This is a genomic window from Limnohabitans sp., assembly GCF_040400975.1.
Classification (GTDB): Bacteria; Pseudomonadota; Gammaproteobacteria; order Burkholderiales; family Burkholderiaceae_C; genus Limnohabitans_A.
Genome location: NZ_JBBAPF010000013.1, coordinates 1 through 97508, shown reverse-complemented (window position 1 = coordinate 97508; position 97508 = coordinate 1). Strand labels below are relative to the sequence as shown.

The 97508-nt window shown below is 58.6% G+C and carries 80 protein-coding genes and 1 tRNA gene; 32 read left to right on the top strand and 49 right to left on the bottom strand.

Annotation, left to right across the window (positions count from 1 at the left end; genetic code table 11):
* The 3 genes from ABWQ00_RS09575 to ABWQ00_RS09565 form a co-directional block, all read left to right on the top strand.
* On the top strand, positions 1–599 hold a 599-nt coding region (locus tag ABWQ00_RS09575), incomplete at its 5' end, for an SDR family oxidoreductase (RefSeq protein ID WP_353238439.1).
* 97 nt (positions 600–696) lie between these two features.
* Complete coding sequence (locus ABWQ00_RS09570; RefSeq protein ID WP_353238438.1) at positions 697–1290, top strand: chromate transporter; 594 nt, start codon at positions 697–699, stop codon at positions 1288–1290.
* Positions 1287–1889 carry a chromate transporter gene (locus tag ABWQ00_RS09565; protein WP_353238437.1) on the top strand — a complete coding sequence of 201 codons (603 nt, stop codon included), beginning with the start codon at positions 1287–1289 and terminating at the stop codon, positions 1887–1889. The genes ABWQ00_RS09570 and ABWQ00_RS09565 overlap by 4 nt, the downstream gene beginning before the upstream one ends.
* A gap of 16 nt (positions 1890–1905) precedes the next feature.
* Here the strand turns inward: ABWQ00_RS09565 and ABWQ00_RS09560 are convergent, their stop codons facing one another.
* From ABWQ00_RS09560 to ABWQ00_RS09550, 3 genes are read right to left on the bottom strand one after another with little or no spacing between them, the layout of a single operon-like run.
* Positions 1906–2253: a hypothetical protein gene (locus ABWQ00_RS09560; RefSeq protein ID WP_353238436.1), complete on the bottom strand. Its 348-nt coding sequence runs from the start codon at positions 2251–2253 to the stop codon at positions 1906–1908.
* A gap of 35 nt (positions 2254–2288) precedes the next feature.
* Positions 2289–3023: a 23S rRNA (guanosine(2251)-2'-O)-methyltransferase RlmB gene (gene rlmB, locus ABWQ00_RS09555; RefSeq protein WP_353238435.1), complete on the bottom strand. Its 735-nt coding sequence runs from the start codon at positions 3021–3023 to the stop codon at positions 2289–2291.
* 52 nt (positions 3024–3075) lie between these two features.
* A complete protein-coding gene (locus tag ABWQ00_RS09550; RefSeq protein WP_353238434.1) occupies positions 3076–3765 on the bottom strand; it encodes an ABC transporter ATP-binding protein in 690 nt (229 codons plus the stop codon).
* Here ABWQ00_RS09550 and ABWQ00_RS09545 point away from each other — a divergent pair.
* Entirely contained in the window at positions 3764–4414 is a 651-nt protein-coding gene (locus ABWQ00_RS09545) for an arylesterase (RefSeq protein WP_353238433.1), read from the top strand. The two genes, ABWQ00_RS09550 and ABWQ00_RS09545, sit on opposite strands and share 2 nt — an antisense overlap.
* The gene (mnmH, locus tag ABWQ00_RS09540) at positions 4411–5469 is read left to right on the top strand and encodes a tRNA 2-selenouridine(34) synthase MnmH (protein ID WP_353238432.1); all 1059 of its coding nucleotides are present in this window, start codon (positions 4411–4413) and stop codon (positions 5467–5469) included. Before ABWQ00_RS09545 ends, mnmH begins: the two co-directional genes overlap by 4 nt.
* 18 nt (positions 5470–5487) lie before the next feature.
* Here mnmH and ABWQ00_RS09535 read toward each other — a convergent pair whose 3' ends face one another.
* From ABWQ00_RS09535 to ABWQ00_RS09430, 22 genes are all read right to left on the bottom strand, one after another.
* Complete coding sequence (locus ABWQ00_RS09535; RefSeq protein WP_353238431.1) at positions 5488–5685, bottom strand: hypothetical protein; 198 nt, start codon at positions 5683–5685, stop codon at positions 5488–5490.
* Positions 5686–5695: 10 nt separating this feature from the next.
* Positions 5696–6556, bottom strand: coding sequence for a DUF2189 domain-containing protein (locus ABWQ00_RS09530; protein ID WP_502908116.1), 861 nt, complete (start codon positions 6554–6556; stop codon positions 5696–5698).
* A gap of 124 nt (positions 6557–6680) precedes the next feature.
* Positions 6681–7955, bottom strand: a complete 1275-nt coding sequence (locus ABWQ00_RS09525) for a PLP-dependent transferase (protein ID WP_353238430.1) — start codon at positions 7953–7955, stop codon at positions 6681–6683.
* Positions 7956–8027: 72 nt separating this feature from the next.
* Positions 8028–8552 (bottom strand): phosphoribosyltransferase, encoded by a 525-nt coding sequence (locus tag ABWQ00_RS09520; protein WP_353238429.1) that lies wholly within the window; start codon positions 8550–8552, stop codon positions 8028–8030.
* Between the two features lie 51 nt (positions 8553–8603).
* A complete protein-coding gene (locus ABWQ00_RS09515) occupies positions 8604–9932 on the bottom strand; it encodes an adenylosuccinate synthase (RefSeq protein ID WP_353238428.1) in 1329 nt (442 codons plus the stop codon).
* A gap of 17 nt (positions 9933–9949) precedes the next feature.
* Positions 9950–11110 (bottom strand): ATP phosphoribosyltransferase regulatory subunit, encoded by a 1161-nt coding sequence (locus ABWQ00_RS09510; protein ID WP_353238427.1) that lies wholly within the window; start codon positions 11108–11110, stop codon positions 9950–9952.
* Between the two features lie 134 nt (positions 11111–11244).
* Positions 11245–11427 carry a DUF2065 domain-containing protein gene (locus tag ABWQ00_RS09505; protein WP_353238426.1) on the bottom strand — a complete coding sequence of 61 codons (183 nt, stop codon included), beginning with the start codon at positions 11425–11427 and terminating at the stop codon, positions 11245–11247.
* 6 nt (positions 11428–11433) lie between these two features.
* A complete protein-coding gene (hflC, locus tag ABWQ00_RS09500) occupies positions 11434–12333 on the bottom strand; it encodes a protease modulator HflC (RefSeq protein ID WP_353238425.1) in 900 nt (299 codons plus the stop codon).
* A gap of 11 nt (positions 12334–12344) precedes the next feature.
* Positions 12345–13721 (bottom strand): FtsH protease activity modulator HflK, encoded by a 1377-nt coding sequence (hflK, locus tag ABWQ00_RS09495; RefSeq protein WP_353238424.1) that lies wholly within the window; start codon positions 13719–13721, stop codon positions 12345–12347.
* Positions 13722–13776: 55 nt separating this feature from the next.
* The gene (gene hflX / locus ABWQ00_RS09490; protein WP_353238423.1) at positions 13777–14964 is read right to left on the bottom strand and encodes a GTPase HflX; all 1188 of its coding nucleotides are present in this window, start codon (positions 14962–14964) and stop codon (positions 13777–13779) included.
* Between the two features lie 52 nt (positions 14965–15016).
* Entirely contained in the window at positions 15017–15262 is a 246-nt protein-coding gene (gene hfq, locus ABWQ00_RS09485; protein WP_019429044.1) for an RNA chaperone Hfq, read from the bottom strand.
* Between the two features lie 88 nt (positions 15263–15350).
* Positions 15351–16691: a ribosome biogenesis GTPase Der gene (gene der / locus ABWQ00_RS09480; RefSeq protein ID WP_353238422.1), complete on the bottom strand. Its 1341-nt coding sequence runs from the start codon at positions 16689–16691 to the stop codon at positions 15351–15353.
* Positions 16692–16710: 19 nt separating this feature from the next.
* Complete coding sequence (gene bamB, locus ABWQ00_RS09475; RefSeq protein ID WP_353238421.1) at positions 16711–17844, bottom strand: outer membrane protein assembly factor BamB; 1134 nt, start codon at positions 17842–17844, stop codon at positions 16711–16713.
* Positions 17841–18512 (bottom strand): YfgM family protein, encoded by a 672-nt coding sequence (locus tag ABWQ00_RS09470; RefSeq protein WP_353238420.1) that lies wholly within the window; start codon positions 18510–18512, stop codon positions 17841–17843. Before ABWQ00_RS09470 ends, bamB begins: the two co-directional genes overlap by 4 nt.
* Positions 18513–18536: 24 nt before the next feature.
* On the bottom strand, positions 18537–19865 hold the full coding sequence (gene hisS / locus ABWQ00_RS09465; protein WP_353238419.1) for a histidine--tRNA ligase: 1329 nt from the start codon (positions 19863–19865) through the stop codon (positions 18537–18539).
* The gene (ispG, locus tag ABWQ00_RS09460; protein WP_353238418.1) at positions 19862–21151 is read right to left on the bottom strand and encodes a flavodoxin-dependent (E)-4-hydroxy-3-methylbut-2-enyl-diphosphate synthase; all 1290 of its coding nucleotides are present in this window, start codon (positions 21149–21151) and stop codon (positions 19862–19864) included. The genes hisS and ispG overlap by 4 nt, the downstream gene beginning before the upstream one ends.
* A 2-nt stretch (positions 21152–21153) precedes the next feature.
* The gene (locus ABWQ00_RS09455) at positions 21154–22059 is read right to left on the bottom strand and encodes a helix-turn-helix domain-containing protein (protein WP_353238417.1); all 906 of its coding nucleotides are present in this window, start codon (positions 22057–22059) and stop codon (positions 21154–21156) included.
* A 4-nt stretch (positions 22060–22063) separates the two neighbouring features.
* Entirely contained in the window at positions 22064–23203 is a 1140-nt protein-coding gene (rlmN, locus tag ABWQ00_RS09450) for a dual-specificity RNA methyltransferase RlmN (protein ID WP_353238416.1), read from the bottom strand.
* A gap of 33 nt (positions 23204–23236) precedes the next feature.
* Positions 23237–23662: a nucleoside-diphosphate kinase gene (ndk, locus tag ABWQ00_RS09445; protein WP_353238415.1), complete on the bottom strand. Its 426-nt coding sequence runs from the start codon at positions 23660–23662 to the stop codon at positions 23237–23239.
* Positions 23663–23811: 149 nt separating this feature from the next.
* Positions 23812–25020 (bottom strand): pseudouridine synthase, encoded by a 1209-nt coding sequence (locus ABWQ00_RS09440; RefSeq protein ID WP_353238414.1) that lies wholly within the window; start codon positions 25018–25020, stop codon positions 23812–23814.
* Positions 25017–25697 (bottom strand): SMC-Scp complex subunit ScpB, encoded by a 681-nt coding sequence (scpB, locus tag ABWQ00_RS09435; RefSeq protein ID WP_353238413.1) that lies wholly within the window; start codon positions 25695–25697, stop codon positions 25017–25019. Before scpB ends, ABWQ00_RS09440 begins: the two co-directional genes overlap by 4 nt.
* Positions 25698–25814: 117 nt before the next feature.
* Entirely contained in the window at positions 25815–26819 is a 1005-nt protein-coding gene (locus ABWQ00_RS09430; protein WP_353238444.1) for an RluA family pseudouridine synthase, read from the bottom strand.
* A 52-nt stretch (positions 26820–26871) separates the two neighbouring features.
* On the opposite strand from ABWQ00_RS09430, the gene ABWQ00_RS09425 reads away from it, so the two are divergent.
* A complete protein-coding gene (locus tag ABWQ00_RS09425; RefSeq protein WP_353238412.1) occupies positions 26872–27675 on the top strand; it encodes an outer membrane protein assembly factor BamD in 804 nt (267 codons plus the stop codon).
* On the opposite strand, the gene yoaA is transcribed toward ABWQ00_RS09425, so the two are convergent.
* From yoaA to ABWQ00_RS09380, 9 genes are all read right to left on the bottom strand, one after another.
* Complete coding sequence (gene yoaA / locus ABWQ00_RS09420) at positions 27653–29761, bottom strand: DNA repair helicase YoaA (protein WP_502908111.1); 2109 nt, start codon at positions 29759–29761, stop codon at positions 27653–27655. The genes ABWQ00_RS09425 and yoaA overlap by 23 nt on opposite strands.
* A complete protein-coding gene (locus ABWQ00_RS09415; protein WP_353238411.1) occupies positions 29758–30000 on the bottom strand; it encodes a DUF465 domain-containing protein in 243 nt (80 codons plus the stop codon). Before ABWQ00_RS09415 ends, yoaA begins: the two co-directional genes overlap by 4 nt.
* A complete protein-coding gene (locus ABWQ00_RS09410; protein WP_353238410.1) occupies positions 29997–30404 on the bottom strand; it encodes a hypothetical protein in 408 nt (135 codons plus the stop codon). Before ABWQ00_RS09410 ends, ABWQ00_RS09415 begins: the two co-directional genes overlap by 4 nt.
* Positions 30401–31498, bottom strand: coding sequence for a cell division protein ZapE (gene zapE / locus ABWQ00_RS09405; RefSeq protein WP_353238409.1), 1098 nt, complete (start codon positions 31496–31498; stop codon positions 30401–30403). Before zapE ends, ABWQ00_RS09410 begins: the two co-directional genes overlap by 4 nt.
* Positions 31499–31611: 113 nt before the next feature.
* Positions 31612–33039 (bottom strand): dihydrolipoyl dehydrogenase, encoded by a 1428-nt coding sequence (gene lpdA / locus ABWQ00_RS09400; RefSeq protein ID WP_353238408.1) that lies wholly within the window; start codon positions 33037–33039, stop codon positions 31612–31614.
* 60 nt (positions 33040–33099) lie between these two features.
* Positions 33100–34356: a 2-oxoglutarate dehydrogenase complex dihydrolipoyllysine-residue succinyltransferase gene (gene odhB / locus ABWQ00_RS09395; RefSeq protein ID WP_353238407.1), complete on the bottom strand. Its 1257-nt coding sequence runs from the start codon at positions 34354–34356 to the stop codon at positions 33100–33102.
* A gap of 43 nt (positions 34357–34399) precedes the next feature.
* A complete protein-coding gene (locus tag ABWQ00_RS09390; protein WP_353238406.1) occupies positions 34400–37267 on the bottom strand; it encodes a 2-oxoglutarate dehydrogenase E1 component in 2868 nt (955 codons plus the stop codon).
* A 228-nt stretch (positions 37268–37495) separates the two neighbouring features.
* Entirely contained in the window at positions 37496–39394 is a 1899-nt protein-coding gene (locus tag ABWQ00_RS09385) for a propionate--CoA ligase (protein WP_353238405.1), read from the bottom strand.
* Between the two features lie 117 nt (positions 39395–39511).
* The gene (locus ABWQ00_RS09380) at positions 39512–40117 is read right to left on the bottom strand and encodes an isochorismatase family protein (RefSeq protein ID WP_353238404.1); all 606 of its coding nucleotides are present in this window, start codon (positions 40115–40117) and stop codon (positions 39512–39514) included.
* A gap of 123 nt (positions 40118–40240) precedes the next feature.
* On the opposite strand from ABWQ00_RS09380, the gene ABWQ00_RS09375 reads away from it, so the two are divergent.
* Complete coding sequence (locus ABWQ00_RS09375; RefSeq protein ID WP_353238403.1) at positions 40241–40792, top strand: C40 family peptidase; 552 nt, start codon at positions 40241–40243, stop codon at positions 40790–40792.
* Positions 40789–41496, top strand: a complete 708-nt coding sequence (locus ABWQ00_RS09370) for a VOC family protein (RefSeq protein WP_353238402.1) — start codon at positions 40789–40791, stop codon at positions 41494–41496. The genes ABWQ00_RS09375 and ABWQ00_RS09370 overlap by 4 nt, the downstream gene beginning before the upstream one ends.
* Here the strand turns inward: ABWQ00_RS09370 and ABWQ00_RS09365 are convergent.
* Complete coding sequence (locus tag ABWQ00_RS09365; protein WP_353238401.1) at positions 41493–42668, bottom strand: YbfB/YjiJ family MFS transporter; 1176 nt, start codon at positions 42666–42668, stop codon at positions 41493–41495. The two genes, ABWQ00_RS09370 and ABWQ00_RS09365, sit on opposite strands and share 4 nt — an antisense overlap.
* Positions 42669–42848: 180 nt before the next feature.
* Here ABWQ00_RS09365 and ABWQ00_RS09360 point away from each other — a divergent pair, with 180 nt between their 5' ends.
* Positions 42849–43877, top strand: coding sequence for a Bug family tripartite tricarboxylate transporter substrate binding protein (locus ABWQ00_RS09360; protein ID WP_353238400.1), 1029 nt, complete (start codon positions 42849–42851; stop codon positions 43875–43877).
* Positions 43878–43884: 7 nt separating this feature from the next.
* Here the strand turns inward: ABWQ00_RS09360 and ABWQ00_RS09355 are convergent, their stop codons facing one another.
* Positions 43885–45954, bottom strand: coding sequence for a RecQ family ATP-dependent DNA helicase (locus ABWQ00_RS09355; protein WP_353238399.1), 2070 nt, complete (start codon positions 45952–45954; stop codon positions 43885–43887).
* Between the two features lie 104 nt (positions 45955–46058).
* Between ABWQ00_RS09355 and ylqF the strand changes: the two genes are divergently transcribed.
* Entirely contained in the window at positions 46059–46985 is a 927-nt protein-coding gene (ylqF, locus tag ABWQ00_RS09350) for a ribosome biogenesis GTPase YlqF (RefSeq protein ID WP_353238398.1), read from the top strand.
* Positions 46986–46992: 7 nt separating this feature from the next.
* Positions 46993–47586: a 3'-5' exonuclease gene (locus ABWQ00_RS09345; protein WP_353238397.1), complete on the top strand. Its 594-nt coding sequence runs from the start codon at positions 46993–46995 to the stop codon at positions 47584–47586.
* Between the two features lie 59 nt (positions 47587–47645).
* Here the strand turns inward: ABWQ00_RS09345 and ABWQ00_RS09340 are convergent, their stop codons facing one another.
* Entirely contained in the window at positions 47646–48200 is a 555-nt protein-coding gene (locus tag ABWQ00_RS09340) for a metal-independent carbonic anhydrase family protein (RefSeq protein WP_353238396.1), read from the bottom strand.
* A 186-nt stretch (positions 48201–48386) separates the two neighbouring features.
* Here ABWQ00_RS09340 and ABWQ00_RS09335 point away from each other — a divergent pair, with 186 nt between their 5' ends.
* Positions 48387–50024, top strand: a complete 1638-nt coding sequence (locus ABWQ00_RS09335; protein ID WP_353238395.1) for a sensor histidine kinase — start codon at positions 48387–48389, stop codon at positions 50022–50024.
* Positions 50021–50740, top strand: a complete 720-nt coding sequence (locus ABWQ00_RS09330; RefSeq protein WP_353238394.1) for a response regulator transcription factor — start codon at positions 50021–50023, stop codon at positions 50738–50740. Before ABWQ00_RS09335 ends, ABWQ00_RS09330 begins: the two co-directional genes overlap by 4 nt.
* 154 nt (positions 50741–50894) lie before the next feature.
* Here ABWQ00_RS09330 and ABWQ00_RS09325 read toward each other — a convergent pair whose 3' ends face one another.
* Complete coding sequence (locus ABWQ00_RS09325) at positions 50895–52961, bottom strand: ATP-binding protein (RefSeq protein ID WP_353238393.1); 2067 nt, start codon at positions 52959–52961, stop codon at positions 50895–50897.
* Between the two features lie 233 nt (positions 52962–53194).
* Here ABWQ00_RS09325 and ABWQ00_RS09320 point away from each other — a divergent pair, with 233 nt between their 5' ends.
* Positions 53195–53977: a class II aldolase/adducin family protein gene (locus ABWQ00_RS09320; protein WP_353238392.1), complete on the top strand. Its 783-nt coding sequence runs from the start codon at positions 53195–53197 to the stop codon at positions 53975–53977.
* Positions 53978–54021: 44 nt separating this feature from the next.
* Here ABWQ00_RS09320 and ABWQ00_RS09315 read toward each other — a convergent pair whose 3' ends face one another.
* Positions 54022–54924 carry a DMT family transporter gene (locus ABWQ00_RS09315; protein WP_353238391.1) on the bottom strand — a complete coding sequence of 301 codons (903 nt, stop codon included), beginning with the start codon at positions 54922–54924 and terminating at the stop codon, positions 54022–54024.
* A 157-nt stretch (positions 54925–55081) separates the two neighbouring features.
* Here ABWQ00_RS09315 and ABWQ00_RS09310 point away from each other — a divergent pair, with 157 nt between their 5' ends.
* Positions 55082–56047, top strand: coding sequence for a hypothetical protein (locus tag ABWQ00_RS09310; protein WP_353238390.1), 966 nt, complete (start codon positions 55082–55084; stop codon positions 56045–56047).
* On the opposite strand, the gene ABWQ00_RS09305 is transcribed toward ABWQ00_RS09310, so the two are convergent.
* Together ABWQ00_RS09305 and ABWQ00_RS09300 are read right to left on the bottom strand one after the other, a co-directional pair.
* Positions 55977–57140, bottom strand: a complete 1164-nt coding sequence (locus ABWQ00_RS09305) for an MFS transporter (protein WP_353238389.1) — start codon at positions 57138–57140, stop codon at positions 55977–55979. The genes ABWQ00_RS09310 and ABWQ00_RS09305 overlap by 71 nt on opposite strands.
* 46 nt (positions 57141–57186) lie before the next feature.
* Positions 57187–58008 (bottom strand): helix-turn-helix domain-containing protein, encoded by an 822-nt coding sequence (locus tag ABWQ00_RS09300; protein ID WP_353238388.1) that lies wholly within the window; start codon positions 58006–58008, stop codon positions 57187–57189.
* Between the two features lie 110 nt (positions 58009–58118).
* Here ABWQ00_RS09300 and ABWQ00_RS09295 point away from each other — a divergent pair, with 110 nt between their 5' ends.
* The gene (locus tag ABWQ00_RS09295) at positions 58119–58526 is read left to right on the top strand and encodes a hypothetical protein (RefSeq protein WP_353238387.1); all 408 of its coding nucleotides are present in this window, start codon (positions 58119–58121) and stop codon (positions 58524–58526) included.
* Between the two features lie 72 nt (positions 58527–58598).
* Positions 58599–59135 (top strand): hypothetical protein, encoded by a 537-nt coding sequence (locus ABWQ00_RS09290; protein WP_353238386.1) that lies wholly within the window; start codon positions 58599–58601, stop codon positions 59133–59135.
* Positions 59136–59235: 100 nt separating this feature from the next.
* On the opposite strand, the gene lpdA (ABWQ00_RS09285) is transcribed toward ABWQ00_RS09290, so the two are convergent.
* From lpdA (ABWQ00_RS09285) to aceE, 3 genes are read right to left on the bottom strand one after another with little or no spacing between them, the layout of a single operon-like run.
* Positions 59236–61080: a dihydrolipoyl dehydrogenase gene (lpdA, locus tag ABWQ00_RS09285; RefSeq protein ID WP_353238385.1), complete on the bottom strand. Its 1845-nt coding sequence runs from the start codon at positions 61078–61080 to the stop codon at positions 59236–59238.
* Positions 61081–61089: 9 nt separating this feature from the next.
* A complete protein-coding gene (gene aceF, locus ABWQ00_RS09280; RefSeq protein ID WP_353238384.1) occupies positions 61090–62760 on the bottom strand; it encodes a dihydrolipoyllysine-residue acetyltransferase in 1671 nt (556 codons plus the stop codon).
* A gap of 15 nt (positions 62761–62775) precedes the next feature.
* A complete protein-coding gene (aceE, locus tag ABWQ00_RS09275; RefSeq protein WP_353238383.1) occupies positions 62776–65472 on the bottom strand; it encodes a pyruvate dehydrogenase (acetyl-transferring), homodimeric type in 2697 nt (898 codons plus the stop codon).
* A 160-nt stretch (positions 65473–65632) separates the two neighbouring features.
* Here aceE and ABWQ00_RS09270 point away from each other — a divergent pair, with 160 nt between their 5' ends.
* The 9 genes from ABWQ00_RS09270 (at position 65633) to ABWQ00_RS09230 (ending at position 84268) form a co-directional block, all read left to right on the top strand.
* The gene (locus ABWQ00_RS09270; RefSeq protein ID WP_353238382.1) at positions 65633–68155 is read left to right on the top strand and encodes a PAS domain-containing sensor histidine kinase; all 2523 of its coding nucleotides are present in this window, start codon (positions 65633–65635) and stop codon (positions 68153–68155) included.
* Between the two features lie 4 nt (positions 68156–68159).
* Positions 68160–68786: a response regulator transcription factor gene (locus ABWQ00_RS09265; RefSeq protein ID WP_353238381.1), complete on the top strand. Its 627-nt coding sequence runs from the start codon at positions 68160–68162 to the stop codon at positions 68784–68786.
* Between the two features lie 77 nt (positions 68787–68863).
* Positions 68864–69715 carry a bifunctional methylenetetrahydrofolate dehydrogenase/methenyltetrahydrofolate cyclohydrolase FolD gene (gene folD, locus ABWQ00_RS09260; RefSeq protein WP_353238380.1) on the top strand — a complete coding sequence of 284 codons (852 nt, stop codon included), beginning with the start codon at positions 68864–68866 and terminating at the stop codon, positions 69713–69715.
* A 51-nt stretch (positions 69716–69766) separates the two neighbouring features.
* The gene (locus tag ABWQ00_RS09255) at positions 69767–71806 is read left to right on the top strand and encodes a M3 family metallopeptidase (protein ID WP_353238379.1); all 2040 of its coding nucleotides are present in this window, start codon (positions 69767–69769) and stop codon (positions 71804–71806) included.
* Positions 71807–72311: 505 nt separating this feature from the next.
* Entirely contained in the window at positions 72312–73463 is a 1152-nt protein-coding gene (locus ABWQ00_RS09250; protein WP_502908109.1) for a two-partner secretion domain-containing protein, read from the top strand.
* Between the two features lie 102 nt (positions 73464–73565).
* Entirely contained in the window at positions 73566–74336 is a 771-nt protein-coding gene (locus ABWQ00_RS09245; RefSeq protein ID WP_353238378.1) for a hypothetical protein, read from the top strand.
* A gap of 69 nt (positions 74337–74405) precedes the next feature.
* Entirely contained in the window at positions 74406–76379 is a 1974-nt protein-coding gene (locus ABWQ00_RS09240; RefSeq protein WP_353238377.1) for a hypothetical protein, read from the top strand.
* Between the two features lie 6 nt (positions 76380–76385).
* Positions 76386–82661: a beta strand repeat-containing protein gene (locus tag ABWQ00_RS09235; protein ID WP_353238376.1), complete on the top strand. Its 6276-nt coding sequence runs from the start codon at positions 76386–76388 to the stop codon at positions 82659–82661.
* A 38-nt stretch (positions 82662–82699) separates the two neighbouring features.
* Entirely contained in the window at positions 82700–84268 is a 1569-nt protein-coding gene (locus ABWQ00_RS09230; protein WP_353238375.1) for a ShlB/FhaC/HecB family hemolysin secretion/activation protein, read from the top strand.
* A 280-nt stretch (positions 84269–84548) separates the two neighbouring features.
* On the opposite strand, the gene ABWQ00_RS09225 is transcribed toward ABWQ00_RS09230, so the two are convergent.
* The 3 genes from ABWQ00_RS09225 to ABWQ00_RS09215 form a co-directional block, all read right to left on the bottom strand.
* Positions 84549–84625: transfer RNA gene (locus tag ABWQ00_RS09225), tRNA-Val, on the bottom strand.
* Between the two features lie 64 nt (positions 84626–84689).
* Positions 84690–86924: a RelA/SpoT family protein gene (locus tag ABWQ00_RS09220; protein ID WP_502908108.1), complete on the bottom strand. Its 2235-nt coding sequence runs from the start codon at positions 86922–86924 to the stop codon at positions 84690–84692.
* A gap of 40 nt (positions 86925–86964) precedes the next feature.
* The gene (locus tag ABWQ00_RS09215; RefSeq protein ID WP_502908115.1) at positions 86965–87906 is read right to left on the bottom strand and encodes an alpha/beta fold hydrolase; all 942 of its coding nucleotides are present in this window, start codon (positions 87904–87906) and stop codon (positions 86965–86967) included.
* 110 nt (positions 87907–88016) lie between these two features.
* Here ABWQ00_RS09215 and ABWQ00_RS09210 point away from each other — a divergent pair, with 110 nt between their 5' ends.
* From ABWQ00_RS09210 to ABWQ00_RS09200, 3 genes are read left to right on the top strand one after another with little or no spacing between them, the layout of a single operon-like run.
* A complete protein-coding gene (locus ABWQ00_RS09210; protein WP_353238374.1) occupies positions 88017–88787 on the top strand; it encodes a 3-hydroxybutyrate dehydrogenase in 771 nt (256 codons plus the stop codon).
* 14 nt (positions 88788–88801) lie between these two features.
* Entirely contained in the window at positions 88802–89533 is a 732-nt protein-coding gene (gene ompR, locus ABWQ00_RS09205; protein WP_353238373.1) for an osmolarity response regulator transcription factor OmpR, read from the top strand.
* 32 nt (positions 89534–89565) lie between these two features.
* Positions 89566–90912, top strand: coding sequence for an ATP-binding protein (locus ABWQ00_RS09200; RefSeq protein ID WP_353238372.1), 1347 nt, complete (start codon positions 89566–89568; stop codon positions 90910–90912).
* Here ABWQ00_RS09200 and ispF read toward each other — a convergent pair.
* Both ispF and ispD read right to left on the bottom strand, forming a co-directional pair.
* Positions 90890–91384 carry a 2-C-methyl-D-erythritol 2,4-cyclodiphosphate synthase gene (gene ispF, locus ABWQ00_RS09195; protein WP_353238371.1) on the bottom strand — a complete coding sequence of 165 codons (495 nt, stop codon included), beginning with the start codon at positions 91382–91384 and terminating at the stop codon, positions 90890–90892. The genes ABWQ00_RS09200 and ispF overlap by 23 nt on opposite strands.
* On the bottom strand, positions 91381–92094 hold the full coding sequence (gene ispD / locus ABWQ00_RS09190; protein ID WP_353238370.1) for a 2-C-methyl-D-erythritol 4-phosphate cytidylyltransferase: 714 nt from the start codon (positions 92092–92094) through the stop codon (positions 91381–91383). Before ispD ends, ispF begins: the two co-directional genes overlap by 4 nt.
* 131 nt (positions 92095–92225) lie before the next feature.
* On the opposite strand from ispD, the gene mfd reads away from it, so the two are divergent.
* From mfd to serB, 3 genes are all read left to right on the top strand, one after another.
* Complete coding sequence (mfd, locus tag ABWQ00_RS09185) at positions 92226–95720, top strand: transcription-repair coupling factor (RefSeq protein WP_353238369.1); 3495 nt, start codon at positions 92226–92228, stop codon at positions 95718–95720.
* A gap of 91 nt (positions 95721–95811) precedes the next feature.
* The gene (locus ABWQ00_RS09180; protein WP_353238368.1) at positions 95812–96942 is read left to right on the top strand and encodes an ATP-binding protein; all 1131 of its coding nucleotides are present in this window, start codon (positions 95812–95814) and stop codon (positions 96940–96942) included.
* A gap of 80 nt (positions 96943–97022) precedes the next feature.
* On the top strand, positions 97023–97508 hold a 486-nt coding region (gene serB / locus ABWQ00_RS09175; RefSeq protein WP_353238367.1), incomplete at its 3' end, for a phosphoserine phosphatase SerB.

Below are 97508 nucleotides of genomic sequence, written 5' to 3'. Positions count from 1 at the left end.
AGATCGAGAGGCTCTTTACCGACTTGTCTGCCACTTGGCCGAAATTCGATGGTTTTGTCCACGCGATTGGCTACGCACCACGCGAGGCGATTGCCGGAGACTTTTTGGACGGCTTGTCACGCGAAGGCTTCAAGATCGCCCACGACATCAGTGCTTACAGTTTTCCGGCCATGGCCAAGACAGCCCTGCCCTACCTGAACGACAAGTCGGCTGTGCTGACCCTGACTTACTTGGGTGCCATCCGGACAGTGCCCAACTACAACACCATGGGCCTCGCCAAAGCCAGTTTGGAAGCTTCGGTCCGCTACTTGGCCGAATCATTGGGCAGCCAAAACCGGGGCCTGCGCGCCAACGGCATTTCAGCCGGTCCTATCAAGACGCTGGCGGCCAGTGGCATCAAGGGTTTCGGCAAGATTTTGTCGGTGGTGGCCGAGGCCTCGCCCATTCGCCGTAACGTGACCATTGAAGACGTTGGGAATGTGGCTGCCTTCATGCTGAGCGACTTGGCAGCGGGCGTGACGGCCGAGATCACCTATGTGGACGGCGGTTTCAGCCAGGTGGTGGGCGGCATTGCCGAGCCCTCGAACACCGCGCCCTGAAAACCAGGGTTTGGCACGCCACGATCTGTTCAAACCCAAACCCTCGGTTGGCCTTTGGGCGACAGCTTGAACCGCCGAGGGTCTGGATAATCCATCTATGTCTGAAACAGCTCCGCTCAACGCACCCCGTTCAAAAACAGATTTGTTCTTGTCCTTCACCGTGCTGGCGCTGCAAGGTTTCGGTGGGGTTTTGGTGGTTGTCCAGCGTGAATTGGTGGAAAAAAAGCGCTGGATGACGCAGGCCCAGTTTGTGGAGGACTGGGCGGTTGCTCAAATCATGCCGGGCCCCAATGTGGTCAATTTCTGCCTGATCATCGGCGGACGTCACTTTGGTTTGGGCGGTGCGCTGGCTTCTTTGGCGGGCTTGTTGTTGGCACCTTTGGCTGTGGTGTTGATCTTGGCATCGGTGTTCGGTGGCGTGTCCGATGCACCGTGGGCGCAAGGGGCCTTGCGCGGAATGGGAGCGGTTGCAGCCGGAATGATTGCGGCCACGGGCATCAAGCTGATCAGTGCTTTGAAGCTCAACCCGATGGGCATGTTGGCCTGTTTTTCGGTGATGCTGAGCACCTTTGTGTGCGTGGGTTTGTTGCGTTGGCCCTTGCTTTGGGTGTTGCTGGGCATTGGCTCCTTGGCCTGTGCATGGGCTTACATGCAATTGAGCAAATTGGCCGCCAGTGAGGCGTCATCATGAACCTCAGTTTGCAATTGAGCTTGAGTGATTGGGTGGCCTTTTTTAACCACTTTTTGTCGCTTTCGCTTTTGGCGATCGGCGGTGCCATCATCACGGCGCCCGACATGCACCGATTTTTGGTGGACCAAAACGAGTGGCTAACAGAGCAACAGTTCAGCTCTTCCATTGCATTGGCCCAAGCATCCCCCGGACCCAACGTCCTTTTTGTGGCGGTGATGGGCTGGAACGTGGGGCTGAACGCCGGAGCCGGTCTCGGGGGGGGCTCGATGAGCGTAGCTTTGTCGGGCTTGGGTGTTTTCCTGAGCCTTTTGGGCATCATGCTGCCCTCTTCTGTGTTGACCTACACCACTACCCGATGGGCCCACCGTCACCGTGACAAGCGCGGCATCAAAGCCTTCAAATTGGGCATGGCCCCGGTGGTGATTGCTTTGTTGGTGTCTACGGGGTGGCTCTTGACAGCCAGCCATAACAACCCCGCCAAAGACTGGCCTTTGTGGCTGTTGACCCTGGTCTCAATGTTGCTGGTTTGGCGTACCCGAATTCACCTGCTGTGGCTGATTGGGGCGGGTGCCGTGATCGGGGCTTTGGGGTGGATCTGATGGCGAGTCGCCGAGTTCAGCGTGGGCTTTCGAAAAAGACCGTGTTCGAGTAATCGCTGACCTCGAAATAGACCTTTTTCTCGCCAGGGTCGACCACCATGTTGAAGTTCTCATCCAGCACCCCATAGCCATAACGGTAAGCCCTTGGCTGTTTGTCATCGGTGCCCAAAGCGGTGCTGACTTTGTCCACCTGGATGAAGCGACGAACCAGTTTGTCACCTGCGTAAACCTCCATCACGCCATTGGTGCCCGTCCAGTTTTGAATGCCTCTGCTGAATTTGTTTTGCTGCTCTTGCGTGCATGCGGACAAAAGGACCGTCAAAACGGACAGCAGACTCAAGGAAAAGAAGCTTGGACGGGACATGGCAGGTTGAAAAAAAATTGAAAAGAGGAAAACGTTCAGCTGCGTTGCCGCAGTGCTTCATAGAGGCACACACCACTGGCCACCGACACGTTCAAACTTTCGACGGCACCGCGCATGGGGATGCTGACCAGTTCGTCGCAGTTTTTGCGGGTCAACTGCCGCATGCCACTCCCTTCAGCGCCCAAGACCAAAGCGGTGGGGACTTTCAGGTCGGCTTGGTAAATGTGGCGCGTGGCATCGTCACTGGTGCCAATGACCCAAATGTTGCGCTCTTTGAGCTCGCCCAGCGTTCGGGCCAAATTGGTGACCATGAAATAAGGCATGGTTTCGGCCGCGCCACTGGCCACTTTGGCCACCGTGGCATTGATGCCAGCGGCATGGTCTTTGGGAGCAATCACGGCATGCGCCCCAGCGCCATCGGCCACCCGCAAACAAGCACCCAGGTTGTGCGGGTCGGTCACGCCATCCAACACCAAGAGCAAAGGCGGGCCTTCAACAGAATCCAGCAAATCATCTAAGGAGTGGTTTTGCGGGATCGGGGCTACCAAAGCGACCACGCCCTGGTGACCATGACCACCGGCCAGTTTGGCCAAGCGCTCTGCGTCCGATTCGATCATTTTCATGCCCGAATCACGGGCCTTGTCGATGAACTGGCGCATGCGGGCGTCTCGGCGTGTGACCTCGAAATGGATTTCAACAACGGATTGGGGGGCGATCTTGAGGCGAACGCCCACGGCATGAAAGCCGAACAGCACTTTGTGGGATGACATGCCCAGATTATCCTTGTTCCTCAAAGCGACCCCACTTGGCCACCGGAATGGTTTATCCCAGCTTAGAGGATGACTCGCTCAAACGTCCCGCTTGTATAGACAAGATACGTTCGCACTTGGCCGCAAGCTGGCGGTCGTGCGTGACCAGAACCAAAGTCGTGCCCTGCTCGCGGTTGAGCGCGAACATCAAGTCCATGATGGCCTCACCTGTCGCATGGTCCAAGCTGCCTGTCGGTTCGTCGGCCAACAACACATCGGGTTGAACCACAAAAGCCCTGGCCAGGGCCACACGCTGCTGTTCCCCGCCCGATAAAACCTTGGGCAAGTGCTGGAGTCGTTCGCTCAAACCCACGCGCTGCAGCATGGCTGTTGCGGTTTTGCGGGCATCGGGCAGATCGGCCAACTCAAGCGGTAACATCACGTTTTCCAGCGCCGTCAGGTTGGGCATGAGCTGAAAGCTCTGGAACACGAAGCCGACGTGCTGGGCCCGCAAGGCGGCTCGCTCATCCTCTGACAAATCGAACAAGGATTGCCCTGCCAACACCACCTGCCCGCCGCTGGGCGTATCCAATCCCGCCAGGATGGCCAGCAGCGTGCTTTTGCCCGAACCAGAAGCACCGACAATAGCGGCTGTTTCCCCTGCGTTCAATGAGAAATCGATATCGCGCAAAATGTCCAGCCGACCGCTGGCATCCTGCACGCTTTTGGAGATGCCACGCACGGCAATGATGGATTCAGGCATGCACAAACCTTTGTTAAGACGACGCCACTTTAACTGCGCCTTGCTGGCCCTGATCGGCTGGGGCTTTGTGGCGGCTGCGCAAGGCACTTCGGGTCAGCGCGTCTTGGTGGTGGGCGACTCGCTGAGCGCCGAGTATGGCCTCGCCAGAGGCACCGGTTGGGTCGCCTTGCTGCAAAAGCAATTGGCGCAAGAAAAGCCTGGCGTGGAAGTTATCAACGCCAGCATCAGCGGCGACACCACCTCGGGCGGGCGCTCCCGCCTGCCCGCTTTGCTCCAACGACACCAACCCAGCCATGTGGTCATCGAGCTGGGTGGGAATGACGCCCTGCGCGGATTGCCGATGGCCATGACGCAAGACAATTTGCTGGTCATGACAAAGCAAGCCCAAGCGGCCGGGGCCAAGGTGCTGCTTTTGGGCATGCAAATGCCCCCCAATTACGGCCCCGAGATGGCGCGTCAGTTTGAAGCCGCCTTTGCCCATGTGGCCAAAAGCCAAAAAGCGGCACTCGTACCTTTCTTTTTGAAAGGCGTAGGCGACGACGCCGAGCCGCTCAAATGGTTTCAGGCGGACCGCATTCACCCCAACGAAGCCGCTCAACCACGCATGCTGGCCAACGTCTGGCCCACCCTGAAGAAACAACTGAAATGAGCCTTCACCTGATCTCGGCCGCTGATGCGATGGCCCATCTGAACCAGTTTGATGCCATTTTGGATGCGCGCTCCGAAGGCGAACACGCGGAGGATCACCTGCCTGGCGCCCTGAGCTGGCCGTCGCTCAACAACGAAGAGCGCATCCAAGTGGGCACGCTGTACAAACAGGTCAACCCTTTTGAGGCGCAAAAAGTAGGAGCCGCGCTGGTGGCCAAAAACATCGCCCGTCACATCGAAAACCAGGTGATGGACAAGCCCAAAAACTGGCATCCGCTGGTGTACTGCTGGCGCGGGGGCAAGCGCAGCAACTCGCTGGCGCTGATCCTGGGACAAATCGGCTTCAAGGTGCACCTGATCGAAGGCGGCTACAAGGCCTTTCGCAAAGAGGTGATGGAAGACACCCCGCGCCAAGCCCAACGCCTGCAGTTCATAGTCCTTTGCGGACCGACCGGCTCGGGCAAGACCCGTTTGCTGCAAGCCCTCGCGCAACAAGGGGCACAGGTGCTGGATCTTGAAGCCATTGCCTGTCATCGCAGCTCGGTGTTGGGCTTGATTCCGGGCACGCCGCAGCCGACGCAAAAAGCCTTTGACACGCAGGTCTGGGATGCATTGCGAACTTTCAGTGCGGACAAGACGGTGTTTGTGGAGGCCGAAAGCAAAAAGGTGGGAAATTTGGCGGTGCCCGACGCGCTGATGGCTGCCATGCGATCCAGCCCTTGCCTGCGGGTGGAACTGTCGCTGGAAAATCGGGTGAATTTGCTGCTGGAAGACTATGCGTTCTTCACAGAGGACCGCGACTTGTTTGTGGACCGGCTGGAACGCCTGACGGCCTTACGGGGCAAGGCCGTGGTGCAAGCATGGCAAGAACGCATTGAGCGGGGTGAAATGCGTGAGGTGGTGACCGAATTGCTCTCAGGCCACTATGACCCGGGCTATGAAACATCGACAGGCAACAACTTTGTGCATTACGCCCAAGCCCCGCTGGTCACGCCAAAGAGTCACAGCATGGCAGACATGTTGGTTTTGGCGCGTGAGCTGGTGCAAGCCCCTTAAGCGGTAAAAACAGCTGCCTCAGGCTGCTGATGCAGGTGGAACCACCGTGCCCGGCGCTGCATTGTCAACATCGCCCTCTCCGCCCACGATTTCAGAGCCGTCTTCCGCCAACAAGCCCGACTTGCGATCGGACTTGGCCTTGAGCTTTTCTTCTTTTTTGCGTTTCTTGGCCAATTCTTTCTGGCGTTTTTCGAATCCGTAGTTGGGTGTGGCCAAGATGGCTCCTTTAATTTGAGCTGCCCAATGTAACAGCTTCTTCAGGGCTTTCTTCCCAATCGACACTGCCCCGGTACGCATGCCAGCTGGCGTGACCCAGCCATGGCCCCACAACGATGATGCCCAATGCCCAAGGCCACAAGGCTGCGAGCACCAACACGCTCAGCAGCAGGCCCCAAAGCAGCATCACGGCCGGGTGCGAAAAAACCACCCTCATGCTGGTGATCACCGCCGAGATGGCATCGGTGTCACGGTCCAAGATCATGGGAATTGACACCACAGACAGGCCATAAACCATAGCCGCAAACACACCACCGACGGTCAGGTAAACCATCAGAAATTCGATGTTTTGCGGGTTGAAAACCGCCTCGATCACCCCCGTGGTGGAGGGCATGCCGGTGTTGAAGAACACTGCAAACACCACCAGCGACGCCCTGCCCCACAGCAACTCCAGCACCATCAGAACCAACACCAACATGGCCATGCTGCGGATGTGCTGGTCCCAGCACATCAATGAACTGGCCATGTCCGGCAATTCGCCCCGTTCGCGTTTTCGACTGACCTCGTACAAACCCATCGCTAAGAACGGCCCCACCAGCAAGCAACCAGAAACCAATGTCAAGGTGTACTCGGGCTTGTGCTTGAACACCAAGGCCAACACCTGAGCCATGCCCCAAAAACACAGGCCATAGAACAGCGCAATGCCCGGGTGCTGGCGCATGTCTTTCAGGCCCCGTGCCAGCCATGAAAAAGGGGCTGCATAACCCAAGGGGCGCATGTTTGCGAGCGGCCCCACGGGCAGCGGCGGCACATAAGGCGTGGCCATGGTGGGCAGGTTGGCATCATGCTCAATGGACTTGTCTGCGTTCATGACCATGTGGTGCTCCCAAAAATGAGGTGTTCAGGGTAAGGCCACTGGCAGAGTTTGAACAGTGATGAATGAGACCAACCAAGGGCTGAATGCCAATAAATCGCAAGTCGGCCAGCTCAAGCGGTCAGGCGATGGGCAAATGCGCCTGAACGGCTTGATGCAGGTCAAGAATCAGGTCGTGTGCAGACTCCAGACCCGTTGAAAAACGCACCAGGGTGCCAGGCCTCAAATGGCTGGGCCACGTGGAGCGCATCGAAGCGATGTCGTAGGGCACCACCAAACTCACGGGTCCGCCCCAGCTGTAACCAATTTTGAAAAGTTTCAGTCCATCACAAAACGCGTCAACTTGGGCTTGACTGAAACGCGCGTCAATCATGACGCTGAACAAGCCAGCCGCCAGTCCTTGGCCCGTATTGCGATCGCACAAGGCTTGCCAATGGGCATGACCTGGCGAGCCCTCAAAGGCTGGATGCATGAGTTGCGAGCATTGTGATTGGGTTTGCCACCATGCGGCCAACGCACGGGCCGTTTGGTCATGGGCCTTGTAACGGAGGTCCATGCTGGGCAAGGAGCGCAAAACAGTTTCAGCGTCATTGGCGGCCACGCCCAGCCCCAGACGCATGTGGCAAAGTTTGATTTTCAAATGCAATGCCGCATCCCGTGTGATGACGCTGCCCATGAGCACATCACCTCCGCCACTGGGGTATTTGGTCAAAGCATGCGCACTGATGTCCACTGACAAACTGCCTTGGCTGCCAGACTCAGATGGGGTCAATGCCGCATCTTCCAACAAATCAAAGGGCTTGAAGGCCAATCCGGCCCCCCACGTATTGTCGAGCGCACATAAAACGCCATGCGCTCGGCAACGGCGGACCAACTCGGGCAAATTGGGAAATTCCATGCTCACCGAACCCGGAGCTTCTAGCCAAACCAAGCGCGTTTGCGGCGTGATGTGGCGCGACAGGTCCTCAGGGTCCATGGGGTCATAAAAGCGGTGCGAAATGCCAAAGTGACGCAACTCGCCTTGAGCCAATGCCTTGTTGGGACCGTAGGCATTGTCGGGTATGAGCACCTCATCGCCAGTGGTTAATACAGACAAAGCCACCAAAGCCAGTGCCGCCAGACCACTGGGCACCAAAACGCATTGCAGCCCCCCCTCTAAAGCACACAAGCGCTCTTCCAGCAAATAAGTGGTGGGAGTGCCATGCAAGCCGTAGGTGTAGGAGGACTTGTCCTTCCACTCACGCTGTCTCATGGCTGCTACCGATGGAAAGTAAACGGTCGACGCCTTGAAAACACCGGGTTGAGGTGCCTCAAAACCGCTTGGTGCAAGGTAGGGATGGTGGATCAGACCCGTCGACAGGTGGGGTAACAATGGTTTTTGGGGTTTGTCATGCATTCGCCAATCCTAATGCAAACAGCCTCCGAAAGGAGGCTGCATGCAGAGCAATGCGGGTAAATCTGAAGAGAATCACACGCTCCATTTTTCGAGCAGTTTTTCGGGACGGATGGCGTCGTAGGGCTCAAAAGGCTGGTGAATCCAGGGGTTGGTGGGCAAGTCCTCGATCGAATAATCGGGCTTGAATGTAGAAACACCCTTGGTCCAGATGACGGCAGTGCGCAGCTCGGTCACGGGCTTGTAATTGTTCTTGAGTTGGTCAACCACCGCACGCAAGGTGTGACCGGTATCGGCCAAGTCGTCCACCAACAAAACCTTGCCGGCAATCTCGCCTTTGGGCGTGGTGATGTAACGGGCGATGTCCAGGTGGCCTTGTACCGTGCCGGCTTCAGCCCGGTACGAGCTGGTGGACATGATGGCCAAGGGCTTGTCAAAGATGCGCGAAAGGATGTCACCTGGGCGCATGCCGCCACGGGCCAGACACAGGATGTTGTCAAATTGCCAGCCAGACTGGTGGATTTTGATGGCGAGTTTTTCGATGAGGTTGTGGTACTCGTCGTAGCTCACGTACAGGTGTTTGCCGTCTTCGGTCAACATGGGAGGAACTCCGTCAAAAGGTGGGGAAAAACAAGTCTACTGTCCGCTGGTTCAAGCTGCAAAGGGGTTGTGCAGCAAGATCGTGTGGTCACGGTCAGGGCTGGTGGACACCACGTGCACGGGCACGCCGGTCACTTCGGCAATGCGGTCCAGGTAATAACGGGCCGTAGCAGGCAGCTTGTCCATTTCGGTCACGCCCACGGTGGTCTCGGTCCAGCCGGGAATCACTTCGTAAATCGGTTTGCAGCGGGCGATCTCGTCCGCGCCCATGGGCAGGATGTCGATGATCTCTCCGTCGAGCTCGTAGCCGGTGCACAAAAACAATTCTTTCAAGCCGTCGAGTACATCGAGTTTGGTGATGCACAAACCACTCAAACCGTTGACCTGAGCACTGCGCTTGAGCAAAGCCGCATCAAACCAGCCGCAGCGACGTGAACGGCCGGTGGTCACGCCTTTTTCTGCACCCACGGTAGACATGTGGTGGCCGGGCGTGCCGGGGGTTTCCCAATCCAGCTCGGTGGGGAAAGGTCCGCCACCCACGCGGGTGCAGTACGCCTTGGTGATGCCCAAGATGTAGTGCAGCATGCCCGGGCCCACACCCGCACCTGCTGCGGCATTGCCCGCCACGCAGTTGCTGGACGTCACAAACGGGTAGGTGCCGTGGTCCACATCCAGCAAAGTGCCTTGCGCGCCTTCGAACAGCAAATTGGCTCCGGCTTTATGAGCATCGTTCAACTCACGCGAAACATCGGCCACCATGGGCAGCAGCTCTTTGGCGTAAGCCATGGCTTCGTTGTAAGTGGCGGCAAAGTCGACGGGCGAAGCGCCCAGAATGTTGACGAGAATTTCGTTGTGCAAAGCGAGGTTCTCGCGCAGTTTGGTGGCGAAACGCTCGGGGTATTTGAGGTCTTGCACACGCAATGCGCGGCGCGCCACTTTGTCTTCGTAAGCAGGCCCAATGCCGCGGCCAGTGGTGCCAATTTTGGCGGTACCGGCTTTTTCCTTGGCTGCTTCGCGGCCCACGTCCAATGCAACGTGGTAGGGCAGGATCAGTGGGCAGCCCTCGCTCACGCGCAAGCGCGAACGTACCTCAACCCCTGCCTTTTCAAGTCCCGCAATTTCTTCGAGCAATTTGGGCACCGACAGCACCACACCGTTGCCGATGTAGCACTTGACGCCCGGGCGCATGATGCCACTGGGAATCAGGTGCAAAGCGGTTTTGACGCCGTTGATGACCAGAGTGTGGCCAGCGTTGTGCCCGCCCTGGAAACGCACTACGCCTTGGGCGCTTTCGGTCAACCAGTCCACCAGTTTGCCTTTGCCCTCATCGCCCCATTGGGTGCCGACAACGACCACGTTACGGCCTTGCTTCATGTTCATGCTTGAAATGTTCTTTCTCAAAGAGCCTTTACCACCCATTGCCCAGCCGCTTCAACCAGTTCGCGGTCACAATGGAATTCGTCGATTTCACTTTCATGGCCTGGCAACACACAGACCACCGTCTCGCCACGGCTGCGCAACGAAGTAATGGCCGCGCGCAAAGAAGTGGATGAACCCCAAGGTGCACGGATGGCAGCGCGCAAAGGCAGTGGCTTGACTGCAGCCACCAACTCTTTCAAGTCCATACTGAAACCCACTGCCGGACGGTCGCGGTCGATTCGGTGACCGAAAACAGCACCTACACCGTCATAACGCCCACCCCGAGCCAAAGCATCAGATGCGTCTTGGGCATAAATGGCAAAGCGCATGCCGCTGTAATAAGCGTAACCGCGCGAATCGCCCAAATCAAAGCTCACGGCAACATCAGGAATTTGTGACGCTAACCAACGCATCTGCGCCAAAGCCTGCGAGATTTCAGGGTATGCCGGCAACCGTGAGGCGGCCAAGTCCAGCACACTCAAATCCCCATACAAGCCAAGCAAAGCCAGCAAACCATCGCGCGATTGAGAAGACAGTGCTTTGCAAAGGCTTGACAAGCCTGAAGCATCCTTACGAGCCAAGGCGGCGTGGATGTCGTGCCGAAGCTGATCACTCAAGACCTCATCGCGCAGCAAACGGTTGACGATGCGGGCATCGGCCAGATCGACCTGCAAACGACTTGCACGTCCGGCAGTCAGGCAGTCCAAAGCCAAGTGAAGGATTTCCAGGTCGGCCTCGGGGCCAGCATGACCGTAGATTTCAGCCCCAAGTTGCAAGGGCTCACGGCTTGCATGTGGACGCGCCGGACGGGTGTGCAAAACAGGGCCGCAATAACACAGACGGGTCAGCGCAGTCCGACCCAGCAAATGGGCATCGATTCGCGCCACTTGGGGTGTGGTATCAGCGCGCAAACCCAGAGTTCGCCCAGACAGTTGGTCGACCAGTTTGAAGGTTTGCAAGTCCAAGGCTTCTCCCGTGCCGGTCAGCAGGGATTCCAAATGTTCAAGAATCGGAGGAATAACCAACTCGTAGCCATAGCCACGGGCGGTATCCAACAGTTCGCGGCGGAGTTCTTCGATGTGACGAGCTTCTGAGGGCAAGACATCGGCAACGTGATCCGGGAGGACCCAAGCAGACATGAGGGGATGGGGGGAGACGGTTAAAAACGGGATTTTACCGGGTTGCCGGTGGGTTTTTCCGCAGAGGGGCCGTCAAAAGGTCCTGAATTGAAACAAAGGCGAAAAACGAGGACCGAAGCGTTAGATTCAGGACCTCAAGCGAGAAACCAAATCACGAACATGCCAGCCATCACCATCAGCATGCCGAAAAAGCGAATCTGGCCGTCTTCCATTTTGAGCATTTGCTCAAACAAGCTTTTCCAAAGGCGCGGCAAAACCATGGGCATCAGACCTTCCAGTATGAGCATCAAGCCCAAAGCCAAAAGGAAGGATGCCAACAAGCCTTACTTTCGAGCCGGTGCGCTGCCGGGTGTGCCCCGCATGCCTTTGAAAAACTCTGAACTGCCGGGGTCCAGAACCATGACATCGCCTTTGCTGTTGAAGCTGGACTTGTAAGCTTCCAAACTCCTGTAAAACTGAGCGAACTGGGGATCACGGCCGAAAGATTCGGCATACAAGCGGGCAGCCATGGCATCTCCCTCGCCTTTGATTTTCTGGGCATCGCGGTAGGCATTGGCCACAGTGACCTCACGCTGACGGTCTGCATCCGCACGGATTTTTTCACCCTCCGCAGCGCCCGTAGAGCGCAATTCATTGGCCACACGCTTGCGCTCGGCTTCCATACGACGATAAACAGATTCGGTGATCGTATCTACGTAATCGGCACGTGTGATGCGAACATCCACCACATCGACACCCCAAGGCTTGGCACCACGAACGACAGCGAGGACATCCTCTTTGACATCGTCCATCAACTCTTCACGTTTGAGGGACAACAAGTCTTTGACGGTACGCTTGTTGATTTGCTCTTGAAAAGCATTTCGAACCACACGGTTGAGTTGGCTGGTTCCTGCCTTCTCATCCAAACCCACATTTCGAATGTAGGCCTGAGGATCGGTGATGCGCCAGCGAACATACCAATCAATGACCACACGCTGTTTTTCAGCGGTGAGCATGGGTTCGTTGTCAGGGCTGTCCAAGGTCAGCAAACGTTTGTCAATGTAGTTGACGTTCTGCAGAGGTGGAGGCAACTTGAAATGCAAGCCTGGCTCTGTGATCACTTCCTTGATCTGACCCAGGGCATAGACAACACCAAACTGACGCTGGTCCACCACAAAAAGTGTTGAGCTCAAAAGCGCGAACAAAACCAGTGCGCTGGAAATCCACAATCCGATGCGATTCATTTTCTTAGTCCTTATCGTGGATCGCGGTCGCGCGAACGTTGTGAATCCCTGGAACGCGTTTCGGTCGAGACAGAACTCGCGTTGCCACTGGCAGCAGGGGCAACGTCCATGACAGGGGGGGTGACTTGGGACACCTGCTGCATGATTTTGTCAAGCGGGAGGTACAAGAGGTTGGAGCCCTGCTTGCTGTCCACCAAAACTTTGGTCACATTGGTGTAAATCTGCTGCATGGTGTCTGTGTACATGCGGTCACGCATGACTTGCGGCGATTTTTGGTACTCAGGCAAGATGGTCTTGAAGCGTTGCGCATCACCTTCCGCTTGGGCCACGATGCGTTCACGGTAGGCGTCGGCCTCTTCTTTCAGTCGAGATGCCGCACCCACGGCTCGGGGAACCACATCGTTGGCGTAAGCCTGTGCTTCGTTTTTCGCTCGCTCACGCTCTTGACCTGCCTTCAAAACATCGTCAAACGCAGACTGAACCTGCTCGGGAGGACGAACTCCGCCCTGTTGCAGGTTGATGCCAACCACTTCAATACCGACCTTGTACAAGTCAAGAATGGTCTGCATTTTTTCACGAACGCGAGGGGCGATCTGGTCGCGCTCCTCAGCCAAAGCCGAATCCATACGCATTTTGCCAACCACCTCGCGCACAGCGGTTTCAGCCGACTGGACCACCGCTTGAGTGGGGTCGCGGCTTTCAAAAAGGTATGCACGAGCATCGTTCAGTCGGTATTGAACTGCAAACTTGATTTCAACGATATTTTCGTCTTCGGTGAGCATGGCCGACTCACGCAGGCCAGTGGCCTTGATGATGTTGTCACGGCCAATGTCAACCGACCGGATTTGAGTCACAAACACCAACTCGTGACGCTGAACCGGGAAAGGCATACGCCAGTTGAAACCAGCGCTGACAGTGGAGTGGTATTTGCCAAACTGTGTGATCACAGCCTGCTGACCTTCTTGCACAATGAAAAAGCCTGTGGCCAACCAAACCAACAAAGCACCACCCAGAATCACCCCGATGCCTAGGTTTTTGATGAAGGCTGGAATTTCGGGTCCACCTGATCCACCACCAGACCCCCCTGGGCCTTGAGGACGTTGAGGTTCACCTTTGCCACCGAAAATTTGTCCCAATTTCCGGTTGAAATCACGCCACAACTCATCCAAATCCGGTGGACCGCTTTGTTGCTGTGGAGGGCGTCCAGGAGGCTGCTGCCACGCATCGGGCTTGGGCCCCGGTGGTGGCACATCGTTACCCGACTTGGCGCCCGATTCGTTGGACGACTTGTCATCGTCACGACCCCAGCGAGGGTCGTTCAAATTGAACATGCCTCTAATCTTTGCAGGCAGCAAGGACCATCGAAGGGGTGGAAGGTTGAAATTCATGGTTTTTATCTTTGTCAATGTGACGAAACAGCATTGTGCCGAAAATGAAGGCCTCTCAAGGCGTGCCGCCCAGATATTCCCGCCCAATGTCACGGGGATCGGGCTCCGAAGGTTCCAAGGAAGGATGCGCGGTTTTGACGATCTCAGACAAAACGGTCCGCAACCCCGGCAAGCCCAAACCGCTGTGAGCACTCAAAAACACACGTAAAACGGGCATGCCATTCAAATCGTACTGATCTTGTAGTTCCAAGGGGTAACGATCATTGTCCAGTGCATCAATTTTATTGAATACCAAGAGTTGGGACACTTGATCGGCACCAATATCAGACAAAACTTTTTGCACCTCGGCCATCTGTTCCGGAAAATCTGGGTTAGACGCATCCACCACGTGCAGCAACAAATCAGCCTCGGTGGCTTCTTGAAGTGTGGCTTGGAAAGCCTCCACCAAACCGTGTGGCAAATCACGGATGAAACCTACGGTATCGGACAAGGAAACAGATCGACCCGCTTCACCCAAGTAAAGCTGGCGGGTGGTGGTATCCAGCGTTGCAAAAAGTTGGTCGGCCGCATAAGCCCTGGCTTTGACCAAAGCGTTAAACAGAGTGGACTTGCCAGCGTTGGTGTAGCCCACCAAAGAGATATTGAAAGTGTCTCGCCGATCCCGTTGACGGCGCTGGGTGTTGCGCTGGCGCTTGACTTTGACCAAGCGCTCTTTGATGCGTTTGATCGAGTCTTGGATCATGCGCCTGTCGAGCTCAATCTGCGTCTCACCAGGACCGCCGCGCATGCCAATGCCACCGCTTTGTCGTTCAAGGTGTGACCAACGCCGAACCAAACGGGTGCTCAGGTACTGCTGACGGGCCAACTCGACTTGCAACTTGCCTTCGTGGCTGCGGGCTCTTTGACCAAAAATTTCCAAAATCAGCAATGTCCGGTCATTGACAGGCAGGCCAATGTGTCTTTCAAGATTGCGCTGCTGGGCAGGACTCAGGGCTTGGTCGAAAAGAATTTCAACTGCGCCATGAAGCAATGCCAAAGATTTTATTTCATCGGCTTTCCCGCTGCCGACAAAAAGTGCAGCGTCTGGCGCTTTGCGTTTGCAGGTCAAACTTGCGACAGGTTTTAGCCCCGCTGTTTTGGCCAATAGACCCAACTCGACCAAGTCGGCATCAAAGTGAGGCAAGCCAAAATCAACACCGATCAAAAGCGTCGGTGCTGTTTTTTTCGAGGATGAATCAGACAAATTCAGCGACCTTCGGTGGTCACAAAAACCACCCTCACCACGAGGGGCATGATCAGGCTGTGATTTCGCCAGTTTCAGGTGTACTGAAAGTGACAGAGCGGCCTGGAACGATGGTCGAAATGGCGTGTTTGTAAACCATCTGGGTCACCGTGTTCCGCAGCAACACGACGTATTGATCGAATGACTCAATCTGACCCTGCAACTTGATGCCGTTGACCAAATAAATGGACACAGGCACATGCTCTTTGCGCAGTGCATTCAGAAAGGGGTCTTGCAAAAGTTGACCTTTGTTGCTCACGATATTCTCCGTGTTCAGAAGTTTGAAAGTCTTGACCTTACCACAGGGCACAACACCGCCGAGCGAGAAAGACGGATTCCCTCGATACTCAACTGGCTTCCTTGCCTGCAAAAGGATTGGTTGATGTTTTCATTTCAATCCGAAGCGGGGTACCGGAAAGCTTGAACGCCTTGCGAAAGCGTCCCTCTAGAAAACGTTTGTAGGTGTCTGTGACATGCTCCAGTGAGTTGCCGTGCACCACGATCACAGGTGGATTCATCCCCCCTTGATGGGCATAACGCAGCTTGGGGCGGAACATGCCGCCGCGCTGGGGACTTTGAAACTGAACGGCCTCAAGCAATAGACGCGTCAAGATGGGCGTACTCATCTTGCACATGGCCGCTTTGTGAGCTTGAACGATCGATGCCCAAACTGGACCCAAACCCTGACGTTTTTTGGCAGAGATGAAATGCACGTTGGCAAAGCTTAAAAATGGCAAGCGCGTTTCAATTGAACGCTGCACCAATTGGCGCTGATATTCATCGACCGCGTCCCATTTGTTGACCGCCAAAACCATCGCACGACCACTCTCTAGGGCGTAACCAGCAATGTGGGCATCTTGGTCAGTGACGCCCTGCTCTGCGTCCAGCAGCAACAAGACCACGTTCGCTGACTCAATGGCCTGCAGGGTTTTTACAACAGAAAACTTTTCGATCGCCTCAAACACTTTGCCCTTACGGCGCAATCCAGCGGTGTCAATCAGCTCGAACTTTTGGCCTTGTTTTTCAAACGGCACCGATATCGCATCCCGGGTGGTGCCAGGCATGTCAAATGCAACCAATCGCTCTTCACCCAACCAGGTGTTGATCAGAGTGGACTTGCCCACATTGGGGCGCCCTGCCACGGCCAATTTGATGACCGAGGGGTCTTCTTCGGTCTCTTCAGGTTCGTCAGGTAAATGCAGGGACTCGAACGCCAGTTCCACCAAGCCGCGTGTGCCCTGACCGTGAGCAGCCGAGATGGCGATCACCTCGCCCAAACCCAGCTCGTAAAACTCGGTCAACTGGATGCCTTCGAGCATGCCTTCGGCCTTGTTGGCCACCAGCAAACAAGGTTTGCCGATCTTGCGCAGGTATTTGGCGATGTCGTGGTCTTGCGCTGAAAGCCCGCCACGGGCGTCCACCACAAAAATGACGATGTCAGCCTCGGCCACAGCCTGCTGAGTCTGCTTGGCCATTTCTTTGTAAATACCCGAGCTGGCGTCCGGCTCGAACCCCCCGGTGTCGATGACGATGAATTCTTGACGACCTTGTTTGCCATTGCCGTAATGACGGTCACGGGTCAGGCCTGCGAAATCAGCCACGATGGCATCCCGACTCTTTGTGAGGCGGTTGAACAGCGTGGATTTGCCCACATTGGGGCGGCCAACGAGGGCCAATACAGGTTTCACTTAAAAATTTTCCGATCCATCATTCAGGGCGAAATCCGAAAATGCCCCCGGTGCGTGTCACCACCACCAACATCTGTCCTGCCCAAATGGGCTTACCCGTGATGGCACTCCCATCAGTGGCCACGCGCTGCAAGGCCTTCCCGTCTTGTGGTGACAAGAAATGGACCCAGCCCTCTTGATCGCCCACCACCACGGCATTGTTCAACAGCAAAGGCAAGCTCAGACCACGGAAACGCAGGGCATCTTGTGACCAAAGAGGGTTTCCTGTGCTGCGTTGCCAAGCCAAAATTTTGCCATCTGACTCCACGCCCACAAGAGATTGTTCGTTGCCATCCAAACCTTGATGACCTTGGGCTGGGCGGGACCAGAGCATGCGGCCCGTCAGACCATCCAGACAAGCGACGGATGTTTGAAACGAGCGCACGCAAAGTGAATTTCCTTGCCGACTGGCACCAGCCACCAAATCGACCAAACGCTCGACTTCATTCGTCCCGCGTGTGACTCCCACCAAAGTCTCCCAGCGAACAGCACCTGTCAATGGGTTCAAGGAGGCCAAGCGACCGCCCCACCCCACCAAAAGGTTGTCCCCCAATGGCATCAACAAACCTGCCTGACGGAGAAGCAATGGATCGCTTGGACGCTGTTGGCCCCAAAGGCGTTGACCGGTATCGGCATCAAAAGCAGCCACGGCTCTGTCACCCGTCATCACGAACACACGATCGCCCGCTACCAAAGGAGGGGTGTAGGACAAAGCGGGCAAGACTTGACGCCACAACACCTGTCCGCCCTGCACGACAACCAATTCGTTGGCTTGGGTCACCACTGCAAAGCGACGGCCATCTCCTCCAACACCGGCTTGTATCGGCGTGTTCAGGTTGATCCGCCAAACATCACGCCCGCTGAGGACGTCAATCACAGCCAACTGCCCTTGCGCAGAAGCCAATGCAAGCTGCTGACCGTGCACCGAGGCGAGCAAATGATGAGAAGTGACTCCCACTTGAGATTTCCAAGCGGGCTGAACCTTGAAGCTGCCTGTGACCAAGGGCAATGGCGAGGCCTTGGGTTTTTCAGGAGCACTGGAACAAGCGCTTACGAGCAAAACAAAGCCCACGGCCAGAAGCCGCGAAACAACTGACAAGAATGGCTGGGTCACTTGGCGTTTCCTGATGGTGAGGTGGCTTGCGGGTCAACACCCAAGGCATTGAGCTTGGCCTCCACCAAACGACGGTAGTCAGGAATTTCGCTCAACTCATCCCAAGCTTTTTTGTAAGCAGTGAGCGCTTCTGACTTTTGATCTTTGGCGGTCAAAATGTCGCCCTTCAAATCCGAAGCCAAGCCCATCAAAGACGGAACCATGGGTTGGGCCAACTGAGCCAAGGCATCGTCCAAAGAGCCATCATCCAGCAAAAGTGCCGACAAACGCAGACGGGCAATGTCACGGTAAGCGGGCTCAGGCGCTGCGCCGACAACCCATTTAAGGGCAGCTTGCGCTTCCACGGATTTGCCTTGTGAGCTCAAGAATTTGGCCGCCAGCAAAGAAGCCTGGTGGGCGAACAAGGTGCCAGAGTATTTGTCTTTGATGTCCGCCAAGCTGCGCTGTACACGGGCCAAATCACCCGCAGTGGCCGACCTCTCCACCTCATCAAAGAGAATGGCTGCTTTGGCGGCCTGATCGCGCTGCCAGTATTGGTAGCCATTCCAAGCGGCATAAGCGCCCAAAATGACGATCAAAACCCAAGAGATCAGGTTGCCGTATTTCTTCCAATAGTGCTTGATCTGGTCAAGTTGTTCTTGTTCTTCGAGGTCGAGGGCTTTGGCCATGGTGTATGGATTATTTGGTAAAAATCAAGAGGGGGATTGTAGGCTGTGGGCCCAGTCTGCCACCCTGCCCAGAGACTCGGTGCGTTGGGCACCTTCGCCGTCGCGCAAGGATTTCACGGCCACCTGACCCAAGGCCAACTCTTCGGCCCCAAAAACCAAGGCAAAGCGGGCACCCGAACCGTCGGCTTTTTTGAATTGAGACTTCATACTGCCCATGCCCTCGCCGCTGCCTGCATGCATTTGGGCCGACAAGCCGCAGGCGCGCAGGGTTTGCAGCACCTGCATCGCCACGGGCAAGGCCGCAGTCTCGGGGATGATGGCATACACATCGGGTGTCATATCGGGTAAGGCCTCACCCTGCTCCTTGATGAGTTCGAGCACGCGCTCGACCCCCAAAGCCCAGCCCACAGCGGGTGCGGGCTTGCCGCCGACCTGCTCAATCAGATAGTCATAACGGCCACCGCCGCAAATGGTGCCTTGCGAGCCCAGGCTGGTGGTGATGAACTCGAACACCGTGAGGTTGTAGTAGTCCATACCCCGCACCAAACGCGGGTTGATGCTGTAGGTCACGCCGTTGGCGTCCAAAATCGCCTTGACCGCTTTGAAGTGGGCCAAAGAAGCCTCACCCAAAAAGTCGAGCAAACGGGGCGCGGATTCGACCACGCTTTGCATGGCTGGGTTTTTGGTGTCCAGAATCCTCAGCGGGTTGCTGTGCAGGCGGCGCTTGGCTTCTTCGTCGAGCACATCGCTGTGTTTTTCAAGATGGGCGATCAGCGAGGCGCGGTGCGCTTGGCGTTCAGCCGGCTGGCCCAGGCTGTTGAGTTCCAAGCGCACGTCTTTGAGGCCCAACACCTTCCAAAGGTCATTGGCCAGCAAGATCAGCTCGGCATCCACTTCAGCACCACCAAAACCCAGCACCTCAGCGCCAATCTGGTGGAATTGGCGGTAGCGGCCGCGCTGCGGGCGCTCGTGGCGGAACATGGGGCCCATGTAATACAGGCGCTTGCCACCTTCGTACAGCAGGTTGTGCTCGACCACCGAGCGCACCAGCCCTGCCGTGCCTTCGGGGCGCAGGGTCAGTTGCTCACCGTTCAAGCGGTCTTCAAAAGAGTACATCTCCTTTTCGACGATATCGGTCACCTCGCCCAAGCCTCGCACAAACAAAGGCGTGGGCTCAACGATGGGCAAACGCACATTGCGGTAGGCGTAGCGCGCCATCAAAGCGCGCACCTGGCTCTCCAGCCACTCCCAGCGCGCCGAGTCGGGCGGCAGGATGTCGTTCATGCCCTTGACACCCACCAACTTCTGGGCTTTGACTGTCTTGGCCGTGTTTTCTCTCAGCGCTTGGCTCATTTTTTATCAAAAGATCCGGAACCAAAACGGTTCTCAATGTAGTTTTCAACCAGCACCTGAAACTCTTGCGCAATGCCTTCACCGCGCAAAGTCAGCCGCTTTTCGCCATCGATGAACACTGGCGCAGCTGGCGCTTCGCCGGTGCCCGGCAAGCTGATGCCGATGTCGGCGTGCTTGCTCTCCCCCGGGCCATTCACGATACAACCCATGACCGCCACCTTGAGGTTTTCCACCCCGGGGAAACGCACACGCCAAACGGGCATTTGAGCACGCAAAAAATCGTCGATTTGCTTGGCCAGCTCTTGGAAGGTGCTGCTGGTGGTACGGCCGCAGCCTGGGCAAGCGGTCACGCTGGGCACAAAAATACGCAAGCCCAGTGACTGCAATATCTCGGACGCGATCACCACCTCTTGGGTGCGGGCTTCGCCCGGTTGGGGGGTGAGCGACACACGAATGGTGTCGCCTATGCCTTCTTGCAGGAGAACGGACAGCGCTGCCGCCGATGCCACCGTGCCCTTGGTGCCCATGCCCGCTTCGGTCAAACCCAAATGCAACACGTAGTCGGTTCTGCGGCCAAGCTCTCGGTAAACGGAGATCAAGTCCTGAACGCCAGACACTTTGCAGGACAGCGTGATTTGGTCGCCGGATAAACCCATTTCCTCCGCGCGCTGAGCGGAGGAAATGGCCGAAGCTATCAATGCCTCGTACATCACTTGCCGGGATTCCCAAGGCGCTGCACGCTGGCTGTTCACATCCATCAGGTCTGCCAAAAGATCTTGGTCAAGACTGCCCCAATTGACCCCGATGCGGATGGGCTTGTTCCAGCGCATGGCGGCTTCGATCATTTGACCAAATTGAAGGTCCCGCTTATCACCCTTGCCGACGTTGCCTGGGTTGATGCGGTACTTGGAAAGGGTTTCTGCACATGCGGGGTAGTCCGTCAACAAGCGATGGCCGTTGTAATGGAAGTCGCCGATCAAAGGCACATCGATGCCCATTTTGTCGAGTTGATCGCGAATGTGCGGCACCGCTTGAGCGGCCTCAGGGGTGTTGACGGTGATGCGGACCATCTCAGATCCTGCGATCGCCAGCTCTTTGACTTGAATGGCTGTGCCAATGACATCCACGGTGTCCGTGTTGGTCATGGATTGCACCCTGACAGGTGCTCCGCCACCCACGGTGACGACTTTGGAGCCCCAAACCACATTGGATTGCCGACTGACTCGCTTAAGAGGTTTGGCGATTTCAATCGGGCCCGTCAATTTCGAAGTCAAAACCGAAGACATGATTACTCCTTCACTTCAAACCGTGCCACGGTGACTTGGGTATGTGGCTTCAAATCAAAAGGCGCGCCGCGCAGGGTGACATTCACCGCTTGAGCACGGCCGACCACCACGCGGACTGGCAAGGAACTTTGAATTCTTGTGGTCTCGCCTGCCTTCAAAATACCGCTCCAAACCACAGTATTTTGAGCGTCTCTCAGTTCCAGCCAGCTCTCTGCAGAGGCCGAAAATACCCATGGTACAGAGTTTGCAGGGGTGGGCACCACCGCCACGCTGGGGTTGTTGTTGGTTGTGGGTTGATTTGGCAAGACAGGGGAAAGCACCGGGGGGGAAACCAAGGCGGCGGATGGTGGAACGACAGGCGTTGACAAAGAAGCCTCATTGGCAATCCGCTGAGATGGCAATACCTGGACTTCTTGGGTCACTTCTGCTGGCGATGGTGGGTTTACCCATGGCAGACTTAACTCATCCAACCATGTCCATTGAAGCGGCGAAGGCATCCAGACAAATGACAAAGTCAGTGCCAACAACAAGGCTCCTAAACTGACAACTTTCAAAGAAGAACGGGCTTGAAACGTCTCACTTTTACCCGATCTCACGTGCATGGGAGCTGTGGGTTGAAGCATTTGCTTGCTGACAACGAGCTGGCTTGATGGTCGCGGCAAAAGGGCCAAAACGGGTGCTGGGTCGAGATTCAGTTGCCTGCATACACTGGCGGCCAAACCACGGTAAAAAACTGGACCTTTGTCGCTATCGAACTCATTGGCTTCCAATGCTTCCAATTGCCGAACCGGCACTTTGAGGTTCACCGACAAAACCGCCACATGCACGCCCGCCTTGAGTCTGGCCTCGCGCAGCAGTTGACCGGCCGACAAGATCGGAGGGTTCTCGGACTCGGAATGGCTGGTCATGCGATCACTCCTGGTTGGCGCCTGATGGATAAAGCATCAAAGGCACAACACGCTGTTGGGCCATACGGAACTGAACTTGAGTGCGGTCCTTCACATCACCGGCCAACTGCCCACAAGCAGCGTCAATATCATCGCCCCGAGTTTTGCGCACCGTGGTGACAAGACCTGCGTCTTGAAGCTGTTTGGCAAAAGCCTGCACCCGGGCCTGGGGCGAGCGCAGCAAACCCGAAGCCGGGAATGGATTGAAAGGAATCAGATTGAATTTACAACGCAGTCCTTGGCGGGCGTGCTTTTGCACAAGATCGATCAATTGGCAGGCATGCTCGGCTTGGTCGTTGACACCGTCCAGCATGCAGTATTCAAAAGTGATGAAGTCTCTGGGGGCATGGGCCAAGTAGCCGATACACGCTTGCATCAGTTCATCGAGCGGGTATTTGCGGTTGAGCGGCACCAGGTTGTCACGCAACGCGTCGTTGGGAGCGTGCAAGGACACTGCCAAAGCCACCGGGCAATCGGCCGAAAGACGCTCAATCATGGGCACCACACCCGAGGTGGAGACCGTGACGCGGCGGCGCGACAGGCCATAACCGTGGTCATCAAGCATGGCGCGCAAAGCAGGCACCAAGACCGTGTAGTTTTGCAATGGCTCGCCCATGCCCATCATCACCACGTTGGAGATGACCCGATCGGATGTGTTCAGGTGCTTACGCAAAAAATGTTCAGCAAACCACAACTGCGCGAGGATCTCTCCCGTGGTCAGGTTGCGGCTGAAGCCCTGGTGGCCAGTGGAACAAAAACGGCAACCCACAGCACAACCGGCTTGAGAGGAGATACACAAGGTGCCCCGATCGTCTTCGGGAATGAAAACCGACTCGATGGCATTGCCATCGCCGACATCAAAAAGCCATTTGATCGTGCCGTCGGTCGAAATGTGTTGACTGATGACAGGCAGCGCCGAGATGTGCGCATGAACCTGGAGCTTTTGTCGCAGTGACTTGGCCAAGTCACTCATTTGATCAAAGTCTGCTGCGCCCCGCTGATGAATCCAGCGGAACAACTGGGTTGCCCTGAAACGCTTTTCGCCCAGCCCCTCACAAAAAACGGCCAAACCATCCAGATCAAATTCGAGAAGGTTGGCCGTCATGGGTTTTGGGGACGGGCTAGGGCCGCAACGCGATCAGCGTGCGTAGACGTTCAGACCAGCAAAGAAGAAAGCGATTTCTGCAGCAGCAGTTTCCGGTGCATCAGAGCCGTGGACAGCATTGGCATCAATGCTGTCAGCAAAGTCGGCGCGGATGGTGCCAGCATCAGCTTTCTTGGGGTCGGTAGCGCCCATCAGATCGCGGTTTTTAGCAATGGCATTTTCGCCCTCCAGGACTTGAATCATCACTGGGCCGGAAATCATGAAATCAACCAAATCTTTAAAGAAGGGGCGGGCCTTGTGAACGCCATAAAACTGTTCGGCTTCGGCGCGCGACAGGTGCACCATCTTGGCTGCGACCACTTTGAGGCCGGCAGCTTCAAATCGGGCGTAGATTTGGCCGATGACATTCTTGGCAACGGCGTCGGGCTTGATGATGGAGAGAGTGCGTTCGATGGCCATGATTTTTTCCTATTTCAAAAGTTTTATAAAGCAATTTTGCCTTGCAGCAAAGCCAGTTATTCTAACCTGAGCGGGGCTGATCACGACCTCAACCCCGCCAAAGCAAGGGTCTCAGCCCAAGCGGGCTCATTGGCCAGATTCAAGGGGAATCATCGGCTGGTTTTAGTGCCGCCCCGTCCGCCTCGCCCCGCACCACCTGGCGCTTTTTTCAAACGGTTGAAGCTTTCTGCACCGATGTACTTGGGTTCGTTTTTGGGGGCGTCGGCTTTGGCGTGCAGGCCAGATCCACCGGGCGCTTGATTGGGCTTGGCCGCGGGCTTGGCTCTTGGTAAGGCAGTTCCCGCACGCCCTTGTCCGCCGGTTCGAGGACGCCTGTCGTTGCGGTTGGTGCGTGATGCGGACTCAGTGACGGCGCGGGGACGCTCTGCGGTTCCAGCGGCGCGCATCAGGGATCGGATGTCGGCCTCGTCCAGTTCCAGCCATGCGCCTCGGCGCAAGCCGTGTGGCAAAACCATGGCGCCATAGCGGATACGGATCAGTCGGCTCACAGCATGGCCCACAGACTCCATCATGCGGCGCACCTCGCGGTTACGGCCTTCAGAGATGGTGACGCGGTACCAACAATTGGACCCCTCCCCGCCACCGTCCTCGATCGATCCGAACTGGGCTGGACCATCGTCCAGCATGACGCCATCCAACAAGCGGTTTTTTTCTTCTTTGCTCAGCGCACCCAGCACACGCACGGCGTACTCTCGCTCCAAACCAAAGCGGGGGTGCATGAGTTGATTGGCCAACTCACCAGAGCTGGTGAACAGCAAAAGCCCTTCAGTGTTGAGGTCCAAACGGCCCACAGACTGCCACTTGCCGTTTTGCAGACGAGGCAACTTGCGAAAAACAGATGGTCGATTTTGTGGATCATCGTGGCTGACGATCTCACCCGCGGGCTTGTGGTAAGCGATCACACGGGCAGGCGGCGGGTCAATTCGGATGCGAATGGGCTTGCCATCGACCTTGATCTGGTCGCCATACTGAACGCGTTGCCCCACGTGGGCAGGTTCATTGTTGACAGCAATTCGGCCTTCAGTGATCAGCTTTTCCATCTCAAGGCGCGAGCCCATACCCGCTTGAGCGAGCACCTTGTGCAACTTGGGAGAATCGGATTGAGGGGCCAAAACCCGCTTGCCCAAATCTACCGACAAAGACTCGAGACCTTCTTCTTCGTCAAATTGACCAGACACCACATCGGCCAAGGCGATGGGTTTGAAGGAAACCTGCAGGGCTTGCGTCATCGCACCCGGTTTGCGTTTGGCGTAAACGCCAGCATGCTGGTTTTGGTCTTGAGAATCTTGATCGTTCATGTGTTGGGGGTTTCGTCCCTGTTCAGGGCGGTTATTGAGGCCGCATCGGGCAAGGGAGAAAGGAGCTCTGATTCTGGAGGGTGATCGGCCAACACCTCGTCGAGCGACAGACTCGCTTGCAATGGCACCTCTTCGAGCATGCCGGCCAAAGCCGACATCTGGGGATCAACTTGCGACAAAAGAGGAAGCTGGTCCAGCGATTCCAAGCCCAAATCATCCAGAAATTGACGGGTAGTGGCAAACAGGCTGGGTCGGCCTACCGTCTCACGGTGACCAATCACTTCCACCCAACCACGGTCTTCCAATTGCTTGATGATTTGAGAGCCAATGGTGACACCGCGAATGTCTTCCATGTCGCCACGGGTAACAGGTTGGCGATAGGCGATGATGGCCAAGGTTTCGAGGACAGCTCGCGTGTATTTGGGAGGTTTTTCGGGATGTAAACGGTCCAAGTAGGAGCGCAGTTCTGGCCGGCTTTGGAAACGCCAACCGCTGGCCACATGGGTCAACTCCAAGCCTTTGTTGGCCCATTCAAGAGCAATTTCTTGCAGCAACAAACGCAGAGTGTCTGCCCCTAGCTCATCGTCGAACAAAACGCGCAGATCACGCAAGGACAAAGGCTGCCCGGCAGTGAGCAGCGCCGTTTCCAGGACACGCTTGGCTTGCACCATGTTCATGGTGTCGGTCTTTCGGAAAAAAAAACGCCTCACGGCGTCGTTAGGGAATCAGCTGCTGCCATGGTCAAACACTGGATCAAGACCGGGTTTGACATCAATAGCACGCACCAAGGCGTCTCACGCCGCTTGCATTCCAAGCCCCAGATTGTAGCTGAGGCCAAGTGGCATCAACGCCGCAGACATGTCTTGCGGCCAGTCGGTCTGAAAATCCATGTCAGCGCCAGTGATGGGGTGTACAAACGCTAAGCGCCAAGCATGCAGGGCTTGCCGAACCATGCCGCCTGCAGCCTCACCGCCATAGACAAGATCGCCGATGAGTGGGTGTCCAATGTGGGCCATATGGACCCGAATTTGGTGTGTGCGCCCTGTGTGCAGGGTGCATCGAACCAGACAGCAGCGTTCACCTTGTGCCAAGACATCGAGGGTGGTGGAGGCGGTTTTGCCCGACTGATGCGTCAAATCCACGACCGCCATGCGCAAGCGATTGCCCGAGTCCCTGCCAATGGCAGCATCAACGTGCTTTTGCAAAGGACCAGTCCAGCATTTATGGGCCATGGCCAGATATTGACGGTGCACCTCACGGGCTGCAATTTGATCGACCAGCGCGTCCATGGCCTGTCGAGTTCGGGCCACCACCATCAAACCACTGGTGTCTTTGTCCAAACGGTGAACAATGCCAGCGCGAGGGACTTCGCTGGCTTTAGGGTCCAGAGCCAACAGCCCATTGAGCAAAGTGCCTCCCCAATTGCCAGGCGCAGGGTGCACCACCAAACCAGCCGGTTTGTGAATCACACGCAGGTGCTCATCCTCGAAAATCACATCAATGGGCATGGCCTCTGGCACAAAGGCTTGCGACTGAGGGGTGGCACGCAGGGTGATTTGCAATTGATGCCCTAAACGAACCTTGGCCGAGACCTTGGTGGTCACTCGGCCGTCCACCAAGGCATCGCCTTGCTCAATCAACTGCTGCAAATAGCTGCGTGAAAACTCCGGGACCAATTGCGCAAACACCCGGTCCAAACGCTGACCGTGTAAAGGGGACGGCACCACAACTTGGCGCACCTCTTGGACAGCATCCGTCATGTGCTCGGCATCTTCGAGCGCCTGGTTCCGGTCATCCATTTCGGGGTCGGTCGATATAATCAAAGCGTTCAACAGTTCAAGGGGGTCACAGATGCAAAGCTCCAGATTATCGGCGGTTCCAGCCAGCCTCGTTTTGGCTGCGGGACTTATTCTGAGCGGCTGCGCCAACAACCCCAAAGACCCCACGGCGGGTTGGACCCCAGAAAAAATCTACAGCGAAGCCCGTGACGAGGTCAATGCGGGCGCTTGGGACAAAGCCATCGGATACTACGAAAAGCTCGAAGGACGCGCGGCCGGTACCGTTTTGGCCCAGCAGGCCCAAATTGATAAAGCCTACGCACAGTTCAAAACGGGCAGCAAAATTCAGGCTTTGGCTACGCTAGACCGCTTTATCCGTTTGCACCCCACCAGCCCAGCCTTGGACTACGCCTTGTACTTAAAAGGCGTCGTCAATTTCAACGACAACCTGGGTATGTTCTCCTTCCTGACCCGCCAAGATTTGTCAGAGCGCGACCAAAAGGCCGCCAAGGATTCCTACGAGTCTTTTCTTGAGTTGACCACTCGCTTTCCTGATTCCAAGTACAGCGTCGATGCACGCCAACGCATGACGCATGTGGTCAATTCCTTGGCCGCTTATGAAGTCCATGTGGCGCGTTACTACGCCAAACGCGGCGCACATGTGGCCGCCATCAACCGGGCCCAACAGGCCATTTCCGATTTCGAAGGTGTGCCGGCCATCGAAGAAGCCTTGGCCATTTTGGTCAAGTCCTATGACGCCATGGGCATGACTGCGCTGCGCGACGATACCCTGCGCGTATTGACAAAAAATTACCCTCAGTCGCTCTTCCTTCAGGGCAAGGCTCCAACCCGCACTAAGAGCTGGTGGCGTCCTTAGAGAGCTCAACTAACGCCGCCTCAAAGGCCTCTTGGTTCTCCAAACGACGCATTTCAGGCAGGCCTCGCACCAAGCGACGACCATAAGACATACCCACCAAGCGGCTGTCGCACACCACCAGAATACCCCGATCGGTCTCACTCCGTATCAGACGACCTGCTCCCTGTTTCAGAGACACAGCAGCCTCTGGCAATGCGTGATCGGCAAAAGCACTCTTGCCTTGTTGGGTAATCCGCTGGCTGCGGGCCCCAAATAAAGGGTCACCTGGAGGTGGGAACGGGAGTTTATCGATCACCACCAGTTGCAAAGCATCACCGGGTACGTCAAAGCCCTCCCAAAAAGAAGCGGAGGCGACCAACACACAACCGCTGCGGCCATGAGGATCGCCCTGCCCTCCACCCTCGCGAAAACGCTCCATCAGACGACGTTTGGGACTTTGACCTTGCACCAGCACTTCAACACGGCCATCGCCTTGGCTTTGCAGCAAATCACCAATGCTGCGCATGGCGTTCAAAGTGGTTGTCAACACCAAGGTTCGCCCCCCCAAAATGCTGAGAGCTTTCAGGACGAGGCTGGCCACTTCACCGGCATGACCGGTGTCACCCGGACGCGGCAAATGGGTCGGCACATACAGCGCCGCTTGACGCCCATAGTCAAAAGGGCTGCTGACCTGCATGACCTCGGCCGAACTCAAGCCACAAGGCTCGGTGAACCAACGCAAACTGGGCTCATCACCCAAAGTGGCCGAAGTGAAAATCCAGGCCCTTTGCCCCACACCACCGGGACGGCCATTCGAAGTGTCGGCGAGCCGCGGATCTCCCGCCATCAAAGCCTCCAGATCCTCCTCATCTGCGGTCAAGTGCTCGCTCTCGGGCGTTGCAGGTGACTTGGGCCGCGTCAAAGCCGAAAAAGCCTGTGCAATATCCAGCGGCGATTCAATCAGACGCAGCTGCGCGTTGACCTCCGCCCATCGCACGCCTTCAGGATTGGGGGTGTCAGCAAACACGACGGCGCGCTGCATCAGCTCGCGCGTGCGGTCACCCAGACGCTGAAAATCTGGTGCCAATTCGCTGACCATGTCCAAGCCATTTTTCAAATCAGCCAAAGCCTGTGTCACCGCCTGCAAACTGCTGTGCCATTCTTGAGGATCAACGCCCTCGGGGTGCTGACCGGTCCAGCGCAAGCGCACCGCACCCCGGTGCATGCCTGCTGCAAGACGCCAATCTCGGGCGGCTTTTTCCAAGCCTGCACTCAGGGCCTGCCAATCGACCAAACCCCGAGCCAATTGCAAACCCGTGGCCAACACGTCCCGCACCAACTCGTGCAATTGCAGCGTTGACAACTGCTGCCCCAGAAAATTGACCCCAATCTCATTGAGCTGGTGAGCCTCGTCGAAGACCGTCACGCGCACAGTGGGCAACAGCTCGGTCACCCCCGACTCTCGCACAGCCATGTCGGCAAAAAACAAATGGTGGTTGATGACGACGACATCGGCTGCCATGGCCTCTTTGCGGGTCAGATTGACATGGCAAGCTCGGTAACGCGGACAGCTGGAGCCCAAACAATTGTCGCGGGTCGATGTGACCAATGGCCACAAAGACGAACGTTCATCCAAACCCGTCAGTTCGGCCATATCGCCCGTCCGCGTGGACTGCGCCCAAGTCTCAATCTTGGCCAAGGCTTTTTGCGCGCCGGGTTGTGCCGCTTCTGGGCTGTGACGGGCCTGCTCCATTCTGTGCAAACACAGGTAATTGGATCGCCCTTTGAGCAAAGCCACGCGGATCGGCAAGCCCAAGACTTCCACCAGCCGGGGTATGTCACGAGAAAACAATTGGTCTTGCAGCGCCTTGGTGGCTGTGGACACCAGCGCACGCTGACCGCTAAGCAAAACCGGCACCAAATAGGCATAGGTTTTGCCTGTTCCAGTGCCCGCCTCGACCACCAATTGACCGCCGTCTTGGACCGTTCGACTGACCGCCAAAGCCATCTCGGTTTGTCCATCCCGTGGCTGAAAGCCAGGCACCGCTTGGGCCAAGACACCCTGGCTCGACAAAGTGTCGGCCACCCGCTGATCAAGCAAGTTCAAGCAGGCTCCTTCGGCGCCAAGCGCAACTGAAGTGCGGCAATTTGGTCCCGCAGCGCCAAACGCCGCTTTTTCATGCGGCGCATACGCAGCTCGTCATGGGGGGTGACGGTGGCTGAGGCTTGGTCAATCAACGCGTTGAGATCGGCATGTTCCATCTGCCACTCGATCAACTGGCGCTGTGGAGAGTGCAACTCCAACCCCGACGAGGCTGGCCCATCCAAAAGCGGGGAGTCGCTCATGGCACAGCTTGGGTTTCGGGTTGTTTGCCGAGCAAACGCTGCTCTCGCTGGGCAGAGCGCCACTCACGCTCTTGTGCGTTCAAGACCAGATCTTGCTGAGCCAAAGGATCGAGGGCTTGCCTGCGAATGCGGCGGGTCTCGATCAAACAAGCATTGACCGCAAATTTTTGCCAGCATGCGGCCTGTCGCTGCTCATCTGACTTCAAAATGGCCTCGCGCACGGCGGCCACAGCTTGCCTTTGGCGGGCAATTTCCGCGGGTACATCCAAACTTGGGGGACTGGCTGGCAAGGCTGGGGGTCCAGTTTGCACGGCGGCCTCTTGGGGGTTCTGCGCGAATGCACTGCAAACGAGACCCCAAGCCGCCAAAGAAATCACCAGGCTAGACAGGCGTACTGGGCTCATGTGAGGTTCGTGTCCACAGTGCGGTGCTCCAGCGCCAGGAATTCACTCGATTGCATTTCATGAAGGCGCGACACCGTTCGAGGAAACTCATGGGACATGGGGCCGGAGGTGTAAAGGCCTTCGGGCGGCACAGCAGCCGACATGATGAGCTTGACCCGGCGGTCATACAGCACGTCGATCAACCAAGTGAACCGCCGCGCCTCGGATGCCATGCTCACCGGCATGTGCGGCACGTTGCTCAGCAGCACTGTGTGGTACTGCGTGGCAATTTCAAGGTAGTCGTTTTGAGAACGCGGACCGCCGCAAATGGACCGGAAGTCAAACCACACCACATCCCCGGCTCGGCGTTTGGCGTTGATTTCGCGGGCTTCAATGTTCAACACCGGGTCTTCGTCCGGCCCTGTGGCCAAGCGGTTAAAGGCTTCATTCATCTCGTGGTCGGCCTGCTCGCCCAAAGGCGAGTGGTAGAGCTTGACCATCTCCAGCGTGCGGCGGCGATAATCCGTCCCGTTGTCCACATTCAAAACCTGCATGCGCTCGTTCAGCAATGCAATCGCGGGCAAGATGCGGTCGCGGTGCAGGCCGTCGGGGTAAAGCCCGTTGGGCTCAAAATTGGACGTGGTGACAAAGCCTACCCCATTGTCAAACAATGCCACCAGCAAGCGGTGCAAGATCATGGCGTCGGTGATGTCGGCCACATGAAATTCATCAAAGCAAATCAGCTGATATCGCTTGGCCATGCGTTTGCCCAGCTCGTCCAAGGGGTTCACCGTGCCTTGGATGGCCGTCAATTCGCGGTGCACCTCGCGCATGAATTCGTGAAAGTGCAAACGGGTTTTACGCTCAACCGGGACAGCTGCAAAAAAGCAGTCCATCAAAAAGCTCTTGCCCCGCCCTACACCGCCAAACATATAGACCCCTTTGGGAATCTCAGGGCGAGCAAACAACTTGCCGAACAAGCCGGATCGCTTGGATTTGTAGGCCGTCCATTCAGCAGAACAACGCTCCAAAGCTTGAATGGCTCTGAGCTGTGCGGGATCGCTTTGGTAATCACGCTTGAGCAACTCGGCTTCGTAAACTTCACGAACGGACATGGGCAGTGGACTCTTCAATTCAAATGAGAAAAACCCGGGTGGAGCCCGGGTTTTCAGGGTGACTGAACTTTAACCCAACTCACCCCAAACCAGAGGATAAGGGGGTCAAGGGCTCAGAAGTTCAGGGTCCGCTTGTCCACAGCCAAGGCCGCTTCTTTGGTCGCCTCGCTCAAAGATGGGTGCGCATGGCAGATGCGAGCAATGTCTTCCGACGAAGCCTTGAACTCCATGGCTACCACGGCTTCGGCGATCAACTCAGAGGCTTGGGGGCCCACAATGTGCACGCCCAAGATTTCATCGGTCTTGGCGTCGGCCAGCATCTTCACCATGCCGGTGGTGTCGCCCAAGGCCCGTGCACGGCCGTTCGCGAGGAACGGGAAGGAGCCGGCTTTGTACGCCACACCATCGGCCTTGAGCTGCTGCTCGGTACGGCCGACCCAAGCGATCTCGGGGCTGGTGTAGATGACCCAAGGGATGGTGTTGAAGTTGACGTGACCGTGTTGGCCTGCGATGCGCTCGGCCACCGCCACGCCCTCTTCTTCTGCTTTGTGCGCCAGCATGGGGCCGCGCACCACGTCACCCACAGCCCACACGCCGGGCAAGTTGGTTTTGCAGTCGCCGTCCACGACGATCGCGCCGCGCTCGTCGAGCTGCAAGCCCACGGCTTCGGTGTTCAAGCCGATGGTGTTGGGCACACGGCCAATTGAGACGATCAGTTTGTCGGCGTCCAGCTTGACGGCTTCGCCTTTGGCGTTGGTGTAGTTGACGGTCACGCCCTTCTTGCCGTTGACAATCTCGCCGACCTTCACACCCAGCTCAATCTTCAAGCCTTGCTTGTCGAAAGCCTTCTTGGCTTCTTTGGCGATTTGCTCGTCCACCGCGCCCAAGAAGGTGGGCAGGCCTTCGAGGATGGTCACCTCAGCGCCCAAACGGCGCCAGACCGAACCCATCTCCAAACCGATCACACCCGAGCCGATGACGGCGAGCCTCTTGGGCACAGCGCCCACGCGCAAAGCGCCGTCGTTCGACAACACATTGACCTCGTCAAACGGTGTACCGGGCAAGGCGCGGGCATTGGAGCCAGTGGCGATGATGACTTGCTTGGCGGTGATGTCCTCTTCGGTCTTGCCAGCCACATGGATCGTGTAGCCGCCGTCAGCCTTGCCAGCAAAGCTGCCGCGACCGTGGAAAAACGTAACCTTGTTCTTTTTCAGCAAGTACAAGATGCCATCGTTGTTTTGCTTCACAACGGTGTCTTTGCGCGCCAACATCTTGGCCACATCCATCTTCACGCCCGTGGCGCTGATGCCGTGCTCGGCAAAGTGGTGATTGGCGTGGTCAAAGTGCTCGCTGGACTGCAGCAGCGCCTTGGAGGGGATGCAACCCACGTTGGTGCAGGTGCCGCCTGGCGCGGGGCCACCGGCCGCGTTTTTCCATTCGTCGATACAGGCGACCTGGAAACCGAGTTGCGCGGCACGGATGGCCGCGATGTAGCCACCGGGGCCACCGCCAATGACGACGACGTCGAATTGTTTGCTCATGAGGAATGCCTTCAGGATAAAAAACGCCCCCTGGGCAAGGGGGCATTCAAAACAAGGGGTTTAAATGTCGAACAGCAAGCGAGCCGGATCTTCCAGCGCTTCCTTCATGGCGACCAAGCCCAACACAGCTTCGCGACCATCGATGATGCGGTGGTCGTAGGACATGGCGAAGTAGTTCATGGGACGAACCACGACCTGGCCGTTTTCCACCATGGCGCGGTCTTTGGTCGCGTGCACGCCCAAAATCGCCGACTGGGGTGGGTTGATGATGGGAGTCGACATCATCGATCCAAAGGTGCCGCCGTTCGAGATCGAGAAGGTGCCACCAGTCATCTCTTCGATGCCCAGCTTGCCGTCTTTGGCTTTCTGGCCAAACTCAGCGATCTTCTTTTCGATGTCAGCAAAACTCATCTGGTCGGCGTTGCGCAAAATAGGCACCACCAAACCACGGGGCGAGCCCACCGCGATACCGATGTCGAAGTAGCCGTGGTAAACGATGTCGTTTCCATCCACCGAAGCGTTCAGCACCGGGAACTTCTTCAGAGCGTGCACTGCAGCCTTGACGAAGAAGCTCATGAAGCCCAGCTTGCAACCGTGTTCCTTCTCAAAACGCTCTTGCATGCGTTTGCGCATCTCCATAACCGGAGCCATGTTGATTTCGTTGAAGGTGGTCAGGATGGCGTTGGTCGACTGCGATTGCAGCAGACGCTCGGCCACACGGGCGCGCAAACGGGTCATGGGCACGCGCTGCTCAGGACGGTCACCCAGGTTCACAACAGGCGCTGCCACTTGAGCCAGTGTTTTGGTGGGCACGCCTGTAGGAATCACCGCAGCGGTCGACTTGACACCACCGGCCACAGCCGAGAGCACATCGCCTTTGGTCACGCGGCCATCTTTGCCCGTGCCAGGGACCGAACCAGCGGCCAGGCTGTTGTCGGCCATCAGCTTGGCAGCTGCGGGCATGGCCACGCCGGCCATGCTGGTGCTGGAAACTGCAGGTGCAGGTGCAGTGACAGCTGCTGGGGCAGCTGCTGCGGCAGGAGCTGCTGCAGCAGGTGCGACTGCGGCCACTTTGCCGTCGGTGTCGATGCGTGCAATCAGCTGCTCGGCCGTGACAGTTCCACCATCGCCCACCAAGATTTCAGACAAAACACCAGCCGATGGAGCAGGCACTTCCAGCACCACCTTATCGGTTTCAATCTCGATCAGGATCTCATCCGCCGAAACGGTGTCACCGACTTTTTTCTTCCACTGCAGCATGGTGGCTTCTGCCACGGACTCGGACAGTTGGGGAACTTTGACTTCTACGATAGCCATGTTGATTTCTCTTTAAAGGTTAAACGCCAGTTTGTTTTTGGGATCACTTGCTCAACACAAAGCCCTTGAGCTTTGAGAAGGCCGCTTCGATCAATGCTTTTTGCTGGTCCTGATGCAGGTGCGAGTAACCCACGGCAGGCGATGCCGAAGCTGCACGTCCGGCATAACCGAGACGCTGACCACTCAGCATGTTTTCGTGGATGTTGTGCTGAATGAAGAACCAGGCGCCCTGGTTCTGTGGCTCATCCTGACACCACACCACATCGGTGGCGTTCGGGTACTTCTTGAGTTCTGCAGCAAAGGCCTTGTGCGGGAAGGGGTACAGCTGCTCCACACGAACAATGGCAACGTCGTCAGCACCTTTGGTCTCCCGGTTTTTGACCAAGTCGTAATAGACCTTGCCCGAGCAAGCGATCACACGCTTGACCTTGTCGGCTTTGATGTCCTTGGTCTCGCCAATGACTGTCTGGAAACTGCCTTTGGTGAACTCGGACACGGGCGATGTGGCGTCTTTGTTGCGCAGCAGCGACTTGGGCGTGAAGATCACCAGTGGCTTGCGCAAATCGCGCACCATCTGGCGGCGCAGCACATGGAAGATCTGGCTGGCGGTGGTGGGCTGAACCAACTGCATGTTGGTATCGGCTGCCAACTGCATGAAACGCTCCACGCGGGCCGAACTGTGCTCCGGCCCTTGGCCTTCGTAGCCGTGCGGCAGCATCAAGGTGATGCCGTTGACACGGCCCCACTTGACTTCACCTGATGCGATGAACTGGTCAATCACCACTTGCGCGCCGTTGGCAAAATCACCGAACTGGGCTTCCCAAACCACCAAGGTATTGGGATCGTTGGAGGCATAACCATATTCATAGGCCAGAACGGCTTCCTCGGACAAGATCGAATCAATGACCACGAATGGAGCTTGCTTGTCCGACACATTTTGCAGGGCCACGTAGGAACCGGTGTCCCACTTTTCACGTTTTTGGTCGTGAATGACCGCATGGCGGTGTGTGAAGGTGCCGCGGCCGCAGTCCTCACCCGACAGGCGCACCGGGTAACCGCTGGCCACGAGTGAGGCGAAAGCCATGTGCTCACCCATGCCCCAGTCAACAGGAATGTCCCCGCGGCCCATGGCGGCACGGTCTTCATAGACTTTTTTAACCAACTGGTGTGGCGTGACGGAATCTGGAATGGTCGAAATTTTCGCGGCCAGGCGCTTCCAGTCGGCCAACGGGATCGAGGTGTCGCCTGCATCGGTCCACTTTTTGCCCATGAAGGGTGCCCAGTCCACAGTGAACTTGGTTTTGAAGTTGGTCAACACAGGTTCGGTCGTGTTTTTGCCCGCGTCCAATGCAGCGCGGTAGGCCTTGGCCATGTCGTCACCCAGGGTGTCCCCTAAGCCTTGCGCCGTGAGTTTGTCTGCAAACAGCTTGCGTGTGCCGGGGTGCGCCGCGATTTTTTTGTACATCAGCGGCTGTGTCAACGCGGGGGTGTCCTGCTCGTTGTGGCCCAGTTTGCGGAAACACACCACGTCCAGCACCACATCCTTGCGGAAGGTCATGCGGTATTCCAGCGCGAGCTGTGTGGCCATGACCACGGCTTCCGGATCGTCACCATTGACGTGCAACACCGGGGCTTCGACCATCTTGACGATGTCGGTGCAAAACACGCTTGAACGCATGTCACGCGGGTCAGACGTGGTGAAACCAATCTGGTTGTTGATGATGATGTGCACTGTGCCGCCAGTGGAATAACCCCGGGTTTGGGCCAGAGCAAATGTTTCCTGATTGACACCTTGGCCGCCAAAGGCCGCGTCACCATGCACCAAGACTGGCAAAACTTGCTTGCCCAGCGGATCGCCACGGCGGTCCATGCGGGCGCGCACTGAGCCTTCGACCACCGGGTTCACGATTTCCAGATGCGAAGGGTTGAACGCCAAAGACAAGTGCACAGGGCCGCCGGCCGTGTTCACGTCAGAGCTGAAGCCCTGGTGGTACTTCACGTCACCCGCAGGCAACTCCTCGGGGGCGGTGTGGTCGAATTCTGCAAACAAGTCAGCGGGCAGCTTGCCCATGGTGTTGACCAGAACATTCAGGCGGCCACGGTGGGCCATGCCGATCACGACTTCTTGCACGCCCTGAGCGCCAGCCGACTGGATCAACTCGTCCATGGCCGCAATGAAGCTCTCGCCGCCTTCAAGCGAAAAGCGCTTTTGGCCGACGTACTTGGTGTGCAGGTAACGCTCTAAGCCCTCGGCAGCGGTCAAGCGGTCCAAGATTTGTTTTTTCTTTTCGGCCGTGAAGTTGGGCTTGCTGCGGATGCTTTCGAGCTTTTGTTGCCACCAGCGCTTTTCAGCCTGTTCGGTGGTGTACATATACTCAGCGCCCAGCGTGCCGCAATAGGTCTCGCGCAGCGCATTCAGCAGCTCGCGCAAAGACATGTTGTTTTTGCCGAAAAAGGTGTTACTGGTGTCGAAAACGGTTTCCTGGTCGGCATCCGAAAAGCCATAGAAAGCCGGATCGAGGTCGGGAATGTGAGGGCGCTCGGTGCGCTTCAAGGGGTCCAGATCAGCCCAGCGCTGACCCACGTTGCGGTAAGCAGCAATGAGCTGCTGCACGGCAGTGCGCTTGCGTCCCATCTCAACGTTTTCGCTGGCCATGACCACTTTGGTCCCACCGGATTTGGCACGTTCTGCAAAAGCATTGATGACGGGCAAATGGGGCACGTCTTTGGCATTGGAGCCATCAAGAGCGGGTACGTGCTGCAGGGCGTCAAAATACTCTCGCCAGGAGTCAGGCACGCTGCCTGGATTGGCCAGGTAGTTCTCGTACATCTCTTCGACGTAAGGGCCGTTGCCTCCGAAAAGGTGGGTGTTGCCTGAATAGGCAGCGTAGACGGAATTAGTCTCGCTCATATTTCGCTGACCTCCGTTCCCCTCAGGGAAACATTAGTTGGTTAAGAATTACCTTCCGCGACACGGCTGAACCGGTTGGCGGATGCGACTGTGGCATGGGAAGGGCCTGAGTACAGCGTATATTGTGCCATGCCTTGTCCAAACGCCAACTTACAGACCGAACGAAAGGGAATGGTCTTCCATACAAAAAACCCCGCCAAGGCGGGGTCCTGTTTTAAAGAGCCGCCATCAGCCCCTGATCTGGTCAACGATTTGCTGCAAAGCTGCAGGGTCGTCCATGGTGGTCAGGTCACCCGGATCGCGGCCTTCGGCCACGGCCTGAATGGCGCGACGCAACAACTTGCCGCTGCGGGTCTTGGGCAAAGCCGAGACAAAAAACACCCGTGAAGGACGCGCCACTGCGCCCAACTGACTGTCCACGACTTTCATGACTTCGCCTTCGAGCTTGAGGCGCGCTGCCGCATCGGTCAGACCCGAGGTGTCCTTGGCAATGGCAAAGGCCATGGCCACCTGCCCTTTGAGCTGATCAGCCACACCCACCACCGCCACTTCGGCCACATTGGGATGGCTGGAGATACTCTCTTCGATCTCCCGGGTACCCAAGCGGTGTCCAGCCACGTTGATCACGTCGTCGGTGCGGCCCAAGATGAAGTAATAACCGTCTTCGTCGCGCACTGCCCAATCAAAGGTGCTGTAGACCAACTTATTGGGGACCGTCTTCCAATATGTTTTGACAAAACGCGCGTCGTCGCCCCAGATGGTTTGCAGGTTGCCGGGTGGCAAAGGGCCTTCGATGGTCAACACGCCCTTTTGGTTGGCACCCGTCAGTTCTTCACCCGTCTGGTCATCGACCAGCTTGACGTTGTAACCGTAAATGGCTTTGCCGGGCGAGCCAAACTTGCTGTGCGCTTTTTCTACCCCATTGCAAATGCTCAGAATCGGCCAGCCGGTTTCGGTTTGCCAATAGTTGTCGATGATGGCCTTGCCGTTGAGGCCTTCTGAAATCCATTTGGCCGTGGGCTCGTCAAGTGGCTCGCCAGCCAAGAACAAGGCTTGCAAGCTGGACAGGTCGTACTTGGTGAGCAACGCAGGGTCTTGTTTTTTGAGCACGCGGATAGCCGTGGGCGCGCTGAACATGACGTTGACTTTGTACTTTTCGACCAGACTCCACCAAATGCCGCCATCGGGACGGATGGGCAGACCTTCGTAGAGGATGGTGGCCATGCCACCAATCAGTGGGCCATAAATGATGTAACTGTGGCCCACCACCCAGCCAATGTCGCTGGTGCAAAAGAAGGTGCCGCCCGGCTTGCCTTCAAACACATGAGGCATGCTGGCAGCCAAGGCCACGGTGTAACCCCCGGTGTCACGTTGCACGCCCTTGGGCTTGCCGGTGGTGCCCGAGGTGTAGAGCGTGTAGCTGGGGTGGGTGGACTCGACCCACTCGCAGGGGACCAAGGCATCCATGTGCTTGGCACGTTCGTTGGCGTAGTCCACATCGCGGCCAGTCACGGGAGAAAAAGCCGCTAACTTGCGGTCTACCATGATGACGTTGGCGGGCTTATGGGCCGAGAGCTGGATGGCCTCGTCCAGCAGTGGCTTGTAAGGCACCACCTTGCCACCACGCGAACCCGCGTCGGCGCTGATGATGACTTTGGGCGAAGCATCTTCGATGCGGCTGGCCAGCGAGTGCGAGGCAAACCCGCCAAACACCACCGAGTGGATGGCGCCCAGACGGACACAGGCCAACATGGCGAAAGCAGCTTCGGCGATCATGGGCATATATATCAGCACACGATCGCCCTTGACCACGCCCAGACTTTGCAAAATGGCCGCCATGCGTTGCACTTCGGCATGCAGGTCACGGTAGGTATAGGTTTTTTCTTGATCGGTTTCGGTCGAAACAAAGATCAATGCGGGCTGGTCGGCCCGCTCGGCCAAGTGGCGGTCCACCGCGTTGTGGCACAGATTGGTCTCACCACCCACGAACCATTTGGCAAATGGAGGGTTGCTGTAGTCACATATTTGCTTCGGCGGGACTTTCCAGTCCACCCATTTGGCTTGCTCGGCCCAAAAAGCATCGCGGTCTTGGATCGAACGCGCGTGAAACTCAGCAAAATTGCCCATAAAAATCTCCTCTATTTCCGGCCAAGTCAAAACGGATGAAAGGTCGCTTGCGTCAGCCGCCCTTCTTCTGAATTCATAATTATGAACAAAGGACTTGCTAGAAGCTGACTCAAAGACTCATTTAAAAAGGGTTTGCAGCAGTTTGAATTCCGGGTGCTCGGCCGAACGAACCCATTCAAAAGCGACCATTTCCGCTGTCACCAATTCAGCCCCCGCCCCAGCCAAACGGTCGTAAGCGGCATCTCGGTTGCGCTCGGTGCGCGAACTGCATGCATCTGTGACCACCCAGACCTCAAATTCATCTTCCAACAAATCCAGTGCCGTTTGCAACAAGCAAACATGGGCTTCACAGCCCCCCAACACAATGGTTTGACGCTCTTGGGCGGCAGGCTGTGTTTTTTGCAAATGGCGCGGCAGACTGCGCGCGTTGCCGCGAGGGGCCTGAGGTGTCTCGGGCTTCAACCACTCCCCAAGGCCTTCCTCAACCGCACTGAAATGCATTTTGGCCAACACCTGACGGCAGTGGCTTCGAATTTCGGGGGGCATCTCACCCAGGCGGGACGGGTTTTGCTCGGTGCCCCAGATGGGCAACTGCATAGCCTTGGCCAAGGTGGCCAGACGAGCCGCATTGGCCCAAACCGCTTCGGCATCCAGCATGGCGGGCTTCAATCGGGCTTGAAAATCCACCAACACCAACTGACTCTCATCCGCTTGCATCAACATCGTTTGTCCTCAAAAAGAATGAATGGATTGTCGCAGCACTCCCCAGCGTCTGAGCAGCGCCTTGTACACCCCCGTCCAAGGCTGGCCAAAGCCAAGCATCCAGATCCGTTATGCTCGCCGACTATGCGATGGAAGTTCCTGTTCTTGCTGAGCTTGTTTATAAGCACCCCGTCATGGACGGCCCCTTCTGATGAAGCGGTGGTCAATGCCCCGGTGGACAAACGCTTGGTGTCGCAGATAACAGGTCAATTGACTTTGGCCAAAGACAAAGCCAGTGACCAGGCCACAGGCATGGTTGTTCAGGCCATGGGTCTTTTGGGCGTGCCTTACCGACGTGGCGGCAACACCGAAAGCACAGGATTTGACTGCAGTGGTTTTGTGCGTCACTTGTATGAAAAATCAGTTGGCCGCCTCTTGCCGCGTCGTGCCGAAGAGCAGGCCCGAGCGACCCAAGTGATTGACAAAGAAGAACTCAAGCCCGGTGACTTGGTGTTCTTCAACACCATGCGCAGGGCCTTCAGCCATGTGGGCATTTATGTGGGCGATGGCCAATTCATTCACTCGCCCCGTGCCGGCAAAACGGTACAGGTCGAAGACATGCGCAGCGCATATTGGCAAAAACGCTTCAACGGCGCACGCCGCGTACCTCTGGACAGCGAAAACGCCAAACCATGAAAACCCAAATTGACCACCTTGTGGTGGTGGCCTCTTCATTGGAAGTGGGCGTGCAATGGTGCGAAGCCACCTTGGGCATCACCCCGTCTGCGGGTGGCGAACACGAAAAATACGGCACCCACAACCGCTTGTTCAAAATTGCCACGCCCCAATACCCTCTGGCCTATTTTGAGATCATCGCCATCAACCCAGAGGCCGTGATTCCAAAACGTCTGCAGGTCACGCGCTGGTTTGACATGGACGACATGGCCTTGCATAAAGCCATCGCCCAAGAACCTCGCTTGGTGCACTTTGTCAGCAGCACCGACGACATCAAGGCGGCCCGTCACGCATTGCGCACCCAGGGCATTGAACGCGGGCAAATCGTGCATGCCAGCCGAAAGTCGAGCAAGGGCATGCTCCACTGGCAAATCACCGTGCGTGAAGACGGCGAGCGCCTGTTCAACGGCTGTTTGCCCACTTTGATTCAATGGGGCAAGCCCGAGGCCGCTGAACCCTTGCGATTGCACCCGCGCAACAGCTTGCCCCGCTCGGGTGTGAGCTTACAAAGCCTGACCGTTCACCACCCCAGCAGCGCCAAACTGCAGAACGCTTTGGATGCCGTGGGCCTGACCGGTGTTGAAGTTGTGAATGGGCCCGCCAACTTGGTCGCCACCTTGCAGACCCCAAAAGGCCTGGTGCAATTGCAAAGCTTGGGGATTTAGGTCTCTTTGGGCAATGCCAATAGCAGCGCCATGCCCACAACCATCACCCCGGCTGTCAGCCACAAAGCGCCTTTGAAACTTCCCGTAGCCTGGGCCATGGCCCCGGCCACCACTGGCGCCAGCATTTGCGCGGCACCGTAGCTCAAGGTCAAGCGGGCCATGGCCTTGCCGGGGTTTTGGGGCGCACGCCTTCCCACCAAGGCCAAGGTCAGGCTCACGATGCCGATGAAGGTGGCGCCATAACCCACGGCACCGACCAGCGCTGCCGCCAGTGAACCCGACAAAGCTGGCAGCACGATGGACACCGTCTGCAGACCAAAAGCCAGCAGCAAGGCCGGAATGTCGCCCAACTTTCGAGCCACACGGTCCCATAAAAACACGGCCGGCATGGCCGCCAGACCGACCAGCGTCCAAGCCAAAGCGCCCTGCCCGGCCAAAGCCGGTTCGCGCTCCACAATGGCCACGGTGAAAGTGGCGCTGATGACAAAACCCCAGCCCGCCGTAAAATAGCTCAGCGCCATGGTCGCCATCCAGCGGCGCGAGACCAGCGGCTGTACTTGGGCGACCGCTGCAGCGGTGGGCAGGGGCGGCACAGGCGGACGCCATAACCAAGCCGGCACAAAAAACACCACGCCCAGTGCGGCAAAGGCCAGCCATTGGTCCGACCACAGCGTCCAGATGCCCGACAAGACCCAAGCGCCCAGCGCAGACACCACAATGCCCAGCCCCAGGCCGATGAACAACACACCCAGCTCGGGCCTGCGTCCTTGGCGCATCAACCAGCCCAGCACCAAGCCTGATCCGAGCAACATGCCCGTGGCCCCGCACAAACCGCCCAGAAAACGCCACAGCCCCCAGGCCGGCAACCAACTCGACAAAGCCATTGCCGCTGTGGTGAGCAAGGCCATCCACAGGCCAGCACTGTAAAAACGGTGACGCCAACGCACATCGTCCATCCAGGCTGTTACCAAGGCACCAACGATGTAGCCCGCGTAATTGACTGCCGCCAAGCCCCCGGCAGCGGCATCGTTCAAACCGGTTTGTGCCTGCAAGGCGGGCAGCAAGGGCGTATATGCAAAGCGGGCCAGACCAATGGTCAGCACCAAACCGCAAATGCCCCCGACCATGACCTGCCAAGCTTGTAACGAACGAGAGGTGGAAGTGTCTTGCATAGCAGCGCCAAGTATCCACGCATTTGTACCGACCATGGGCGCACGGAACACGCGCACTGACGCATGGGCAACCGCTCGGCGCGTCTCGGACATGACACCCAGCCCCCTGCAACAAAGGGTTTTCACCATCCCGGCCAGACTTGCAGCCCCCTAAAGTGAAACGCTCATAAGGAGTTGTTCATGCCCACACGTTCTGCCGCACCCTCTGCACTGCCCACGACTCGGTCTGCTCGCCGCATTGCCAACCCACTTCGACGCAGCCTTGGCTTGCTGGTGCTCAGTTTGGGCGCTTTGTGTGCCACAGGCGCTGCAGCGCAAGCCTTTCCCAACAAACCCTTGCGCTTGGTGGTCACATTTCCGCCTGGGGGTGCGCCGGATATTTTGGCGCGGCTGTTCAGCGAAAAAGCGCAGCTGGGATTTCCTGTGGTCATCGACAACCGACCTGGCGCAGGCGGCAACATCGGCGCGGACAACGTTGCGAAGTCGCCCGGCGATGGGCACACCATCGTCATGGGGACCGTGGGTACGCACTCCATCAACGGGGCGCTGTACGAAAAAATGCCCTACGACATGGTCAAGGACTTCAGCCCCATTTCCTTGATCGCCTCGGCACCCAATTTGCTGGTGGTCAACAACGCCTTGCCCGTCAAAAACGTGCCCGAACTCATCGCCTACATGAAGGCCAACCCCAACAAGTTGTCGTTTGGCTCCCCCGGCATTGGCACCTCGGTGCACGTCTCGGGTGAATTGTTCAAGTCCCTCACAGGCACCAGCATGACGCACGTGCCCTACAAAGGCCGTCAGTTTGCCATCCCCGACCTGGTTGGCGGCAGCATCCAGGTCATGTTTGACAACATGCCATCGGCCTTGCCCATGGCAAAAGAAGGCAAAATTCGCGCCTTGGCTCAAACCACGGCCAGACGGTCACCCGCTGCGCCCGATGTGCCCACAGTGGCCGAATCCGTGCCCGGCTTTGAAGCCACCACTTGGTTTGCCATGTTCGCACCCGCCAACGTGCCTCGGCCCGTGATCGACCGCTTGAACGTGGAGGTGCTGCGCGTGTTCAGACTGCCCGATGTGCAAGAACGCCTGAAAACACTGGGCCTGGATGCGATCTTGTCCAGCCCCGATGAACTGGCGCGCTATCAAGCCACCGAAATCACCAAGTGGGCCAAGGTGGTGAAAGACTCGGGTGCCAAGGCCGAGTGATCATGCCTCAAGGCCGCAGGTGCAAAGCCAGCAACAGCACTTGACTGGCCCCTTGCTCGCGCATCAGCGCTGACGCCACCGTGGCCGTCCAGCGGGTGCGCACATCGCAAGCCACCAGCAGCACCGGCCCGGCGGGCAAAGCGGCATTCGGTGCCAAACCGATGGCCAACTCCAGATGCGCCACCACCGGAGTGGAGGCCGCGTCACCCGGCGCAGGCCCACCTGTCCAACTGAACACGTCGTGCAAAGGCAAGCGGCCCTTTTGGGCAATGTATTCGGCCATGCGTCGGTTCGATGCCATGTCGAGCGAAGGCATGGGCACCACACACACAGGCCGCGCGGGCCATGTCTTGGCCCAGCGCCCGAGCAAGGTCACAGCCCCCGCCAAAATTTCAACAGGCACATCCCCTGGCGCGGCGGTGCGCAAAGCCTGCAATTCGGCCACCCAAGCCGGATCGTCGGCAAAAGCCACGGCACGCCCCGCGTCAAAACCGCGAACCGCGCCCTTGCGCCCCACCCCAGCGGGCCAGCGTTTGCGCGGCTCGATGTCCACATCCATACCGCGCAAAAAGTTGCGCGCTGCGATCAGTTTTTGGGGTGATGGCGCAAGGCCGGGAAACGGCAAATGCCCAGTACACACCGAGCAGCGCCAGCACGGCGCGGGCGACGGGTCGTCCAGCGCGGTTTGCAAATAGGCCATCAAGCACCCCGCACCTTGGGCATACTGACGCATGATGCCCGCCTCTTGCTGGCGCACCTGCGCAAGCGCTCTCCATTTGGCCGTGTCGTGCACATAAGGCACACCCGTGGCGCGCCAAGTGGAGCCGTCTTTGTCCAACACGCCTTCAACTGCCAAAATTTTGAGCAGCGCTTCCAACCGCCCCCGGCGCACGCCCGTGTCGGCTTCAATCTCCAGCAAACTGCGCCCATCCTTGCCCACGCTGCTCAACACCTTGGCGGCCGTGGTCGCGTCAGGGATTGACGCGGTGGCGAAGTAATCCCAGATGCGTTCGTCGGCATCGGACGGCAGCAACACCCCTTCGGCATGCGCCACCGCCCTGCCCGCCCGGCCCACCTGCTGGTAATAGGCCACCGGGGTCGAGGGTGAGCCCACATGCACACAAAAGCCCAAGTCGGGCTTGTCGTAACCCATGCCCAGCGCCGACGTGGCCACCACCGCCTTGACTTGGTTGTGGCGTAAACGCTCTTCCACTTTCAGGCGCGTGTCGGCGTCGGTCTGTCCGCTGTAGGCGTCCACCGCATGGCCACAGCTGCGCAAAAAGGCCGTCAACCGTTCGGCCTCGGCCACGGTGAGCACGTACACAATGCCCGAGCCGGGCAATTGCTCCAGCGCATCGGCGATCCAGGCATAGCGCTGCAAGGGCGACAAACCCGGCACCACCGACAGCGTGAGCGATGTGCGGGCCAATGTGCCGCGAAAAGTCACGGTGGACTCTCCCAACTGCTTGCCAATGTCCAGCGTGACCCGCTCGTTTGCCGTGGCCGTGGTGGCCAACACACTGGCCGTGGGCGTGGACAACAGCGCCCGCGCCAGCCGTTGGTAATCGGGCCGAAAGTCAAAACCCCAATCGCTGATGCAATGCGCCTCGTCGATCACGATCAGACCCACCCGGGCCAGCAAAGCGCCCAGACGCGCCGCAAAACGCGGGTTGCCCAAGCGCTCGGGCGAGACCAGCAGCACGTCGATGGCGTCATCATCCAGCCGCTGGAACACCTCGTCCCAGTCATCGATGTTGGTGGAATTCACCGTGGCCGCCTTCAAGCCCGCCCGCTCGGCAGCGCTGACTTGGTCGCGCATCAGCGCCAGCAAAGGCGACACCACCAACGTGGGGCCAGCGCCCGTGCTGCGGATCGCGTGTGTGGCCGCCCAGTACACCGCCGACTTGCCCCAGCCCGTGGCCTGCACCACCAACACGCGTGATGCGGGTTGCAGCACCGCATGCACCGCGTCCACCTGGTCGGTACGGGGCAAAGCGCCCGGCCCTGCCAGGCGGGCCAGGATGGTGTGCATGTGCGTTTGAGCAAAGTCACGGACTTGAGCTTGGCTGGTGTTCATGACTTTTCCCTGAGATCTTGTTGCTGTCATTTTGAGGCCAAGTTCGAGCCCTGAGAACTCGACGACAATCAGATTTTTTTGACATCTCGTCTTCTGCGGCTTTTATGGCAATTCAATGGTTTCCCGGACACATGCACCTCACGCGCAAGGCGATCGGGGAGCGCATCAAAGACATTGACGTCGTCATTGAGATGCTGGACGCGCGACTGCCGGGCTCCAGTGCCAACCCGATGCTGGCCGAGCTGATCGAAGGCAAACCGGCCCTCAAAATCCTGAGCAAGCAAGACTTGGCCGACCCGGTGCAAACCACGGCATGGCTGGCGCACTACAACGCCCTGCCCGGCGTGAGCGCTTTGGGCATGGACACCAGCGTGGTGTCACCCGCCAAGGCCTTGATCGATGCCAGCCGCCAGTTGGCCCCCAACCGGGGCTGCATGGTCAAACCCATGCGGGTGCTGATTTGCGGTATTCCCAATGTGGGCAAGTCGACGCTGATCAACACCCTCAAAGGCAAACGCGCCGCCAAAACCGGCGACGAAGCGGGCGTGACCAAGCTGGAGCAGCGCATCGCACTGGCCGATGATTTTTATTTGTACGACACGCCCGGTGTGCTGTGGCCGCGCATCATCGTGGCGCAAAGCGGCTACAACCTGGCCGCCAGTGGCGCGATTGGCGTGAACGCATTTGACGAAGAAGTGGTGGCCCTGGAGCTGCTCAACTACCTGATTCCGCATTACCCGCAAGCCATCACCGAGCGCTACAAAGTGCACAACGTGGCCAGCCACACCGACGAGACACTGCTCGAAGCCATTGCACGCTACCGGGGTGCCATCCAAAGCGGCGGCCGGGTCAACACCATCAAAGCCGCTGAAATCGTGATCCACGACTTCCGGTCTGCAGCTTTGGGGCGTCTGACGCTGGAGACACCTGAAGAATTTGCCATCTGGCTGGCCGAAGGAAAAAAAGCCGATGCCGAGCGGGCGGAGCGAAAAGGGGGCCGTCAAAAAGCCAAGAAGGCCATGAAAGACTGATCCCACCATGAACGCCCAAAAACCGATCCCCGACAAAGAGGCCATCGCTTTACTGCCCGAATTTAAGCGTTTGGGGCTCGACCGCATCACCTTGGTGTGTACCGGGGCTAAAGCCCGTGAAGCGCAAGAACACCTTGGCAAAGCTCAGGCATGGGGATTTGACACCGAGTCCAAACCGACCTTCAAGGTGGGTGAGCAATCCGATGGACCGCACATCTTGCAACTGTCCACGCCAGAACGGGCTTGGGTGTTCCAGCTGCATGAACCCGAGTGCCGCCGCGTGGCGGGTGAGTTGCTGGCTTTAGAAGGCGTGGCCAAGGCCGGGTTTGGCTTGGGCGACGACCGCAAACGCATCGTGCACAAATTGGGCATCGAGCCCAAGGGCATCTTGGAGCTCAACACCATCTTTCGCGAACGCGGTTACCGCAAAGACATGGGCGTCAAAGGCGCGGTGGCGGTGCTGTTCAACCAACGCTTCATCAAATCCAAAAAAGCCGCCACCAGCAATTGGGCCAACGCCCGCCTGAGCGAGGCGCAATTGGTTTACGCAGCCAACGATGCCTATGCGGCCATTCGAGTTTGGCAAGCACTTGACTTGTGATGCGCCCAGCCCAGCCGACGGTCGTTCGGCTGAGTTGGTCGCATCACCGCTAGGGGACTTCAGCCGCCAAAGGGCAAAGAAGAGTGGTGCACCACGATGCGCAGCTTGCCTGCAGTGTCTTTCACATACGTCCAAGTTTTGTCGACGGTGGTGACCTTGCCTGCTTTGTCGGTGATCATCACATTGCCCATGCTGCTGGCCGAGTTGCCAGCGATGAAAATGGCCGCGTTTTTGGACTCACAAGCTGTCCAGCTGTTGAGCGCAAAACCTTTGTCTTTTGGAAAGTTGGTGTCACCGCCCACAAAGTAAGCCAGTGCGCCCGCGCGGTTGGTGCGGAATGTCTGTGGCGCAACTGTCAAAGTGGGCTTGAACAAAACTGCGCCCATTTGGTAGCCATAAGCGGCGTCAATCACTTGTTCAGCCAAAGCTTTGGCTGCTGCTTGGCCCTTGCTGGCACCGGTTTGGCTGATGTCGACCAAGGCTTTGCACCAAGCGGTTTGAGCGCTACGCACTTCGGCCTCTGTGATCCCTTGGTTGATGACCACGGTGGCCGATGCGGCGCTGGACAGACCCACAAGCGCCAATGAGGCTGCGATCAAGCTGAGAGATTTCATGGAAATTTTCCGATCATGGAGGGTTTAAAAAGGTTTTACGACTATCCGAATGTATTTGGAAGTCGAAATGAATTAAAAATAATACAAATGAAGCCGGATTAAATTCCAAATGACGATCGCTTGCGCTTCGCATTAACAAGAGATGACACGCACCTGCATGGCAATGCGGACAGCGACAATACAAAAATGTTCAGAAAACAGCTCAGTTGGGTCCTTCTTTTTTTAGCCGCCTGCATTGTTTTACAGGGCATCGGTGCCGTCTTTGCATTGCGCGAAGCCGAACGCCAAGTGGTGCGAGGACGCATTGCCAGCGACATTCACCAAGGCTTTGTGCAACTGTCGGCCACCAAACAGCACCTGCGAGCTTGGGTGACCCAACACAAAATCGGCGCCGGAGGCGTTCCAGCAGCCCGAGAAGCTTTGCTGAACGACATGCAACAAAGCTTGACCGATTTGGCCACGCTCGCCGAAACAGCCTCCACTTTGGGCATGGAAGGCAGCGATGGCGAGGAACAAAAAGCGCGTCTGGAAGCCTTGGATGTTTTGGGCAAAAACGTCAAAACCCTGGGTGAAACGCTGGGACTGGTCAAAACCCTGCCCGCCGACATTCCGGCCCGTTTGGGCTGGGACACATTGACCGAGGTTTTCGAAAAGTCAGAAGGACGCGATTTGCGCCAGTTGATTGGCCAGAGCATCGTGCGTGAACGAGCGGCCATGCTCAGAGAGCGCCAAGCTGCTGATGCCACCTTGGCGCGAATCCGCTGGTTATGGATAGGCATGGCCTTGTCTTTGGCCCTGCTGGCATCGGGGGCGACGGTTTATTTTGCACGGGCCCTGCGCCGACCGATTGACGAACTGGCCAGAGGCGCACACAAACTTCGGCAAGGCAAATTGCAACACCGCATTCCGCTGGACGGACAAGATGAATTTTCAGATGTAGCCCGCAGCATGAACGCCATGGCCGCTGCCCTGGAAAAACACAGCCAACAAGAAACCGAACAACGCCAGCGCCTGGAGTCTGAGGTGCGCGAGCGCACAAGCGCTTTGCATGAAGCCAATAAATCGCTTCAGCAAACCGACACGCGACGCCGCCAGTTGCTGGCCGACATCAGCCACGAGCTGAGAACCCCCACCACGGCGATTCGTGGCGAAGCCGAAATCACCCTGCGCGGTGGCGAAAGAGCCGCCCCTGAATACCGAGAAGCTTTGCAACGCATAGTGGCCATTTCGCGCCAACTGGGCTCGGTGATCGACGACTTGTTGGCCATGGCCCGCAGCGACATGGAGACGCTGAGTATCGTGCACCAAACCGTGGACTTGTCTGAACCCTTGGCCGATGCGTTGTCGCAGGCCAGCGCCTTGGCGGGCGAAAAGGACATCCGGATTGACTGCCCCGAGATGCCCAAAGCCTCGGTCAAGGTCATGGGCGATTCGCAGCGCTTGAGCCAACTGCTTTTGCTTTTGCTGGACAACGCGGTGCGCTATTCGCACCCCAAAGGCACGGTCACGGTTCGCTGGCAACAAAGTCACGATTACCCAGCGATGCTGACGTTGCAAGTCACGGACCAAGGCATTGGGATACCTGCCGAAGAGTTGCACCAGGTGTTTGATCGCCACTTTCGAGGCAGTCTGGCCCGCGTGCACCGGGCTGCAGGCAGTGGCTTGGGGCTACCGATTGCCAAAGCATTGGTGCTGGCCCACAACGGAAATTTGACGCTGCAAAGCCCTGCCGATGAAACGCAGAGCACTGGCACTTGCGTGGTGCTGCAGTTGCCCCTGCTGACACGTCCTCACTTTGACCCCCCCACTGAAACTGCGCCATGAACATCATCCTGATCGAAGATGACCCGCGGATTGCCGACTTTTTGCAGCGTGGCTTGAGGGCCGAGGGCCTGATGGTTCAACGCGCTGCCACCGGACCTGAAGGCTTGGCTTTGGTGTTGGAAACAGCTCGGCAATCGAAGGCTGAAACCATCACCACCGTGGTGGTGCTTGATTTGATGCTGCCCGGCATGAACGGCATGGAGATTTGTCAAACCCTTCGGGCACAAGGCATCCCTTTTCCTGTGCTGATGCTGACGGCCTTGAATACCCTGGAAGAAAGGGTGGCGGGTTTGCGCATGGGCGCTGACGACTACCTGTGCAAGCCCTTTGAGTTTGAAGAATTGCTGGCCAGGTTGGAGGCCTTGGCACGCCGAGGGCAAGGCGTGCAAATCAGTCGACCTACCCAATTGCAAGTGGCCGATATTTTGCTGGACCGCGAATCCATGCGGGCCAGCCGCGCAGGAGAGGCCCTGAACATGACTGCGCGTGAACTGGCGCTGTTGGAGCTGCTGATGAGTGCGCCGGGGCGTTTGTTCAGCAGAGAGAGGATTTTGTCGAGCGTGTGGGGCCTGAACGAGGACCCTCTGACCAATGTGGTGGATGTCTACATCCGTCGCTTGCGCAGCAAAATTGACGATGGTCGACCCGTGCCCTTGATCCAGACGATGCGGGGTTTAGGTTACAGGTTGGAGGCGCCCACCGAAGCCCAAGTTTGATCGAAATCCGAAGACCGCTTGACATGCATGAAGCTGGCCGCGAAAGCCACCATGGTTTTGAAAAACTCAAATTGGCCCTGAACACGATCCTCAAAGAGGTGGCCCTATATCTGGAGGCCAAAATCAACCCTTGAAGGGCTGAATTTGGATGGCTCTAGTCTTGGATTGGCTTGGTGGTGTCGTACCGATGCAGCAAGTCGGCCAATGCACTTAATTTGATGGGCTTGGCCAAAAAATCATCCATCCCAGCCTCACGACAGCGCATTTGGTCTTCGGCAAAAGCATCGGCAGTCACAGCAATGATGGGCAGTGGTTGGTGCCCTTGAAGGGCCTCCCAGGCCCGAATCTGACGGGTCGCTTCATAGCCGTCCAAAACAGGCATTTGCACATCCATCAAGATGACCGCGATCCGTTCGGCCTCTGACAAAACCTTGTCCACTGCCTTTTGTCCGTTGTCGACCACGACCACGTCAACCCCCAGTTGCCGGATCATCGCGCCAATGACTTGCTGGTTGACGAGGTTGTCCTCCACCACCAAAACCATTCCTGACAAACTGTACCCGGCATCTTGTGAAAAGCCTTTGGCACCAAGGACATTGTCCAATTCCGATAAATCCAAGGCATCCGTCATGACGTCCAGACGCAAGCGAATCCAAAAGCGGGCACCCTCGCCTTCTTTGCTGTCCACACCGACTTCCCCATCCATCAAATGCGCCAAGCTTTTGACGATGGACAAACCCAAGCCCGTCCCGCCGAACTGGCGGGTACTGGAATCATCGACTTGGCTGAAGGGCTGAAACAACAAAGGCATTTTGTGGGTTGGAATGCCCATGCCAGAGTCTTGTACCGCCCATTCAACCCATGCAGACCCGTCCAATGCACTCAGCTCAGTGGCCTCAATGCGCACCTCTCCGACCGCTGTGAACTTGATCGCGTTGTTGGTCAAGTTGGTCAGCATTTGTTGTAACCGGTTGGCATCTCCCCTGTACCTGCGGCCATGAGGGCCATTCCACTGAACAGCCAGTTTCAGTCCTTTGCTGTGTGCGTTGTTGGCAAACAGCGACTGGGTGTTTCGCAGAAGCTCCACCGGGTTCACAATGGCCGTGTCCAGGGTCTGGGTACCGGACTCGATCTTTGACAAATCCAGTATGTCGTTGAGCAGAGCCAGCAGAGACTGACCAGAGTGAAGGATGGTGCGCGCATAGTCTTGGGTCTTGGCCGTATCGATCGGGCCAGACAAGAGCAACTGAGCCATGCCCAGCACCCCATTCATGGGCGTGCGCAGCTCATGCGACATGGTGGCCAGAAAGCGACTTTTGGCTTCGTTGGCAGATTTGGCAGCGGTCACCGCTTGTCTCAATTCTGCGGTCCGCTGCTCCACCATTTCTTCCAGGTGTTCTCGGTTACGCGCCAATTCATTGGTGCGGCTCTCCACGATTTGCATCATCCGGTCAAATGCTGCGGCAGTCCGTCCCACCTCGTCCTCGCCCACCACGGCAACGCGCTGAGAGTAATCACCGCTGTGCTCCACCTCGATGATCGTGTTGAGCAAACTCGTCAAGGGTCGGATCATGGAATTGATCAAGCGCACCAGCATCAAGCTGATCACCAGCAAAGTGACCGACACCACAATGGCCAGAATCATCTTGACTTGAGTAATCGTGCTGCTGGCGTCCGACAAGGCCTGGTTCATCAGCTGGCGTTGCCATTCTTTTTGTTCATTGATGTGGGACAGTTGCCGATTGCGCGCAGGCACCAAGTCGGTGGTCAACAAGGCATAAGCTGCTGCAACCTGACCGTTTTGGGCATGCACGGTCACCTGTTGCGAAAGACGCCAAAATACCGCATCGGCCTCGCGGATTTTTTTCATGATGTCCCGCCCAAACGAAGTCGACAAATTGGCCTCTGTTTCGTTGACCAGGTTCACAAGTTGTGATCGGTCTTTGGCGATCCTGTCGAGTGCCGCTTTGAGCTCGGCCGGATCATTGGCCGACAAGATCGCATGGCGGGCCTCCAGAGAAATTTTGACCATCAACAACTCGACCCGGGTCATGCGGTCAACCTGGGGCTCGTACATGTCAATGATCTGCTGAGCGCTGGATTGAACATGGTTCAGCGTCCACCAACTCACGGTCAGCACCCCCATCAACAAGCTGCCCAATAGCCCAAAGCCCAACAACAACCTGAAACGAATGGACAAGCGGGAAAAGAAGTTTTTCATATCCGAGTACAAATTGTGAAAGCTCAAACCATAGAAAATATAAATACTTAAATCTAGGGAAACCTTCATTGATGTCTAAAGAATATCGTATTTCAAGTCAAACTAAAGAATGCACCAGATCAATTTGTGGTTGATCTTTGGCTCTTGCGCAGGGCGTTTGCCACAGACGTGACAGGTTCGCAAGGGGCAAGTGCCTACAGTGCCAGTCAGATCCAAACCTCGAAAGATTTCCCATGCCGACCGCCCCAGCCACCCCAACATTCCCAACGGCTGACCCCAAAGATCCTGTATGGCAAGCCAAGGTGCACTTGGCGGCTGCTTTGCGTTTGGCGGTGTTGCACGATTTTGACGAGGGCATCGACAACCATTTCACGGTCGTCGTGCCAGGCCGTGAGGACCAATACCTGATTTCGCCCTTTGGCGTGCACTGGTCAGAAGCCCGTGCGAGCACCATGATGGTTTTCAATGAAGCGGGCGAAACACTGGAAGGAACGGGGGTGGTGGAACTCTCGGCGCAATCGATCCACGCCCCGGTGCACCGCCTGACGGGTGCCAAAGTGGTGCTGCACACGCATCAGCCCTGGGCCCTGGCTCTGAACATGCTCAAAGCCAACCGCTTGTTGCCTGCCACCCAAACTGCCGCTCTCTTTGACGGAGCCATTGCCTACGACGACCATTACACCGGCTTGGCAGCTGACTTGTCAGAGGGTGAGCGCTTGTCGCAACTCATGAGCGGTGGCAAAACCGTGCTCTTCATGAAAAACCATGGCGTGATGACGATTGGCGACACCGTGGCGCAAGCTTACCGACGCTTGTACAAACTCGAAAAAGCCTGCCGCACCCAAGTGCTGGCCATGGGCACAGGCCAGCCCCTGAACGTGCTGACCGAATCGGTGATCCAGCGCATCAAAACCCCCAGCCCGCAAGACCGCCACCCTCGCAGCGAACGTGAGCGGCTGTTTTTTGAAGCCATGATGCGGGTGGTCGACCGGGTGAATCCGGGCTACGCCGATTGAATCTGGGCAGCGACTGGCTGCCCAAGACGGCCAAAGGCCCCCCATCAAACGCTGACAAGGGTACGCGCCCGTTCACGCCACAAGGTGTACAAACCCGCGCCCACCACCAACAGCGCGCCCCACCACACATGCGACCCTGGCCACTCGTGCCAAAACACCCAACCAAACAAGGCTGCCCACAGCAGCTCGCTGTAATGGAACGGTGCCACCACGCCGACGGGCGCCAACCGCAAGGCCCGAAAAGTGCAGCGCTGGCCCAGCAACACCAAGAGGGCCATCAACGCGATGATCGGCCACATGCTTGGAGCCACCTCTAGGGGTACAAACATCAGCCCTGCCGCACCAGCCAAGCCCATCGCGAGGTTCTGCCAGACCAGCATCGACAGGTCGCTTTCGGTCGGCGACAGCCAACGCACACAGGTCATAGAGGCGGCATAAAAAAGCGATGCCAACACAGCCAGCCACGCACCCCAACCCAAATCGCCATCCAGAGCCTGCGGCCCAACGATCAGGCTCACCCCCAAAAAGCCTGCCAACAACGCCCCCCAGCGGTGCAGCCCGACACGCTCCCTCAGCAAAGGCACCGACAAGAGTGTCATGAACAGTGGCGCAGCAAAACTGATGGCAATCACCGTGGCCAGCGGCAACAAACGCAAGCTTTCAAAAAACGCCAGCATCGAACACACAGCGAACAAGCCGCGCACCCCATGAGCCCAAGGACGGCGCGTGCGCACGGCCGACCATCCCCCGCTGCGCAGCACCCACGGTCCCAGCAAAACCAGCACCATCGCCGAACGCGCCGCAATCAACACCGGAATCGACAACTGCGACACCGCATGTTTGGACAAGGCATCCAACACCGCCAGCAAAAACACCCCCACCACCATCCAAGCCATGCCTTGCAGTGGGTGATCGGCCCGCTTTGGGGCAACAGATAGCGAATTCATGGGTTCATACAAAGAGAGGTGCCTCTTAAAAAGGGCCAAAGCGTGCTTTTTTCAAAGCATTTGAAAATACATGCTGCAATTTACAGCGTCAGCCACAAGGGTGCAGTCACCTGCATTGCCCATGAAACTCAGCATGCCGAAGCCCTAAAATTGCCCAATGGCCCCTACATTGAACGCCCACGCACACCCTGCCCCTGACCGCTCGGTACTGAATTTTGCAAACCGCCAATGGCGCGTGCGCAGGCCCCGGCCCTTTGTGTTGGTGATTGAGGGTGAAGTGGGTCAAGAAGACACCGCCCCCAGTGACTACCTGCACGAGCAACTGCTCTTGCCGCAATCGCGCGAGGCGTTTTACCAATTGGTCGATGCAACGGGCTTGGTGGTGTGCCTGAATGTGAACACGCATCACCCCACCTACCGCGACGTGCGCGGTCGCTCTAGCAAAGGTCGATTGAGCCAAGGCGAGTATTACCACCATGACGGCTGCACGGGTCCTGCGAAACCGCGCTTGGTTGAAATCCGTTGCCCCATCCAAGCCCAAGCGCGTGGTGTAGCCACCGCCGTGGCACCCCACCATGAGGTGGTCAAAGCCATGGTGCAGGTCTTACCCGCCGAGTTGGCCGCCACACCTGCGCTGGCGGACATGGACATGAGCCTAGACGCCATCGGCCAGATGGACGGGGCCGCGCTTGACCACTTGCAAGGCCTCATCACACGCACCGTGCGCAAAAAGCTCACTGCCGAAGGCGCACGCAGCTACTTTCGCCAAGTGGATGCCGCCGCCAATGCCTACTTTGAGCCTTGGGCATTGGGCGAGAGCCGCTTTATTGCCAACGCCAACAGCGGCGTCACCATGCAACACCGCCGCGCCTACCAAGTCCCACACACCGGTGGCGTGGCCAATGGCCACTTGGTCAAACGTTGGACGAATGAAGAGCTGCTGCTACCCGGCCAGGTGGTAGACCAAGCTTTGATTGCTGCGCTGTGCAGCGAAGAGGACAGTGAACTGTCGGATGGGCAAGCTGGGGCAGTGTGTGCGCTCGCTGAAAACTTCAAGCCCTCTCACGCACCAACAAGCGCAAAGCCCACAAGCCCAACACCGGCCCCAGCGCCAATCCTGTGAGCAACCAGCTCAGCGGCACCCCATCGGTCAGCGCCACAAACAACAAGATGCTCAGTGTGCTGATGGCAAAGCCAATGCTGTTTGAAAGCGTCAACACACTGCCGACGGCCTGAGCCGGGGCGTTGCGGGCAGTGAGTGTGGAAAATTGAGGTGAATCGCCAGCCACAGCAATGCCCCACACCAGCAACCAAGCGTAGAACACCGCATCGGGTGCATCCCATAGCCAAGGCGCCAAAAGGCAGCACAGACCGCTGAGCGCCAAAAAATAGGCCGCCACCCGCGCACTGCCCCAGTGCTTGGCCGCATGACCGCCCAAAACACAGCCCACAGCCCCGCTGCCCATCACCACAAAAGCCATCCAGGACAAGTCCACGCCCGACAAACGGGTACCCAAAATCAGCGGCAGCAAAACCCAGAAGGTGTAGAGCTCCCACATGTGGCCAAAATAACCCAAGACCGAGCTGCGAATACGCGGATCGGTCCACAGCGTGGCCAGAGCCGACCATTGCCATGTGCTCACGCGCACCGGCGCATGGGGTGGTTCACCCAATGTAAGGATGAGCATCCCCCCTGCAACGGCCAAGGCTGACACGCCCAACATGATGCTTGGCCACGGCAAGGCATCGGCCACAGCACGCAGCCCATGCGCACTGGCAGAGCCCAACACCAAAGCCCCCACCAAGTAGCCCAGAGCGGCCCCCAAGCCCTGGCGATACCACTGCGATGCGATCTTCATGCCCACCGGGTAAATGCCCGCCAAGAAAAACCCCGTCGCAAAGCGCCAGACGAGCAAAGCCGTGAAGTCAGAAACCATGGCCCAAGCCCCCAAGGTGCAAGCAGCCCCAGCCAATGCGCAAAATAAAAAAACGCGTGTGGCGCGAAAGCGGTCAGCCAAAGCCAACAAAGCAAACACCAAGGTGCCCACAATGAAGCCCGTTTGCAAAGCCGAGGTGAGGCTGCCCACAGCGGTGATCGGCCAGCCCCATTCGAGTTGCAAGTCGGGCATGACGGCATTGACGGCGAACCACAGGGAAGTGCCAGCCAATTGGGCCAGCACCAACACGGGTAAAACATGAGGGGGAACAACATTCATGGGCGTGACTCATCGATGGCCAACAAACAAAAAGACCGAACCCAGCTCATGCCACGAGGCCTGTTGTTCGGATCACGTGTTTTTGCAGCACCGCGCGCGGATGTTCGTCGGCAGGAAACATGTGCTCTACCCGCATGGACGCCAGGGTGATGTCATGGGGAGAGCCCAAAGTGCTGAACATGCGAAAGAACGCCAGCTCGCCGTGACCCGTCAGGAACCGCAAAGTCAGCAAGGGGTTGATGAAGGTAGGGCCCTGGTTGTCGCCACTTGCTTGCAGCAGCGGCGCGAACATTTCCACAAAGGCATCGACTTTGGGGGCCAATTCCGGCTGATCAACCAAATCACGTCTGAGTTGTGCCCAAAAATCGGCAGCCGCTTCCTCTTTGTTGATCACATACCGCATCAAGCCTTGAGGGTGTAGCACCAAATCCAACATATTGGGTCTGAATGGCGCGGATGCAAACAACTCGGGCATGAGCGTTTCAGCCAACCATTGCGCGCCACGGTTGAGTTGCAGCAAATCCCACTGCGCGCCGATGACCAGCGCAGGTTGCGGGTCATGGCTTTGCAACAAATGCGAAAGCGCTGTGCGCGCTTGTTCCAAATGGGGATCCTGCAAAGGTCTAGCGCTGAACATCGGCGCAAAACCCGCCAACTGAAGCAGCGCATTGCACGTGGACATAGGCAGTGAAAGGGCTTCCAGCCACCTGATCAACAAAGGTCGGCTGGGTCGGGCCCGTCCAGTTTCGACAAAACTGATGTGCCTTTGAGAAACGCCCAAATGAAGTGACAAGGCCAATTGGCTCCAAGCTTGACGTTGTCGCGCCTGCTTCAATTGCTGGGCCAAAGATTCGCTGTTGATGCTCATCACAACATTGGATCACAGCCAAGCTGATTGACGATGACCTGAGAGGTAATTGAAAAGACGAACGGGTTGGGAGAAACTGCCACGACACCATTTAAAGGAGGATTCAAAACATGAACGCACCCGCCCTGCTCTTTCCAGCCGCTTCCCTCTTGCTGATAGGGTACTTGCTGTACCTCAACCAGCGAAAGCAAGACAAGAACGAAGCTGCCGCTCGCTGGAAGGCACCGGCCCTCTTGTCACTTCTGTTTGGCATGTTCTCGCTTTACACCGTCGCCACCGAGGGCCCACTGGGATTCATAGAGGAACACACACGAACCTTGTGGAGCAGCCAAATCTGGTTTGACCTCTTGCTGGGCGTTGCCGTCGCATTGTGGTGGATGGTGCCTCCAGCCAAAGCGGTTGGAATGCAGGTCTCCTATTGGCTGGCTCTGGTGGCGGTCACAGGCAACATCGGTCTCTTGGCCATGCTGTCGCGCTTGTGGTGGTTGCAAGCCCAAGCTGCAGGGCGAAAAGACTGAGGGGTGATATCTCGGGTGAAACGCCATGCTGGATTTTGGTCACGGCATCACCTCTGCCGTTGGCATCTCCCCATGCAGACAAAGTGCAAAGGATCAATCCCAACAAGGGTTTTCCCCAGGATTATTTGCACCATCCAACTGAGCGAAGAAAATCAAGGTTTCAACACTTCAGATTCTTTGAACATGCCAAGAGCTAAAAAAACTTGGAAAGACAAAATGGCGACCAAGCCACCGCACCATGTTGTTCTTGAAAAAGACTTCGCGGGCGTGAAAAGCGGCTCGAAACTGCACATCTCCAGCCCGCAGGAGATTGCCGATGAACTCAGAAAAATTCGGCCAGGTGAAACGGTATCTCTGCAGCAATTTCGACAAAAAATTGCCCAGGCACAAGCCTGTGATGCCACTTGCCCCGTCTCGACCTCCATATTCTTGCGAATTGTTGCGGAGTACGCTTGGGAGGAACACAACGAGAGAAATGTTTCGCTCGCCGATTTGCCACCGTTTTGGCGAGTCGTAGAGCCTGGAACCCCCTTGTCTAAAAAACTCAGTTTTAACCAGGCTTGGATCGCGTTGCAGCGGGAGCTGGAAAAAGACTTGCCTGGGGCATGAAAACCTGGAATGTCAAATTCACTCGTCTTCGTCCTCATCACCCTGGGGACGTTTGACAGATAAGCAGCTGAATTTTTGTCCAATTCAGCTGCTTCTGGTTTTACTTTCTCGCTGGAGGCACGTCCGTGCAAGACCCGTGCGCCACCTCTGCCGCCATGCCGATGCTTTCGCCCAGCGTGGGGTGTGGGTGAATGGTTTTGCCGATGTCCACTGCGTCGGCGCCCATCTCGATGGCCAGAGCGATCTCGCCAATCATGTCGCCCGCGTGCGTGCCGACCATGCCGCCGCCCAATATCTTGCCGTGGCCGTGGGCCTCGGGTGAATCGTCAAACAGCAGTTTGGTCACGCCTTCGTCGCGGCCGTTAGCAATGGCGCGGCCAGAAGCCGACCAAGGGAACAAGCCCTTCTTGACTTTGATGCCTTGCGCTTTGGCTTGGTCTTCGGTCAAGCCCACCCAGGCCACTTCGGGGTCGGTGTAGGCCACGCTGGGGATGACGCGGGCGTTGAACGCAGCGGCAGCCAGCTCTTTGTTGCCTTGCAGTTCGCCGGCAATCACTTCGGCCGCCACGTGAGCTTCGTGCACCGCCTTGTGCGCCAACATGGGCTGGCCCACGATGTCGCCAATGGCGAAGATGTGCGGCACGTTGGTGCGCATTTGAATGTCGACGTTGATGAAGCCGCGGTCGGTCACCGCCACGCCGGCTTTTTCAGCGGCGAGTTTTTTGCCGTTGGGCGTGCGGCCCACGGCTTGCAAGACCAGGTCGTACACCTGCGGCGCGGGGGCTGTGCCGCCCTCTTCAGCGGGTGCAAACGTGACTTCAATGCCTTCGGGCAAGGCGCGTGCGGACACGGTCTTGGTCTTGAGCATGATGTTGTCAAAGCGCTTGGCGTTCATCTTTTGCCAGACCTTGACCAAGTCGCGGTCAGCGCCTTGCATGAGGCCGTCCATCATTTCCACCACATCGAGGCGCGCGCCCAGCGTGCTGTAAACAGTGCCCATTTCCAGGCCAATGATGCCGCCGCCCAAAATCAGCATGCGCTTGGGCACTTCTTTGAGTTCCAAAGCACCGGTGCTGTCGACCACGCGTGGATCGTTGGGCATGAAAGGCAAGCGCACAGCTTGCGAGCCCGCAGCGATGATGGCCTTCTTGAAGGCGATCACTTTTTTGCTGCCGGTTTGCGCTTGGGCTGTACCGCTGGTCTCAGACACTTCGAGGTGGTTGGCACCCACGAATTGACCCAAGCCACGCACGGTGGTGACCTTGCGCATCTTGGCCATGGCCGCCAAGCCGCCTGTGAGTTTGCCGATGACTTTTTCTTTGTGACCGCGCAGCTTGTCGATGTTGACCACCGGCTTGCCAAAGTCCACGCCGAGGTCGGCCATGTGGCTGACTTCATCCATCACGGCTGCAACGTGCAGCAAGGCTTTGGAGGGAATGCAACCCACGTTGAGGCAAACGCCGCCCAAGGTGGCGTAGCGCTCAACGATGACGACGTTCAAGCCGAGATCAGCCGCACGGAACGCAGCCGAGTAACCGCCGGGGCCACCGCCCAAGACGAGCACATCGCACTCGATGTCCGCAGAGCCGCCGAAGGATGAGGCTGTTGGTGCAGGGGCTGCGGCCACAGGCGCGGAAGCAGCAGGCGCAACCGCTGGAGCTGGCGCAACAGCTGGAGCTGGCGCAACAGCTGAGGCCGCTGGAGCGCCCTCACCTTCCAGCACCAACACCACCGAGCCTTGCTTGACCTTGTCGCCGAGCTTGACCTTGAGTTCTTTGACCACGCCACCGTGGCTGCAAGGAATTTCCATGGAGGCTTTGTCGCTCTCCACTGTGATCAGACTTTGGTCAGATTTGACGGTGTCGCCCACCTTGACCATCAACTCGATCACGGTGACTTCGTCGAAGTCGCCAATGTCAGGGACTTGAATATCAATCAGTGCCATATCAAGTCCTTAGAGCAACACGCGACGGAAGTCGCTGAGGATTTGACCTAGGAACGCGTTGAAGCGTGCCGCTGCGGCACCGTCGATGACGCGGTGGTCCCATGTCAAAGACAGGGGCAGCATCAGTCGGGGCACAAACTGCTTGCCGTCCCACACGGGCTCCATGGTGCTCTTGCACACGCCCAAGATGGCCACTTCGGGCGCGTTGATGATGGGCGTGAAGTACTTGCCACCGATGCCGCCAAGGCTGGAGATGGTGAAGGTCGCGCCGGTCATTTCTGCGGGGCTGAGTTTGCCTTCTCGCGCTTTCTTGGCCAGCTCACCCATTTCTTGGCTGATCTGCAAGACGCCTTTTTTGTCGCAATCGCGGATGACTGGGACCATCAAACCGTTGGGCGTGTCGGCGGCAAAGCCGATGTGCCAATAGTTTTTGTAGACCAGCGCATCACCGTCCAGCGAACTGTTGAACTCGGGGTATTTCTTAAGCGCGGCCACGCAGGCCTTGATCAGGAAAGCCAGCATCGTGACTTTGACGCCCGACTTTTCGTTCTCTTTGTTGGTCGAGACGCGGAAGGCTTCGAGGTCGGTGATGTCGGCGTCGTCGTGGTTGGTGACGGCCGGGATCATGATGGCGTTGCGCAGCAAATTCGCACCGCTGATCTTCTTGATGCGGCCCATTTCTTTGCGCTCGATGGGGCCGAACTTGGCAAAGTCGACCTTGGGCCAGGGGATCAAGCCCAGCTCGGAGCCGCCACCACCCGAAGCCGCAGGAGCCTTGGCCGCTTGCGCCTTGGTTTGTGCAGCACCCGACATGACGGCCTGGGTGAAGGCTTGCACGTCAGCCTCGGTGATCCGACCTTTGAGACCCGAGCCTTTGACTTCTGCGAGCGGCACACCCAGCTCGCGTGCGAACTTGCGAACCGATGGTGACGCGTGGGGCAAGCCCACCGTGTTGCCGCCAGGGGCGTGGGCAGGGGCTGCCACGGCAGCGACGGCTGCGGCCACTGGGGTTGGCGCAGCAGCGAGTGACGAAGCCACAGCCGCAGAAGCTGCAGGGGCTGCAGCAACCGCCACCGCCACAGGCGCAGCAGCAGCCACGGTGCCTTCCAAAATGGCCAGCAGATCACCGATGTTGACCGTGTCGCCCACTTTGACTTTGAGCTCTTTGAGAACGCCCGCGTGTGAGGACGGGATTTCCATCGAGGCTTTGTCGGACTCGACGGTGATAAGCGATTGCTCCACCTTGATGGTGTCGCCGGGCTTGACCATGACTTCGATGACGGCCACGTCTTTGAAGTCACCGATGTCGGGCACATGCACTTGTACGGGGCCAGATGCCGTGGCAACTGGCGCAGGGGCTACGGGGGCAGCAACGGGTGCGGGTGCAGGTGCAGCCACGGCAGCAGCGGGAGCAGCAGCTGGGGCTGGGGCTGCAGCCGCACCAGCGGCTTCAACCACCAACACGATGGAGCCTTGCTTGACCTTGTCACCCAGGGCCACGCGCATTTCTTTCACAACGCCTGCAGTGCTCGACGGGATTTCCATCGAGGCTTTGTCGGACTCCACCGTGATGAGCGATTGCTCAGCTTTGACGGTGTCGCCCACTTTGACCATCAACTCAATGACGGTCACTTCATCGAAATCCCCGATGTCCGGAACTTGAACTTCTACCAATGCCATGTTTGTCTCCAGCTTTTATGCGTACAGCGGGTTGATCTTGTCGGTATTGATACCGTACTTTTTGATCGCCTCAGCCACTTGGCTGACGGGCACTGCGCCGTCTTCGCTCAAGGCTTTGAGGGCGGCCACGACGATGTAGTGGCGATTGACCTCGAAGTGCTCGCGCAGCTTGCTGCGGAAGTCGGATCGGCCAAAACCATCGGTGCCCAGCACTTTGTAGGTGCGGCCTTTTGGAATGAAAGGACGGATCTGCTCGGCATAGGCCTTCATGTAGTCGGTCGATGCGACCACTGGGCCACTGTGCTTGGCCAGCTGTTGGCCCACGAACGACACGCGGGGTGTTTCCATGGGGTGCAGCATGTTGTGGCGCTCGGCGTCCTGACCGTCGCGGGTCAATTCGTTGAAGCTTGGGCAGCTCCACACATCGGCCTGGATGCCCCAGTCGGTGGCCAGCAGGGTTTGCGCGGCGATGGATTCGCGCAGGATGGTGCCCGAACCCAGCAGCTGCACGCGCTTGTCTCCGGCCGCACCGGGCTTGCACATGTACATGCCCTTGATGATCTGCTCTTCGGTACCAGGAGTCAGGCCTGGCATGGCATAGTTTTCATTCAACAAAGTCAGGTAGTAGAAGACGTTGTCTTGCTTCTCGACCATGCGCTTGAGACCGTGGTGCAAGATGACACCGACTTCGTGGGCGAAGGTGGGGTCATACGACACGCAGTTGGGAATGGTGTTGGCCATGATGTGGCTGTGGCCGTCTTCGTGCTGCAAACCTTCGCCGTTCAAAGTGGTGCGCCCCGATGTACCGCCCAACAAAAAGCCACGCGCTTGCATATCGCCAGCCGCCCAGGCCAAATCGCCAATGCGTTGGAAACCGAACATCGAGTAGTACACGTAGAACGGCACCATGATGCGGTTGCTGGTGGAGTAGCTGGTGGCCGCAGCGATCCAGCTCGACATGCCGCCCGCTTCGTTGATGCCTTCTTGCAGGATTTGGCCGGCTTTGTCTTCCTTGTAGTACATGACCTGGTCTTTGTCGACCGGGGTGTACTGCTGGCCTGCGGGGTTGTAAATGCCGATCTGGCGGAACAGGCCTTCCATACCGAAAGTGCGGGCTTCGTCCACCAAAATGGGGACCACGCGTGGGCCCAAGGCCTGATCACGCAGCAACTGTGTCAAAAAGCGCACGTAGGCTTGTGTGGTGGAAATTTCGCGACCTTCGGCGGTGGGCTCCATCACGGCCTTGAAGGTGTCGAGCGAAGGCACGGTGAAGCTCTCATCGGCTTTCGCACGGCGCTTGGGCAAATAACCGCCCAAAGCTTGGCGGCGCTCATGCAAATAGCGCATTTCGGGCGTGTCGTCGGCGGGCTTGTAAAAAGGGATATTCGCCAACTCGCTGTCAGGGATCGGGATATTGAAGCGGTCGCGCATGTACTTGATGTCGTCGTCCGTCAGCTTCTTGGTCTGGTGAACCGTGTTCTTACCCTCGCCCGCCTTGCCCATGCCAAAGCCCTTGACGGTCTTGATCAGCAGCACGGTGGGCTGGCCCTTGTGGTTCACGGCCTGGTGGTAAGCGGCATAGACCTTTTGTGGGTCATGACCACCGCGCTTGAGGTTCCAAATGTCGTTGTCCGACAGGTGCGCCACCATTTCCAGCGTGCGCGGGTCGCGTCCAAAGAAATGCTTGCGCACATAAGCGCCGTCGTTGGCCTTGAAGGCTTGGTAATCGCCGTCCAAGGTGTCCATCATCAGCTTGCGCAAAGCGCCGTCCTTGTCGCGGGCCAGCAGACTGTCCCACTCGCTGCCCCAGAGCAGCTTGATGACGTTCCAGCCGGAGCCACGGAACTCGCCTTCGAGCTCCTGCACGATTTTGCCGTTGCCACGCACCGGACCATCAAGGCGCTGCAGGTTGCAGTTGACAACAAAAATCAGGTTGTCCAAGTTCTCGCGAGCCGCCAAGCCAATCGCGCCCAAGGATTCCACCTCGTCCATCTCGCCGTCGCCGCAGAAAACCCAAACTTTGCGGTTTTCGGTGTTGGCAATGCCACGGGCATGCAGGTATTTCAAAAAGCGGGCCTGGTATATGGCCATCAAAGGCCCAAGGCCCATGGACACGGTGGGGAACTGCCAGAACTCGGGCATGAGTTTGGGGTGCGGGTAGCTGGACAGACCCTTACCGTCCACCTCTTGTCGGAAGTTGAGTAATTGCTCTTCGGTCAGGCGGCCTTCCAAGTAGGCACGGGCATAAACACCGGGGGACACGTGACCCTGAATGTAGAGGCAGTCGCCGCCATGGTTTTCGTTCTCGGCGTGCCAAAAATGGTTGAAACCAGCACCAAACATATGGGCCAAGGAGGCAAACGAGCCGATGTGCCCCCCCAAATCGCCACCATCGGCAGGGTTGTGGCGGTTGGCCTTGACCACCATCGCCATCGCGTTCCAGCGCATGTAAGCACGCAGACGCTCTTCGATCTCGATGTTGCCGGGGCAACGTGCTTCTTCGGTGGACTCAATGGTGTTGACATAACCCGTCGTGGCCGAAAAAGGCAAATCAATGCTGTGCTGACGGGCTTCTTCCAGCAGGCCTTCAAGTAAAAAGTGGGCGCGCTCTGGCCCCGCTTTTTCGATCACAGCGGACAAAGCGTCCATCCACTCACGTGTTTCTTGGCTGTCTAGGTCTTGCACCGGTTGCTGGGGTGTTGCCGCTGTCATGTTTGTCTCCTGGTGGTCATGGTCTTTGAACTGGCTGGAATTTTCCCATATTTTTATATTTATTTCAAATTATGCTGATTCATTCTGCATAGTGAAATTTTATGGAAGTGAAGCACCTGAGCAAGATGGCTTGGACATGTCAGTCCTCTAAACTCGGGACATGGAATTGAACAAGACCACATCGGTTGTGAAAAATGTGAGCCCATGGACTTGGTGGTTGTCTTGGTGGCGTCGGCAATCGCCCAACCGTCAAGACCGTTTTGCCAACTTGGCTCCTGTAGCCGCGGTGGTGTTGTTTTTGGCTGCCATTGCCAGTGCATTCTGGTATCTGAGGGTTGAGGAAGTCGAACGGGAACAGGAAGCCATTAAACGAGATGTGGAATACGCCCAGCAACGCCTGAGGCTTCGCCTGCTGGAAAGGCAAGAACAGGTGATGCGCCTGGCCAGGGATGTGTCTAACCGTGAGATTCGGTACGAGCAATTCATGATGCGCTCTGAGTCATTGGTCCAGCAGTACCCGGAATTTTTGACACTGACATGGATCGATGACCGGCGCCGGATCGTGGCCAACCAAAGCATCTCCAGCATTTCCTCCAGCCAGCAGTTGCGCACTGGCAGCACATTGAAGACAGGCGACACAGAGAGCCTTTTCAGTTTGACCAGAGACCTGATGCAACCCATTTATGGACAAATCACCTTTGAAACCGACCGCGACTCAAGCATGAACGTGTTGCAGCTGCACTCACCGCTGAGCAATGACCAAGGTCGGTTCAATGGGGTCATCATGGCGCAGTACAGCATGGAAGGGCTGCTGCGGTATGGCATCCCCACAGAGGTTTTGGCCAAATATGCCGTCGCCCTGCAAGACGGGGAGGGACGCTTGCTGGCCGGTCAATCCATTGGTTCACGGGCGGTTATATGGTCTTTGTTGCCGGGCAGCGACAAGCCGCACAATGATTTTGAAATCCCGGTCTCCCCCGTTGGCAACGACTTGGTGTTGCGTGCGCAAACCTGGCGCACCTCCCAGGGTTTGGTGGGCAGTGGTCTGTTTTGGCTGGTCAGCGTTTTGAGCGCGATGACCGCCTGGATGCTGATCGCCAACTGGCGACACACCCGCAGACGACTGCAGGCTCAAAAGGCCTTGGTGGCCGAGACCAATTTTCGCCGCGCCATGGAAAACTCCTTGCTGACGGGCATGCGGGCGCTGGATCTGCGCGGTCGGATCACGTATGTGAACCCGGGTTTTTGCCATATGACCGGCTGGAGTGAATCCGACTTGGTGGGCGCCGTTGCGCCTTTTCCATACTGGCCTGAACAAGACCGTGAGCTGTTGATGCGGCGCTTGGAAGAAGAAATCAGCGGACAACATTCGGCCGGGGGATTTCAGGTACGTGTGAAGCGCAAAAATGGCCAATTGTTTGAAGCCCGGATGTACGTGTCCCCCTTGATCGACGCCACAGGCAAACAAACCGGGTGGATGACATCGATGACCGACATCACCGAACCCAACCGCATCCGGGAACAACTGGCGAACTCGCACGAACGCTTCACCATCGTGTTGGAGGCGCTGGACGCCTCGGTGTCTGTGGCGCCCTTGGGAAGCGAAGAACTTCTATTTGCCAACAAACTTTACCGTTTGTGGTTTGGGCAAGACACCGGAGGGCACCTTAGGCTGGTGCAACAGGCGGGGGCCTACAGCGGTGAGCGAGCGTCCGAAGATGTGGACGACATGGCCGGCCTGCCAACTGTGGGGCTTCCCGCCGCCGGATCCGAAAACGCAGAAATCTTCGTGCCTGAACTGGGCAAATGGCTGGAAGTCCGGTCCCGTTACATCAACTGGGCAGATGGCCGTCTGGCCCAAATGGTGATTGCCAGCGACATCACGCCACGACGCCAAGCAGAAGAACTGGCAGCGCAACAAGCCGAACGGGCCCAGACCGCCAGCAGCTTGATCACCATGGGCGAAATGGCGTCCAGTGTGGCGCACGAATTGAACCAACCCTTGACCGCCATCAGCAACTACTGCAGCGGCATGATCTCTCGCATCCAGGCCAAACAAGTCAAGGAAGAAGACCTGCTTTGGGCTTTGGAAAAAACAGCCCACCAAGCCCAACGGGCCGGGCAAATCATTTTGCGCATTCGCAGCTTTGTCAAACGCAGCGAACCCAACCGCACCCTGTCAGACGTTTCGGCCATGGTCAGCGAATCGCTGGAACTGGCCGAAATCGAGCTGCGCCGACGCCATGTTCGCCTGACCCACCACATCGCAGCCCGTTTGCCACAACTTTGGGTGGACCCGATCCTGATCGAGCAAGTTCTGGTGAATTTGATCAAAAATGCCGCCGAATCGATCGATAACGCCAACCGACCGCCTGAACATCGCCAGGTTGAATTGAGCATCCTGCCCAAGACCCTTGACAAGCAGTCGGTGGTGGAGTTTTCGGTCACCGACACGGGTGCAGGCCTGCCACCCGAGTCGATTGAACGGGTTTATGAAGCCTTTTTCTCGACCAAAGTTGAAGGCATGGGCATTGGCTTGAATTTGTGCCGAAGCATTGTGGAATCGCACCAGGGCAGGATCAAAGCCGAGAACATCTACAATGCCGACGAGGTCACAGGCTGCCGATTCTCCTTTTGGATACCGGTGGAAACTGATGAACCACATCACAACCCACTGGGGTAACCGAATGAGTTTGATACCAAAAAAAGGCACTGTCTACGTTGTCGATGATGACGAAGCCGTGCGTGATTCCTTGCAATGGTTGCTGGAAGGCAAGGACTACAGGGTGCGTTGCTTTGACAGCGCAGAGTCTTTCATCAGCCGCTACGACCCCCGCGAAGTGGCCTGTTTGATTGCCGATATCCGAATGGGCGGCATGAGCGGCATGGAGCTGCAGGACCGTTTGATCGAGCGACGCTCCCCCTTGCCCATCGTCTTCATCACCGGCCATGGCGACGTGCCCATGGCGGTCAACACCATGAAAAAAGGCGCGATGGATTTCATCCAGAAGCCTTTTAAAGAGGAAGAGCTGCTGGGCTTGGTGGAACGCATGCTGGACGAAGCACGCGACTCGTTTGCAGATTACCAGCAAGCCGCCAGCCGTGATGCCCTGCTCTCCAAACTCACAGGCCGCGAAGCCCAGGTGCTCGAGCGCATCGTGGCCGGACGCCTGAACAAACAAATCGCCGACGATCTGGGCATCAGCATCAAGACAGTCGAAGCCCACCGCGCCAACATCATGGAAAAGCTCAACGCCAACACCGTGGCCGACCTGCTCAAGATCGCGCTCGGGCAAAACGCACCCAAGGCCTGAACCGACCACCCCCGACCAAAACGCCCGCACCCGTCGGGCGTTTTGCATTTTTTCTCTGACTTTTCGAGTTTTCTCATATGACGGCCCAACTCATCGACGGCAACGAGCTTTCCAAACAACTGAGGACCGAGGTTGCCACCCGCGCCAAAGCCCTCAAAGCCAAAGGGGTCACGCCAGGCCTGGCCGTGTTGCTGGTGGGCGACAACCCGGCAAGCCAGGTCTATGTGCGCAACAAGGTCAAAGCCTGCGAAGACAGCGGCCTGCATTCAGTGCTCGAAAAGTACGACGCCACCCTGACCGAAGCCGATTTGCTGGCCCGCGTCACAGCGCTCAACAACGATCCGTCGATCCACGGCATTTTGGTGCAGTTGCCCTTGCCTGCCCACATCGACGCGCAAAAGGTGATTGAGGCCATCAGCCCCGCCAAAGACGTGGACGGGTTCCACATCGCCAGCGCTGGTGCCCTGATGACCGGCATGTCCGGTTTCTGGCCCTGCACGCCTTATGGCTGCATGAAGATGCTCGAAAGCATCGGCTACGACCTGCGCGGCAAACATGCTGTGGTCATTGGGCGCAGCACTATAGTGGGCAAACCCATGGCGCTGATGCTGCTGCAAAAAGACGCCACCGTGACGGTGGTGCACTCGCGCACCCAAAACCTCAAAGCGCTGACCTTGTTGGCCGACGTGATCGTGGCCGCTGTGGGCAAACGCAACGTGCTCACGGCCGACATGGTCAAGCCCGGCGCCGTGGTGCTGGACGTGGGCATGAACCGCAATGACGAAGGCAAGCTCTGCGGCGACGTGGACTTTGAAGGCGTCAAACAAGTCGCCAGCCACATCACCCCTGTGCCCGGCGGCGTCGGCCCCATGACCATCACCATGCTGCTGGTCAACACCCTTGAAGCAGCCGAACACGCCTCCAAGTAAGCGATTCACCCGGGGCTACCCCCCATTTTTTCTGTCATCACCGGATTCCCCATGACCAACCCCTTGCTCGACACCTCTGGCCTGCCCCTGTTTGACCGCATCGCCCCCGAGCATGTGGCCCCGGCCATGGATGAATTGCTGGCCGCTGCCGAAAAAGCATTGGACACCGTGACGACCAACGACTTTCCCGCTGAATGGCAAGCCATTGCCCAAACTCTGGACGTGAGCACCGAGCGCTTGGGCATGGCCTGGGGCGCGATCTCACACCTCAACAGCGTGGCCGACACGCCCGAGTTGCGCGCCGCCTACAACGCCGCCCTGCCCCGCGTGACCGAGTTTTGGACCCGCTTGGGCAGCGACGAGCGTTTGTACGCCAAATACAAGGCCATTGACGCGGCCAGTCTGAATACCGAGCAAACCCAAGCGCGCAAAAACGCCTTGCGCGGCTTTGTGCTGGGGGGGGCCGAATTGCAAGGCGCGGCCAAAGAGCGCTACACCGCCATCCAGGAGCGTTTGGCGGAAATCACGCAAAAGTTCAGTGAAAACACGCTGGACGCCACCGACAAGTTTGCCTTGTATGTCAGCGAAGACCAGCTCAAAGGCGTGCCCGCCGATGTGGTGCAAGCCACCCGAGATGCCGCGCAAAAAGAAGGCAAAGAGGGACACCGTCTGAGCTTGAAAATGCCAGTCTATTTGCCCGTCATGCAGTTCGCCGACAGCGGCGCACTGCGGGAGCAGCTCTACAAGGCGTATGTCACCCGCGCCTCAGACCAAGCCCCTGATGACGCCAAGCACTTCGACAACACCCCCTTGATGCAGGAAATTCTGGCGCTGCGCCAGGAAGAAGCCCATCTGCTGGGCTTTGACAACTACGCCCAAGTCTCAGTGGTGCCCAAGATGGCCGAGTCGCCCGAAAAAGTCACCACCTTCTTGCGTGACTTGGCGGCCAAAGCCCGGCCCTTTGCCGAAAAAGACCTGGCCGACCTGCGCGAATTTGCAAGCAAGGCGCTGGGCATCACCGGTCCCTTGAACGCCTGGGATGTGCCCTACTTGTCCGAAAAGCTCAAGGAAGCGCGTTACAGCTTCAGTGAGCAAGAGGTCAAGCAATACTTCACCGCGCCCAAGGTGATGGCCGGACTGTTCAAAATCATCGAAACCCTGTTCGAAGTCAGCATCCGCGCCGACCAGGCCCCGATCTGGCACCCGGCGGTGGCGTTTTACCGCATCGAGCGCAACGGTCAGTTGGTGGGCCAGTTCTACCTCGACCCCCCAGCACGCGCCGGCAAGCGTGGCGGCGCGTGGATGGACGATGTGCGCGGCCGCTGGCAACGCCCCGACACCGGCCTGCTGCAAACCCCGGTGGCGCATTTGGTCTGCAACTTTGCCGAAGGCGTCAATGGCCAACCCGCCTTGCTGACGCACGACGACGTCATCACCCTCTTCCACGAATTTGGCCACGGCCTGCACCACATGCTCACCCAAGTGAACGAACGCGATGTTTCGGGCATCAGCGGCGTGGAATGGGACGCGGTCGAGTTGCCCAGCCAATTCATGGAAAACTTCTGCTGGGAATGGTCGGTACTGCGCCACATGACAGCCCATGTAGAAACGGGCGAACCCCTGCCGCGGGCGCTGTTTGACAAGATGCTGGCCGCCAAAAACTTCCAGAGCGGCTTGCAAACCCTGCGCCAGATCGAGTTTTCGCTGTTTGACATGCTGGTGCACTCTGAACACGACCCGGCGCAAGACTTCATGCCGCTGCTGGGCCAAGTGCGTGACGAGGTGGCGGTGCTGCGCCCCCCCGCCTTCAACCGCATGGCCCACACCTTCAGTCACATCTTTGCCGGCGGTTACGCTGCGGGCTATTACAGCTATAAATGGGCCGAGGTGCTGAGCGCCGACGCCTACGCCGCGTTTGAGGAAACCGCTGCTGCCGATGGCACGCCCAGCGTGGAAACCGGCCGCCTTTACCGCCAAGCGATTTTGGAAGCGGGTGGCAGTCGCCCAGCGCTGGAATCTTTCAAGGCTTTCCGGGGCCGAGAGCCGAGCCTCGACGCCTTGCTGAGACACCAAGGCATGGTCACGGTTTGAAGCTCGGCCAGGATGAGGGTACCTTACAGACAGCCAGCGCCTCTGTAAATGCAGCTTGCTTACCCTAGATAACGTTGTTGCGCCACCTTCACGCGTCAAAGCTTCACCAACAACCGCGTTGGACCGGAGATGGAACCCTAGGTAGTTGATTTACTTAGGGTTTTTTAAATTTTCCTTTTATAAAAATACACTGAAAGATACACTTTTTCGGTATCTATTTCCTTAAAAAAATTTGGCAAATTTTACTAAATTAGCACTTGCAATTGACTTTGAGCAACAATCAATGACTAGGCATGTTGGAACAACATTAGGCCTAAAAAGTTATCTTTATATTTAAAAAAATTAAAAATTTGTTGACAGACACCGATGGCTGATTTTTAATATTCACACGTGAATAAGCCACAATTGACAAATAATAGATTCCAACATTTTTGATGAATTTCAGCAAAGTGATATTTCCATTAACTCTGGACTGTACAAACTCGTTTTCAATGCCAAGCGCGGCATGATGGTGGCCGTGGGCGAAGACGTGGCCTTTGACGGTGCGGGCGGCGCAAGCCGCACCCGCGCCACCCGCACAGCTCATGTGGGCCTGCCTCGCCCGCGCGCCCTGCCCTTATTCCTGGCAGCGGTGTTTGGCGGTTTCGCTGGCATGCCGCAGCAGGTGTGGGCGGTGCAGGGGGGGCAAGTGGTGCAGGGTGCAGCCACCATTCAATCGCAGGGCGCCAAAACCCAGATCAACCAGACCAGCCAAAACGCTGTCATCCAGTGGCAAAACTTCAACATTGGCGCGAGCCAATCGGTGAAGTTTGTTCAGCCCAACGCGTCTTCTGCTGTGCTCAACCGGGTGATGTCCAATGAGCCCAGCACCATTGCCGGGCAGCTCAGCGCCAACTGGCGGGTGTTCATCGTCAACCCCAACGGGGTGATCTTCAGCCAAGGCGCTCAGATCGATGTGGGCGCCCTGATCGCCTCGACCCTGAACATCGGCAACGCCGACTTCATGGCCGGGCGCTACCCATTCAAGGCCGACGGCCAAGCGCTGCAAGGCACCGTGGTCAACCAAGGCAACATCAAGGCCGTGCAAGCGGCGCTGCTGGGCGCGCAGGTCCGCAACAGCGGCACCATCGAGGCCAACACCGCTTTGGCGGCGGGCGAATCCATCACGCTGCAACTGGGCGCCAGCGACCTGCAAGTGGCCGTCGATGCGGCCGGGCTGCGTGCCTTGGTCGACAACCAAGGCCTCATCCGCGCTCCGGGTGGGCAGATCATCCTCACCGCCGCAGGCCGTGACAGCTTGCTGCGCGCAGCGGTCACCAACACCGGCACGCTGGACGCCAACAGCGTGAGCACCGAAGGCGGGCGCATTGTGCTCAAAGCCATCGGGGGTGATGCGCGCGTGGGCGGCAGCGTCAGCGCCGACAGTGCGGGGGCCCAAGGCGGCAGCGTGCAGGTCACGGGCCAAACGGTGCGCGTCACGGGCGATGCCCAGCTCAGCGCCAGTGGTGCCACGGGCGGCGGCGAAGTGCTGGTGGGCGGCGGCTGGCAGGGCCAAGACCAACGCCTGGCCAATGCCCAAAGCACCACCATCGAGTCTGGGGCCATTTTGCGCGCCGACGCCACAGTCAAGGGCCAAGGCGGCACCGTGGTGGCCTAGTCTGACGACCGCACCCAAGTGGCTGCCAGCCTGAGCGCATAAGGCGGTGCGCAAGGGGGTGACGGCGGCCGCATCGAGACGTCGGGCAAACACACACTGGACGTGACGGGCATCCGCGTGAATGCGGGTGCTGCACCAGGCCAAGGCGGGCAAGGTGGCGAATGGCTGCTGGACCCGACCAACATCACCATCACGCGCGGCAGCAACGACCAGGGCGCGGGTGCGCTGGCGGTCAGTGGCGAGAACTCCACCATCACCGACACCACCATCAACAACGTGCTCAACACGGGCACGAGCGTGACGCTGCAGACCGCCAGCAGCGCAGGCGCAGACGGTGACATCGTGATCAACGGCCGAGACGACATCGGGGGTGCGGCGCAGATCCTCAAGACCGCGGGGGGCGATGCCTCGCTGACCTTCAGGGCCGACCGCAACTTTGGCATGAACGGTGGCGCGTCGATCGTGTCGACCAGTGGCAAGCTCAATGTGCGGGTCATCACGCGGGCCTCGGATCTTGACCCGGACAAGGTCACCGGTGGCGTGGCCGTCTTCGGCAACAGCTACAACGGCACGCTGAACAAAAACCCCCTGCTAGACAATAACACCACCAATGAGTACCTCCTCTCGAGCTCCCTGTATGGCTACGCCAGCGTCACCATCAAGACCTTGGGCGGTGATTTTTCTGTGGGCGGGGGCAGTGCGGGCACGGGCGCGGCCTCAGGGGCGATGATCAACGGGCTGGACAACACCACGCCCAGCCTGATCGATTTGCGCAGCAACCCCAGCAGCCTGACCTCGCCTGCCGGGGCCTTCAGTATCAAAGCGGCCGATGGTGTGGAAAACGGGGTCACGCTCAAGCATGCGGTGTTGTAAATAGGCTTCGCCAGGGTGTATGCCGATGGCATCGTGCTCAGCGCAACCAAGACGGCTGCAAGCCCCGATATGCTCAACTCCACCATTGGGCGCATAGCGTTTGCCCTCATGTTGGGGCGACCCCATTCTTATCTTCCCACGGGTTGGTCCCCCGACAGAAACATTGGCACCTGGTTGTACAACACCGGCGCCAAGGACATCAGCATCTCGAGTACCCTCGGCTTGGGGAACTTCGATGCAGGCGTCAACGCTACCTGGATGAACGGCGCCTCGATTCGCCAATACGGCAGCGGCAACTTGGCCGTTTCGGGGCGCTTTGTCGGCCTCTCAGATGCCAGCGCAAGTGTCGGTTCCCTCTTCAACTCCAACGGCCCCAACAATGCCCCATTGGACATCCGGGGGGGCTCCGATATCCAAACCTTGGGGGGCGGCAGCATCACCCTCAGGGGCGAAAACGACTTGGCCATTGGCATCCCCTGGCTGCGTCCCAGCGTGCTTCTGGAGGCCAATTTCAACAGCACTTACTCCTCTCCGACCGTAGAAGGCATCAATCCTCCTTCGACGGGCAACATCAACAGCAACACGATGTTTTCGACGGGTGATATCACCATTGTCGGCACCTACAAGCTCAGCTCCAGTGCCGTTGGCAACGGCACCAACACAGAGAATCCGCGTTCAACCCCAGGGGGCATCGGCATCAACGGCTGGAAGTTGATCGCCAACAATGCCGTTAACCTGCAGTCGACCTTGACCGACGCCAATGGCGTCGTCCGTGGGGGTGGGGTGCAAATTGGCGGCGATGTCGGTGTGTATGGCGGTGGCCCCTTGGTCAGCGCCCCGCAACTCAACATCACGGCCAATCAGGTGTGGGGCAGCACCACCGTGCCCGCACGTGGCCAGATCTTGGCCAATGCCGTGAATCTGACCACCTTGGGCGGTACCATCAGTGGCGATGCGCTGCAGGTGGGTGGGGCTTCGAGCTCCTTGTACGCAACCTCGGTCATCTCCGATACCTTCTTGAGAAACATCGGTGATGCGGCTTTCACCCTCAACGCCAGCAGCCTGACCCATGGGGTGAGTTTGCAAACCAATGCACTGCCCAATCTGGGCAGCTTCACCCTCCATGCAGGGGCCAACACCATCACCATCGACAGGCCCTTGGCCGCGCAAAGCCTGAGCTTGAGCACCACCGGCAATGTGGTGCAAAACACCAGTCTGACGGGCCGCACCGGGGTCAGCGTGCAAGCGGCCAACCTCACGCAAAACAACGGCGCACTGATCACCAGCGCGTTGGGCAATGTGGACTTGACCCTGACGAACACAGCCACCTTGTCGGACAACCAGCTGCAAACCGCCCAAGCCCCCTTGGGGCGGGTACAGGTTGTCCAGGCCAGTGGCACCCAAAGCGTGGGTACAGCGGCCACACCCGCTGGCCCTGCGCACACCACCGCCTCGCTGCTGGCCTTAACGGCCAGCCAAGCGGCGGCGCTCGGGGCTGACAGCTTGCCCGTGTGGCGCACGCTCAGCCCGGCGCAGCTGGCTTCGCTCAGCCCCACCGTGTTGGCGGCGGTGCCGCAGGCCATTTTGTCCAGCTTGCTCCCATCCCAGCTGTCGGCCCTGACGCCCGCGCAAGCTGCAGCCTTGCCTGCGGGCAACTGGGCGAGCTTGCAAGTGGTGCAACTGCAGCTGGTGCCTGCCGCCGCTGCGGCGGCCATGCCTTTGGCGGCCTGGCAAATGCTCAGCGCCACCCAAGTCGAGGCCCTGCCCTCCACGGTGCTGCTGCTCATGTCCAGCAGCACCTTGGCCGGCTTGACGCCCGATGTCGTGGCCAAGATCACGCAGCGGCAATGGCAACACCTGACAGCGGCGCAAGCGGCGCTTTTGCCGGACCGCTTTTTCTTGGGTTTGAGCGCCATCCAGTTGGCGGGCTTGAACGCCGACGTCATTTCGGGGCTCTCGCCGACCGTGGCCGGGCAGTTGTCGACCAGCTTGACGCTGGGCCAGATCTATGCCCTGCCAGTGGCCCCCAAGGCTTCTGCCTAAGTGGTGGTGCCCGGCACCACCGACCTGGGCACGCTGACGCCCGGCCAGTTGTCGCTGGTGGCCCCTGCTGAAATGGCCAAGGTGCTGGAGAACGCTGCGGGCATTCAAAAACTGACGCAGGTTTTGACCTACGCCCTGACGCCTGCCCAAATTGCGGCGCTGCAGCCTGCGGCTTTGCAATGGCTGGCCAGCAACCGCTTTTTGACCCCCCTGCAAATTGTCGCCATCACCCCCAGCCAAATGACGGCCATCAGCGGGAGCACCTCCAACATATTGTTGAATTGGCAGCCGGTGCAGTTGGCGGCCTTGTCGACGACCCAATTGGCCGCCATGGCTGCGATCAATATCAGTGGCGATGCTGCGGCTGCCTTGAGCCCTGCGCAGTTATCGGCCTTGACGGTCAGCGCCATAGGGACGTTTCGGCGCAACAGCATCACGGTGGTGTCGCGGATCACGCCCTTGGCGCTGTCAGCCTTGTCGGCTGCGCAGCTCAATGCGCTGATGGCGCAGGCCGGTGCGGCGGCTGCGTTCACTGGCGCTCAGCTGGGGGTGATCGCGCCCGATGTGTTCAACCAACTGACCCCCAGCACGGTGGCCGGGCTGAGCAACACGCAATTGGCCAGCTTGCCGGTCACCACGGTGCAGGCGCTCGCGCCTGCGCAGCGTACGGCGCTCAGCGCGGCGCAATTGGCCTTGTTGGCCCAGGCCCCTGCGGCCGTGGCTTTGCAAAGGGTCAATGCCAGCACCGACCTCAGCGGTTTGAGTGCAGCCCAAATCGCGGCCATCGCCCCGGCCGACATGCTGACCTTGACCACGGCCCAGTTGTCGGGCCTCACGCCCGCGCAAACTGCCGGTTTGACCGCCGCGCAGCTGGGGGTGTTGTCCCGCACGCAGCTGGCCAGCCTGAGCGCGGCTCAGCTCGGTACCATGTCAGCCTCATCGGTGCAGGCCTTGAATGCAGACGTGCTCAACAGCTTGACCCCAGCACAGTTCAATGCCTTGCCCGCCAACTGGTTGCAAAGCCTGAGCACCGCCCAGTTGGCTCTGTTGAGCAGAAATCAGGTGGTCAACCTCAGTGCCAACACCCTCAACCAATTGAGCAGCACTCAGCTGCAAAGTTTCAGCCAGCTCATGATCGGTCGCTTGAGTGCCGACGCCATCAATGGCTTGTCGACCAGCCAGCTGCAGGCCTTGAGCGGCAGTTTTGCGAATGTGCTGGCTAATGTCGTGGTCAATCTGAGCGCGCAGACCTTGAACCGACTGAGCGCGACGCAATTGGGACAGCTCGACCTCAAAGCCGTAGGGTCTATTCCCTCCGCTACGCTGGCACAGTTGTCAGCCACCACCTTCTCCGCCTTCAGTACAACGGCCTTGGCGGCTTTCTCACCGCAAGGCCTGTCGAAGGTGCCTGCGGCCACGCTGGACAGCTTGAGCACCTCGAGCGCTACGGCTTTGCGGGCCTTGCCGATCAACCGATTGCCTGATGCCACCGTGCAAAGCCTGGCGCCCGCGACCCTGGCCAACTTGAGCACCACCCAGGTGGGAACTTTGCGGGCCACGGTCGTGCCAGGTTTGAGCAGTCAGCAGCTGCAAGCTCTGACCACCGCACAAGTCGCCGCTTTGCCCGCAGCGGCGGTGGCGGCCTTGAGCACCAGCCAGGTGAGTGCACTCAGTACCGCCCAGCAGGGCGCGTTGACCGATGCTCAAGTGGCCGTGCTGTCGTCCACACAGTTGGCGGAATTGACCCCGGCGTCATCGGTCCCGGCCAATTTGAGCTCGGGTTTGACGGCTTCACAACGCGCAACACTGACGGTCAATCAGATCCAAGCGCTCAGCAGTGCACAGTTGGCCACCTTGACGACAGCGGCCTCGGTGGCCGCTTTCACGCCCAGCCAAATTGCAGCGCTGAGCACCACACAGTGGGGCCAACTGCCCGCAGCGGCCGCGGCCGCTTTGACAGCCAGCCAATTGAGCGCGGTGTCCCCCACCACAGTGTCAGGCTTGTCGGGGGCGGTGATTGGTTCGCTGGCAGCCAAAGTGGCGGTCCTGCCCGTGTCGAGTTTGAAAGACTTGCCCGCCAGTTTCTTCAATGGGCTGACCACCGCCCAGATCGCGGCCCTGAGCCCGACCTTGCTGGCCGTCTTGCCCTCCAGCACACTGACAGGCCTGACGGCCACCACCCTGAACAACTTGTCTGCATCGGCCGTGGGCGGCCTCACGCCCACTCAGGTCGCTGCGATCACCACCACCCAGCTGGGTACGGTGACGACTGCTTTTGTGGGGGGGATGACGTCCGTGCAACTGGCGTCCATGTCGGCGGCGCAGCTTCAGGCCTTGCCTGCAAACACCCTCAGTGTTTTGCCCGCAGCGGCTTTGGCCGGTTTGTCGTCCAGCAATCTGGGCGCCATGTCGGTGGCGCAGGTGCAGGCCCTGTCGGCCACGCAACTGGCCGCCTTGACGGCGGTGCAGTTGGGCGGCATGACCGCCGACCAGCTGCGGGGTATGAGCGATACCCAATTGCAGGCTTTGACGGCCGTGCAGTTGGCCGGCTTGTCGTCCACACAAGTGGCAGCACTGAGCGACACCCAGCTGACCAAACTGACCACCAGCCAGGTCAGCGCCCTGTCGGGTACGCAGCTGGGTAATTTGGATGCAGCGCGATTGAGCGTGCTGTCACCTGCGCAACTGGCCGTGCTGAGCAGCAGTGCCAGTACGGTGGTGGCCGCCAGTGTGGTCCCCTTGACCACCAGCACAGACATCACCACATTGACCGCCGGTCAGGTGGCCCGATTGTCAACGGCACAAATCTCGGCGCTCACCACCGCGCAACTGACGGCCTTGAGTGGGACCCAGTTGCTGGGCCTGACGGCCGCCCAGCTGGGCGCTTTGACGAGCACCCAACTGGGCAATTTGACGGCCGCGCAGGTGGCCAATTTCACCAGCAGCCAGTTGGCCACGCTCGGCACCAGCGCCTTGCAAGCCTTGAACCTGAGCAGCTTGGCGGCTTCCGCGCTGCCTGCCGCGCAGATGGCCAATTTGTCCGCAGCACAGGTGCAGGCCTTGACGACCACGCAGATCGGCAATCTGACAGCAGCCCAAGTGGGGGCCTTGACCTCTGCACAAACCACGGCGCTGAGCACGCCGCAGCTGCAGGCTCTGTCTGCCGGCAGCATCGGGGGCTTGAGCGCCAATGCGCTGTCCGGATTGAGTGCGGCCCAGCTGGGCGCATTGAGCACCACACAAGCCGCGGCACTGACGCCTGTTCAGTTGGCTTCGCTGTCACAGGCGCAACTGGGCGGCTTGTTGGCGGCGCAGATCACGGCCCTGCCGGTCAACAGCGTGGCCGCGCTGACACCGAGCCAGCTTGCGGCTTTGACCACCACCCAGTTGGCCGGCTTGAGCGCCACGCAAATGGCGGCCTTGACCTCGGCCCAGGTGGCGGGGATGAGCACCGATCAGATTGCCAGTTTGAGCACTGCGCAATTGAATGCCTTGACCAACATCGCCGCACTCACCTCCACACAGGCGCAGGCCTTGACGGCGGCGCAGGTCTCGGGCATGAACACCACGCAGCTGGCCTTGCTGAGCAGCACGGCACGGGCGGCCTTGCCTGCACCGTCGGTCAGCAACACCACCGATGTGACCACACTCACGGCGGCCCAAGTGGCCACCATGACGACGGCCCAGATGCAGGCGCTGACCTCCACCCAGTTGCAGGCGCTGTCGAACACGCAGCTGGCCGCCCTCAGCGGCAGCCAGATCGCGGCGCTGAGCGCCACCCAGTTGGGCAACTTGTCAGCCGCCCAAGTGGCCAATTTGTCAGGCACTGCTTTGGCAGCGGCATCAGCGAGCCTGACTTCCTCGCAGTTGCAAGCCTTGGCCACAGGCAGCATGACCGCCGCGCAGGTCACCGCCTTGGGCAATGCCGTGGCCAATTTGAGCAACGCCCAGTTGGCGGCGATCACAGGCACCCAGGCGCCTGCGCTGACCGCGGCGCAGCTGGCCAGTTTGTCGGCCGCCCAGACGGCCCAGCTGAGCAACGCTGCCATCACCGCTTTGAGCCCGACGGCCGTGCCCTCGCTCAATGTCGGCAGTATGACCGCGGGGCAATTGGGTGCACTCTCGGCCGCTGGGCTGGCGGCCTTGAGCGCCACGCAGCTCAATGCCCTGACCGCAACGCAGCTGCAGGCCTTGGCTGTAGCCTCCTTGACCCCGGCGCAAGTTGGCGGTCTGAGCGCCACCCAAGTCGGCAACCTGTCTGCAGCGCAGCAAGGCGCACTGACCGTCGCGCAGTTGGCGCTCATGTCGGACACCAATCGTGCCGCCTTGACGCCGCCCACCATCAGCAGCTCGACGGCCATGTCCGGCCTGACGCTGGCCCAGGTGGCCACGCTGACGCCCACCCAAATCGGGGCATTGACCACAGCCCAACTCCAAGCGCTGACCACAGCGCAGCTGGGGGCCTTGAGCGCCACACAGGTGGCCAGCTTGAGCCCAACGGGCCTGTCGTCTTTGAGTGCCACCCAGGCACAGGCTTTGCCCGTGGCAGGCTTGACCGCCGCGCAACTGACCGCCTTGGGCAGCAATTTGGCCAACTTGACCAACACCCAATTGGCTGCGCTGACCAGCACACAGTTGGCGGGGGTGACCCCGTCGCAGGCGGCTGCGTTGTCAGCATCACAGCTCGGGCAGTTGAGTCCTTCTGCTTTGCAGGCCTTGCCTGCTGCATCGTTGGCCAATTTGAGCGCTGCACAGACCGCGGCGCTGAGCGCAGCACAAGTCGGTGCGCTGACGACGACGCAGGTAGCGGCCATGAGCGCTACGCAGCTCAATGCGTTCGATTCAACGCAGCTGCAGGCCTTGGCTGTGGCCTCCTTGACCCCGGCGCAAGTTGGCGGCATGAGCATTAGCCAAATCGGCAACTTCTCTGCGGCGCAGCAAGGCGCATTCACCATCGCACAGTTGACGGTCATGTCGGACGACAAGCGTGCCGCCTTGGCGCGGCCCACCATCAGCAGCTCGACGGCCATATCTGCCCTGACGCTGGCCCAGGTGGCCTCGCTGTCGCCCTCACAAATCGAGGCATTCACCGGGACTCAGGCGCAAGCGCTGACCACAGCGCAGCTGGGGGCCTTCAACCCCTCGCAGGTGGCTGTCTTGACCCTAACGAGCCTGTCGTCTATCAGCGCCACACAGGTACAGGCTTTGTCCGTGGCAGGCTTGACCGCAGCGCAACTGACCGGCTTGGGCAGCAATTTGGCCAACTTGACCAACACCCAATTGGCCGCGCTGACCAGCGCACAGTTGGCGGGGGTGACCCCGTCCCAGGCAGCCGCTTTGTCCACATCACAGCTGGGGCAGTTGAATGCTTCTGCTTTGCAGGCCTTGCCTGCTGCCTCGTTGGCGAATTTGAGTGTGACGCAGATCACAGCGCTGACTCCGGCCAAAGTTGCTGCCCTGAGCGCAGCGCAAGTCGCGGCGCTGACAACGGCGCAGTTGGCGGGCATGGGCACGGCTCAGATCGCGGCCTTGACCACAACGCAGGTAGCGGGCATGGGCACGGCTCAGATCGCAGCCTTGGCCTCGGCCCAACTCCAGGTGCTGACCACAGCGCAGCTGGGGGCCTTGAGCGCCACACAGGTGGCTGGCTTGAGCCCAGCGGGTCTGTCGTCTTTGAGCGCCACCCAGGCACAGGCCTTGCCCGTGGCAGGCTTGACCGCCGCGCAACTGACCGGTTTGGGTAGCAATTTGACCAACTTGACCAACACCCAATTGGCCGCGCTCACCGGCGCACAGCTGGCGGGGGTGACCCCGTCGCAGGCGGCCGCGTTATCGTCATCGCAGCTGGGGCAGTTGAGTGCCTCTGCTTTGCAGGCCTTGCCTGCTGCCTCGTTGGCGAATTTGAGTGTGGCGCAGATCACTGCGCTGACTCCGGCCAAAGTTGCTGCCCTGAGCGCAGCGCAAGTCGCTGCGCTGACACCGGCGCAGTTGGCGGGCATGAGCACGGCTCAGATCGCGGCCTTGACCGTGGAGCAGGCCTCGGCAATGTCTTCGGCGCAAGCCTTGGCATTCACCGATGCGCAGGTTCAGACCATGTCAGATGCAGTAAGCAGTGCCATGCCCGCCACTCTGGGCCTGAGGACCAGGCAAGGCAATTTGGCCAGTGCGATTCAGCCTAATCCACCGCAGATAACGCCTGTTGTTGAGCCTGCTAATTTGCAACAACGCCTTGAGCTGGCGAATAAGTCGCGCAACACCTTGTCCCTGGAAGAAAGCAAATGAACAAGAAGACAGCCATGAATTTTTTGAAGCGTGACCCTATGAAAACAACACTCATTGCATTGGCCTGCTTGGCTTTCGCGGGATACGGGCAGCGCGCGGCAGCGCAGGACGTGGCGGGCGAGCGCGTGATTCGGCAAGTGCAGGTGCAGGGCAATGCCTTGGTGGAGGATGCGGCGATCCAAGACGCATTGAAGCCCTGGCTGGGAAAGATGGGGTTTGACACCACGCACCTGAACGCGATGCGCCAGGCGGTGAGTGACTTGTACCGCGCGCGTGGCTTGGGGCTGACGATCGTGCAGATACCGCCGCAAGACGTGACGCAAGGCACGCTCAAGCTGGTGATCACGGAGACGCGGCTGGCGACGGTGACGGTGGAGAACAGCTCGCAGGTGAACCTGGACAGTTACAGCCGAAGCCTGCGCGCACTGGAGGGGCAGCCCGCGGACACGGACCGGCTTGAGCGCGTGGTGGCCATCATCAAAGCGACGCCGGGTGTGACGCAGGTGGAGCCGGTGCTGACTGCGGCAGCGCAGCCGGGGCAGACGCAGCTGAAGATGAAGGTGCAAGGACAAAACTCCCAGCGCTGGGAGTTGGCGCTGGACAACCACGGCGCGAAGACCACGGGCAAGAACAGGGTGACGGCGTCGGGTGACTTTTCCAACCCGGCCGGATGGGGTGACAGGCTCAGCGTGAGCCTGACGGACTCGCCTGGCGCGCTGCAAAGCGACAAAGACGCTGGCGGAGTCACGTCTGGGCAGGTGCGCTACGACGTGCCCGTGGGCAGCGACGGCTGGCGCGTGGGGGCAGCCATCAGCAAATTCACCTACGCCTTGGGCAATACGCTGGCGGGGGGCAACTTTGGAGAGGGGCAAACCGGATCGGTGTTTGCCAGTTACCCACTGAGTATGGCGGCCAAAGGGCAAAGCCATATCACGCTGGGGCTCGATGAAGCGCGAGTCAACGACGCACAGCTGTCGAGGGCCACGCGCCGCACGATCATGTCGCCCAAGCTGGGCGTGGGGGGCTATGCCCTGCACGCTGTGGGGGGCAAGGCTGCGCAGCTGAACTACCAAGTGGACATGAAGGCGGGGCGCTTGAGCTATCAGGATGCTGCGCAAGCGGTGTTCAACAGCAGCACTCTGGGGCAGTTTGCGAAGGTCAATGTCTTGCTGCAAGAGACTGTGCAACTGAGCTCCACGGTGCGGGCAAGCCTAAGGGCCAACGGGCAGCTGACCAGCAAGAACCTGGACAGCTCGGAGAAGATGGCCCTGGCGGGCGCGCAGGCGGTGCGGGGCTACCCCACGGGGATGCAGTCGGTGGACGAAGGCGCGGTGGTGACGGCAGACGTCAGGTACCAAGTGGAGCCGCTAAAGATGACGCTGTCGGCGTTCTACGACCATGGTCAGGGGCAGATCAGGCGCCATCCCTTTTCGGGCAGTGGCCTCAATAATGTCAAACTCAGCAGCGCGGGCGTGGGGGTGGCGTGGAGCTTGGACCAAAAGTACACGGTGCAGGCGCAGTGGGCCAAGCCGCTGAGCGGCAACACAAGAGAGGCGAAGAAGGCGACATCGGGGCAGCTGTGGGTGTCGGTGTCGGCGGTGTTTTGAGGGTACAAGAGCGCCTGAAGAGGGAAGTTCTGATGGCGCAAACTGAAAGAGGCAAGGGACGGGTACTGGCTGGCCGAGGCGCACATCCGCAGAGAAATGGCGTCTTGGCGCTTTCAAACCATTTCATCGACTTTGAGATCATGGCAAATGCCACGCAAGACCCGAGAAACCGGAGTTTCAAAGTCAATCATTGCCAAGTCTTTCGAATAGGGCACTGTGAAATGCCTAGGTTGAAAAACCCGTTTCGCTGCGGTGACTTATCTCTGAAAACTACCAAATTTGGTAGGCGCGACTAGATTCGAACTAGCGACCCCCACCATGTCAAGGTGGTGCTCTAACCAACTGAGCTACGCGCCTGCTAAGCCGCAAATTATAGCGTCAAAAACCGCTTTTTTAAAACTGCTTATTGAGGTTGACGAGTTCAGCGCCTGCGGGCGGCCCTGACGCCTTTGACGCCACGAACGGTGACCAAGACCCGGTTGAGACTCATGGCGTCGCCAATTTCCACCGTGAAGGTCATCCAGGCCATGCCTTTGACAGACTGGGTTTGCACACCGATCACATTCATTTTTTCTTTGGCAAACACTTCTGATATGTCCCGCAGCAAGCCTTGGCGGTCGATGGCCTCAACCGAGACATCGACCGGATAGACCGAGCCTTCCGAGGCTTTGCCCTCACCCCAACGGACATCGATCACGCGCTCGCCATGACGCGAAGCCAGCTCGCGGAAGTTGCTGCAATCTTGGCGGTGAATGCTCACGCCCTTGCCGCGTGTCACAAAACCGCCAATCGCATCGGGTGGTGCGGGTTTGCAGCAACGCGACAGCTGGGTCAACAGCGAATCCACCCCCACCACCAAGACACCAGACGGGGATTTGCGGGCCACTGCGCCTTTGAACTTCTTTTGAAAGTACTCATCGGGCTCCAGTGCAGGCTCGGGGGGGTTGAGCAAGACCTCGATGTTGCGCAGTGAGTATTCGTCTTTGCCCACCACCTCAAACAAGCCGTCTGCCGACTTGAAGCCCAATTGGCTGGCCAAATCTTCGAGGCGAATGGCGGTGCGGCCCAAGCGCTGCAGGGATTTTTCGACCGCTTCCCGACCCTTGGCGATGGTTTCTTCACTGACCTGCGCGTTGAACCAAGCTCGCACCTTGGCCCGCGCACGCGGACTGGCCAAAAAGCCCAACTCGGGGTTGAGCCAATCGCGTGAAGGCCCGCCCTCTTTGATCGCCGTGATTTCCACCGTCTGACCGTTGGCCAGTTGGGTGTTCAGGGGCACCATCGCCCCGTCGACCTTGGCGCCCCGACAGCGGTGACCCAAATTGGTGTGAACGGTGTAGGCAAAGTCAATGGCGGTAGCGCCTTGCGGCAACTCCACCACCGCCGCATCCGGCGTCAACACATAAATGCGGTCCTCAAACAAGCCGCTGCCTTGCCCGTGGGCCTGCGCGGCCCCAGACAAATCGCGCTCCCAAGCCAACAACTGGCGCAGCACCGCGATCTTGGTGTCGTATTCGCTGCTGGCAGAAACCCCGGCATAGCCCTTGGCGCCAGCTTCTTTGTAGGCCCAGTGTGCAGCCACACCGTGCTCTGCGTGCTCGTGCATGGCCTGGGTGCGGATTTGTACCTCAATGGGGCCACTATCGACATCGCGCACCACGGTGTGCAAAGACTGATAGCCGTTGGCTTTGGGCTTGGCAATGTAGTCGTCGAACTCTTCGGCAATGGGCACAAAGTGCTCGTGCACCCAACTGAGCACCTGGTAGCAGTCAGCCACATTGGGCACCACCACGCGCAGCGCCCGGATGTCGAACACGCGTTCAAAAGGCAGCGCCTTGCCACGCATCTTCTTGACGATGCTGTAAATGTGTTTGGGCCGCCCCTCCACAATGGCCTCAATGCCTTGGGTGGCCAATGCTTGCTGCAGCCGTTCTCGCAGCGCCAACATGTAACGTTCACGCTCAGCGCGTTTTTCGTCCAGCAGCCGGGCAATGTCCTTGTAGGTCGTGGGTTCCAGAAAGCGAAAGGACAAGTCTTCCAGTTCCCATTTGATCTGCCAAATGCCCAAGCGGTTAGCCAGTGGTGCAAACACCTGCAAGGACTCGCTGGACAACGCTGAGGGCACCGGCAATTTGGTGGCGGCGTAATGGCGCAGCGTTTGCAAACGCGAAGCCAGTCGCAGCATGACCACCCGCAAATCGCGGCTGAAAGCCAACAGCATCTTGCGCACGTTTTCTGTCTGGATGCGCGGGCTCAAAGGTGTGTTGTCAGGCCCCTGAGCACTGGTCTCAGCAGCGCGGGACAAGCGCTGAACATGCACCAACTGGTTGGTTTGCAGGGCCAGCTTGGCCAAATGCAAGCCAAAGGCCTTGCCCATCACTTCCTCTGGCTTGTTCAGGTGCGGACAGGCATAGACCAAATAAATGGCCGCTTGCATGGCCACCGAGCCCCCCATGTCCGCCAAAATCGTGGCCACCGCGTCGGCGTGCGCCAAAATGTTTTCACCGGTGTCCAGCGATTCGCCCGCAATCAAAGGCTCGGCAAATGCGCGGGCTTTGGCCAACAGTTCGGCATCTGCAGGCAGGCTCTGGCCGTCGGCCGTGGCCAGCATGACGGGGGGCAAATGAGGCGCGTGCAAGCGCCCTGAAGGCGCCATGGGGCTTGCAGAATGGCTAGAACTTGGGCCAACCATGGCTTCAAGCGCCCAGCACAAACTGACTCACCACCGCGATTTGGTTCTCAGCGGTCAAGGTGGGTGCATGACCACAGTCTGGCCACGTCTCCAACTGGGCTCTCGGCCCACGCTGCGTCATGGCCAAGGCGGTATCGAGCGTCAACAAATCGGATTGCCCGCCACGGATGAGCAAGGTTTGGGCTTGAATTTGGTCGTACAAAGCCCACAAACTGGCCTCGCCAGCGGTGGCTGCCTCAGGCGTCAATGCACGCAAGGGAACCCCAATGGCCGGATCGTAGTGCAGGGTCAAGGCGCCATCGATTCCCGGACGCGTCATGTGCGCCGACATCTCGCGCCAAACCTCGGGCAAGACTGGGCCAAAGCCTTGGGACAAGGTCCACAGCGCTGCTGCGGCTTCATCGAGATCGCGAAATTGGCCGTATTGCCCCACATAGGCTTGCATGCGCTGCACCGACGCCCAGGTGATGGCCGGACCCACATCGTTCAGTACCAATCGGCGAATGGGGCAAGGCAAAGGCAGGCCCGGCTGTCCGGCCAGCACCATGCCAATCAAGCCACCCATGCTGGTGCCCACCCAGTCCAGCGTTTGCAGAGGCTTGTCTGTCCCAAGCTGCAGCTGAATCTGTCCCAACATGGCCAACATGTCGCTCGCATACTGCGGTATTTGGTAAAGCGAGGCATGGCTCAGCCATTCACTGCGCCCTCGTCCCGCCACATCGGGGCAAATCACTTGAAGGGGTTCGGGGCTTCGCGCCATCAAAGCCTGAGCCAAACGGTCGAAATCGCGGCCTTGGCGGGTCAGGCCATGCACGCACACCACCACACGGCGGGCATTCACGTCGCCCCAGCGCCAAAAGGCCATACGGTGCTGACCTTCGGGGTGGGGGCAGGTCACCCATTCGAGCTGGGGCGATGCGTTGGCGGGCTTGGGCGTGAGGGTCATGGCAATTGGCAAGAATCTGGAGAGTTCACCCATCAAACCGGGCTTGGGCAGCGCCATAATGGACTTTTGAACATCCTAATTCATCTTTCTCATCTTTCGGAGTCATCCTCATGTTGCAAGGTAAAACAGCGTTGGTCACGGGTTCCACCAGCGGTATCGGTCTGGGCATTGCCAAAGCTTTGGCCAAGCAAGGCGCCAACATCGTCCTCAATGGTTTCGGTGATGTCGAAGGCCCCAAGGCCGAGATGGCCGCCTTGGGTGTCAAAGTCGCTTACCACGGTGCCGACATGAGCAAAGCCAACGAGATCGAAGCCATGATGAAGTTTGCTGCCGACACCTTTGGGCGCGTGGACATTCTGGTCAACAACGCCGGTATCCAGCATGTGGCCAAGGTCGAGGACTTTCCGGTCGAACGCTGGGACGCCATCATCGCCATCAATCTGACGAGCGCCTTCCACGCCACACGGCTGGCTCTGCCCGCCATGAAAGCGGCCAACTGGGGCCGCATCATCAACGTGGCCTCCATCCACGGTTTGGTAGGTTCTGCCGAAAAATCAGCCTATGTGGCCGCCAAGCACGGTGTGGTGGGCCTGACCAAGGTCACCGCACTTGAAAACGCCACCACAGGCGTGACTTGCAACGCCATTTGCCCCGGCTGGGTGCTGACCCCACTGGTGCAAAAACAAGTGGATGCCAAAGCAGTGGCCATGGGCCTGTCCAACGAAGAAGCCAAAAAGCAGCTGCTGCGAGAAAAAGAGCCTTCAATGCAGTTCACCACCCCCGAAGAATTGGGTGAGCTGGCCGTATTCTTCTGCTCGGCTGCGGGCAACAACGTGCGCGGCGTGGCCTGGAACATGGATGGCGGCTGGACCGCTCAATAATCGAGCACCCGGCCATGAACAGCTTCAACCGCTTGGACAAAGTTGTCATCGTGGACGATGACGCACGCATCCGTGATTTACTGCGGCGCTTTCTGTCGCAAGAAGGCTTGGATGTTTTGTTGGCCGAAGATGGCCGGGCCTTGGACCGCATCATGCAGCGCGAAACCATCGACTTGGTCGTGCTTGACCTGATGCTGCCTGGTGAAGACGGGATGAGCATCTGCAAGCGGATGCGCGCGGCTGGCAACAAAACACCCGTGATCATGCTCACAGCCAAGGTCGAAGATACCGACCGCATCGCGGGCCTGGACATGGGTGCCGATGACTACCTGGGCAAGCCCTTTAACCCAAGGGAGTTGTTGGCCCGAATTCACGCCGTCTTGCGACGCAGACCAGCACCCGAAGTCCCCGGTGCACCGTCGATTGCAGACAACGAAGTCATTGTCTTTGGTGCCTTCACGCTCGATTTGGGGACACGCTCATTGAGCCGCTTAGGCGAAAACATGCCGCTGACCAGCGGCGAGTTTTCCATGCTCAAAGCCTTGGCCCGGCATCCTAAGCAAGCCCTTTCGCGGGAAAAACTGGCCCAACTGGCCCGTGGTCGGGATTTCGAGCCTTTTGACCGCAGCTTGGATGTTCAAATTTCTCGCCTGCGGAAAATGATCGAACAAGACCCTGCCGCACCCAAAGTCATTCAAACGGTTTGGGGCATTGGTTATGTGTTTGTGCCCGATGGCCAAACGTGAGCCCCACTCAAGTCGCAAACCCAGAGCCGAGCGTGGCCTACAAACCCGCTCGAAAGCTCAAGCTCAGCCTGTTTTGGCGCACTTTCATTTTGCTGGCCTTGCTGATTTTGTTCAGCAGCATGGCTTGGCTCCAAATGTTTCGTACCCAAGAGTACGAGCCCCGCATTTTGCGCAACGCCCACCAAATTGCCACAGTGGTCAATTTGACCAAGAACGCGTTGGTGCACACCGATGCGATCGCACGGGTGTCGCTGCTCAAAACACTGGCCGACGAAGAAGATGTCAGCATCCAAATTCGAGAACCTGGCGACCAAATCCAGGCCTTTGGGACTTCAGGACTGGAGCGCCGATTGGTCAAGGAGATGGTCAAACGTCTGGGGCCGGACACGCTGATCGCCTCCCAGGTGAACCAAGTCGACGGCCTGTGGATCGGCTTCAAGATCGAGCGTGACAGTTATTGGCTGCAAATGGACCCCGAACGGCTCAGGCCGCTGGGCGGTTCGGCATGGCTGACTTGGCTGGGCTTGACGCTTGTGCTCTCATTGGGAGGCGCGGCCTTGATGGCTGGTCTGATCAACCGGCCTTTGAAGCGCCTGTCTTTGGCCGCCAGCCAAGTGCGCGATGGACATTTCAACAGCGCCAACTTGGACGAGGATGCAGCCACCAGCGAAATCCGCGAAGTCAACATCGGCTTCAACCGCATGGCCGAACGCTTGGCCAAGATCGAGCAAGAACGGGCCGTGATGCTGGCGGGCATTTCTCACGATCTGCGCACGCCCTTGGCCCGTTTGCGCCTGGAAACCGAGCTGAGCGTGGCCGACCTCGAAACCCGCCATTTGATGGCCGCCGACATCGCCCAGCTCGACGCCATCATCGACAAGTTCCTCGACTACGCCCGGCCAGAGCCCACGAATTTAGGGCCGGTTTTGCTGTCGGGCGTCATCAGCCGAAGCATTGCGCCATGGCGCAACGACACCCGCTTTGAAATCAGCGTGGATGTCGCCGAAGATCTGCAGGTCTATGCCGAGCAAGTCGAACTGGTGAGGGTCCTGTCCAACTTGCTGGAAAATGCCCGCCGTTACGGCCAGAGTCCCAGCGACGGCATCACACGGGTCGAAATTGTGGCCCGCTTGCACGAAGGCTGGGTCTTGCTTCGCGTGCGCGACCAAGGTCCAGGCGTCTCTGAAGAAGCCTTGAAAAACCTGACCCAACCGTTTTTCAGAGGGGACAGCGCCAGAACCGACGCGACGGGTTCAGGCTTGGGATTGGCCATTGTCGAAAAGTCGGTGCAGCGCATGGGTGGCACGTTCTCGGTTTTCAACAACAGCGCCGGGGGGCTGATGGCGCTGATGAAATTCAGGCAGGTGACGCCGTCTTGAGGGTCAGCAAGGCCACTGCACGGGCTTCCATGCTTTGGCCCATGCCCACGGGCCCCAGCTTTTCTGCCGTCTTGGCCTTCACATTGACCTGATCCAAGGCCACGCCCAGCGCTTGCGCTACGCCTGCGTTGATGGCTGCCATGTGCGGGGCCAGCTTGGGGGCTTGGGCCACAATGGTGCTGTCCACGTTCACCAGCTCCCATCCTTTTTCGCGCACACGCCGCATGGCTTCTTGCAGCAGCACACACGAATTCGCCCCCTTGAACTGTGCATCCGTGTCCGGAAAATGCCGACCGATGTCGCCCAAACCAGCTGCGCCCAGCACCGCATCGGTGATGACATGCAGCAGCACATCGGCGTCCGAGTGGCCCAGCAACCCCGATGAATGGTGGATTTCCACCCCACCCAAAACCAGTTTGCGCCCTGGTACCAGGGCATGCACGTCCCAGCCTTCACCGATTCTGAAACTCATGCCCTGCTCCCCAAAATGGCTTCAGCCAACGCGAAGTCGGCCGGGTAAGTGACTTTGAAATTTTGCGCCGAGCCTTCCACCAAGCGCGGCTTGAGGCCCAGTCGCTCCATCGCACTGGCCTCATCGGTGATGCCCGCAAAACCACTGGCCGCCACCGCAGCCAGAGCATCGTGCAAGGCCTGCAGGCGAAACATCTGCGGTGTCTGCGCTAACCATTTGTGTTCACGCGGCACCGTGGCCAAAACGCGTCCGCCCTCTTCGCTTTTGAGCGTGTCGGGCAAGGGCAGCGCCAAGAGCCCACCTACCTCATCGTGTTGGCAGGTGTCGATCAGGCGGGTCACCGACTCGGGCGACACCAAACAACGTGCCGCATCGTGCACCAGCACCCAATCCATCGGGTCAAGGCCTACCGCCAACATGGCTTGGAGGCCATTGAACACGCTCTCGGCACGGCTGACGCCGCCGCAGGACAGGCGCTGGAAATGCGCGGGCCAGCCCTGCTCGGGCCAAGCATGCCCATCGTCGGGCGACAAAATCACCCAGCCACTGGTCAATCGAGGCACCTGCGCCAAAGCTTGCAAAGTGTGCATGACCATGGGCTGACCAGCCACCTGCTGGTATTGCTTCGGTTGCAGCGTGCCCGCACGGTTGCCCGTGCCCGCGCAAGGGATCAGGGCGTGAAAGCGGTACGTGGGCTTGGGCTCATTCATATCGTGACATTGTAGTTTTGCAGGTCGGCGGCTTCAGCCTCTAAAATCATGCCATCTTGACCTTTTCACACCCCCCTCCTTCTTGGCGGGGGGTGTTTTGCATTTTCTTTTCGCCATTGCCCCTCGCCACCATGCAACTGCCCAGCCTGATTTCCGGCAAACGTTTCACCCTGCCCCGCCCTGCCGGATCGGCCGATGCCGTATTGCTGGCCCAGCTGGCTGAGCGTGAGAAAAAAGCGGGGAAGATCACCGCCGTCGTCACCGCTGACGCCGCCGATGCCCAGCGCCTCATGGACGAAATGGTTTTTTTCTCTCCCGATCTGCGCTGCGTGATGTTCCCAGACTGGGAAACCTTGCCTTATGACACTTTCTCGCCGCACCAAGACCTGATTTCAGAGCGCTTGGCCACGCTGTGGCGCATCAAGCAGCGCAACTACCTTGAAAGTGCCGACGTGGTGCTGGTGCCCGCCACCACGGCGCTGTACCGGCTGGCACCACCTTCCTTTTTGGCGGGCTACACCTTTGAGTTCAAGGTCAAACAAAAGCTGGACGAAGCGCAACTCAAGGCCCAGCTCACGCTGGCAGGCTACTCACACGTCAGCCAAGTGGTCAGCCCCGGCGAATACGCGGTGCGCGGCGGCTTGATCGACCTCTTCCCCATGGGCTCGCTGGTGCCTTACCGGGTGGATTTGTTTGACGACGAGGTCGACAGCATCCGCACTTTTGACCCCGACAGCCAGCGCAGCCTCTACCCCGTGCCCGAAGTGCGGCTGCTGCCCGGGCGCGAGTTCCCCATGGACGAGGCGGCGCGTGCGCGTTTCAGAAGCCGTTGGCGCGAACTGCTCGAAGGCGACCCGACCAAAAGCCGCATCTACAAAGACATGGGCAACGGCGTGGCCACGGCGGGCATCGAGTACTACCTGCCGCTTTTCTTTGAAGAGACCGCCACGGTGTTTGATTACCTGGGCGCGGGACAAGCAGATGCGGCCACCATGGTGCTGCATGGCGATCTGGAACCCGCTTTTCAGCGCTTTTGGCAAGACACCCGCGACCGCTACCGCCTGGTCCAAGGCGATCCCGAGCGGCCCGTGCTGCCGCCCGATGCGCTGTTTTTGAGTGCGGAGCAGTTTTACACGCTGACCAACGGTCATGCCCAACTGGCTTTGCGCCCCAGCGCGCAGGATGTGGCCGAGAACCCCCTCGCCCAGCCCCTGCCCGAGCTGACGGTGGTGCGCGGCGCAGAAGACCCGCTGGCCAGGTTGCAAGCGCACATCCGCAGCGGCAAGAGTCGCGTGCTGATCCTGGCCGAAAGCGATGGCCGCCGCGAAAGCCTGCTCGACTTCGTGCGCTCCAGCGGTCTGACGCCGCCTGTGTTCGACAGCTTGCAAGCGTTTTTGGCCAGCGACGAAAAAGTCGGCATGGCCACCGCGGCATTGGTCAGCGGATTTCATTGGTTTGAGCACAACATCGACCTGGTCACCGAAACCGAACTTTTCTCCGCAGGGTCCGTCACGCGCCGCCGCAAAAAGCAGGAACAGGTCAGCGACGTGGAAGCGCTGATCAAAGACCTGAGCGAGCTGAATGTGGGCGACCCGGTGGTGCACAGTGCCCACGGCATCGGCCGCTACCGGGGTCTGGTCAACCTGGACATGGGCCAGAAAAACGAAGACGGCACGCCCACCCTGCAAGAGTTTTTACACCTTGAATACGCCGACAAGGCCACGCTGTATGTGCCCGTGAGCCAGTTGCAGCTGATTGGCCGCTACACGGGCGTGAGCGCCGACGAAGCGCCCCTGCACAAGCTGGGCTCTGGCCAATGGGAAAAGGCCAAACGCAAGGCGGCTGAGCAGGTGCGCGACGCCGCCGCCGAGTTGCTCAACATCTATGCCCGCCGCGCCGCACGAGAGGGCCATCCTTTCCGCTACAGCCCGCAAGACTACGAAACCTTTGCCAACGACTTCGGCTTTGAAGAAACCGCTGACCAAAAGGCCGCCATCCACTGCGTGATTCAAGACATGATCAGCCCCCGCCCCATGGACCGACTGGTCTGTGGCGATGTGGGCTTTGGCAAGACCGAGGTCGCACTGCGGGCCGCCTTTGTGGCCGTGACCGGTGGCAAGCAAGTCGCCCTGCTGGCCCCCACTACGCTGCTGGCCGAACAGCATTACCAGACGCTCAAAGACCGGTTTGCCAAATGGCCGGTCAAGGTGGCCGAGGTGTCACGCTTCAGGTCCGGCAAGGAGGTCACCGCAGCACTCAAAGGCATTGCCGATGGTACGGTGGACATCGTGGTCGGCACGCACAAACTGCTGAGCGAATCCACCAAATTCCATGACCTGGGCCTGCTCATCATCGACGAAGAACACCGCTTTGGCGTGCGCCACAAAGAGGCCATGAAAGCACTGCGCGCCGAGGTGGATGTGCTCACCCTCACCGCCACCCCCATCCCACGCACCATGGGCATGGCACTCGAAGGCCTGCGCGACCTGAGCGTGATTGCCACCGCGCCGCAACGCCGCTTGGCCATCAAGACCTTTGTGCGCAACGAAGGCACGGGCGTGATCCGCGAGGCGGTGCTGCGCGAACTCAAGCGCGGCGGTCAGTGCTACTTTTTGCACAACGAGGTCGAGACCATCGAAAACCGCAAGCAAAAGCTCGAAGAGATCCTGCCCGAAGCCCGCATCGCCGTGGCCCACGGCCAGATGCCCGAGCGCGAGCTCGAGCGCGTGATGCGCGACTTTGTGGCCCAGCGCTACAACATCTTGCTGTGCTCGACCATCATCGAAACAGGTATCGACGTGCCCACGGCCAACACCATCGTGATCTCGCGCGCCGACAAGTTCGGTCTGGCCCAGCTGCACCAGCTGCGCGGACGCGTGGGCCGCTCTCACCACCAAGCCTATGCCTATTTGATGGTGCCCGAGATCGAAGGCCTGACCAAACAAGCGGCGCAGCGGCTCGATGCCATCCAGCAAATGGAAGAGTTGGGCAGCGGCTTTTATCTGGCCATGCACGACTTGGAGATTCGCGGCGCGGGCGAGGTGCTGGGCGAAAACCAAAGCGGCAACATGCTCGAAGTGGGTTTTCAGCTGTACAACGAAATGTTGTCCGAAGCAGTGCGCTGCTTGAAAGCAGGCAAAGAACCCGATTTGCTCAGCCCCCTGTCGGTGACCACCGACATCAACCTGCACGCCCCCGCCCTGCTGCCGGGCGACTACTGCGGCGACGTGCATTTGCGCTTGTCGTTTTACAAAAAGCTGGCCACTGCCAAAACAAGCGACCAGATCGACGCCCTGCTTGAAGAACTGGTGGACCGCTTTGGCAAACTGCCCCCGCAAGCGCAAACGCTGGTGGACGTGCACCGCCTGCGCGTGCTGACCCAGCCCTATGGCGTCATCAAGGTAGATGCCGCCCCGGGCGTCATCCAGATCACATTCAAACCCAACCCGCCCGTGGACCCCATGGCCATCATTGGCCTGATCCAGAAAAACAAACACATCAAGCTGGCGGGCAACGACAAAATCCGCATCGAGCGCGAACTGCCCGACCCCAAAGCGCGGGCGCAGATGGTGCGGGATGTGCTCAGGAGTTTGGGGTCATCCAAGACAGAAGCATCGATGGCATAGACAATCACCTCGAGTCGACTAAATCACATAGCTTTATGATTTGGTCGCAACTTTTTAATAATGTTATTTCGTTTGGTCGTAAAATGGCCGAATGAAACGTTACCTCGATGACCGTGTGCAGGCCGACTTGGCCAAAAAAATGGTGTTCCTGACTGGCCCGCGCCAGGTCGGAAAAACCACGCTCAGCCGCCATCTCATCGCCCAGCAAGGCGGTCAATACCTCAACTACGATGTGCCCGCAGACCGGGCCATCATCCTGCACCAGCGCTGGAACCCACTGGCGCCGCTGCTGGTGCTCGATGAAATTCACAAAATGCCCGACTGGAAAGCCTGGCTCAAAGGCGTAGTCGACGGCAAACTCGCCACCCAACAACTGCTGGTGACCGGCAGCGCCCGAATGGACACCTTTCGGCAAAGCGGCGAATCGTTGGCTGGGCGCTTTTTTGGCTTGCGGCTGCATCCTGTCTCGGTGCGCGAATGGTGCGAACAAACCGGGGCCGAACCCGATGCGGCGCTGACGCATTTGCTGGAGCGCGGCGGCTTTCCCGAGCCCTGCCTGGCCCCGGACAACGAACAGGCCGAACGCTGGCGCAGACAATACTTTGACGGCCTGGTGCGCAACGACGTGCTGGAGTTTTCGCGGATCCAAGAGGTCAACGCCATTCGCCTGTTTGCCGAGCTGCTGCGCTCGCGCGTGGGATCGCCCCTGTCGTTGGCCAGCATTGGGCGCGACCTGGCCGTTTCGCCCGTCACATTGAAAAAATACCTCGATATTCTGGAGGCGCTCTACATCGTCTTTGTGGTGCGCCCTTTTCACGACAACATTGCACGCGCCGTGCTGCAAACGCCCAAGGTCTACTTTTACGACACAGGCCTGGTTGTGGGCGATGACGGGCTGCGTTTTGAAAACCTGGTGGCCACCGCATTGCATAAACATGTGCAGTGGCAGCACGACGTGCAAGGCCAAGAAACCGGGCTGCACTACATCCGCACCAAAGACGGGGCCGAGGTGGACTTTGCACTGAGCCTCCAAGGCCAGCTCACCCACTTGGTGGAATGCAAACTGTCAGACCCTAAACCCCACCGCGCCCTGCTGCGGTTTGCCCGCGAACAGCCCCAAGCCCAAGCGGTACAGGTGGTGCGTCACTTGCCGCACAGCCATGCACTGGGCGAGATACAGATCACGAGGGCGGATGAATACTTGAAGAGATTGGCGGCTTGAAAATCGAGTCACGATGGCTGCGCTGTCCAGCGCAGAGGTGAGGCAGGGGAATGAATGCCCCAGCCGCGATAATGTCGACCATGACCACCGCCACCCTCACCGAGTTTGCCCCCGGCCTCGCCATTCAGGGCTTCACCGCCCCGCTGTCTTTGTCTCAGTTCAAGCTGATCGCGTTTGACATGGACTCCACGCTCATCAGCATCGAATGCATCGACGAGATTGCCGACGCCGTGGGCCGCAAGGCCGAGGTCGCTGCCATCACCGAAGCGGCCATGCGCGGCGAGATCACCGACTTCAAAGACAGCCTGCGCCGCCGCTTGGCCCTGCTCAAGGGCGTGACGCTGGCTGACATGGAGCGCGTCTACACCGAGCGCCTGAAGATCAACCCCGGTGCGGCCGAATTGATTGACGCTTGCCATAAGGCGGGCATGAAGGTGCTGCTGGTCTCGGGCGGGTTCACCTTCTTTGCCGACCGCGTCAAAGGGCGCCTGAACATCGACTTCGCCCGTTCCAATCGTCTCGAGGTGGTCAACGGCGAACTCACGGGCGGCCTGGTGATGCAAAGC

Coding starts and splice junctions, on each gene's coding strand:
- ABWQ00_RS09570 (WP_353238438.1), top strand. CDS start 697: ATGTCTGAAACAGCTCCGCTCAACGCACCCCGTTCAAAAACAGATTTG.
- ABWQ00_RS09565 (WP_353238437.1), top strand. CDS start 1,287: ATGAACCTCAGTTTGCAATTGAGCTTGAGTGATTGGGTGGCCTTTTTT.
- ABWQ00_RS09560 (WP_353238436.1), bottom strand. CDS start 2,253: ATGTCCCGTCCAAGCTTCTTTTCCTTGAGTCTGCTGTCCGTTTTGACG.
- rlmB (WP_353238435.1), bottom strand. CDS start 3,023: ATGTCATCCCACAAAGTGCTGTTCGGCTTTCATGCCGTGGGCGTTCGC.
- ABWQ00_RS09545 (WP_353238433.1), top strand. CDS start 3,764: ATGCACAAACCTTTGTTAAGACGACGCCACTTTAACTGCGCCTTGCTG.
- ABWQ00_RS09550 (WP_353238434.1), bottom strand. CDS start 3,765: ATGCCTGAATCCATCATTGCCGTGCGTGGCATCTCCAAAAGCGTGCAG.
- mnmH (WP_353238432.1), top strand. CDS start 4,411: ATGAGCCTTCACCTGATCTCGGCCGCTGATGCGATGGCCCATCTGAAC.
- ABWQ00_RS09530 (WP_502908116.1), bottom strand. CDS start 6,556: ATGAACGCAGACAAGTCCATTGAGCATGATGCCAACCTGCCCACCATG.
- ABWQ00_RS09525 (WP_353238430.1), bottom strand. CDS start 7,955: ATGCATGACAAACCCCAAAAACCATTGTTACCCCACCTGTCGACGGGT.
- ABWQ00_RS09520 (WP_353238429.1), bottom strand. CDS start 8,552: ATGTTGACCGAAGACGGCAAACACCTGTACGTGAGCTACGACGAGTAC.
- ABWQ00_RS09515 (WP_353238428.1), bottom strand. CDS start 9,932: ATGAACATGAAGCAAGGCCGTAACGTGGTCGTTGTCGGCACCCAATGG.
- ABWQ00_RS09510 (WP_353238427.1), bottom strand. CDS start 11,110: ATGTCTGCTTGGGTCCTCCCGGATCACGTTGCCGATGTCTTGCCCTCA.
- hflC (WP_353238425.1), bottom strand. CDS start 12,333: ATGAATCGCATCGGATTGTGGATTTCCAGCGCACTGGTTTTGTTCGCG.
- hflK (WP_353238424.1), bottom strand. CDS start 13,721: ATGAATTTCAACCTTCCACCCCTTCGATGGTCCTTGCTGCCTGCAAAG.
- ABWQ00_RS09470 (WP_353238420.1), bottom strand. CDS start 18,512: ATGGCCAAAGCCCTCGACCTCGAAGAACAAGAACAACTTGACCAGATC.
- hisS (WP_353238419.1), bottom strand. CDS start 19,865: ATGAGCCAAGCGCTGAGAGAAAACACGGCCAAGACAGTCAAAGCCCAG.
- ispG (WP_353238418.1), bottom strand. CDS start 21,151: ATGTCTTCGGTTTTGACTTCGAAATTGACGGGCCCGATTGAAATCGCC.
- ABWQ00_RS09455 (WP_353238417.1), bottom strand. CDS start 22,059: ATGACCAGCCATTCCGAGTCCGAGAACCCTCCGATCTTGTCGGCCGGT.
- rlmN (WP_353238416.1), bottom strand. CDS start 23,203: ATGACGGCCAACCTTCTCGAATTTGATCTGGATGGTTTGGCCGTTTTT.
- ndk (WP_353238415.1), bottom strand. CDS start 23,662: ATGGCCATCGAACGCACTCTCTCCATCATCAAGCCCGACGCCGTTGCC.
- ABWQ00_RS09440 (WP_353238414.1), bottom strand. CDS start 25,020: ATGAACGATCAAGATTCTCAAGACCAAAACCAGCATGCTGGCGTTTAC.
- scpB (WP_353238413.1), bottom strand. CDS start 25,697: ATGAACATGGTGCAAGCCAAGCGTGTCCTGGAAACGGCGCTGCTCACT.
- ABWQ00_RS09430 (WP_353238444.1), bottom strand. CDS start 26,819: ATGGATGACCGGAACCAGGCGCTCGAAGATGCCGAGCACATGACGGAT.
- ABWQ00_RS09425 (WP_353238412.1), top strand. CDS start 26,872: ATGCAAAGCTCCAGATTATCGGCGGTTCCAGCCAGCCTCGTTTTGGCT.
- ABWQ00_RS09415 (WP_353238411.1), bottom strand. CDS start 30,000: ATGAGCGACTCCCCGCTTTTGGATGGGCCAGCCTCGTCGGGGTTGGAG.
- ABWQ00_RS09410 (WP_353238410.1), bottom strand. CDS start 30,404: ATGAGCCCAGTACGCCTGTCTAGCCTGGTGATTTCTTTGGCGGCTTGG.
- zapE (WP_353238409.1), bottom strand. CDS start 31,498: ATGTCCGTTCGTGAAGTTTACGAAGCCGAGTTGCTCAAGCGTGATTAC.
- lpdA (WP_353238408.1), bottom strand. CDS start 33,039: ATGAGCAAACAATTCGACGTCGTCGTCATTGGCGGTGGCCCCGGTGGC.
- odhB (WP_353238407.1), bottom strand. CDS start 34,356: ATGGCTATCGTAGAAGTCAAAGTTCCCCAACTGTCCGAGTCCGTGGCA.
- ABWQ00_RS09390 (WP_353238406.1), bottom strand. CDS start 37,267: ATGAGCGAGACTAATTCCGTCTACGCTGCCTATTCAGGCAACACCCAC.
- ABWQ00_RS09385 (WP_353238405.1), bottom strand. CDS start 39,394: ATGGGCAATTTTGCTGAGTTTCACGCGCGTTCGATCCAAGACCGCGAT.
- ABWQ00_RS09380 (WP_353238404.1), bottom strand. CDS start 40,117: ATGTTGATGCAAGCGGATGAGAGTCAGTTGGTGTTGGTGGATTTTCAA.
- ABWQ00_RS09375 (WP_353238403.1), top strand. CDS start 40,241: ATGCGATGGAAGTTCCTGTTCTTGCTGAGCTTGTTTATAAGCACCCCG.
- ABWQ00_RS09370 (WP_353238402.1), top strand. CDS start 40,789: ATGAAAACCCAAATTGACCACCTTGTGGTGGTGGCCTCTTCATTGGAA.
- ABWQ00_RS09365 (WP_353238401.1), bottom strand. CDS start 42,668: ATGCAAGACACTTCCACCTCTCGTTCGTTACAAGCTTGGCAGGTCATG.
- ABWQ00_RS09360 (WP_353238400.1), top strand. CDS start 42,849: ATGCCCACACGTTCTGCCGCACCCTCTGCACTGCCCACGACTCGGTCT.
- ABWQ00_RS09355 (WP_353238399.1), bottom strand. CDS start 45,954: ATGAACACCAGCCAAGCTCAAGTCCGTGACTTTGCTCAAACGCACATG.
- ylqF (WP_353238398.1), top strand. CDS start 46,059: ATGGCAATTCAATGGTTTCCCGGACACATGCACCTCACGCGCAAGGCG.
- ABWQ00_RS09345 (WP_353238397.1), top strand. CDS start 46,993: ATGAACGCCCAAAAACCGATCCCCGACAAAGAGGCCATCGCTTTACTG.
- ABWQ00_RS09340 (WP_353238396.1), bottom strand. CDS start 48,200: ATGAAATCTCTCAGCTTGATCGCAGCCTCATTGGCGCTTGTGGGTCTG.
- ABWQ00_RS09335 (WP_353238395.1), top strand. CDS start 48,387: ATGTTCAGAAAACAGCTCAGTTGGGTCCTTCTTTTTTTAGCCGCCTGC.
- ABWQ00_RS09330 (WP_353238394.1), top strand. CDS start 50,021: ATGAACATCATCCTGATCGAAGATGACCCGCGGATTGCCGACTTTTTG.
- ABWQ00_RS09325 (WP_353238393.1), bottom strand. CDS start 52,961: ATGAAAAACTTCTTTTCCCGCTTGTCCATTCGTTTCAGGTTGTTGTTG.
- ABWQ00_RS09320 (WP_353238392.1), top strand. CDS start 53,195: ATGCCGACCGCCCCAGCCACCCCAACATTCCCAACGGCTGACCCCAAA.
- ABWQ00_RS09315 (WP_353238391.1), bottom strand. CDS start 54,924: ATGAATTCGCTATCTGTTGCCCCAAAGCGGGCCGATCACCCACTGCAA.
- ABWQ00_RS09310 (WP_353238390.1), top strand. CDS start 55,082: ATGGCCCCTACATTGAACGCCCACGCACACCCTGCCCCTGACCGCTCG.
- ABWQ00_RS09305 (WP_353238389.1), bottom strand. CDS start 57,140: ATGAATGTTGTTCCCCCTCATGTTTTACCCGTGTTGGTGCTGGCCCAA.
- ABWQ00_RS09300 (WP_353238388.1), bottom strand. CDS start 58,008: ATGAGCATCAACAGCGAATCTTTGGCCCAGCAATTGAAGCAGGCGCGA.
- ABWQ00_RS09295 (WP_353238387.1), top strand. CDS start 58,119: ATGAACGCACCCGCCCTGCTCTTTCCAGCCGCTTCCCTCTTGCTGATA.
- ABWQ00_RS09290 (WP_353238386.1), top strand. CDS start 58,599: ATGCAGACAAAGTGCAAAGGATCAATCCCAACAAGGGTTTTCCCCAGG.
- lpdA (WP_353238385.1), bottom strand. CDS start 61,080: ATGGCACTGATTGATATTCAAGTCCCTGACATTGGCGACTTCGACGAA.
- aceF (WP_353238384.1), bottom strand. CDS start 62,760: ATGGCATTGGTAGAAGTTCAAGTTCCGGACATCGGGGATTTCGATGAA.
- aceE (WP_353238383.1), bottom strand. CDS start 65,472: ATGACAGCGGCAACACCCCAGCAACCGGTGCAAGACCTAGACAGCCAA.
- ABWQ00_RS09270 (WP_353238382.1), top strand. CDS start 65,633: ATGGAATTGAACAAGACCACATCGGTTGTGAAAAATGTGAGCCCATGG.
- ABWQ00_RS09265 (WP_353238381.1), top strand. CDS start 68,160: ATGAGTTTGATACCAAAAAAAGGCACTGTCTACGTTGTCGATGATGAC.
- folD (WP_353238380.1), top strand. CDS start 68,864: ATGACGGCCCAACTCATCGACGGCAACGAGCTTTCCAAACAACTGAGG.
- ABWQ00_RS09255 (WP_353238379.1), top strand. CDS start 69,767: ATGACCAACCCCTTGCTCGACACCTCTGGCCTGCCCCTGTTTGACCGC.
- ABWQ00_RS09250 (WP_502908109.1), top strand. CDS start 72,312: ATGATGGTGGCCGTGGGCGAAGACGTGGCCTTTGACGGTGCGGGCGGC.
- ABWQ00_RS09240 (WP_353238377.1), top strand. CDS start 74,406: ATGCTCAACTCCACCATTGGGCGCATAGCGTTTGCCCTCATGTTGGGG.
- ABWQ00_RS09230 (WP_353238375.1), top strand. CDS start 82,700: ATGAAAACAACACTCATTGCATTGGCCTGCTTGGCTTTCGCGGGATAC.
- ABWQ00_RS09220 (WP_502908108.1), bottom strand. CDS start 86,924: ATGGCGCCTTCAGGGCGCTTGCACGCGCCTCATTTGCCCCCCGTCATG.
- ABWQ00_RS09215 (WP_502908115.1), bottom strand. CDS start 87,906: ATGACCCTCACGCCCAAGCCCGCCAACGCATCGCCCCAGCTCGAATGG.
- ABWQ00_RS09210 (WP_353238374.1), top strand. CDS start 88,017: ATGTTGCAAGGTAAAACAGCGTTGGTCACGGGTTCCACCAGCGGTATC.
- ompR (WP_353238373.1), top strand. CDS start 88,802: ATGAACAGCTTCAACCGCTTGGACAAAGTTGTCATCGTGGACGATGAC.
- ispF (WP_353238371.1), bottom strand. CDS start 91,384: ATGAGTTTCAGAATCGGTGAAGGCTGGGACGTGCATGCCCTGGTACCA.
- ispD (WP_353238370.1), bottom strand. CDS start 92,094: ATGAATGAGCCCAAGCCCACGTACCGCTTTCACGCCCTGATCCCTTGC.
- mfd (WP_353238369.1), top strand. CDS start 92,226: ATGCAACTGCCCAGCCTGATTTCCGGCAAACGTTTCACCCTGCCCCGC.
- ABWQ00_RS09180 (WP_353238368.1), top strand. CDS start 95,812: ATGAAACGTTACCTCGATGACCGTGTGCAGGCCGACTTGGCCAAAAAA.